99 protein-coding genes and 1 tRNA gene (2 of these 100 running past the window's edge) are annotated in these 115,343 nt (G+C 34.9%); 49 read left to right on the top strand and 51 right to left on the bottom strand.

The window, feature by feature from the left end; all coding sequences use genetic code 11:
- Both N4270_RS05115 and N4270_RS05110 read right to left on the bottom strand, forming a co-directional pair.
- Positions 1-216, bottom strand: the 5' portion of a protein-coding gene (locus N4270_RS05115; protein WP_260095860.1) for a DUF5689 domain-containing protein. Its footprint begins 1,167 nt before the window's first position; the window shows 216 of its 1,383 coding nt (coding positions 1-216); it begins with the start codon at positions 214-216; its stop codon lies beyond the left edge, outside the window.
- Positions 217-280: 64 nt separating this feature from the next.
- The gene (locus N4270_RS05110) at positions 281-3,127 is read right to left on the bottom strand and encodes a TonB-dependent receptor (RefSeq protein WP_260095859.1); all 2,847 of its coding nucleotides are present in this window, start codon (positions 3,125-3,127) and stop codon (positions 281-283) included.
- A gap of 137 nt (positions 3,128-3,264) precedes the next feature.
- On the opposite strand from N4270_RS05110, the gene N4270_RS05105 reads away from it, so the two are divergent.
- The gene (locus tag N4270_RS05105) at positions 3,265-4,332 is read left to right on the top strand and encodes an endonuclease/exonuclease/phosphatase family protein (protein ID WP_260095858.1); all 1,068 of its coding nucleotides are present in this window, start codon (positions 3,265-3,267) and stop codon (positions 4,330-4,332) included.
- 53 nt (positions 4,333-4,385) lie between these two features.
- On the opposite strand, the gene N4270_RS05100 is transcribed toward N4270_RS05105, so the two are convergent.
- The 5 genes from N4270_RS05100 to N4270_RS05080 all read right to left on the bottom strand — a co-directional run bounded on the left by N4270_RS05100 (position 4,386) and on the right by N4270_RS05080 (position 14,527).
- Positions 4,386-4,829, bottom strand: coding sequence for a hypothetical protein (locus N4270_RS05100; RefSeq protein ID WP_260095857.1), 444 nt, complete (start codon positions 4,827-4,829; stop codon positions 4,386-4,388).
- A gap of 56 nt (positions 4,830-4,885) precedes the next feature.
- Positions 4,886-7,234 carry a penicillin-binding protein 1C gene (gene pbpC, locus N4270_RS05095; protein ID WP_260095856.1) on the bottom strand — a complete coding sequence of 783 codons (2,349 nt, stop codon included), beginning with the start codon at positions 7,232-7,234 and terminating at the stop codon, positions 4,886-4,888.
- Between the two features lie 32 nt (positions 7,235-7,266).
- The gene (locus tag N4270_RS05090; protein WP_260095855.1) at positions 7,267-7,581 is read right to left on the bottom strand and encodes an antibiotic biosynthesis monooxygenase; all 315 of its coding nucleotides are present in this window, start codon (positions 7,579-7,581) and stop codon (positions 7,267-7,269) included.
- A gap of 126 nt (positions 7,582-7,707) precedes the next feature.
- Entirely contained in the window at positions 7,708-13,290 is a 5,583-nt protein-coding gene (locus tag N4270_RS05085) for an alpha-2-macroglobulin (protein WP_260095853.1), read from the bottom strand.
- Between the two features lie 160 nt (positions 13,291-13,450).
- The gene (locus tag N4270_RS05080; protein ID WP_260095852.1) at positions 13,451-14,527 is read right to left on the bottom strand and encodes an isoaspartyl peptidase/L-asparaginase family protein; all 1,077 of its coding nucleotides are present in this window, start codon (positions 14,525-14,527) and stop codon (positions 13,451-13,453) included.
- 121 nt (positions 14,528-14,648) lie between these two features.
- Between N4270_RS05080 and N4270_RS05075 the strand changes: the two genes are divergently transcribed.
- From N4270_RS05075 to N4270_RS05060, 4 genes are all read left to right on the top strand, one after another.
- Complete coding sequence (locus tag N4270_RS05075) at positions 14,649-16,202, top strand: aldehyde dehydrogenase family protein (RefSeq protein WP_260095851.1); 1,554 nt, start codon at positions 14,649-14,651, stop codon at positions 16,200-16,202.
- Between the two features lie 143 nt (positions 16,203-16,345).
- Positions 16,346-17,719 carry a DUF1800 family protein gene (locus N4270_RS05070; protein ID WP_260095849.1) on the top strand — a complete coding sequence of 458 codons (1,374 nt, stop codon included), beginning with the start codon at positions 16,346-16,348 and terminating at the stop codon, positions 17,717-17,719.
- Between the two features lie 2 nt (positions 17,720-17,721).
- Complete coding sequence (locus tag N4270_RS05065) at positions 17,722-18,912, top strand: DUF1501 domain-containing protein (RefSeq protein ID WP_260095848.1); 1,191 nt, start codon at positions 17,722-17,724, stop codon at positions 18,910-18,912.
- Between the two features lie 528 nt (positions 18,913-19,440).
- Positions 19,441-20,016 carry a hypothetical protein gene (locus N4270_RS05060; RefSeq protein WP_260095847.1) on the top strand — a complete coding sequence of 192 codons (576 nt, stop codon included), beginning with the start codon at positions 19,441-19,443 and terminating at the stop codon, positions 20,014-20,016.
- Between the two features lie 49 nt (positions 20,017-20,065).
- Here N4270_RS05060 and N4270_RS05055 read toward each other — a convergent pair whose 3' ends face one another.
- Genes N4270_RS05055 through N4270_RS05040 form a run of 4 tightly spaced genes read right to left on the bottom strand, consistent with a single transcriptional unit; the run spans position 20,066 to position 23,437 of the window.
- Positions 20,066-21,199, bottom strand: a complete 1,134-nt coding sequence (locus tag N4270_RS05055) for an ATP-binding protein (protein WP_260095846.1) — start codon at positions 21,197-21,199, stop codon at positions 20,066-20,068.
- Entirely contained in the window at positions 21,196-21,927 is a 732-nt protein-coding gene (locus tag N4270_RS05050; RefSeq protein WP_260095845.1) for a phosphodiester glycosidase family protein, read from the bottom strand. The genes N4270_RS05055 and N4270_RS05050 overlap by 4 nt, the downstream gene beginning before the upstream one ends.
- Positions 21,928-22,557: a hypothetical protein gene (locus N4270_RS05045; RefSeq protein WP_260095844.1), complete on the bottom strand. Its 630-nt coding sequence runs from the start codon at positions 22,555-22,557 to the stop codon at positions 21,928-21,930.
- Between the two features lie 16 nt (positions 22,558-22,573).
- On the bottom strand, positions 22,574-23,437 hold the full coding sequence (locus N4270_RS05040; protein ID WP_260095843.1) for an aldo/keto reductase family oxidoreductase: 864 nt from the start codon (positions 23,435-23,437) through the stop codon (positions 22,574-22,576).
- Positions 23,438-23,541: 104 nt separating this feature from the next.
- Between N4270_RS05040 and N4270_RS05035 the strand changes: the two genes are divergently transcribed.
- The 17 genes from N4270_RS05035 (at position 23,542) to N4270_RS04955 (ending at position 40,542) form a co-directional block, all read left to right on the top strand.
- The gene (locus tag N4270_RS05035) at positions 23,542-24,114 is read left to right on the top strand and encodes a DUF4382 domain-containing protein (protein WP_260095842.1); all 573 of its coding nucleotides are present in this window, start codon (positions 23,542-23,544) and stop codon (positions 24,112-24,114) included.
- Positions 24,115-24,193: 79 nt separating this feature from the next.
- The gene (locus tag N4270_RS05030) at positions 24,194-25,000 is read left to right on the top strand and encodes a DUF4382 domain-containing protein (protein ID WP_260095841.1); all 807 of its coding nucleotides are present in this window, start codon (positions 24,194-24,196) and stop codon (positions 24,998-25,000) included.
- A 178-nt stretch (positions 25,001-25,178) separates the two neighbouring features.
- Positions 25,179-26,180 (top strand): MoxR family ATPase, encoded by a 1,002-nt coding sequence (locus N4270_RS05025; protein ID WP_260095840.1) that lies wholly within the window; start codon positions 25,179-25,181, stop codon positions 26,178-26,180.
- A 108-nt stretch (positions 26,181-26,288) separates the two neighbouring features.
- Positions 26,289-27,155 carry a DUF58 domain-containing protein gene (locus N4270_RS05020; RefSeq protein WP_260095839.1) on the top strand — a complete coding sequence of 289 codons (867 nt, stop codon included), beginning with the start codon at positions 26,289-26,291 and terminating at the stop codon, positions 27,153-27,155.
- A gap of 43 nt (positions 27,156-27,198) precedes the next feature.
- Entirely contained in the window at positions 27,199-28,878 is a 1,680-nt protein-coding gene (locus N4270_RS05015; RefSeq protein ID WP_260095838.1) for a BatD family protein, read from the top strand.
- Entirely contained in the window at positions 28,878-29,882 is a 1,005-nt protein-coding gene (locus N4270_RS05010; protein ID WP_260095837.1) for a VWA domain-containing protein, read from the top strand. The genes N4270_RS05015 and N4270_RS05010 overlap by 1 nt, the downstream gene beginning before the upstream one ends.
- Before the next feature lie 5 nt (positions 29,883-29,887).
- Positions 29,888-30,931: a VWA domain-containing protein gene (locus N4270_RS05005; RefSeq protein WP_260095836.1), complete on the top strand. Its 1,044-nt coding sequence runs from the start codon at positions 29,888-29,890 to the stop codon at positions 30,929-30,931.
- Positions 30,932-31,053: 122 nt separating this feature from the next.
- Positions 31,054-31,551: a hypothetical protein gene (locus tag N4270_RS05000; RefSeq protein ID WP_260095835.1), complete on the top strand. Its 498-nt coding sequence runs from the start codon at positions 31,054-31,056 to the stop codon at positions 31,549-31,551.
- Position 31,552: 1 nt separating this feature from the next.
- Positions 31,553-32,383 carry a tetratricopeptide repeat protein gene (locus tag N4270_RS04995; RefSeq protein ID WP_260095834.1) on the top strand — a complete coding sequence of 277 codons (831 nt, stop codon included), beginning with the start codon at positions 31,553-31,555 and terminating at the stop codon, positions 32,381-32,383.
- Between the two features lie 28 nt (positions 32,384-32,411).
- A complete protein-coding gene (locus tag N4270_RS04990; RefSeq protein ID WP_260095833.1) occupies positions 32,412-32,546 on the top strand; it encodes a hypothetical protein in 135 nt (44 codons plus the stop codon).
- Positions 32,547-32,565: 19 nt separating this feature from the next.
- Positions 32,566-34,344 (top strand): BatD family protein, encoded by a 1,779-nt coding sequence (locus N4270_RS04985; RefSeq protein ID WP_260095832.1) that lies wholly within the window; start codon positions 32,566-32,568, stop codon positions 34,342-34,344.
- A 2-nt stretch (positions 34,345-34,346) separates the two neighbouring features.
- On the top strand, positions 34,347-35,105 hold the full coding sequence (locus N4270_RS04980; protein ID WP_260095831.1) for a tetratricopeptide repeat protein: 759 nt from the start codon (positions 34,347-34,349) through the stop codon (positions 35,103-35,105).
- 58 nt (positions 35,106-35,163) lie between these two features.
- Positions 35,164-35,466, top strand: a complete 303-nt coding sequence (locus N4270_RS04975; RefSeq protein WP_260095830.1) for a hypothetical protein — start codon at positions 35,164-35,166, stop codon at positions 35,464-35,466.
- 89 nt (positions 35,467-35,555) lie between these two features.
- The gene (locus N4270_RS04970; protein WP_260095829.1) at positions 35,556-37,136 is read left to right on the top strand and encodes a SulP family inorganic anion transporter; all 1,581 of its coding nucleotides are present in this window, start codon (positions 35,556-35,558) and stop codon (positions 37,134-37,136) included.
- Positions 37,137-37,146: 10 nt separating this feature from the next.
- Positions 37,147-37,953 (top strand): universal stress protein, encoded by an 807-nt coding sequence (locus N4270_RS04965; RefSeq protein WP_260095828.1) that lies wholly within the window; start codon positions 37,147-37,149, stop codon positions 37,951-37,953.
- An 85-nt stretch (positions 37,954-38,038) separates the two neighbouring features.
- On the top strand, positions 38,039-39,901 hold the full coding sequence (locus N4270_RS04960; protein ID WP_260095827.1) for a SulP family inorganic anion transporter: 1,863 nt from the start codon (positions 38,039-38,041) through the stop codon (positions 39,899-39,901).
- A gap of 11 nt (positions 39,902-39,912) precedes the next feature.
- The gene (locus N4270_RS04955; RefSeq protein ID WP_260095826.1) at positions 39,913-40,542 is read left to right on the top strand and encodes a carbonic anhydrase family protein; all 630 of its coding nucleotides are present in this window, start codon (positions 39,913-39,915) and stop codon (positions 40,540-40,542) included.
- A 52-nt stretch (positions 40,543-40,594) separates the two neighbouring features.
- Here N4270_RS04955 and N4270_RS04950 read toward each other — a convergent pair whose 3' ends face one another.
- The gene (locus tag N4270_RS04950; RefSeq protein WP_260095825.1) at positions 40,595-41,125 is read right to left on the bottom strand and encodes a CvpA family protein; all 531 of its coding nucleotides are present in this window, start codon (positions 41,123-41,125) and stop codon (positions 40,595-40,597) included.
- A 111-nt stretch (positions 41,126-41,236) separates the two neighbouring features.
- Between N4270_RS04950 and N4270_RS04945 the strand changes: the two genes are divergently transcribed.
- From N4270_RS04945 to N4270_RS04905, 9 genes are all read left to right on the top strand, one after another.
- Positions 41,237-41,593: a hypothetical protein gene (locus tag N4270_RS04945; protein ID WP_260095824.1), complete on the top strand. Its 357-nt coding sequence runs from the start codon at positions 41,237-41,239 to the stop codon at positions 41,591-41,593.
- A gap of 201 nt (positions 41,594-41,794) precedes the next feature.
- A complete protein-coding gene (locus tag N4270_RS04940; protein ID WP_260095823.1) occupies positions 41,795-42,202 on the top strand; it encodes a lipocalin family protein in 408 nt (135 codons plus the stop codon).
- 93 nt (positions 42,203-42,295) lie between these two features.
- Positions 42,296-43,315, top strand: a complete 1,020-nt coding sequence (gene pheS / locus N4270_RS04935; RefSeq protein ID WP_260095822.1) for a phenylalanine--tRNA ligase subunit alpha — start codon at positions 42,296-42,298, stop codon at positions 43,313-43,315.
- A gap of 171 nt (positions 43,316-43,486) precedes the next feature.
- On the top strand, positions 43,487-43,987 hold the full coding sequence (locus tag N4270_RS04930) for a GbsR/MarR family transcriptional regulator (protein WP_260095821.1): 501 nt from the start codon (positions 43,487-43,489) through the stop codon (positions 43,985-43,987).
- Positions 43,988-43,998: 11 nt separating this feature from the next.
- Positions 43,999-45,129 (top strand): efflux RND transporter periplasmic adaptor subunit, encoded by a 1,131-nt coding sequence (locus N4270_RS04925; RefSeq protein WP_260095820.1) that lies wholly within the window; start codon positions 43,999-44,001, stop codon positions 45,127-45,129.
- Between the two features lie 22 nt (positions 45,130-45,151).
- Positions 45,152-48,289, top strand: a complete 3,138-nt coding sequence (locus N4270_RS04920; protein ID WP_260095819.1) for an efflux RND transporter permease subunit — start codon at positions 45,152-45,154, stop codon at positions 48,287-48,289.
- A 3-nt stretch (positions 48,290-48,292) separates the two neighbouring features.
- Entirely contained in the window at positions 48,293-49,711 is a 1,419-nt protein-coding gene (locus tag N4270_RS04915) for an efflux transporter outer membrane subunit (RefSeq protein ID WP_260095818.1), read from the top strand.
- A 9-nt stretch (positions 49,712-49,720) separates the two neighbouring features.
- Positions 49,721-50,314, top strand: a complete 594-nt coding sequence (locus N4270_RS04910) for a TetR/AcrR family transcriptional regulator (protein WP_260095817.1) — start codon at positions 49,721-49,723, stop codon at positions 50,312-50,314.
- 17 nt (positions 50,315-50,331) lie between these two features.
- On the top strand, positions 50,332-50,727 hold the full coding sequence (locus N4270_RS04905; RefSeq protein WP_204344704.1) for a hypothetical protein: 396 nt from the start codon (positions 50,332-50,334) through the stop codon (positions 50,725-50,727).
- A 72-nt stretch (positions 50,728-50,799) separates the two neighbouring features.
- On the opposite strand, the gene N4270_RS04900 is transcribed toward N4270_RS04905, so the two are convergent.
- The gene (locus tag N4270_RS04900) at positions 50,800-51,801 is read right to left on the bottom strand and encodes an NAD(P)H-dependent glycerol-3-phosphate dehydrogenase (protein ID WP_260095816.1); all 1,002 of its coding nucleotides are present in this window, start codon (positions 51,799-51,801) and stop codon (positions 50,800-50,802) included.
- A gap of 130 nt (positions 51,802-51,931) precedes the next feature.
- Between N4270_RS04900 and N4270_RS04895 the strand changes: the two genes are divergently transcribed.
- Together N4270_RS04895 and lysM are read left to right on the top strand one after the other, a co-directional pair.
- Entirely contained in the window at positions 51,932-52,882 is a 951-nt protein-coding gene (locus N4270_RS04895; RefSeq protein ID WP_260095815.1) for a nicotinic acid mononucleotide adenyltransferase, read from the top strand.
- 214 nt (positions 52,883-53,096) lie between these two features.
- Positions 53,097-53,606, top strand: coding sequence for a peptidoglycan-binding protein LysM (gene lysM, locus N4270_RS04890; protein ID WP_260095814.1), 510 nt, complete (start codon positions 53,097-53,099; stop codon positions 53,604-53,606).
- 109 nt (positions 53,607-53,715) lie between these two features.
- Here lysM and N4270_RS04885 read toward each other — a convergent pair whose 3' ends face one another.
- The 3 genes from N4270_RS04885 to mfd form a co-directional block, all read right to left on the bottom strand.
- Positions 53,716-55,026, bottom strand: coding sequence for a TlpA disulfide reductase family protein (locus tag N4270_RS04885; protein ID WP_260095813.1), 1,311 nt, complete (start codon positions 55,024-55,026; stop codon positions 53,716-53,718).
- A 206-nt stretch (positions 55,027-55,232) separates the two neighbouring features.
- Entirely contained in the window at positions 55,233-56,093 is an 861-nt protein-coding gene (locus tag N4270_RS04880) for a DMT family transporter (RefSeq protein ID WP_260095812.1), read from the bottom strand.
- A complete protein-coding gene (mfd, locus tag N4270_RS04875; protein WP_260095811.1) occupies positions 56,090-59,419 on the bottom strand; it encodes a transcription-repair coupling factor in 3,330 nt (1,109 codons plus the stop codon). The genes N4270_RS04880 and mfd overlap by 4 nt, the downstream gene beginning before the upstream one ends.
- A 97-nt stretch (positions 59,420-59,516) precedes the next feature.
- Between mfd and N4270_RS04870 the strand changes: the two genes are divergently transcribed.
- Complete coding sequence (locus N4270_RS04870; protein WP_260095810.1) at positions 59,517-59,948, top strand: TerB family tellurite resistance protein; 432 nt, start codon at positions 59,517-59,519, stop codon at positions 59,946-59,948.
- Between the two features lie 72 nt (positions 59,949-60,020).
- Here the strand turns inward: N4270_RS04870 and fbp are convergent, their stop codons facing one another.
- Positions 60,021-61,025 carry a class 1 fructose-bisphosphatase gene (gene fbp, locus N4270_RS04865; protein WP_260095809.1) on the bottom strand — a complete coding sequence of 335 codons (1,005 nt, stop codon included), beginning with the start codon at positions 61,023-61,025 and terminating at the stop codon, positions 60,021-60,023.
- Positions 61,026-61,140: 115 nt separating this feature from the next.
- Between fbp and N4270_RS04860 the strand changes: the two genes are divergently transcribed.
- The 4 genes from N4270_RS04860 to N4270_RS04845 are packed head-to-tail and all read left to right on the top strand — an operon-like array spanning position 61,141 to position 65,736.
- Positions 61,141-61,620, top strand: a complete 480-nt coding sequence (locus N4270_RS04860; RefSeq protein ID WP_260095808.1) for a GNAT family N-acetyltransferase — start codon at positions 61,141-61,143, stop codon at positions 61,618-61,620.
- Between the two features lies 1 nt (position 61,621).
- Complete coding sequence (locus N4270_RS04855; protein ID WP_260095807.1) at positions 61,622-62,872, top strand: aspartate kinase; 1,251 nt, start codon at positions 61,622-61,624, stop codon at positions 62,870-62,872.
- Between the two features lie 22 nt (positions 62,873-62,894).
- Positions 62,895-64,727, top strand: a complete 1,833-nt coding sequence (locus tag N4270_RS04850; RefSeq protein WP_260095806.1) for a lysophospholipid acyltransferase family protein — start codon at positions 62,895-62,897, stop codon at positions 64,725-64,727.
- Complete coding sequence (locus N4270_RS04845; RefSeq protein ID WP_260095805.1) at positions 64,717-65,736, top strand: carboxypeptidase-like regulatory domain-containing protein; 1,020 nt, start codon at positions 64,717-64,719, stop codon at positions 65,734-65,736. The genes N4270_RS04850 and N4270_RS04845 overlap by 11 nt, the downstream gene beginning before the upstream one ends.
- Here N4270_RS04845 and N4270_RS04840 read toward each other — a convergent pair.
- From N4270_RS04840 to N4270_RS04755, 18 genes are all read right to left on the bottom strand, one after another.
- Positions 65,733-66,149 carry an arsenate reductase ArsC gene (locus N4270_RS04840; RefSeq protein ID WP_260095804.1) on the bottom strand — a complete coding sequence of 139 codons (417 nt, stop codon included), beginning with the start codon at positions 66,147-66,149 and terminating at the stop codon, positions 65,733-65,735. The genes N4270_RS04845 and N4270_RS04840 overlap by 4 nt on opposite strands.
- A gap of 13 nt (positions 66,150-66,162) precedes the next feature.
- A complete protein-coding gene (locus tag N4270_RS04835) occupies positions 66,163-66,672 on the bottom strand; it encodes a DUF6428 family protein (RefSeq protein WP_260095803.1) in 510 nt (169 codons plus the stop codon).
- 20 nt (positions 66,673-66,692) lie between these two features.
- Positions 66,693-67,016: a helix-turn-helix transcriptional regulator gene (locus N4270_RS04830; protein ID WP_260095802.1), complete on the bottom strand. Its 324-nt coding sequence runs from the start codon at positions 67,014-67,016 to the stop codon at positions 66,693-66,695.
- Between the two features lie 102 nt (positions 67,017-67,118).
- On the bottom strand, positions 67,119-67,607 hold the full coding sequence (locus N4270_RS04825; RefSeq protein ID WP_260095801.1) for a putative nuclear RNA export factor SDE5: 489 nt from the start codon (positions 67,605-67,607) through the stop codon (positions 67,119-67,121).
- Between the two features lie 208 nt (positions 67,608-67,815).
- Complete coding sequence (locus N4270_RS04820; RefSeq protein WP_260095800.1) at positions 67,816-68,202, bottom strand: VOC family protein; 387 nt, start codon at positions 68,200-68,202, stop codon at positions 67,816-67,818.
- Complete coding sequence (locus N4270_RS04815) at positions 68,203-68,661, bottom strand: DUF1801 domain-containing protein (RefSeq protein WP_260095799.1); 459 nt, start codon at positions 68,659-68,661, stop codon at positions 68,203-68,205.
- An 11-nt stretch (positions 68,662-68,672) separates the two neighbouring features.
- Positions 68,673-69,134, bottom strand: a complete 462-nt coding sequence (locus N4270_RS04810) for a DUF4199 domain-containing protein (protein WP_260095798.1) — start codon at positions 69,132-69,134, stop codon at positions 68,673-68,675.
- 106 nt (positions 69,135-69,240) lie between these two features.
- On the bottom strand, positions 69,241-69,651 hold the full coding sequence (locus N4270_RS17125; RefSeq protein WP_279309192.1) for a response regulator transcription factor: 411 nt from the start codon (positions 69,649-69,651) through the stop codon (positions 69,241-69,243).
- An 87-nt stretch (positions 69,652-69,738) separates the two neighbouring features.
- The gene (locus tag N4270_RS04800; protein ID WP_260095797.1) at positions 69,739-70,680 is read right to left on the bottom strand and encodes a 2-hydroxyacid dehydrogenase; all 942 of its coding nucleotides are present in this window, start codon (positions 70,678-70,680) and stop codon (positions 69,739-69,741) included.
- 49 nt (positions 70,681-70,729) lie between these two features.
- On the bottom strand, positions 70,730-71,095 hold the full coding sequence (locus tag N4270_RS04795; protein ID WP_260095796.1) for a cupin domain-containing protein: 366 nt from the start codon (positions 71,093-71,095) through the stop codon (positions 70,730-70,732).
- A 136-nt stretch (positions 71,096-71,231) separates the two neighbouring features.
- On the bottom strand, positions 71,232-72,602 hold the full coding sequence (mgtE, locus tag N4270_RS04790) for a magnesium transporter (RefSeq protein ID WP_260095795.1): 1,371 nt from the start codon (positions 72,600-72,602) through the stop codon (positions 71,232-71,234).
- A 38-nt stretch (positions 72,603-72,640) separates the two neighbouring features.
- Positions 72,641-73,435, bottom strand: coding sequence for a 16S rRNA (adenine(1518)-N(6)/adenine(1519)-N(6))-dimethyltransferase RsmA (gene rsmA / locus N4270_RS04785; RefSeq protein ID WP_260095794.1), 795 nt, complete (start codon positions 73,433-73,435; stop codon positions 72,641-72,643).
- 1 nt (position 73,436) lies between these two features.
- Entirely contained in the window at positions 73,437-73,763 is a 327-nt protein-coding gene (locus N4270_RS04780; protein WP_260095793.1) for a DUF4286 family protein, read from the bottom strand.
- A gap of 45 nt (positions 73,764-73,808) precedes the next feature.
- A complete protein-coding gene (locus tag N4270_RS04775; protein ID WP_260095792.1) occupies positions 73,809-74,321 on the bottom strand; it encodes a GNAT family N-acetyltransferase in 513 nt (170 codons plus the stop codon).
- A 12-nt stretch (positions 74,322-74,333) separates the two neighbouring features.
- Entirely contained in the window at positions 74,334-76,109 is a 1,776-nt protein-coding gene (locus N4270_RS04770) for a tetratricopeptide repeat protein (RefSeq protein WP_260095791.1), read from the bottom strand.
- A 413-nt stretch (positions 76,110-76,522) separates the two neighbouring features.
- Positions 76,523-77,791, bottom strand: coding sequence for a serine--tRNA ligase (serS, locus tag N4270_RS04765; protein ID WP_260095790.1), 1,269 nt, complete (start codon positions 77,789-77,791; stop codon positions 76,523-76,525).
- Between the two features lie 75 nt (positions 77,792-77,866).
- Complete coding sequence (locus tag N4270_RS04760) at positions 77,867-79,192, bottom strand: HTTM domain-containing protein (protein ID WP_260096130.1); 1,326 nt, start codon at positions 79,190-79,192, stop codon at positions 77,867-77,869.
- Positions 79,186-80,112 carry a bifunctional riboflavin kinase/FAD synthetase gene (locus N4270_RS04755; RefSeq protein ID WP_260095789.1) on the bottom strand — a complete coding sequence of 309 codons (927 nt, stop codon included), beginning with the start codon at positions 80,110-80,112 and terminating at the stop codon, positions 79,186-79,188. The genes N4270_RS04760 and N4270_RS04755 overlap by 7 nt, the downstream gene beginning before the upstream one ends.
- A gap of 240 nt (positions 80,113-80,352) precedes the next feature.
- On the opposite strand from N4270_RS04755, the gene N4270_RS04750 reads away from it, so the two are divergent.
- Complete coding sequence (locus tag N4270_RS04750; protein ID WP_260095788.1) at positions 80,353-82,443, top strand: T9SS type A sorting domain-containing protein; 2,091 nt, start codon at positions 80,353-80,355, stop codon at positions 82,441-82,443.
- A 53-nt stretch (positions 82,444-82,496) separates the two neighbouring features.
- Here the strand turns inward: N4270_RS04750 and pth are convergent, their stop codons facing one another.
- From pth to N4270_RS04735, 3 genes are all read right to left on the bottom strand, one after another.
- Complete coding sequence (gene pth, locus N4270_RS04745; protein WP_260095787.1) at positions 82,497-83,063, bottom strand: aminoacyl-tRNA hydrolase; 567 nt, start codon at positions 83,061-83,063, stop codon at positions 82,497-82,499.
- Positions 83,064-83,222: 159 nt separating this feature from the next.
- Positions 83,223-83,882 (bottom strand): 50S ribosomal protein L25/general stress protein Ctc, encoded by a 660-nt coding sequence (locus N4270_RS04740; protein ID WP_260095786.1) that lies wholly within the window; start codon positions 83,880-83,882, stop codon positions 83,223-83,225.
- 82 nt (positions 83,883-83,964) lie between these two features.
- On the bottom strand, positions 83,965-84,906 hold the full coding sequence (locus N4270_RS04735) for a ribose-phosphate pyrophosphokinase (RefSeq protein WP_260095785.1): 942 nt from the start codon (positions 84,904-84,906) through the stop codon (positions 83,965-83,967).
- 144 nt (positions 84,907-85,050) lie between these two features.
- Between N4270_RS04735 and N4270_RS04730 the strand changes: the two genes are divergently transcribed.
- Positions 85,051-85,132 (top strand) — tRNA-Leu (locus N4270_RS04730).
- A 98-nt stretch (positions 85,133-85,230) separates the two neighbouring features.
- On the opposite strand, the gene N4270_RS04725 is transcribed toward N4270_RS04730, so the two are convergent.
- From N4270_RS04725 to N4270_RS04715, 3 genes are read right to left on the bottom strand one after another with little or no spacing between them, the layout of a single operon-like run.
- Positions 85,231-87,195, bottom strand: a complete 1,965-nt coding sequence (locus N4270_RS04725; protein WP_260095784.1) for a DUF3857 domain-containing protein — start codon at positions 87,193-87,195, stop codon at positions 85,231-85,233.
- A gap of 9 nt (positions 87,196-87,204) precedes the next feature.
- On the bottom strand, positions 87,205-89,148 hold the full coding sequence (locus tag N4270_RS04720; RefSeq protein WP_260095783.1) for a DUF3857 domain-containing protein: 1,944 nt from the start codon (positions 89,146-89,148) through the stop codon (positions 87,205-87,207).
- Complete coding sequence (locus N4270_RS04715) at positions 89,135-92,410, bottom strand: tetratricopeptide repeat protein (protein ID WP_260095782.1); 3,276 nt, start codon at positions 92,408-92,410, stop codon at positions 89,135-89,137. Before N4270_RS04715 ends, N4270_RS04720 begins: the two co-directional genes overlap by 14 nt.
- A 162-nt stretch (positions 92,411-92,572) precedes the next feature.
- On the opposite strand from N4270_RS04715, the gene N4270_RS04710 reads away from it, so the two are divergent.
- The 3 genes from N4270_RS04710 (at position 92,573) to N4270_RS04700 (ending at position 95,388) form a co-directional block, all read left to right on the top strand.
- Positions 92,573-93,163: a HupE/UreJ family protein gene (locus tag N4270_RS04710; protein ID WP_260095781.1), complete on the top strand. Its 591-nt coding sequence runs from the start codon at positions 92,573-92,575 to the stop codon at positions 93,161-93,163.
- Between the two features lie 164 nt (positions 93,164-93,327).
- A complete protein-coding gene (locus N4270_RS04705; protein ID WP_260095780.1) occupies positions 93,328-93,759 on the top strand; it encodes a dCMP deaminase family protein in 432 nt (143 codons plus the stop codon).
- Complete coding sequence (locus tag N4270_RS04700) at positions 93,760-95,388, top strand: S41 family peptidase (RefSeq protein ID WP_260095779.1); 1,629 nt, start codon at positions 93,760-93,762, stop codon at positions 95,386-95,388.
- Positions 95,389-95,394: 6 nt separating this feature from the next.
- On the opposite strand, the gene N4270_RS04695 is transcribed toward N4270_RS04700, so the two are convergent.
- Genes N4270_RS04695 through N4270_RS04685 form a run of 3 tightly spaced genes read right to left on the bottom strand, consistent with a single transcriptional unit; the run spans position 95,395 to position 96,794 of the window.
- On the bottom strand, positions 95,395-95,997 hold the full coding sequence (locus N4270_RS04695; RefSeq protein ID WP_260095778.1) for an FAD-dependent oxidoreductase: 603 nt from the start codon (positions 95,995-95,997) through the stop codon (positions 95,395-95,397).
- Positions 95,997-96,197, bottom strand: coding sequence for a hypothetical protein (locus N4270_RS04690; RefSeq protein WP_260095777.1), 201 nt, complete (start codon positions 96,195-96,197; stop codon positions 95,997-95,999). The genes N4270_RS04695 and N4270_RS04690 overlap by 1 nt, the downstream gene beginning before the upstream one ends.
- 9 nt (positions 96,198-96,206) lie before the next feature.
- Entirely contained in the window at positions 96,207-96,794 is a 588-nt protein-coding gene (locus N4270_RS04685) for a MarC family protein (RefSeq protein WP_260096129.1), read from the bottom strand.
- 111 nt (positions 96,795-96,905) lie between these two features.
- Between N4270_RS04685 and N4270_RS04680 the strand changes: the two genes are divergently transcribed.
- Complete coding sequence (locus N4270_RS04680) at positions 96,906-97,472, top strand: DUF3109 family protein (RefSeq protein WP_260095776.1); 567 nt, start codon at positions 96,906-96,908, stop codon at positions 97,470-97,472.
- A 118-nt stretch (positions 97,473-97,590) separates the two neighbouring features.
- Positions 97,591-98,298 (top strand): DUF4412 domain-containing protein, encoded by a 708-nt coding sequence (locus N4270_RS04675; protein WP_260095775.1) that lies wholly within the window; start codon positions 97,591-97,593, stop codon positions 98,296-98,298.
- On the opposite strand, the gene N4270_RS04670 is transcribed toward N4270_RS04675, so the two are convergent.
- The gene (locus tag N4270_RS04670; protein WP_260095774.1) at positions 98,299-100,284 is read right to left on the bottom strand and encodes a tetratricopeptide repeat protein; all 1,986 of its coding nucleotides are present in this window, start codon (positions 100,282-100,284) and stop codon (positions 98,299-98,301) included.
- A gap of 1 nt (position 100,285) precedes the next feature.
- Positions 100,286-101,020: a LytTR family DNA-binding domain-containing protein gene (locus N4270_RS04665; protein WP_260095773.1), complete on the bottom strand. Its 735-nt coding sequence runs from the start codon at positions 101,018-101,020 to the stop codon at positions 100,286-100,288.
- Positions 101,021-101,705: 685 nt separating this feature from the next.
- Here N4270_RS04665 and N4270_RS04660 point away from each other — a divergent pair.
- Positions 101,706-102,695, top strand: coding sequence for a ribonucleotide-diphosphate reductase subunit beta (locus N4270_RS04660; protein WP_260095772.1), 990 nt, complete (start codon positions 101,706-101,708; stop codon positions 102,693-102,695).
- 189 nt (positions 102,696-102,884) lie between these two features.
- On the top strand, positions 102,885-105,359 hold the full coding sequence (locus N4270_RS04655) for a ribonucleoside-diphosphate reductase subunit alpha (protein ID WP_260095771.1): 2,475 nt from the start codon (positions 102,885-102,887) through the stop codon (positions 105,357-105,359).
- 76 nt (positions 105,360-105,435) lie between these two features.
- Here N4270_RS04655 and N4270_RS04650 read toward each other — a convergent pair whose 3' ends face one another.
- Positions 105,436-106,158 (bottom strand): DUF6503 family protein, encoded by a 723-nt coding sequence (locus N4270_RS04650; protein ID WP_260095770.1) that lies wholly within the window; start codon positions 106,156-106,158, stop codon positions 105,436-105,438.
- Between the two features lie 87 nt (positions 106,159-106,245).
- Between N4270_RS04650 and N4270_RS04645 the strand changes: the two genes are divergently transcribed.
- Positions 106,246-106,755 (top strand): RDD family protein, encoded by a 510-nt coding sequence (locus N4270_RS04645; protein ID WP_260095769.1) that lies wholly within the window; start codon positions 106,246-106,248, stop codon positions 106,753-106,755.
- 70 nt (positions 106,756-106,825) lie between these two features.
- Here N4270_RS04645 and N4270_RS04640 read toward each other — a convergent pair whose 3' ends face one another.
- The gene (locus tag N4270_RS04640; RefSeq protein ID WP_260095768.1) at positions 106,826-109,312 is read right to left on the bottom strand and encodes an inorganic phosphate transporter; all 2,487 of its coding nucleotides are present in this window, start codon (positions 109,310-109,312) and stop codon (positions 106,826-106,828) included.
- 69 nt (positions 109,313-109,381) lie between these two features.
- Positions 109,382-110,584 (bottom strand): OprO/OprP family phosphate-selective porin, encoded by a 1,203-nt coding sequence (locus N4270_RS04635; RefSeq protein WP_260095767.1) that lies wholly within the window; start codon positions 110,582-110,584, stop codon positions 109,382-109,384.
- A 396-nt stretch (positions 110,585-110,980) separates the two neighbouring features.
- Between N4270_RS04635 and N4270_RS04630 the strand changes: the two genes are divergently transcribed.
- On the top strand, positions 110,981-111,340 hold the full coding sequence (locus N4270_RS04630) for a toxin-antitoxin system YwqK family antitoxin (protein WP_260095766.1): 360 nt from the start codon (positions 110,981-110,983) through the stop codon (positions 111,338-111,340).
- Between the two features lie 87 nt (positions 111,341-111,427).
- Here the strand turns inward: N4270_RS04630 and N4270_RS04625 are convergent, their stop codons facing one another.
- Together N4270_RS04625 and N4270_RS04620 are read right to left on the bottom strand one after the other, a co-directional pair.
- Entirely contained in the window at positions 111,428-114,256 is a 2,829-nt protein-coding gene (locus N4270_RS04625) for a TonB-dependent receptor (protein WP_260095765.1), read from the bottom strand.
- Positions 114,257-114,375: 119 nt separating this feature from the next.
- A protein-coding gene (locus tag N4270_RS04620; protein WP_260095764.1) for a hypothetical protein crosses the window boundary here: on the bottom strand, positions 114,376-115,343 show its 3' portion. 367 nt of this gene lie beyond the right edge of the window; the window shows 968 of its 1,335 coding nt (coding positions 368-1,335); the start codon falls outside the window, past its right edge; the stop codon is at positions 114,376-114,378.

Here is a 115,343-nt window from a genome sequence, read left to right as displayed (position 1 = left end):
TTCCATAAAGTTATTTGTGCCTTCAAAAGTAACGATATCATCATCAGATTGTGCTAAGTTACCAAGTACAGCATCAATATCTATAATATTACCAGTTATAACAGGATCTGTAACTTCAACATTTGGCGTGTCAAAATCATCATCCTGAACACAAGCATTAAATACCACTAAACTTAAGGCAAGTAGTATGATTTTGTTTAAATTAATTGTTTTCATTTTTTTCTTTTTTATCTCATCCTCATTAAGAGGATATTATTTTTGAAATTTATTTTTTTAGATTTTAGAATCTGAGGTAAACATTTAAATAGTAAGTTGTTCCGTTTCCGTTAAAATAACGTGAACCAAAAACAGGACCAGTACTTCGCGTTTGGTCTTCGGCTAATCTATCAAATTTAGCTAATCTTGATTGCTCAAAACCACCTGTTTTGTATTCTTGATCGAATATATTATTGATAGTCGCAAAGAATCCGATAAAGTAATCGCCTACTCGCCATGATTTACCACCAACAACATTCACTAGTACATAATCATCAAATTCTTCTTGTTTTAGTAATTCTCTGGCAACATTTTCATCATAATCAACAAAAGCTTGACCGTCAAAGTCTGTAGTAAAGTTAGCTGATCTCGCTAAATTACTAACATCGATATAAGCATTTGAAAAGTAGTTTGTAGTCACACCAACATTCCAGAAGTCTGGATCGCGGTATTCAAATCCGATTTGATAGGCACGTTCTGGTCCACCAGCAACATGGTAATCTTTGATATTTGTTGTACCATCACCAAAAGTTAATGGGCCGTCAAAATCATCACTAGTTAAATATAAGTTTGGATTGTTATTATACGTGTATTGACCAACAGAAGCCGCAGCTTTTAATTTAATTGTTGGGGTAACTTGTGCTTCAATACCTAATTCTGCTCCAATATGTCTTTTTTCAACATTGGTAAGTACTTCTTGTACAAACGCATCTCCAGTATCTAAACCTAAACCTGCAAGGTCTTCGGTGAAGTAGAAGCCGATATCTGTACCATCTTCAAAACCAGAATAAAAACCAGTAAGTCTAGCTTTTACGATTGGAGATCTAAAAATATAACTCACATCAACAGATTGTATTTTTTCACTTTCTAGTCCGATAACAACATCGTTATTTTGTCTAGCATTGCTAAAAGAATTTCTAATAGAAGGTGCTTTCGTAAAGTAACTTGCATTAACATCAACAAGGTGACGACCAGTGATTTTATAAGTACCACCAACTTTTACGCCATAGTTAGAAAAGTCTAATTTTTCACTTTTTCCAAATGAACGTGAACCTGCAAAGTTACCGTTGTTAAACAAACCATTTCTTTGGTAGGTTGTTGTTGAAATATTGGCTCCAACATAGAAATCTACTTTGTTGTATTTGAATTGCGCTTGTGCAAATCCTGTAAGGACATTAGCATCAATTTCATAGTTGTATTTATAACGATCTCCTTCTTGTACAATTCGGTTTGGATTGTTTAAATCACTTTGTGCAATATCTTCTAAAGATTGAATAACATTAGCATCTTCTTCAGCAAAGAAATCAACATCTAAATATCCAGTACCTCCTAAAAGGTCTTTAAGGTTTGCAAAGTTTTCACTTTTAAGATTTCTATAGCTTACCATTGCATTTAATCGTATACGTTCTGATAATTCGGTATCAAAAATGGTATTGACTGTAAATTGAGAATCGTCATTACGATCTTCCTGAATGGCATAAATTGAATTACCACCTTGAGCTCTTAAAGTAGCATTAGCACTGTACAAAGCATTCCAGTCTAATTGACCATCGTTAATAAAACTCTGTTCGGCTAAATACGCTTGTTCGTAATCGTAAGCTGAAGGGTTTTCATCTCTCAAATGGTAGCTTGGTAAATTTTGGTAGTAGGAAGGATCTGGGTTTCTTGCACCACCTACATAACTACTTTGTCCATTTAAAGATACTAAACGGGTTCCACCGTTGTCAATTCTTGTATTTCCTATTTTTCCAAATTGGTAAGCAACATTGGTATTTAATCTTGATTTAGATGAAATATTCCAGTAGTGGTTTAACATTAAGATAGGCTCTTCAATTTCTCTAACTCTAGAGTTTCTGCTTTCGCCATCTAATTCACCCCAAAACGGATTGTATTGTCTTCCTTTTAAATTTAGAATTTCGTCGGTAATAGCTGTAGAACGACCACGTCTGTTTTGCGCATAAATACCTGTGAAGTTAATACTGTGCTTATCATTGATTTTCTTTTCAACTGCAGCAAAAAAGGAGTTAGAGTCATAAAGTGTACCATCAACGTAACCTTCATCACCAAAACGTCTAGATGCTAATACAGAATACGACCAACCACCTTCAAGGATTCCTGAATTGTAGCTCGCCATGATTCGGCCTGTATAACTTCTGTTTGCCGAAGCATAAGAAACTCTTCCACCTTCACGGTATCTTGAAGCTCTCATCACAATATTATTGGTACCAGCAAGATCACCAAAGGTGTAATCATTAGCAGTCATACCCATAGAGAATTCCTGGTTTCTTTGAACATCATTAAGTCCGCCCCAGTTTCCCCATTGAGGTCTACCGTTAAATTGTTTGTTCATTTCGATACCATTAATAAGTACCTTACCATTGGCGTTATCTAAACCTCTTGGTCTAAAAAACGTGGCGCTAAAATCATAAGCAGCTGCACTTAAAAATTGATCTCTAGATGCCTGAAGTAATCCAGAGATGTTATCGGTTAGACCGTCATCTTCACTATTCAGGTTATCGTCAGAAATTGAAATAACGAAAGAATCAGATTTATCACTATCAAAGCTAAGAGTCATACCGCTAATATCTACGGTTTGGCCTTCATTAACAACAATAGGATAACGTTTAGTAACATAACCTTGCTTTTCAACTCTAAGTACTTGTTCTCCTAGAGGAACAATGGTTTTAAATTGAAACTCACCATTCGCGTTAGTTTTAACAGATTGTGAGGTTTCTTCAATTGTAATTGTTACATCGGGAATAGGTTCTCCTGTTGTTCCATCTAAAACACTACCTTTAACAATAGTCTCTTGAGAGAAGGATGTCAACACGGAAAAAATTCCGAATAAAAAAATAAAAAAACTTTTTTTCATGCCTTATTTTAAGATTAATAGTTCTTGTGCATTAAATAATAGTTATTTAAAGCGTGCAAATTTACATTATTTATAATAAATACATACTTTTGGCTCGACATTTGTAAACATCATAACGATAACATAATATATAAACTATGAAACCATTACATTTTTCTTTAGCGATTATCTGTTTTTTAATGACATTTAATGGCTTCTCACAAGATGAAAAAAAAGAAAAACGATTTAAAATTCACACTGTAGCATTTTACAATTTAGAAAATTTATTTGATACCATAAACGATACCACTAAGTTTGATGAACGAAGCCCTATCATGGAGATAAAAGCAGATAGAGCAGGTATTTATAAGAAGAAAGTCAACAATATGGCTAGAGTTATTGCCGATATTGGTGCCGATATTACAGGAAATACGCCTGCTATTATTGGGGTTTGTGAAGTTGAAAACCGCCAAGTTTTGGTCGATGTCGTGAATCACCCTTTATTGTTGTCTAAAGATTATGGTATTATTCATTATGAGTCTCCAGATGTTAGAGGTATTGATGTGGCATTATTATACCAAAAGAAACTATTTAAACCTACAAGTCATGAGTCTTATGAATTGCTCATCTATGATGATGTGAGTCGCGATAGAGTCATTACCAGAGATCAGTTATTGGTTAGTGGCGAATTAGATGGCGATCCTATTCATGTGATCGTAAATCACTGGCCATCCAGAAGTGGTGGAGAAGCGAGAAGCCGATCTAAACGTGTTGGTGCCGCTAAATTAAATAAACGCATTATCGATTCTATTCAAACCAAAGATCCCTACGCTAAAATATTTACGATGGGCGATTTAAATGACGACCCAACTAATGCCAGTGTAAAAGATGTTTTAAAAGCTAAAGCCGATAAAGACGATGTTGAGTTAAAAGGAATTTATAACCCGTTTGAAAAAATGTTTACTGAAAAAGGCTACGGAACAACAGCCTATAGAGATGCCTGGAGTTTGTTTGATCAAATTATGATGACCAAACCTTTAATTGAAACGGACGATTATTCGTCGTTTAAATTTTATAAAGCAGGGATTTACAATAAAACTTACCTTACAAATAAACGTGGACGTTACAGAGGTTACCCGTTTAGAAGTTTTGCTGATGGCGGATTTACTAACGGATTTAGTGATCACTTTCCTGTTTATGTTTATCTAATTAAACAAGTAGACTAAGAACAAATTATCATTATAAAAAAAATGCGCTATGAATTCATAGCGCATTTTTTTTACATCCAACTCATCCAGTTTGACCAAGGAATCCTTGAAAGTACAAGAACTAAACCTAAGGTATAAAATATGGCTAGCATCTTAAATTTTGGTTTAGAAGTTAATTTCTTTTTGTGTTTAGAATAGCCAATCGTAATCAAAGTTACAGCTAAAATTCCAACAAAAGGATGGTCTACGGCTAACAATCGAGATAAAGAATCTAAACCGCTAACACCATTGGCATTTAGGTTTTTAAATCCGAAAGGCGATGTGAAGTACAATACAAAACCTATTAAGAGTTGAATATGCATCACAATCAATGTAAACAGCGAAATTCTAAAATCGACAGCTTGAAATTCTTTGTTTCCAAAAAATTTAAATAGTGCATTCAATGATGCAATAACAATCATTAGTAAAGCCAGATATGCCCAATAAGAATGGAGCATTTTAACAACGTCGTACATGTTTTAAAGTTTAGAAATTAGATAAACAAATGTAATAATTTAATACACCTTATGTGTTATTCTGAAATAGAAATCTGTCGTTTTGTTTCGTTTCCAAATGCATCAACAACCGTAATAATGTGTTTGCCTTTCTTCGGAATTATCGCCAATTCATGAATGTCTTTCGTAGAACCCACATAGGTTTCATCCAGATACCAGTAGACCTGAGTTTCGGGTTTTGAATGTGCAATTTTTAGAATTAAATCATTCGTTTCGCCGTTAAAATCCTTCGGAAGAAAAATCGAATTGTTTCGTTTCGGATAAATAAAATTCATAGTTTCCTGAACTTCTCCAGCACAATCCAGTCGCAATTTTGGAAGCGGTTTATAAAACGGATTTTTAGACTTGTAATAATGCGCTTTTAAAGGCGATAATACAAACCAAGACTTATGCTTGATGGCATTTAAATCTTCGCAGGACGAATTGACCTGATAGGTTTCAGTGCGATCCACATGTGCTAAAATATGATACGGACAAGGTTCTGTCTTTAAACCACTATTCTGAATAAACGTAGGCTCCACGTCATCACAAACAGGTGAGGCACGATGGCCACTTTTTAAACAGATGTTTACCTCTTGCATCTCGTCATAAGGTTTTACAAACCAATCACTATGAGGTAAGATATCAAACACATCAAATAAAATAGGTGCTGCAGTTTGTACGCCAACCAAACCTGGACGTCCTTCGCCATCGGCATTACCAACCCAAACACCTACAACATAATCTTTGGTGGTACCAATTGCCCAGGCATCCCGAAAACCAAAACTCGTTCCTGTTTTCCAGGCGATTTGTTTCGAATCGTCAAAAAATTCCCAGCTTTCATCACCTTCAGGACGATTGACTTTTTTTAAACTCTCGTAGGTTAAATAAATTGATGCAGCATCAAACAACGTTTTGTCAGTTGATGTTGTTCCAAAATCGACGCTTTCCGAAGCCATAAAAGTGGGCTCTACAAATTCGTTGGTGTAATATTCGCTCGAGGTTTCTGAAAAATGATTGAGTGTAGACGAGAGCGATGCATAGCTTTTACACAAATCCCAAAGATTACTTTCTGCGCCTCCCAAAATAAGGGATAATCCATAATGGTTGGCATTGTATTTTAAATCTTTAAGATTGAGTTGTTTTAAATATTGATGAAACCGATCCAATCCAAAGTCTTGTAACATACGAACCGCAGGAACGTTTAACGAACGTGATAAAGCACGACTTGCAGGAACAACACCATCATAATCTTTATTAAAGTTTACGGGATTATAACTCCCAAACTGACTTGGAATATCGGCTACTAAAGTATTGGGCAACAAATCACCTGCATCTAACATTGAAGCGTACAAAAAGGGTTTTAAAATGCTTCCTGTGCTTCGAGGTTTGTCAATAATATCAACATCTTTTTGATGCGCTCTATCGGTTGGTGTATTACCAACATAAGCGAGTACTTCTCGGGTATGTACATTGAGAACAAGTACTGCGGCATTATGGATTTCGTTTTGTTTTAAAATGTTATACTGGTTTTTAACCACGTGATTAATACGTTCCTGAAGCCTGGTATCCAAAGTGGTTTGAACGCGTTCGCCACGATGTGATTGCGCAACTTTTTGTAAAAGATGTGGCGCTATTTGAGGTAATGCATAAGGCTTCTGAGGAAGTGCTTCGGAAATGGATAACTGGTAGGTTAAGTCGTCTATAATGTCATTGTCTAATAATTTTTTGAGTAAACGGTTTCGTTTTGCTAATAAACGCTCTTGATTTTTTCCAGGATAAATTAAACTTGGGGCATTGGGCAAAACAGCCAGTGTTGCACTTTCCGCCCAGGATAATTGATGCGCATCTCTATTAAAATAGCGCCATGAAGCCGCATCCAACCCAACAACATTGCCACCAAATGGAGCATTACTGGCATAGTAAGCCAGGATTTCAGATTTTGAATCGCGGAGTTCTAAGCGTGTGGCGAGCACTATTTCTTTGATTTTTTCAAGATAAGTTCGCGCTTGTCCTTTTCGGGATAAACGAATGACTTGCTGAGTTAAAGTACTACCACCACGTTTGACTTCACCAGAACTTATATTGTCTTTTAAGGCCTTAAAAATCGAAATAGGATTAAATCCTGGATGCTCATAAAAATATTCATCTTCAAACTGAATGATACAGGTTTTAAATTTCTCAGGAATACTATCATTATGAGGAAAACGCCATTGGCCATCTGTAGCAATTTGAGCTCCTAAAAGCTCCTTGTTTTTACTCGTAATGACTGTGGCTGTTGGGTCTTTAAATAACTCCGTAGGTAAACAAAAAGCATACACGATAAGAAGTATTCCAAAAACGACAGACTTCCTTTTATGTTTTTTTATGTAGTGTATGAGTTTCATTTGCGTTATTCTGAACTTGTTTCAGGATCTCATTAGTTATCTTTTGTGAATTCGTATTCACGCTCCACTTTACAGATGCGTACTTTATAGTAAGTGTACCAGTCTTTACGCCCTTTTTGTTGCGCGATAAGATGATCATTGTGTTGCTTCCAATTTTTAATAGCATCGAGACTTTCCCAGTAACTTACTGTGATTCCGAGATCGCTTCTAGCGCTTTCTATCCCTAAAAAACCCTCTTGTTGTTTTGCTAATACTTCCATCTGATTGGCCATTTCTGAATAGCCTTCAGTGTTTTCAGACTGCAATGAAGTAAATATGACGGCGTAGTAAGGTTTAGTGTTTTTCATCTTAAATCATCTTATTTCGACATTTTGAACTCGATTACTCATTACTATTAATTGTAAATTTCGTCATTCTGAACTCGTTTCAGAATCTCACATCTTTGACTAAACACCTTGTAAACAAGCGTTTTTTTATTTCTTTACCTCAATCCAACTTCCCTTATTTCGCACAAAGAAATCATTATCATACATGGCTTCAACTTGAGTTCCTGGTAAATAATAAGTTCCTAAATACGAAGCATTCAGCATGACTGTAAAGACTTTGGTCCCGTGTTTCCCCTTTGATGGTAAATCGAAATAGAAATTCACACGGTCGTCTCTAATATCTGTATATCGGGCTGCACTCGTTGTGGTATCTCCATAATCTGTAAAACGCGTATTCACTATTTCCCATCCCGATGGAAAAATTTGAGTCAGGGCGACATCCCGAAGGTTTTCATTCTTTAAATTGCTTACGCTCACTCTAGCCACAATATCTTGTCCTTGTTGTAAGCTTTTTACATCGATACGATTTCCTTTTAAATCGGTATAAATTACCGAAACACTTAAACCGCGTTGTTCGGCGAGTTCTTCTCCTAATGGTAACTTACCAGAGTTTAAAACTCTTACATAAACAAGATTCCCGGCTTCATTTTTAAGTTGTAAGGTGTTGGCACCATCCACTACAGCCAACTCACGCTGTGCAATGGTACTTTTGGTGGTTATGGTTTCCGTTTTGCCTCCAAAAGTATAGGTGAAATTCATGTCTTTCCCACCATTGGCTTCCACCATTTTCGCCATAGCCAATAAGCTGTAAGCGGTCGTTTGTGTACTCATCCAATTAGTACTCGACAAATCTTTTGCAATTTGTTCTGAAAGTGCTCGGGCTTTTGGATTTTGTGTAATAATCATGGTTTCTAAAGCCATAGCGCGATTACGATCTACCGAACCATAGGTATAATAATTATACTTTGGTGGTTTAAAATCGATATTAGCCGATTGCGACAATTGTGCACTCGCTTCTTTTTGTCCGGCTAAAGCATAAGCCGCAGCCAATCGCCATTTGGCTTCGTTCGAAATTTCACTAAACTCGCGTAAGCGATTCATAGACGCAAGATCTGGGCTACCCGCTAAAGCCAACGTGTATAACCTATAGGCTTGTGCTAAATCGGAATTATAGTTTCTGTAACTTGGTCTCCAATCTCGAGCCGCTTGCTTTTGGTAGCTTAACCAGTTGCTTTTAAAAGTAAGTGGTAATACAAAACCTTTCTTTTCGGCTTCAATTAAGAAATGCCCAGCATAGCTCGTTCCCCAGTCATTAGCTGTATTTTCTCCAATCCAGTAACTCATGCCACCATTTGGACGTTGGAAATTTCCTAAGCGTCTGATGCCGTTTTCTATGTTCGACTGAATTTCTTGTTTTTTCTCATATTTTAAATCGAATATATCACTCAAGTATAACTGCGGAAAGACACTTGAGGTCGTTTGCTCTACACAGCCATGTGGATATTGAATCAGGTATTGTAAGCGTTTTGAGAAATCCATAGGTGGAAGCGTGGAGAATTCCACTGTTGCTGTATTGGTTCCAGGCACGCCGAAGGTTCTAAACTCTAAACGCTCTGAAGCATTGGCTTCCAGCTTTGCATTTTCGTATAATGAGGTTATCGGATTCGGATTTACCACATCCAATTCAACTTTATAGCTTGACTTTTCACCATTTCCAGTGGCTATAACTTCAACCGTATTAATGCCTTTGGCTTTGCTCACATCTAACTCGAAGTAAGCCATTTGCTCGTCAGGTTTTGCAAAAGTCATTTGCTGACTACTGTTTCCTACAACTGAAATTCCCTCACTTAATTTCAAGCTTAAGTTCACATTTTTGACCTTAGGTTCCATCGCAAATACGGTCACAGGAAGTGTTACTTTTTCTCCCGGACTTAACTTTCTGGGTAAAGTCGCTAAGACCATTAATGGTTTTTTTACTTCTACAGATTTGTCGGTACTTCCGTAGGCTTCCATTTGGTTATTTCCAGCAACAACCATGGTTCGTACTGCACCAACATAATTTGGCATTTTGATTTTATGCGATTTAGACTTTCCGGCTTCTAACTCAAATGGACCTAAATAAGTGACAACCGGCTTAAAGCGATTTGCTTTTTTATTCTTGCCTTTGGCAGCACTACCATCTCCACCAATAGCTAAGACCTGATCGATACTTCCAGAATAAGCACCAATCACATCATCAAAAATATCCCAGGTTTTCACACCTAATGCTTCACGCGAATAAAAATCGTTCCATGCATTTGGGGTTTTAAATCGTGTTAAATCTAATAAGCCTTCTTCGACCATCGCAATGGTATAGGTCATTGATTTTTTATTTTTTTCGGAAACAAAGACTTCAAATTCTTGTTCTGGTCTAAGTACACTGGCCATTCGTAATTCTGGTTCGAGAATGGTTTTTGGATCTTCTACCAAAATTGGAATAACACCATAGAGTCGTATTGGTAAATCGTTACTTGTGATGGCATGTGGTTGTAATAAGGAGATGTTGACAAATACATTGGGCGCCATTTCCGAAGTAATCGGAATGTCAACAGTGGTTTCTCCTTTGTTAGTTTTCACCCATTTGTGTTCTATCACGTCCGAGCCATTTTCAATACTTATTAAAGCACGACCTTCACTTCCGGAAGGGAATTTAATGGTCGCGGTTTCACCAACATTATAATTGTCTTTATCTGAAGCAAATACCAGCATTTTTGCCGCTTCTTTGTCATTTCCTGTTGACATACCAGACCAGTTTTTATAGAAATAGGCAGTTCGTCCCGTCGCATGGCCACTCACAGGATCATACACTCTAATGAGGTAACGGCCTCTTTCATTTTCAGGGATTTTGATATTAAATGAGGTTTTTCCGTTGGCACCTGTTGATGCTTTTTGGTTTAAAATGGGTCTGTGGTAACTACTCGATACATAATTGGAAAGGTTGTCATACGAGGAGTTCCACCACCAGCGCCATTCAATTTTATACACTTTTATTTCCAGGTCGTTTCGTTGTACAGGCTTTCCGTCTTTATCAACAACGGCTAAATCAAAGGTTTGGTTAGTGTCTGTAAAATAAGAACCATAATAATTACCCTTCGGAGATTTGAGTCCGACATAAGATGCATAAGGCGAATAGGTTTTCGTAAATGCATCTAAAGAAAAATCGCCACCATTTTCAAAAGCTCGAACTAAAAACTGTGCATTGAGCATTCCTGGTGCATTCTTTCCAACATCTAAATTGGTCGTGATGGTTGCTGTTCCTTCTTCATCAAGATGTCCTTCAAAAACATTGAGTTCTTCCGAATTAAATTGACGCGCAGGATCGGTAAACGTATAGTCTTTAAAGTTTTTAAAACTTGTATAAGAACTGCTGAATTTAGCCTTAATTTCTGCCTTGATTTGTTTAGCAGGCGCACCATGTAACCATTTTACATCAAGTGTTCCGTTGAGAGGTTCGTTGCTTGACAATACGTCTTTATCAAAATCTACTTTAATTTTCAGGCGGTTCGGTTTGACCGTTTCCACCTTTAAAGATTTATAAAATTGGGCACCTCCAACAGAAACTTTAGCATTGTAGTTTCCTGTTTTTCCTTCGGAAGACGTAGGTACAATAAACTTAAAGAAGTTGTTGACATTATCAGTTGTCACGTGTTTGTACACCAGTTTTCCATTGGGATCGGTAACTTCAAGTTTTACTGGATGGCCTTTAGGAAGTTCGTTGGCTTTATCATTTAGCATAAATGTCAGGAAAAGTGAGTCACCTGGTCGCCAAACACCACGCTCTCCGTAGATGTAGCCTTTGAGTCCGCGTTGTAAACGATTCCCCGAAACATCAAACTTACTTAAGGAAAGTGAATTCCCATCTGTTAGTCGGAGATAACTAGTATTATTGCCTTTAGTTACAATAGCAAAAGTGGCATATTTATTAGATTCGAAAACCGCTAAACCTTCACTATTGGTTGAGGTCGAACCAATTTCCTGTTGCTGAAAATTATACAATTTGATTGTGGCTCCTGCTTCCGGATTGGTATTTAAAATATTGGTAACCGCAAAATAATAATTGTTATTAACGCCTTGCTTTACGATGACACCTAAGTTGGATGCTAATAGATTTTGGGATACAATGCGGTTTTCATTGTAATAGGCATCGTCACATGGGTTATCGCGTTGTCTCCAGTTATAGGTGTAGTTTCGGTAACGGTACGTACGATTGTCCCAGTATTCTTGTTCTTTAAGTTCTTCGTCTTCGGTAGTTGTATCCGCAAAATCATCGTAATAATAATCCTCTTCATAATAGTAATCGTCATACTCATCGTTGTCGTTTAAAGCACCTTGCGGATTTGCCTCGCAATCATACAAAGAATAGTTTCTGGAATAACTCAGTTCGACTCTGTAAATGGCACCTGGATCGGCTTTGAAAAACTTGGATAAATCGATACTGTAAGCTTTCCATTTTCCTGAATTTTCAGCAGCAGATTGCAACGGAATAGTTTGCTTTGCTATACGACGACCAACACGTTTAATTTCGTTTTGATTGTTGCTGTTCATTGGGTTGTCTTGAAGAAACTGTAAGACATTATCTTCAAATATTTTAATAACCCTTACATCTACAGCACTTAAGTTAACCGCTTCAAAATTAAATTTAAGCTCATTAGAATTAGGTAAAATTGTGCCGTTACTTATGAGGCGAACCTGAGGTTTTATTTCTTCAAAAGAGATGGCTTCAGAAAATGCCGTTTTAAGTTTGTAACCATCCGTATTTTTGATACCCTGAAACACATCGACCTGGATATTACCAACCAGTTTGGTGTCTGGATAAACTTTTAGCACATTCCCAACAACCACAAATTTTGGGTTTTTGACATTCTGAATGGTTACCAAACCATCAAAATTTTGCTGATTTTTAATAGGATCAGAGAAGTTGATGTATAGGAATTGTTCCGGACTTTTATACGCTTCAACATTTACGATTTTAAAATTATTAATCCCAGGAATCTGGACTTTGTTTTCGCCTTTGTTTTCTGCTTTTATCGCTTTTCCATTCCATGTTATGGTAATTTCAGAATCTTCAACAAAACGGTTGATACTATCAATTTTAAACTTAAAATAATTAGAATGTTGCTCTACTTCATCAAAGGCTAATTTTAGCGATTTTCCTTTTTGAGTTGCTTCCACCAGTTTTTTAGCATCTGTAAGTGATATGATATCTGCTGATTTAATTACAGCTTCGATGTATTGCCATTTTTTACTGTACGATTGCAAGCTGTTTGTTACAATATTAAAGTTGGGTGTTATGGTTTTAAACTGAAATACGTAGTCTTCATAATCTTTAGGCATGTCCTTGTAAATCTTGTCGAGTTTTACGGCTACCGTATATTCTGTTGCTGGGTCTAAATGCTCATCAGGTATAAAAAGGAGGGTATGTTTATTAGAAGCTTTTAAGGTGCCGTCAACATGCGGAGAAATTTTAATAATGGCATCATCAATAACAGTGTCAATGCCCCAACCTTCCACATCATTGGACAGATTAATGGTAATGGGTTCTGTCACCGATTGTAAGCCTGAAGAGGTATAGCTAATATAATCTCTAAACTTGAAGAGGTTATCGGTTTCTTGAGTGATACTGTCCTTTTTTTTACAGGAAACAGCAAATGCAAGGCAAATAATAAGAGCAAATAGATGTTTAAGTGTCATGGCTTCGGATATGTTTATTGGTTTATGTGCTTACTATTCAAACCATCAAAAGAATCGTTGAATACTATAAAACTAGGGCAATCAAAGGGATTTACGAGTTGTGTTTTGTTATGTGTTACAAATAAAATAGAATTCGTTGTTAATCTGAGAGTATTCGTTTTTACTCCTTATAAATCCCTATCGTTAATTCGCCTTTTGCATTCATAGAAGCCCGATACATTCCAGAGGTATTAAACTCGGCCACCATGTTGCCATGTTTATCAACAGCAACAATACCACCATCACCACCAAGTTCTGGAACTTTCTTTTGAATCACCTCTTGGGCAGCTTCTTTAAGTGATAAGCCTTTGTATTGCATCAAGGCCGAAATATCATGAGCTACCATAGCCCTTATAAAATATTCGCCCCAACCTGTGCTAGACACCGCACAAGAATTATTGTTGGCATAAGTACCAGCTCCAATGATTGGCGCATCACCAACACGACCATAGCGCTTGTTGGTCATACCACCAGTTGAGGTGCCAGCGGCTAAATTTCCATCTTTATCAAGTGCAGCACAACCCACAGTTCCGAATTTATAATTTTGAATCTCAGCATCAAAAAAGGCGGTCTTATCATCATGGTCTAATTCTATTTTTTCGCGCTCTTTTGCTCGTTTTACTGAATTTAGGCGGTTTTCAGTATAAAAATAAGACGGTTCAACGATGGCTAGATTTTGTTCTTTTGCATAGGTTTCGGCACCAACACCAGCCATCATAACGTGTGGTGATTTATCCATAATAATTCGCGCCAAATTAATCGGGTTTCTTACTGTGGTTGTTCCTGCAGAAGCACCAGCATTTAAGGTTTTTCCGTCCATAATGGAAGCGTCTAACTCATTGGTTTCAGCATTAGTGTATACGGCACCTTTTCCGGCGTTAAAGAGTGGCGAATCTTCCATCACATTGATGGCTAATTGTACAGCATCAATACTGCTTCCGCCTTGTTTTAAAATCTCATAACCTACTCTGATGGCTTCCTCTAATTTTGCTTTATAGGCCGCTTCTTTTTCAGGAGTCATATTTTTTTTCAGAATAGTACCTGCACCACCATGAATGATTATGGCAAACTCGGCTTTTGTTTCTGTATTTGTTTTGAAGTCATTGGTTGTGGTGTTTTCGTTTTCTGAAGTTTTAGTGGTTTCAGCACAGTTAAAACAGATGAAAAATAGTAAAGTAAAACAGAAAGAATATCTCATGATTAGGTGTGATTTTTAAGTGCATTAAAGTTACATTTTTCAGTACCTATCATCAAGCAAAACTGACAATTTATTAGTAACTTCGCCTCAAAATTTAATAATTCTTAAAAAACAAGCATATATGGAAGCTATTGCTACCGATTTCGGAATAAAAGAAGCCTTAAAACAATTAGGTGTTAATGAGATAAATGATGGAACATCTACAGGTTCTAATAATTTTTCTAATGGAGATATCATTGAATCTTATTCTCCTGTTGATGGTCAATTGATAGGAAAAGTAAGAACGACAACACGAGCAGATTACGATAAAGTCATGGATGTTGCTACTAAAGCATTTAAATCCTGGAGAGATGTTCCTGCGCCACAGCGTGGAGAAATTGTACGTCAGTTTGGAAATAAATTAAGAGATTTAAAAGAACCACTCGGTAAGTTAGTGTCTTATGAAATGGGAAAATCATTACAAGAAGGTTATGGTGAAGTTCAGGAAATGATTGACATCTGTGATTTTGCAGTGGGATTATCAAGACAACTTAATGGTCAAACAATTCCTTCGGAACGTCCTGGTCATGTCATGAGAGAACAATGGCACCCAATTGGTGTGGTAGGAATCATTTCGGCCTTTAACTTTCCTGTGGCCGTTTGGGCTTGGAATACAGCATTGGCATGGATTTGTGGTGATGTATGTGTGTGGAAAGCTTCGGAAAAAGCCCCTCTATGTTCTGTAGCATGTCAAAATATTATTGCAGAAATTTTAAAAGAAAATAATTTGCCAGAAGGAATCTCTTGTATCATCAATGGCGATTATAAAGTTGGTGAGTTTATGACTACAGATACTAGAATTCCTTTAGTATCGGCTACAGGTTCTACCAGAATGGGACGTATTGTCGGAAAAACAGTTGCTGAACGTTTTGGGAAGTCGTTGTTAGAATTGGGAGGAAATAATGCCATTATTATTACTCCAACTGCCGATTTAAAAGTGGTGGTTCCAGGTGCTGTATTTGGAGCTGTTGGAACTTGCGGGCAACGTTGTACATCAACACGTCGTTTAATTATTCATGAGTCTGTTTACGATAAAGTGAGAGATGCTATTGTTGGCGCTTATGGTCAATTAACTATTGGTAATCCTCTGGATGAAAAAAATCATATTGGACCCTTAATTGATAAAGATGCTGTAAACATGTACTTAGCAGCTATTGAAAAAGCAAAAGCTGAAGGCGGAAACGTTTTGGTTGAAGGTGGTGTTTTAGAAGGCGAAGGTTATGAGTCGGGATGCTACGTAAAACCAGCGATTATTGAAGCTGAAAATCATTTTGAAATTGTACAACACGAAACATTTGCACCTATTTTATATTTGATGAAGTATTCTGGTGATATCGACAATGCAATTGAAAAGCAAAATGGTGTTGCGCAAGGTTTATCTTCGGCAATTATGACCAATGAAATGAAAGAAGCCGAAAAATTCTTATCGTATGCAGGTTCCGATTGTGGAATTGCAAATGTTAATATAGGAACTTCGGGTGCTGAAATTGGAGGAGCCTTTGGAGGCGAAAAAGAAACAGGTGGTGGTCGCGAGTCTGGATCAGATGCATGGAAAGTGTATATGAGACGCCAAACTAATACCATAAACTATTCTGATGAATTGCCGTTAGCACAAGGAATTAAATTTGATCTTTAATTAGAACATTTTTCTGTATCAACATACAAATCAAGGTCTAAAAACCGTTTCATTATGAGACGGTTTTTTTGTGTGATAAACTTTGGAATCATTTTTGAACGTATATAATTAAACCTAGTGCTTATTTTTTAGTCCTAATAACTATGAAACAACGTCATGTGCAACATTTATTCTGGAGAGCAGGTTTTGGAATAAGGCCAAAACAACTTAATACCGTATCTCAAAAAAGCAAAGAGCAGGTTGTTGATATGTTGTTTAAAGCATCTTCTAGTGCAACACCTCTTAAGGTAGACACTTCTGAAATTGATCATTTTTCCACAGCATATATCTTAAAAAATAAAACACAGCTACCCGAGTTTAGAAAAATAAGTAGAGAAAAACTCAAGACCTATAATGTGGCATGGGTCAATCGATTAGTGACTTCAAAAGAAACTTTAAGAGAAAAAATGACCTTGTTTTGGGCGAACCATTTTGTATGTCGCGATGAACATATTTATCATGTTCAGCAATACAATAACACTTTACGGAATCATGCATTAGGTCACTTTGGAGATTTTGTTAAAGCGATTTCTAAAGAAGCAGCCATGCTTAAATTTTTAAATAATAAGCAAAATCGAAAGCAAAAACCCAACGAGAATTTTGCCAGAGAACTAATGGAGTTATTTACTTTAGGTGAAGGCCATTACACTGAAGAAGATATTAAAGAAAGCGCAAGAGCTTTTACGGGATATAATAATAATTTTGAAGGCGATTTTATGCTTAGAAGGTTTCATCATGATTATGATTTTAAAACTTTTTTTGGTCATTCTGGTCGTTATGATGGTGATGATATTATAGATATTATTTTAAAGCAAAAGCAATGTGCTCGTTTTGTCTGCGGAAAGATTTATAGGTATTTTGTTAATGACACTATAAATGAAAAACGAGTTGAAGAATTAACCAATATCTTTTTTGAAGACTATAATATTGAACGTTTAATGCGTTATTTGTTTATGTCTGATTGGTTTTACGAGGAAGCCAATATAGGAATAAAGATAAAATCTCCAATTGAATTTTTAGTCGGCTTGAGAAAAACGGTTCCCGTGACATTTAAAAAAGAAAAGGACGTTTTTAAAATTCAGAAATTGCTAGGGCAAATGTTATTAAATCCACCAAATGTAGCTGGATGGAAAGGTGGAAAAAGCTGGATTGACAGTAACACATTGATGCTGCGATTAAAATTACCTTCGATTATTTTAGCTAATGCCGAAATATCTCTAAGAGAAAAAGGTGAGTTTGAAGATACTTTTGATAAGTACCGTTCAAACAAAAAGAAAAATGAATTTGTATCTGTTGAGGTCGACTGGGAAACCTTTAATTACCAGTTCAAAAATGTAAAGGTAAATGATTTAAAAACCTTGCTAATTATTCCTGAGCTTAGTGCTGGGACCGAAACCTATTTACAGACATTAAGTCAATCGTCAAAACAAGATTATTGTGTTCAGTTAATGTCATTACCAGAATATCAAATGTGTTAATTATGGACAGAAGACAATTTTTAAAACAATCAACGCTAGCAAGTAGCTTATTTTTTGTGCCTAGTTTTATAAAAGCATTTGAAAACGTATCAGCTTCTAGTTTGGGCTACAAACGACTTGTTATAATACAATTATCTGGAGGAAATGACGGTTTAAACACCATTATTCCGTTTCATAATGATGATTATTATCGCAATCGCCCTAAAATTGCAATTCAAAAAAAAGAAGCTATTAAGGTTACCGACGAACTTGGGTTTCACCCCAATTTACGTCCGCTAAAAAAGTTATATGACGAAGGTTATCTTACCATCATTAATAACGTGGGCTACCCAAACCCTAATCGCTCACATTTTAGAGCCACAGATATATGGCAAACAGGAAGTAGTGCAGAACAGTATTTAAAAACAGGTTGGATTGGACGTTATTTAGATAGCTATGGAAAAAAACCTTACAATGCCATTGAAATTGATGATAGTTTATCGTTAGTTTTAAAAGGAGAGCATATCAATGGAATTGCAACAACAAATCCAGCTGTTTTGTTTAGAACCTCTCAAGATCCCTATTTTAAGAATGTTTTAAACTATTACCAAGATGAACATTTAAGTGAGCATAATTTAGGGTATTTGTATAAAACTATGATTTCTGCTGAGTCTTCGGCAAAATACATTTTTGAAAAGTACAAAACGACGTCTAATACACAAACCTATCCAAATAACGGGTTTGCCCATCAGCTCAAGACCTCTGCTAAACTTATTAACTCTGGCATTGAAACTAAAGTCTTTTATGCCTCACTTAATGGATTTGATACGCACGCGGGACAAGTAAATAGTCAAGCGCGATTATTGAAGATTTATGCCGAAAGCATTGAAGCTTTTGTTAGAGATTTGAAACAGCAAGGGACATTTGATGATACACTTATTGTAACCTTTTCAGAATTTGGAAGGCGTGTAAAACAAAATGCTGCTAATGGAACAGATCACGGAGCAGCAAATAATCTTTTTATTATTGGGAATCAGTTAAAAAAACCTGGATTTTATAATGAACTCGCAAGTTTATCAGACTTAGATGACAATGGTGATTTAAAATATACAGTAGATTTTAGATCTGTTTATGCTACTATTTTAGACCGATGGTTAGCTGTGCAAGACGATGCAATTTTGAATGCCTCTTTTCCAAAACTAAAGTTTGTTTAAAGCTATAAAAACAAAAACCCTGTTTCACATTCGACACGTCGACATTGAAACAAGGTTATATGTAATTGATTAATAGCACTGCTAAAATCGTAAAAATTAAGTGTGTTTTCTAAAAAAAACTATAAGTGGTAAAAAAAACTGTATGAATGGTAATTATACGATTTTTCTGAATTAAAAAATTCGAATTTTAGTCAATTTGACTAGAAATCTAATGGCGTAAAAAACAAAAACCTTATCTCGCTTTCGGCTAACCGATGTTGAAATAAGGTTGTATGTAATTGATTAATAGCACTGCTAAAATCGTAAAAAAGGAAGTCACTTAGCAAAAAAAACTGTAAGTGGTTAAAAAAACTCTATGAATGGTAACGTTTTGAAAATTTCTTGGATTAAATGCCTAATTGAGGAAAAATAATTGACACTTGTGGCGGTGTGAGATTTTTCTTAACTAATAGACTATCAGTAATTTAATGTGTTTTTTTTAATTAAATTTATGTAACTTTAAGTCGCTATTAATCAATACATATTATTATGAAAACATTACTTAAATTAATTATGCTTTCTTTTTTTGTTTCACTTTCGTCTTGTGAAAATGAAGAAATTACTTCTGAAAACGCTTTGGATAGAGAGCCAAAAGATGAAAAAAGCCTATGTGAGACCGCTTATGCTTATGGTAAAAAAGATGAAGCAATCTGCTTTTTAGATGATGATGATTTAAACTCAAATAAATGGGGTTGGACAATTGGGCCTATTTCTGCTTATCATAACCAATCATATCCAATATATCAAGCTGCAGGAGGCTGCAACCTTGATAATGGAGAAGAAATAGGGACGCTAACTATCGTTTATGAGTCTGATTATGTTTTAGTAGATTTTGTTGCTCATGAAGGTTATGGTTTTTTTGAAACTCATCTATTTGTAGGAAATGAAAAATACCCGAGAAAGAGAAATGGGCAATTTACTGTTGCTCCTGGCCAATATACAGAAGGGCATAATATTTCTGATGGAGCATTAGACGATAGTTATAAAATCGATGATGTTGATGGAGATATATATGTTATTGCTCATGCTGTAGTGTGTCCTTTCAAAAAAGATGAGAAATTCTAAATTAAAATTTCAAATTGCAGTTAATAGTGATTAAAGTTTTAAATCACTATTAACTGTACTTTACTTTGCGTAAAATTCGAATCGCCTCTTGATACGAATTGTAAATAGTTTTGCTGTAAGCCTTTAAATAAGGTTTAGCTTCATTTAATTTATCTAAGGCTTCATGAAATGCGTTAAAATAGCATATAAGGTAGGTTGCTGGAAGGTTTTTAAGATCCAAGACTTCATTTTTATTGAGTGTAAAGCCTTTTTTTATTTTTTCTAAAATGGCATTATTAGAATTGTAGATATGATGGAGTACTTTTTTATCAAATTGTGGTGGCTCAAATAGAAGTTTGGTTTCAATGGTGTAGTGCGCATTGTCTTCAAAGTGAATTAGGGTTTCTTCTAACTTATAATACTTGTTTTGATTTTGAAGTCCTAAGCTCACATATTCTATTATTTTGAATGTATTACTGTCGTAAGTTATAGAAACTTCATCGAGCGTTGAAAAAAATAAACGAACTTGTTCATTGATTAATTCGATATCAACTCTAGAGAAAAAAACATCATTTTTGATTACTTTTTTCTGACCAGACCAACATAAAACAAAATACTCTTTAAACACTTTATACTGCGGATTGTAATCTTTACGTTTATTCATAAAATCGAAAACACCGTCTAATGTATATTCAATATTGTTTTGTGCATGCGCTTCTATAGCGTTTACAATTTTGGAATTAACATCTTTAATTTCAATATCAAATACTTTAGGCATGCTCATGCTTCCGTCTCTAAAAAACACCGAACCGCCATAATATTTCCAGATATTTTTTCGGAGAGAAGTAATTTTATCAATGGGTCTAATAGTAACTAATCCTACAACTTTATCATCAGGTAAATGTGGAAAAGGAATATTTTCATACTGGACTATAGGCGGATTAGTGAGATAAGCATTGATGAGGTTTTGAATTTTGCTGTCATCAAAAAAATGAACACCTATAATCTTATTATCTTCATCTTCAACACCAATAACAATAAAGGAATTGTTTTTAGGATTGCTATTAGAAAGTGCACAAATGTGTTTTAAAAACTTGGCTTTACCTTCTTTGTGCGTGATATCGACTTTTCGTTTTTTATCATAAAAGCTATTCTCATCATTGTGAGCAAGTAGGTTTTTGATAAGAAGGCGTTTGTTTATCATGGTTTAGTTTCAGCAATTATAACTCCAAAATTACCATCTAATTGTTCCCAGTTTTTATTTGGAAGATAGGTTTTAGAAATTTTACCATCCAGATATAATGCATTTTTACAACCATTACTTTTAAAGAAGTCGGCAAAATCATACAATGTGATGGTGTCTTTAGACATCGCAAATAGCAGATTGCCATTGGGCAAAATACCAACACCATTTCGTATATTATAATGTTTAGAATCTTTTACAAAAACAGGATGTATGTTATTGTCAATTACCAGCATAGGTCCCGATTGTGTCGCGTAAGTAATGCTAGCATCTGGAAGAAAATCGGATGTTTTACAAACAACACCCTTTTGCGCTTTTGTAATATAAAAAACACCATTTGGCTGTAAGTAGAAATTACCATAGCCTTTTTTAATCGTATCTATTTTAGTCTTGGTTATTCCATTTTCAATATATAAACCTTGTGGCGAACCATCTCTTAAATACATACCTCCATTCATTGCAAACACCAAATTTTGATGCTGCTTTTCAAGAGCTTGTTTTAAGGCATAATGATTTCCATAATTAATCCCCTGTTTATTTTGAAGGTAAAATTTTAAGGTTTGCTTTTTTAAATCTAGAGTATGAATTATAAACCTTGGGTCATTAATTTCTTGCTTACTTCTGAAAGCAGATAAACTAATAATTAAAATTATAGCTCCTAAAAGGCTTATTACTGCGACTTTTTTCATTTATAACAGACTGATTTCTCTTTTAATATTTTCTCGCGCTTGGGTTTCAAATTGCTTTTGATAGACATCGGTTAAATAAATTGATTCCCTCTCTAAAAAATGTTGCATCGCTTTTTTTCGTCCCGAATTATAAATAAAATCAGGATATATGGCATATTCTTTTCTTATGTTTTCAATATAAGTTTTATAGGTATTCCAAGCGCTTCCTAAAATGGATAAATCAATGTCCAAAAGGTATGCATTATCCTTATTCTCTCCTAGAATATTAACGTGGTTTTGAGTCGATTTGATTAAAATTTCGACTTTTTTAAGGTGTTTTTCATCAAAATCGAATGATTTTAAACGTTTTTGGGCAAATTCAGCACTTTTAAGTTCGTTGTTCTTTTTTGTGGCCTTGTAAATGATATCATGATACCAAATAGCAAACCTAAAACTATCATAATTAACGATATCTGCTTTAATAGTTTCAGCTTGTTTAAGCATCTCATAAATATGAGTTAAACTGTGATAATGTCTGTTTTTTGAGGTATAATAGGTTTTGATTTCTTTCCAGTAACGAGAAACTAATCCCGCATCAGTAGAATACTTTGAAGTTAATAAGGTCCACTCTTGTTGCAACCAGGTTGTCATAAATCTTCAATTGTATTTAAGGAACTTTATGACCTTGACAAGCGACTAATAGTTTAAACCAGTCTTCTAATTCTAAATCTATGGTTACAGCTTTTACGGCATCGGTAATTCGTTTTTTTGTCGTTGTACCTATCACTGGATGAATTTGTGAAGGATGTTTTAAAATCCAAGCTAAGAGCAATTGATCTTCGGTAGCATCGTACTTCTCTAGCAGCAGGCCTAATTGTTTGTGAATGCGTCTGGTTTGTTGGGTGTCTTCTCTAAAAACACTTCCTAAAGGCGACCAGGCCATAGGTGTAATTGCATGAGTCATCATAGCATCTAAATGACCATCATGCATGGCTGTATGTTGGGTGAGAGAAAATTCTATTTGATTGACCGAAATAGCAACAGATGTATTAAGAAGCTCCATTTGGGAAGGTGTAAAATTGGAAACACCAAACTGTTTAATGAGGCCTCTTTTTTTTAAATCTGAAACTGCTTCAGCAATTTCATCAGGTTGCATTAACGGACTTGGTCTATGAAGCAGTAATAGGTCTAAGTAATCGGTTTTTAAATGCTTTAAAGAAGTTTCGGCAGACCAAATAATATAGTCTTTACTATAATCGTAATGTTTTATAGTATTCGCTCTGTTTTCACTTTCATATTGAATACCACATTTACTAATTAACTCAATATCTTCTCGTTTAATACCACTTTCAGCAAAGGCAGATCCAAACTCAGCTTCAGTTGTATAGCCACCATAAATGTCGGCATGATCAAACGTACTAATGCCTTCATCGATACAATGTTGCATCAAGGATATCATCTCTGCTTTTGAAAGTTGCTTTCCCCAATGTCCCCATGTCATTGCACCTGCAATTAATCGAGAATATTTCACTTTTTTTTCAGTTTATAAGGTTTTTTTTGTAATTCATGTATAAAAATAGTCAAATATTGAAGAATAGGGTATTATTGTTTTATAATTAATTCAATGTCCCAATCATGAACTCTATTACTTCATACAAGCTCTTAGTTTGCAGCTTTTTCCTTCTGGTTTTTGCAACCGGATGTTCTAAAGAATACGATACAGAAACTTTTGAAAATACAAGTTTAGTTACGGTAAAACTTCAAGGAACACAAAGTGTTTTTAGTAAGGTTAATATAGAAGTGCTTGAGGTTCAATTTAGAGTTTTAGAAGATGAAAATGATCCTTATGCATGGGTAACTCTTAATACTATTAATACCGGAATTCATGATTTAAGTTCTATTACAGACAATCAAGTTGTGACTTTAGTTGATTTTGATGAAGTTCCATCAGAATTTATTTATAGCATTAAATTGGTATTAGGTGATCAAAACTCTGCTAAGAAAAATGGTGTCGAATACACACTGCTTTTAGATGCCGAAACCGAAAATGCTTCTGCTAATATTGTTGAAAAACAATTGATTTCTAATTCATTATATGAGTTTGTGATGGAGCTTGATCTGGATGAATCCATTGAAATTTCTACTGAAGGCAACGCAAAACTCGACCCTAAAATGAATACACTTTTAAGGCGATTTGAGTTGTTTTAATCACTATTCTTTAGTTAATCGAAACATCCAACTATTAATTTGCTGCGTATCTAAAGTATATAAACTCAAAATAATAGTTATGAATCCCATTAAAATAAAAAGTCTTTTTTTATTACTTCTTTTCTCAATCAGTTTAATCAGTTGTAACAATGATGACACACCTCAAACAGTTGAAGGAACTTCAAAATTATCCATAAAGCTTGTTGATGAACCTGGAGATTTTGAGCACGTATATGTAGAGGTTATTGATGTCATGGTCAAAGTTAATAATGATAGTGATGATGATAACTGGCAAAGTATTGAAGCTATTAACACAGGTGTTTATGATTTACTCGATTTAACAGGAGGCGTTAATGTGCTATTAGCTGATGCCTATGAAATTCCTTCAGGAACTTTAAATCAAATTAGATTAGTTTTAGGCGACGATAACACCATTGTTATTGATGGTGTCACAAACGAACTCACAACACCTAGCGCACAGCAATCAGGTCTAAAGATTCAGGTAAATCAAACTTTAGAGCCTAATTTTGAATATATATTCTGGCTTGATTTCAATGTTGATGAATCAATCGTTACTGCTGGAAATTCTGGAAATATTATTTTAAAACCAGTTATTAGAGCTACGACCGAAGTGTCTACAGGTACCATTAGCGGAAGTATTTCTCCAATTGATGTACAAACTCAAATTAGTGTCACTGTAGGCGATGAGATTGTTTCTACTTACGCTGACGAAAATGGTGATTTTTTATTAGTAGGCTTACCTCAAGGAATTTATGATGTTTTTGTAGCACCTAATCCTGATTCTAATTTCTCTGAAACCAATATCGAAAATGTCGAAGTTATTGTCGGTCAAAATACAATTATAGAAACCATTATTTTGCAATAAAATAAATAACATACTCTTAAAAAAGCAATGCCATTGGCGTTGCTTTTTTTTTGACCTTTCAAAAAGTCTAGTATATATCTAACTTTTAACCAATTCTTAACAGCATTACAGCAAAAATTTTAACAATTTGCGTACCTAAATTAATACGAGGTAATCTCAACGTTAAAACCTATATATAATGGAAGAAACTGGAACAATTGACATTAAAAGCATCAATGAAAAGATTGAAAAAGAAAGTGCTTTTGTTGATTTGTTAATGATGGAAATGAATAAAGTCATCGTTGGACAAAAACACATGGTAGAACGATTGCTAATTGGGTTGTTAGGACAAGGACATATTTTATTAGAAGGAGTTCCTGGTCTGGCAAAAACATTAGCCATCAATACCTTGTCACAAGCGGTAGATGGTAGCTTTAGCAGAATTCAGTTTACACCAGATTTATTACCAGCCGATGTTGTTGGTACCCTAATCTATAACATGAAGCTTAATGATTTCTCTATTAAAAAAGGACCAATTTTTGCCAATTTCGTGTTGGCCGATGAGATCAACAGGGCACCAGCTAAAGTGCAGTCGGCTTTATTAGAAGCCATGCAAGAAAAGCAGGTCACTATAGGTGATGAAACATTTATACTGGATAAACCATTTTTAGTAATGGCCACTCAAAACCCAGTAGAACAAGAAGGAACTTATCCGCTACCTGAAGCTCAGGTTGACCGTTTTATGCTTAAAACAGTTATTGATTATCCTAAGCATGCCGAAGAACAACTCATCATGAGAGCCAATCTTAAAGGAAGTTGGGAAAAGGTTAATCCTGTCGTTTCTGTTGATCAGATTTTGAAAGCACAAAAAGTGGTGCGAGAGGTTTATATGGATGAAAAAATTGAAAAATACATTCTCGATATAATTTTCGCGACACGTTATCCCGATCAATATCGTTTAGCCGATTTAAAACCGCTTATTTCATTTGGAGCTTCTCCTCGTGGTAGTATCAATTTAGCTAATGCTGCAAAATGCTTCGCGTTTATCAAACGAAGAGGCTATGTTATCCCAGAAGATGTTCGTGCCGTTGTTCATGATGTTTTGCGTCACCGTATTGGAATCACTTATGAAGCCGAAGCCGAAAATGTGACATCAGAAGATATCATCAACAAGATAGTTAACGAAATTGAAGTACCTTAATTAGTTCGCAGTATTCAGTTGTAGTAGGCATTACCTGTTTACTAAAATACTGAATATTTGTCACTGAAGATTGAGAGTGAAAACTGAGACTACTGCATACTAAAAGAAATGGATACCAAGGAATTACTAAAAAAAGTACGAAAAATTGAGATTAAGACACGCCGTTTGTCTGATCATATATTTGGAGGCGAATACCATTCGACATTCAAAGGTCGTGGTATGACTTTTTCTGAAGTCCGTCAGTATCAATTTGGTGATGATGTTCGTAATATTGACTGGAATGTAACCGCGAGATATAATGAGCCTTATATCAAGGTTTTTGAAGAAGAACGCGAATTAACCATGATGTTAATGGTTGATATTTCCGGATCAGAATTGTTTGGTACCGAAGAACAATTTAAAAATGAAATCGTTACCGAAATCGCAGCAACCTTAGCCTTTTCAGCAACACAAAATAACGACAAAATTGGGCTCATCTTATTTTCAGATGATATTGAACTTTATATTCCGCCTAAAAAAGGACGATCGCATGTCTTGCGTATCATTAGAGAACTTATTGAGTTTAAGCCTAAAAGTAAACTTACCAATATTTCTGAAGCTCTTAAGTTTTTGTCTAATGTGATGAAAAAGAAAGCTATCGTTTTTGTATTGAGTGACTTTATTGCTGATGACTATAAACAAACCTTAAAAATTTCGGCTGGACGTCATGATATTACCGGAATTAGAGTTTATGATAAACATGAAGAATCTATCCCAAACTTAGGAATGGTTCAAATGCAAGATGAAGAGTCTGGTGAACTGGTGTTAGTGAATACGGCATCAAAATCGGTAAGACAAAACTATAGTAAATACTACAACGAAAAAGTAGATTATTTTAAAGATACATTTACAAAATCCGGCTCTGGCACTATTGATTGCCGTGTCGATGAAAGTTATGTAAAAAAACTCTTAGGCTATTTTAAAAGAAGAGGTTAATTAAATGAATGTTTGGTCAGGCACCGTCGAGACCTATTGTACAATGAAGAGAAACAACTTAAATAGTAATAGTAGTAAACATCAAGGCTCAAGACCCTATTCAAATACCTTAAAGGGTGTGTTGTCTTTTGTCTTTTGTTTTGCATCTTTCTTTGCTTTTGCACAAGTAACCTCTTCAATTGATACAACAAAAATCAAAATAGGCGAACAAATTACCTACAAAATTCAGGTCGAAGCAGATACAACAGATATCGTGGTGTTTCCTGAAGGACAGACGTTTATGCCTTTAGAGATGATCGAGTCTTACAAAGTAGATACGACCAAGAATAAGGCAAAATTTAAACTGATAAAAACCTATGGATTAACTCAGTTTGACTCGGGATCTTACAGTATTCCGAAGCAAAAAATTGTCGTTGGAAACCAAACCTTCTATACCGATTCGCTCAGCGTTGAGGTTCATACGGTTGCAGTAGATACAACCAAGCAAAAGTTGTACGACATTAAACCCATGATAGCAGTAGAAAAAGCCTCAAGCAATTGGTGGAAATATGTGCTGTACATATTGTTGCCTTTGTTGATTGCTGCCTTTGTATTGTATTGGTTTATATGGCGAAAAAAACCGTTAACAGAAGAAGAGGAGATTGCTTTACTTCCGCCATATCACAGAGCAAAATTAGCCTTGCAGAAATTAGACGAGCGTGACTATTTGCAAAAATCTGAACTCAAAGATTATTATTCCGAATTGACCTTTATCATCAGAAAATACCTCGATGAAAAAGTTTATGATAGAGCGCTGGAAAGTACTACCGATGAACTCATTGACCGCCTTAATTTGCTTCGGGATGCTAATAAAATTGAGTTGAGCAAGGAAGATATCAGCAATATTGAAACCATATTAAAGCGTGCCGATCTGGTAAAATTTGCTAAATCTGCTCCAGATATTGAACTGGCTAAATTAGACCGAAACACTATTGATGTCGAAATTGATCAGGTACGTGAAGCCTTGCCAGAACCTTCGGAAGAGGAAAAATTGCTCGATCGCCAATACAAAGAAGAACAGGAGCGCAAGAAGAAAAAAGAGAAAATCTTATTAACTGTATGTGCCAGTATATTGATTTTGATTGCAACTTATGTTGGTTTCGGACTCAAATACGGCTTTGGTTATGTGACAGATACCATCGTTGGAAACGAAACCAAAGAATTACTTGAAGGCGACTGGGTACGAAGTGATTACGGCATTCCTCCAATAATGATTTCAACGCCTGAGGTTTTAGAGCGTACCGAAGTTCAAGCTATTGATAGCACACAAACTGTAAATCGCACGGCTTTTTCTTACGGAACGATTGATAGCGACTTCAATATTGCTGTTGGAACAACACGTTATCAGCTTAAAGAAGGAGAAGATATTGATGTCAAGGCTGCGATTGAAGAGACCATTAAATTATTAGAAAATAATGGCGCCAGAAATTTATTAGTTAAAGAAGAACAATTTATAACGCCTAATGCTGCTGAAGGGTTTAAAGTCTACGGAACCGGAGAGTTTCCTGCCAACAATGCTAAAGATGACTACAGAACAGGAGAATATGTTATTCTCGTTTTTGTGTCTACTGATAAATCGGTATTACAAAAAATTGCATTAATCTGGAATAATGAAAACGATTATGCCAATCAAATTATGGATCGTGTGATAGCATCTGTAGAACTCAAAAAAATTGAAGAGTAATGTTTGAAGGAATTGAGTTTTTAAATAAAGAATTTTTCTGGTTGTTTTTACTACTGCCATTAGCTATTCTATGGTATATTTTTAAACGAAAATACCAAACCGCCGAGCTTAAGATGTCGAGCATTAAAGGCTTTCAAGCAGGGAATTCTTTACTGCCTAAATTACGTCCATTATTATTTGTGTTACGCTTGTTGGCATTGGCATTTCTAATTGTAGCGCTGGCGAGACCACGAACTTCAGACGAAACAACCAAAACCAAAACGACCAAAGGTATTGATATTGTCATGGCTATAGATGTATCGGCAAGTATGTTGGCCAAAGACTTACTTCCTAACCGATTAGAAGCCTTAAAAAAAGTGGCAGCAGAGTTTATTCAAGGACGTCCTAATGACAGAATTGGCCTTGTAGAATACGCTGGAGAAAGTTATACAAAAACACCAATTACAAGTGATAAAGGTATTGTGTTGCGCTCACTCAGAGATATTAAATACAATGAAATTATAGAAAGTGGAACGGCTATAGGAATGGGATTAGCAACCGCTGTAAACCGCTTAAAAGACAGTAAAGCCAAAAGTAAAATTATCATCTTGCTTACTGATGGTGTCAATAATTCGGGATTTATTGATCCAACGATTGCCAGCGAATTGGCTGTAGAATATGGTATTAAAGTTTATACCATTGGTCTGGGTACAAACGGTATGGCTCTTTCCCCTTACCATATTTTACCTAATGGCAACTTTCAATACCGAAGAGTACAAGTAGAGATTGATGAAGAACTGCTCAACGAAATTGCAGACGTTACCGGAGGCGCTTATTTTAGAGCAACCGATAATAAGAAGTTAAAAGAAATTTATAACGAAATAAATAAACTGGAAAAAACTGAAATCGAAGAAATCAAGTACACTACTTACGATGAAAAATATCGTCCGTTGTTACTTATTGCTATAGGATTATTACTCTTAGAAGCACTTCTTCGTTTAACTGTTTTTAGAAGTTTTGTATAGCTAATATGTTTGATTTTCAATTAGAAGAAAAAGTATGGTTTTGGATATTACTGGTTATTCCGGTAATCATCCTGCTATTTGTAATCCTTCAAATTTGGAAGTACCGAACCCAAAAACGTTTTGCCAATACGACTTTATTAAAACGTTTAAGTCCGAACCAATCTTTGTTTAAATCCATACTAAAAATTGCTGTATTGTGTTTGGCTTTTGGATGTCTCGCTATAGCATTAGTGAATCCTAAAATTGGTACAAAACTAGAAACAGTAAAGCGTCAAGGCGTAGATATTGTATTTGCTTTAGACGTTTCTAAAAGTATGCTTGCCGAAGATGTGGCGCCAAACCGATTAGAAAAATCGAAGCAATTGGTCAATCAGATTATAAATAACCTTGCCAGTGATCGTGTCGGAATTATTGCTTACGCAGGAAAGGCTTTTCCGCAATTGCCAATTACTACAGATTATGCCTCGGCAAAGATGTTTTTAAACCAAATGAATACAGACATGCTGTCTTCTCAAGGTACGGCAATCAATGAAGCAATAGAATTGGCTAAAACTTATTTTGATGATGAAGAACAAACCAATCGCGTGCTCATTATTATTTCCGATGGAGAAGATCATAGCGATGTGGCGAGTAATGTTGCTGAAGAAGCTAGCGATGAAGGCATTCGAATTTTTACAATTGGTGTTGGTGATGTCAAAGGTGGTCCAATTCCAATCAAACGAAATGGCGTATTATTGAATTATAAAAAGGATGGAAATGGCGAAACCGTTATTACCAAACTCAATGAAGAAACACTAAAAGATATTGCCGAAGAAGCCAAAGGCGCTTATATTAAAGGAAATAATACAGCTGAAGTGATTGAAGAGATTAAAGACATCTTAAACCGTATGGATAAAACCGAATTTGAAGCCAAAGAATTTGCAGATTATAAAGATCAATTTCAATGGTTTTTAGGCTTCGGAATCTTCTTTTTATTTTTGGATATTTTCTTTTTAGAACGAAAAACAGCTTGGTTAAAACGCCTCAATCTGTTTAATGAAAATTTCTAATACCACTTCATAAATAACAGAAAATAGCGGTTAAAGAAAGCTTTTAAGGCTAAATATTTTATAAATTCTTTAACTATAACAAGTCTAAGTCTTTTTTAACTTGCGAGTTAGATATTAAAACAATGAACCAAACTAAATTTTTAGTACTGTTTTTAATCCTGCCCATCATCACCATTGGTCAAGACAGAGATTTGTCGGCTTTTAGACCTCTCGTTGATAAAACTTGGGTTGCTGAAGGTAAATGGGAAAATGGGACAGAGTTCAAGCAAGAGGTGAACTTTCACTATGATTTGGATAATAGTATTGTTATCGCAAATTCAAAAGGCTTTGTCAATCAGGAACAAACTAAATATGGTCCTAGAAATCATGGGGTGCGACAGTATGATAAAGCGAGTAAAAGTTTTAAGTTTTGGGAGTTTGATGTCTTCGGAAATGTAACTACTGGCACTGTTGTTTTTCAAGGAAAAAATATCTTGTATCACTATAAATATGGTGATCTAATGATGACAGATATGTGGGAATATGTAGACGAATCTATCTATAACTTTAAAGTAGGAATTTACGCTAACGGAAACTGGGAACAATATTATCTCAATACCGTTTTTAAAGCAAAAAAATAATATGAGAATCACAGGTATACTTGTTTTGATGTTGCTTACCAACTTTGGTTTTGCTCAGGATAAAGACAAAGAAAAGGCGCAACAAGTGTCATTACAAAAAGCTAAAGATTATGTCTATCAAGGCAATGAACTGGCAGAAGCAGATAATTATATCTATGCCGAAAAGGAATATAGAAAAGCCATTTCAAAAGCACCTTCAGTAGTTGCAGGTGCCTATAATTTAGGAAATACCTATTACGAAAAAGGCAATTATGAAGAAGCCTTATACCGACATACACAAGCTGCAGAACAAGCAAGCTCTAAATCAGAAAAACACAAAGCATATCACAATATTGGCAATATTTTAATGAAAGAAGAACTGTGTAAAGAAGCAGTTGAAGCCTATAAAAATGCCTTGCGTAATGATCCTTCAGACGATGAAACGCGTTACAATTTGGCCATAGCTAAAGAGTGCGCAGCGCAACAGCAACAAGAAAAAGATAAAGAAGAAGATAAAAAAGACGAGGATAAAGAGGACGAAGACAAAAAAGAAGATAAAAAGGAAGACGAGAAAAAAGAAGACCCTAAAGATCAAGGTGACCAAGATAAAAAGGAAGGTGATGATCAAAAGGATGATGAAGGCAAGCCTAAAGACGATAAAGATCAAGGTAAAGGCGATAAGAAAGAAGATCAAAAACAAAAAGGAGAACCAAAACCTAAAGAAGGTCAATTATCTCCTCAGCAAATCAAAAATTTGCTAGAAGCAATGAATAACCAAGAACAAAAAGTACAGCAAAAAATTAATGCTGAAAAACAAAAAGGCGCCAAAGTAAAGCCAGAAAAAGATTGGTAATCGTATTGCAATTTTAAATCTAAATCATATGAAATCAATTCAACCCTTAAAACTTAATGTGGTTGAGGTGCCTTCAGAAAAGAAAGATATTTTTGGAGGTCGCATCATGAAAACCATAAGTAGAACCTTAACATCCGACCAAATTTCACTTACTGTTAAATAATATATCAGGAGATCGATACATGAATACCCTTAAACACATAACCGTAATTTTTGTATTGCTTGTGACGAGCATAACATCGGCTCAAGTAAAATTTGAAGCTAAAGTGAGCAAGACCAAATTGGGCGTTAATGAACGTTTGCGAATCGATTTTGTAATGAATAAAGATGGTGATAATTTTAATCCGCCCGACTTTAACGAGTTTACAGTTGTTGCAGGTCCAAATACATCCGTGAGCAATTCATGGTACAATGGGAAACATTCCTATACCAAAACCTACAGTTATTTTTTAGCGCCAAAACGCAAAGGGAATATTACCATTGGAGAAGCTTCTATAGAAATTGACAACGAAGTTTTTACAACAAAAGCATTAACTGTAAATGTGACAAATGCTGTAAAACGACCTAATGATCCCGATAATGTAGAAGGTGTTGCTTCAGAAAGTATTCATTTGGTAGCCGAAGTTTCTAAAGCCGATCCTTATCTTAATGAAGCGATAACGGTTGTTTACAAGCTTTATGTGTCTACCGATATTGGTGTGAGCAATTGGCGCGAAGTTGAAAATCCGAGATATAATGATTTTTGGAGTCAGAAAATTGATGTCAAAGGCTTGCGGATTCAAAACGGAAGTTACCAAGGTAAAGATTATAGATATGTGGTGCTTCGGAAAGCAGTATTATATCCGCAAAAAACAGGCGAACTAGAAATAGAACCTTTAACCTTAGATATAACCGTTGAAGTACCAACACGTCGTAAAAATATTTTCGGCGGAAGACATATGGCTGAAGTCAACAGAACGGTTTCGGCAGGAAGCCGTAAAATCAATGTAAAAGCATTACCAGAAGAAGGCCGACCTGAAGATTTTACAGGAGCCGTTGGAGATTTTAAATTTAATGTGATTACGTCAAAATCAGAATTAAACGCTTCCGAATCTTTACAAGCAACTGTTGAGGTGAACGGAAAAGGAAACTTAAAACTGTTTGAATTACCAAAATTGACGCTTCCTAGTTCTTTAGAAGTGTATGAGCCAGAACATCATGAAAATGTGCGCACCAATTTAAGTGGTATGCAAGGGTCTATATCTGATAGCTATACCATTGTGCCTCAGTACAAGGGCAAATACCCAATTCCTACAGTATCGTTTTCATATTTTGATCTCGAAACCGAAACCTATAAACGCGTGTCTTCTGGAGAGATTATTATAGATGTGATTGAAGGCCCAATAAACAATTCAACTGGCGATGATAACTTAGCGACAACAACTGATGGGACTTCAACCGAAACGACGCCAAATAGTAACCAGTTTGCCTTTATCAAAACAGAGGCCAATCTCAAACCTATCATACATACACCGTTCTTTAAATCTACCGGTTTTTGGACCTCGCTATTATTGCCGCTTTTGGTTATTCCTTTGGCGATATTTTACCGTAAGAAACGTGAAGAGCGCAACGCTGATGTCTTTGGAAATAAGATTAGAAAAGCAGATAAATTAGCCAAACGCTACCTCAGTGAAGCTAAGAAATCTTTAGGTGATAAAGAAGCTTTTTATGTAGCTCTTGAAAAAGCATTACATAATTATTTAAAAGCAAAACTTCATATCGAGACGAGTGAATTCAGTAAAGATAAAATTGAAGAAATTCTAATGAATCGTCAGGTTAATGAAGCGACAGTAAAAGAGTTTATTAATATTTTAGAGCATTGCGAATTGGCAAGATATACACCAATTACCAATGTAGAAATGCAGCAAGATTACGACAAAGCAGCATCGACCATTTCAATTATAGATAAAGAAATAAACTAGTGATGAAACAGCTCATTTATATCATTACACTTTTTATAAGCAGCTTGTCGTTGGCACAAAATGAGGCTATTTTTGACCAAGCCAATGCTTTGTACAATGAAGGCAATTACGAAGCTGCCTTAGGAAAGTACAATACCATTTTAGAGTCTGGGCAACATTCGGCTGCCTTGTATTTTAATATAGCAAATGCCCATTACAGGTTAAATCATATCGCACCTAGTATTTATTATTTTGAAAAAGCATTACTCTTAAAACCGAATGATAAAGAGATCAAGAACAATATTGTGTATGCGAGAAATATGACGATTGATGATATTGACGATATTCCTGAAGTTGGGTTTTCCAGACTCGTTACCAATACTACAAACCTAATGAGTTTTGACAATTGGGCGAAAACAGCCATTGGGATGGTTGTGCTTTTCATTGTCTTATTTTTAATCTATTATTTTTCTGAAAGCACGTCCAAAAAACGGTTTGCATTTGTCTCTAGTATGCTTAGCATACTTATAGCCTTCTTGGCTTTAGGCTTTGCTTTTCACAAGTATGAATTAGTGGAAAAAAATCAACCAGCCATTGTTTTTGCTGTAGAAACACCTATTAAAAGTGAACCTAACTTACGAAGTCCTGAATCTTTCAAACTTCATGAAGGTACAAAGGTGCAAGTGTTAGATACGGTTTCTAATTGGAAGAGAATTGAACTTTCTGATGGCAAAACTGGTTGGATTTCAAGCGATGCCATCAAAATGTTGAAGGTTTTTTAAACATTCTTTAACAAAGAATTGAATTTCTTAGCTTATCTTTGTCAACTTTAAGAAAAATATGAAACAGAAGTTATCAGCTTTATTTTTTTTACTGATTTTCACAGCGCTTATTACAGCGCCTTCTGTTGTTATGGCCATTGATAACACAATTGATATTTCTTGCTTCTATACGATTAACGAAGAAGAAGAAGAAAAAGGCCCTCAGGTTAACAAACAAGGAAAAGTCTTTTATCATGAATCTATGCATATGTTAGATTACGTTAAAGGCTTTGACAAAAAAAGGAAGTTTGCTTATTTTTTTAAAAACTATCCCAAACCACATCTTAATTTAATTTCTCCCCCTCCAGAATTCATTTTCTAATTTTTAAGGCTAGACAAGTTTTTGTCTAAAAACAAATTATTAAAAATTAGCTATAGAATTAAACGCTATAGCGCAAATGAATTACGCATATGTTTAAAACTATTAAAAGTGACTTACCAGCGAGTATAGTCGTATTTTTTGTTGCATTACCTTTATGTTTAGGTATTGCATTAGCCAGTGGAGCGCCTTTATTTTCAGGACTTATTGCTGGTATTATTGGAGGTGTTGTTGTTGGAGCCTTAAGTGGGTCTAAAATTGGAGTGAGTGGTCCAGCAGCTGGATTAGCAGCCATTGTATTATCTGCTATTGGTACACTTGGTGGTTATGAGAATTTTTTAGTAGCTGTAGTATTGGGTGGAATTATTCAATTAATCTTTGGGTTTCTTAAAGCTGGAGTTATTGGGTATTATTTCCCGTCATCAGTTATTAAAGGAATGCTTACAGGAATTGGTATTATCATTATCCTAAAACAAATACCTCACTTCTTTGGTTATGATTCTGAACCTGAAGGCGCTGATAGCTTTTTAGGAGCTTCAGGAGAAAATACCTTTTCAGCAATTTTAAATATCGTTGATAATATAACAGTAGGATCAATGGTAATTGGTATGATTGGATTGGCCATTTTATTATTATGGGATAAAGTGCTGTCTAAAAAAGGAAAGATTTTTCAACTTATTCAAGGCCCATTAGTGGCTGTAGTGATTGGAATTATTTTCTTTTCATTAACTCAGTCTAGTGAATCTTTAGCAATTAGTCAATCACATTTAGTGAGTGTCCCAATTCCTGATGATGTCGAATCGTTCTTAGGTCAATTTAGTTTTCCAAACTTTTCAGCGATTACAAATCCTGATGTATGGATCGTTGCATTTACTATTGCACTCGTCGCAAGTTTAGAAACCTTACTTTGTGTTGAAGCAACAGATAAGCTAGATCCTGAAAAAAATGTGACTCCAACCAATAGAGAATTATTAGCTCAAGGTACAGGGAATATTTTTTCTGGAATGGTCGGAGGTTTACCAATTACACAGGTAATTGTGAGAAGTTCTGCTAATATCCAATCGGGAGGTCGAAGCAAAGCTTCAGCTATTATCCACGGATTTTTATTATTGATCTCCGTAATTCTCATTCCGAGGTTATTGAACATGATTCCGTTATCTGTTTTAGCTGCCATATTATTTATTGTAGGTTTCAAATTAGCTAAACCTAAATTATTTAAGCAGATGTATCAAATGGGATGGAAACAATTTGTGCCTTTTGTTGTAACGGTTGCTGGTATTGTTTTTATTGATTTGCTTTGGGGAATTGGTCTAGGCTTAGCTGTTGGTATTGTTGTGATACTACTTAAGAGCTACCAAAACTCACACTTTTTACACATCGTAGATGAAAGTAACGGTAAGCATAAAATTAAAATGACACTTGCCGAAGAAGTTACGTTTTTTAATAAAGGAGCCATTCTTAAAGAGTTAGATAGCTTACCTAGAGATACGTTTTTAGAATTGGATGTAAGAAAAACAAGATATCTCGATAATGATATTATTGAAATTCTTGATGATTTTGCTTTTAAAGCTAAAGAACGCAATATTGATATTCAACTTGTTTCAGAACGAGGGATTGTTAAAAACCCAGAAAGTTTTATTGAGTTTTTTAAACTCAGACCAAAATCAGCTTAAATCAGAACCAATGAAAAGTAATAAATATAAAATACTTGTCCTTTCAGATATGAATGACAAGACCCTTAATATCATAAAAAATGGGGTTAGCCTAGCTAAAATGATTGATGCAGACCTTCACTTTTTCCATGGAAAAAAACCAACAGAACTTGTTGAAAAAGAGAGTCAGCTATCTGCCATGCGAACCATAAACAAATCCTATGTATCTATCAGTAATGATATTCAGGATTTAGCAACGACCATTTCTAACGATTATGACGTTAAAATGAGTTATAGTTATGCAGTTGGAAATCTTAAAAATGAGATCCAAAGTTGTATTTCTTCTTATAAGCCAGATGTGATTGTACTTGGAAAGCAAAAATCTAAGCCTCTTAGTTTTTTAGGAGATAATATCACAGCTTATATTATTAAAAACTTCAAAGGCGCTATAATGATTGCTTCAGATGATAAAGTATTAGAACCTAATACAGAATTATCTTTAGGGGTTATTGATGGTACGAACTCAACAAGTCCTATGGAATTTGCGACGTCTATATTAAAACACACGCAAAAGCCATTAAAATTGTTTAAAATTAATACTGCCGATAAGCAAAACGAAAGCCCATCTGTAGTTTCAGATAAAAAAACAGTAGAATTACATTTTGATTATGGAGACAATTCAATCAAGAGTTTGTCTAATTACCTTACAAAAAGTAATGTGAATCTATTGTATTTAAATAAGCAAAATGCAAAAAGTAAAACTGCCTTAAAGGATGTAATCAATACTGTCAACGTATCGATGTTAATATCAGAAGGGCAATTGTCTGTAAGCCAATGATAAACTTTATTTATTTGGCGAAATAGACAAATACTGATTGATTTACTATTAAAAATCGTAAATTTAAACGAATAACATTCAAACTATGAAGAACTTATTTTCAAATATCAAAGGCGATGCTTTTGGTGGGATCACCGCAGGAATTGTTGCATTACCATTGGCATTAGCATTTGGAGTATCTTCAGGTTTGGGCCCTAGTGCTGGACTATACGGAGCTATTTTTATTAGTTTCTTTGCCGCACTCTTTGGCGGGACTAACACACAAATATCGGGACCAACAGCACCTATGACAGCCGTAAGTATGGTTGTTATTGCTGGGATTATAGCTGCTAATGACGGAAGTATTGAAAAAGCACTTCCGGCAATTTTAACAGTTTTCTTACTGGCAGGTTTGATGCAAATTGGTTTGGGTGCCATTGGTTTAGGAAAATACATTCGGTATATTCCTTATCCTGTAGTCTCTGGATTTATGACCGCTATTGGTGTGATTATTTTGGTGACACAAATTTTGCCATCTATAGGTTATTATCCTAAAGAGGATGTCGACTTTGTAAATCAATACAAACCACAAGCCGAAGAAGTTATTCTGGAAAACATTCTTAAAGAAGAAGCAGGTGAAGGTATTTTAGTTCTTGAAAATTTTAAAGAAACCATTACTAGAGCAGAGAAAATCAGCCAAGATGATATTTTAAAAGAATCTCAAACATTAGCAGCTAAAGAAGCCTCAGGTGTTTTGGGAGCCTTAAAAGTATTGCCAAGAGCCATTAAAAATATTAACTGGTTAGAATTACTATTAGCTCTTGGAACCATCTTTATTATCTACGGATTTAAACGGATTACAACTAAGATTCCGAGTACACTAGTCGCCCTCATTGTCATGTCGGCAGTAGCCATACTCTTTAACTTAGATTATCGTCCTATTCCTGAAATCCCACAAGGACTTCCTGAACTAAAGACCGAAATCTTTACCAATTTTAGTCTGGGTAGTATTACGCCCTATATTTTTACGGCACTTACCTTATCCTTATTAGGCGCTATCGATTCGCTATTAACGAGTGTTGTTGCCGATAATATGACAAAAACCAAGCATCAGCCAAACAAAGAACTGGTTGGGCAAGGTATAGGTAATAGTATCGCAGCGTTATTTGGAGGTATTCCTGGAGCTGGAGCAACGATTCGTACGGTAGTGAATATCAATTCAGGAGGAAAAACCAAGCTCTCAGGAATGATTGCTGGTGTTTTGTTGTTTTTTATCTTATTAGCATTAGCACCAGTTGCATCACAAATTCCAGCAGCAGTTTTAGCAGGAATATTAATTACCGTTGGTATTGGTGTGATGGATTATAAAGGCTTACGTGCCATACCAGCATTACCTAAAGATATTAAATTCGGACCACTTAAATTGAGTTCAGAAGTACTTATTATGCTCGTTGTTTTGGTACTTTCTTCTTTTTGGGATTTGGTTTATGCAGTGGGTATCGGACTCGTAATTGCGTCGTTAATGTTCATGAAGAAAATTGGTGACCTCACTGCCGAACGCTCTGACGTGAAACCCTTAAAAGAAGAAGCCTGGGCTGATGAGTCTGAATTTCCAGATAAATTAAAAGAAGAAGTGTTTATTAAACACCTAAAAGGACCATTGTTTTTTGGTTCAACATCAGATTTCCAGCAATTGACCTTACAAATTCCAGATACGGCATCTATGGTTATTTTACGTCTAGGTAGAATGCAGTATATGGATCAATCAGGGTTGTATGCTATGGAAGACATGCTTCAAGAATTAAAAGCTAAAGGTATCGATGTCGTATTTGTAAATCTGTTAAAACAACCTCGATATATGATGGAACGTATCGATATTATACCAGATTTTATTTCTGAAGACCATATTTTTAACTCCTTTAAGGAATGTTTAAGATGGATTAAGTTAAATGTAAAAGATGAATATTAATAAAATTTAAAATGAAGAATATTGCAATAACAAAAGACGCACAAAGCGCATTAACACCAAACGGTGTATTACAAGATTTATTAGAAGGAAATAACCGTTTTGTAAACGGAAATTCTCAAGCCACAGATAATTCAGCATTAGTGAATCAAACGATTGGAGGGCAATTTCCAAAAGCTGTTGTATTATCATGTATCGACTCTCGCGTACCTGTAGAAACAGTATTAGACCAAGCTATAGGTGATGTATTCGTCGCAAGAGTTGCTGGGAATTTTGAAAATACAGATATCTTAGGAAGCTTAGAATACTCTTGCAATGTCGCAGGTAGTAAGTTGATCTTAGTTTTAGGTCACGAAAGCTGTGGAGCTGTTAAAGCAGCCTGTGATGGTGTAGAATTAGGAAATATTACAGCGATGTTAGACAATATCATGCCAGCCGTTAGAAAATCAGCCAATGAAGTTGATGGTGAAGCCAATTCCTCGAATAAAGAATTTGTCGCTAAAACTGTAGAGAATAATGTAAAATTAACCATTGAGCGTATTCGTGAAAAAAGTCAGATTCTAACCGAAATGGAAGACAATGGAGAAATAAAAATTGTTGGAGGTGTTTACAGTTTACACACCGGAAAAGTAGAAATGCTTTAAAACAACAACATTTAATACCTTAAAAAACTGTCTATGTCAATAGGCAGTTTTTTTATGCTTCAGATGTTGCTTCATCAGGGTCATCAGCAGGATCATCTTTCCCTTTATTTAAAATACTCGGGAAAATCATGGGCGCCAATCCTTTCACAGGCTGGTATAAAATAGAATCTTCCAGATCTTCTTCATCAGCAAAAGGAATAGAATTATTCATCGTATCGAAAACAATAAGCAAAACACTTAAAATTAAGCCTATTTTAAGAGCCCCAAACACGCCGCCTAGTAATTTATTTAAAATCCCAAGTGCAGCAAAATCAGCTAATTTAGTAAGGGCTTTTCCTGCAAGTGCAATTATTAAGACGATAATAACAAACGTAATGGCAAAGGCTACAATATTGATGTATTTTTCATCCCAATCAAGCTTACTGTCTAAAAATTCAGCAGCAAAATTACTAAAGTGAATCGCACCATAAACACCAGCCACGAGAGCCACAAGTGACGCCACTTCTACAAAAAGCCCTTTCATAAACCCTCGTATAAGCCCAAATAACAAAAGCGCTCCTAAAATAATATCAATTACTGTCATCCCTAGTTCGTTTTAACAAACCTACATAATTTTTACGATTTTATATAAATAACGCTAAAAAGCATCACATAGTTTATGTAACTTTGCCAACCTAGATTTTGAACTTGAGATATGGCAAGAGATGAGCAGTTAAAACAGCGTTGGGATGCAATTGTAGAGAAATTATCTGCGCGATTTTCTGATGGAGATCCTTTAGATTTAGATGCTATAATTTATCTTATTGGTGTCCAAGAATTGGGGCAATTAGATCGTAAGTTTAAAAAAGATCACAAACTCGATTTAATGCACATTGCCATTTGTAAACTACTAGCGCCTTATGGGTATTACGAGTTCGATTTTGTCGATGACGATGGCTGGCCACATTACAAAATCAAAGAAGAATTGCCACCGTTAAAAGCAGGTGAGCAAAGCATTTTAATGAAAGATGCTATTGTTAATTATTTTCTAGATACACAATTTATTGACTAATGCTTTGGGCGTTCCTCGCTTTCGTTTATACTACAGCGCGGCAGGCTCTCGGTAGTCGCTCTCTTTGAGGAGCTCCACAGTACCTCCATCCTTAACGCAGACATTTATAATCCTAGGCAATTCATTGATATTTTGTGAAAGAAATATCCTACTTAAATAATTTTTTTTAGATTTGCCAACTTAACCTTAAAATGTATTATTATGAAAAAAATTATGTTATTGGCAGCCATTTTTACTCTAGTATTTACCTCTTGTAGTAGTGACGAAGATAGTGGTTCTGGACAAGATCAATTTGCTGGAAACTGGAAATTATTTGGATCTTTTGAAGATGGTGAAGAAATTGTTTTAGAAGACTGCGAATATGAAACAACTCTCGATATTTCTAACAACGGAACCTTTACAACCTTTATCTACGAATCAAATTTGGATGGGAATTGTGAGTTAGAATATTCAGTATCTGGAACATGGGAAAACCTTGGTGGAGGTTTATATTCGACCACATCTGAAGGTGATACTTATGTACAAGAAGTAGGCTTTGAAGGTGATACCATGTTTTTTGATGACGTTGAAGATGGTATTGTATACCGAGACGTCTTTATTAGAGACTAAGAAAAGCATTATTTATAATAAACAAAAAACTCCTTCATTCAAGGAGTTTTTTGCTTTTAAAATCCTTAAATTTGCGTTTCATTTTTAGGTATCATGATAGATAAGATAAAAGAACTCATTGAAGAAGCCGAAGCATTTACAACCCAGTCTAAAGAAGAGGTTGAAGCATTCCGTATTAAATATTTAGGCTCTAAAGGACTCTTAAAAGAGTTTTATGGCGAGTTGAAAAATGTGGCTAACGAGCAAAAAAAAGAGTTTGGTCAAACCATTAATCAGTTAAAAAAAATAGCGGAAGCTAAAGTTAATGGTTTAAAAGAAGAGTTAGAAAATAATGAAGACTCTGGTGGCGTATATGGTGACTTATCACGTCCTGGAGAACCTATTGAGATTGGGGCACGTCATCCAATTTCTTTAGTTAAAAATCAAATCATAGATATCTTTTCACGTATTGGTTTTAATGTGAGTGAAGGCCCAGAAATTGAAGATGACTGGCATAACTTTACCGCTTTAAACCTACCCGAATATCACCCAGCACGCGATATGCAGGATACGTTTTTTATTCAAACCGATCCCGATATTTTATTACGGACGCATACCAGTTCGGTTCAAGTGCGTTATATGGAAAATAATAAACCGCCAATTCGTACTATTTCCCCCGGACGTGTGTTTCGTAATGAAGCGATTTCGGCACGTTCCCATTGTTTCTTTCATCAGGTTGAAGGTTTATACATTGATAAAGACGTGAGTTTTGCCGATTTAAAACAAACCCTTCAGTATTTCACTACCGAAATGTTTGGCAAATCTAAAATCAGATTACGCCCATCGTATTTCCCATTTACTGAGCCAAGTGCTGAGGTCGATGTGTATTGGGGACTAGAAACCGAAACCGATTATAAAATGACCAAAGGCACAGGTTGGCTAGAAATTATGGGTTGTGGTATGGTTGATCCAAACGTTTTAGAAAACTGTGGCATCGATTCTAAAACCTATTCAGGTTTTGCCTTCGGAATGGGAATTGATCGTATCGCCTTATTGCTGCATCAAATTAGTGATATTCGCTTATTAAGTGAAAATGATGTGCGTTTTTTAGAGCAGTTTAAATCTGCTTTATAGTATGTATTAAAATATACCTTAAAGCCAACTGTTTCAGTTGGCTTTTTTTATTTAACAACAAATTAACTTCGTTTGGTTCGGTTAGTTCCGAACCTAAATGTATATTTGCATTGAAATTTAGACTAGATTCCTAATTTTTGTTGAGAAACAGCAGTAAAATAATTAAGACAAATGGATAATATATGCAAAGAAAAAATGCGACTCGTAGAAAAACTAGGGGTGCATTTAGAAACTAGAGAAAGTTTAGCGCCAGTAGCCGCTCGTATATTGGCTTATGTCATTCTTACAGGTAAAAGAGGCGCCACTTTTGAAGAAATGGTAACTGTACTTTGTGCAAGCAAAAGCACAATTTCAACACATCTTAATCATCTACAAGATTTAAATAAAATTGAGTATTTCACCAAAACAGGTGATCGAAAAAAATATTTTATAATCAATAGAGATTCAGTGGTTCAACATATGGATAACCTTATAAACGAATGGCAAGCGGTTAGAGAACTACATTTAGAAATCAAAGATTATAAAGAAACCATAAATAATGAAAAGGTAGTTAATCAAGACGAAAGATTTGATTTAAATTTTCATAATGATTATATCAAATTTATTGATGAAGCCACAGCTTCCATAGTAGCATTAAAAACAAAGTTAATTAATAGAAAATTTGAGCTTTAAAACCAATTAAAATGAAACATACCAAATTAAATATAATAGCATCACTAAGTGCATTCTTAGTTATTGTAAGTTGTGGTAACAGCGAACAAAATAAATCTGCGGCTGAGGCACCAATTCCAACATATCCTGTCACGCAATTAGAATCTAAAACAGTCACAGGCTTTACAGAATATCCTGCTACAATTGAAGGTATTGTAAACAGTGATGTTAGAGCCAAAACGTCGGGCTATATTGAAAAAGTATTTGTAGACGAAGGTCAAAAAGTACATAAAGGCCAAGCCTTGTTTAAATTAGAAACACAGTCTTTAAGCCAGGATGCTGGAGCTGCAAAAGCGCTTGTAAACGTAGCGCAGGTAGAAGTCAATAAGTTGATTCCACTTGTGGAAAAAAACATCATTAGCCCTGTGCAACTAGAGACTGCAAAAGCTAATTTGGAACAAGCCAAGGCAAATTACAGCAGTGTTGCAGCCAATATTGGTTATGCAACGATTAAAAGCCCGATAGACGGTTATGTAGGCGCAATTAATTTTAGAGAAGGTGCATTAATTAGTCCTAGTGATACCACACCTTTAACGACCGTGAGTGAAATTGATCAGGTCTATGCTTTTTTTAGTTTTAACGAAGCCCAGTATATTGACCACTTACAACGCTCTGAAGGCAAAAGCAAAGCTGAGCGTATTAAAAATTCACCAGATCTAACTTTGATTTTAGCTAATGGTAAAGAATATTCTGAAAAAGGACGCATTCAAACCAGTACAGGTCAAATAAATCAAAGTACTGGAACCATTCAAATTAGAGCCGCTTTTAATAATCCTAACGAAATTTTAACCAATGGAAACAGTGGTAAAATAAGATTTCCTATCGAATACAAAGACGCTTTAGTTGTACCGCAATCGGCAACCTTCGAACAACAAGGAAACATCATGATTTTTAAACTTGGAGAGGAGAATAAAATCACCACTTCAATTATAAAAGTTCAAGGTACAGTAGATAATTTATATGTCGTCGAATCGGGTTTAACCACTAACGATAAGATTGTCGTATCAGGAGTTGGCAAACTTAGAAATGGGATGGCAATTTCGCCTCAAGAAACAGCGTTTGAAGACGCCATTGAACCTGTAACTACATTATTTAGAAATTAAATAACCAACACCTCTATTTGTCATGTTAAAAACATTTATTGAAAGACCAGTACTTTCAACAGTAATCTCTATTATCATAGTTATACTAGGAGTTATCAGTATAACGAGTTTACCAATAGAAGAATATCCAGATATTGCGCCACCAACAATTAAAGTGTCAGCAAGTTATACTGGAGCCAATGCCGAAACGGTTTTAGAAAGTGTTATCATTCCTATTGAAGAACAAATCAATGGTGTAGAAGGAATGACCTATATCACCTCTACAGCTTCCAACAACGGAACTGCAGAAATTACAGTCTATTTTGATCAGGAAATAGATGCTGATATTGCTGCTGTAAACGTACAAAATCGCGTCGCCAGAGCCACACCATTGCTTCCATCGGAAGTAACACAAACAGGTGTTGTTACACAAAAGCAAGAAACCAGTGCCTTGATGTTCATTTCAATGTATTCTGAAAGTGACGATTATGACGCTACGTTTATTCAGAACTACCTAAAAATTAACGTTATTCCGCAAATGCAACGTATTAGTGGTGTTGGAGATGTTAGTGTATTCTCACAACAAGATTATGCGATGCGTATTTGGTTAAACCCTGAAAAATTAGCAGCTTACAATTTAATTCCTTCAGATATTACGGCAGCTTTAGCTGAACAAAACTTAGAAGCTGCAGCAGGATCATTAGGTGAAAATAATGGGGAATCATTTTCATATACGCTAACCTATAGTGGGCGATTTAAAAATGAATCTCAATACAGTGATATCGTTATCAAAGCCTTAGGTAATGGTGAGTTTTTACGTTTAAAAGATGTGGCAACCATCGAGTTAGACGCACAGTCTTATTCGGCAAATGCGATGAGTAAAGGACATCCTGCGGTATTTATGGGGATTTTTCAAACCAAAGGCTCTAATGCACAGGAGATTATTGAAAATATAAAAGTGACTTTAGAGTCGGTTAAGGCCGAACTTCCGGAAGGCTTAGATATTTTCGTGCCCTACGATACCAGTTTGTTTTTAGATGCGTCTATAGATAAAGTAATAACAACTTTATTGGAAGCCTTTTTACTGGTATTCTTGGTTGTATTTATCTTTTTACAAGATTTTAGATCTACTTTGATTCCGGCAATTGCTGTGCCAGTTTCAATTATCGGAACGTTCTTCTTCCTCAATGTTTTTGGCTATTCTATTAACCTGCTAACGCTATTTGCATTAGTACTCGCCATTGGTATTGTGGTAGATGATGCTATAGTGGTTGTAGAAGCAGTTCATGCCAAAATGGATGAAGGTGAGCACAATCCGAAAAAAGCAACATTAACAGCTATGAATGAAATTTCTGGAGCCATCATCTCAATTACTTTAGTCATGGCTGCAGTATTTATTCCGGTGACATTTGTAACAGGTCCAACAGGAGTTTTCTACGAGCAATTTGGTATTACCTTAATTATTGCCATCTTGATTTCAGCTGTGAATGCCCTTACTTTGAGTCCGGCATTATGTGCCTTATTATTAAAATCTCATAAAGATGACGAAGAAATAAAAGGAAAAAGCCCTCTGAAACGTTTTTATACCTTATTTAATCGCGGATTTAATGCGACTATTGATCGATACGGAAAATCACTTCAGTTTTTATACAAAAGAAAAATAGTATCTGTATTGCTTTTAGTGATTGCAGGAATTGGAATTTACTGGGCATCAACAACGACGCCTACAGGATTTGTGCCTAATGAAGACAGAGGAATTATTTTCGCAAATATCGAATTACCTCCAGGAGCTTCATTAGATCGTACAGATGCAGTAGCGAGAAAACTTTATGATAAGATAGAAGGCATCGAAGGTATTAATGCTGTAAACTTCATTAAAGGTAGAAGTTTAATTAGTGGTGCAGGGAGTAACTTTGGTTTTGGAATAATAAAGCTGGAAGATTGGGAAGATCGTGAAGATCCATCATTGTCGGCACAAGCTATCACCGGACAATTATTTGGTGTGGCAGCAACGATTCCTGATGCTAATATTATCTTTTTCTCACCACCAAGTATTCGTGGTTTTGGTAACTCTTCAGGGTTTGAGATTAATTTATTAGATAAGTTTGGAGGTGAGTTTACCGATTTAGATAAAGCCAATAAAGATTTTTCAATGGCTTTAATGAGTCATCCGGAAATTAAGTATGCGACCTCTTCTTTCAACACGAATTATCCGCAATATGAAATGGAAGTTAATGTGCCTCTGGCTAAAGAAAAAGGCGTTTCAGTAAACAGTATTTTTTCAACCTTACAAGGCTACATTGGTGGTGTCTATGCTTCAGACTTTTCTAGATTCGGAAAGCAGTTTAGAGTATATATTCAAGCTTTACCAGAAGACCGAGCAGATGAAAATGCGTTAAATAGTATGTATGTGCGAACAGATACAGGTGAAATGACTCCTATTACACAGTTTGTAACTCTAAAAAGAGTGTATGGACCACAATCGGTGACGCGTTTTAACCTATTCAATTCGACCTCTATTACTGGAGCAACTAATGATGGTTACAGTACAGGTGATGCTATTAGAGTTATTGAAGAAGAAGTGGCAAAACTGCCAAGTAATTACACGGTTGCCTATTCTGGTTTAACACGAGAAGAAGTAAATGCAGGAAACCAGACGGTATTTATTTTTGCGTTAAGTATTTTGTTTGTGTACTTCTTATTGAGTGCGCAGTATGAAAGTTACTTATTACCATTTGCTGTGGTATTATCATTACCATTTGGTGTCTTTGGTGCTTATATAAGTACGAAGTTCTTCGGATTAGAAAACAACATCTACTTCCAGATTGCCTTAATTATGCTTGTTGGATTACTCGCCAAGAACGCCATATTAATTGTAGAGTTTGCCTTGCAAAGACGAAAGAATGGCGAAAGTATCGTTGATGCAGCCATACATGGTGCCAAAGCACGATTACGACCTATATTAATGACTTCGTTTGCTTTTATTTTAGGATTAATGCCATTAGTATTAGCTAAAGGCGTTGGTTCTGAAGGAAATAATTCAATCGGAACAGGAGCCGCAGGAGGCATGCTTATAGGAACGATATTAGGAGTCTTTATCATTCCGATTCTATTTATACTATTTCAGTGGTTACAAGAAAAAGTATCTCGTAAATCAACAGAACAAACTATTGAAGCTTAAACAATGAAATCAATGATAACACATAGAAATTTTAGTAAAGCAACATTGTTGTTAATTGTTGCCATGACGTTGCAAAGTTGTTTTGTAGCACAAGATTATACACGACCAGAATTAAACATCGAAACCGAAGCGCTTTACAGAACAGAAAACCTGCCTGCAGATAGCATTTCTATGGCAGATGTATCCTGGAAAAATTTGTTTACCGATCAATACCTTCAGCAATATATAGAAGAAGGATTACAAAACAATATGGATGTACGTATCGCACTTCAGCAAATAATAGCAGCCGAAGCCTATGCAAAACAAGGCAAAGCAGGTTACTTGCCTTCTGTTAGTATTGGTGCTAATGCGACACATCAGGAATTGTCTGAAAACAGTCAGTTTGGCGCTCTATTTAGTGGAGGTATAGACACCTATGATATTACAGCAAACTTGTCTTGGGAAGCAGACATCTGGGGAAAAATAAGAAGTAATAAAAGAGCAACTCAAGCCGCTTATTTACAAAGTGTGGCAGGACATCAGGTTGTAAAAACTCAGTTGGTTTCTAGTATTGCTAACACATATTATAGCTTATTGGCTTTAGATGCGCAGTTAGAAGTGACCAAGCAAACCATTATTACCAGAGACAGTAGTGTGAGAACGATCAAGGCATTAAAGGACGCCGGACAAGTAACACAAGTGGCAGTAGATCAAAATATTGCGCAATACAATAGTGCAAAGGCTTTACAGGTAGATATTGAAACCGCTATTTTTAAAACCGAAAACACGCTAAGTATTTTATTAGGAAAGACGCCACAACATTTTGAGAGAAGTCGTTTAGATATTCAGAGTATTGAACAGGATATTAAACTAGGTATTTCAACAACATTATTACGCAACAGACCGGATGTTATTGCTGCAGAATATGGCTTAATTCAGTCTTTTGAATTAACCAATGTCGCTAGAAGTAATCTGTATCCGTCATTAACATTAACGGCTTCCGGAGGACTTGAAAGTTTAGAGTTAGACAATTTGATTAATACCAACTCTTTATTTGCAAATTTAGTAGGCGGAATCACACAACCACTCTTTAATCAGCGACAGCTTAAAACTCAAAAAGAAGTGGCTATTGCGCAACAAGAACAAGCCTTATTAGAATTTCAAAAAACCTTGTTAGTTGCAGGAAGCGAAGTGTCTGATGCACTTTTTAGTTATGAGTCTGAAGTCAAAAAATTTGAATTCAGAAAAAATGAAGTCGAAGCTTTGCGTACTGCTGAAGCCAATTCAGAAGAGTTACTTAAAAATGGATATGCGAACTATTTAGATTTACTAACCGCTAGAGAAAGTGCATTAAGTGCTGAGCTTAATATTATAGATAGTAAACTACAGCAATTAGTATCTATAGTAGATTTATACGAAGCACTTGGTGGCGGATGGAAATAGAAAATTATTATGACTACCAAAAGCGAATTATTACAATGTGCCATAACCAAATTCACAAAGTTTGGTAGTAAACATGTAACATTAGATGAATTAGCAAAAGAACTTGGTATTTCTAAAAAAACGATATACTCATTTTTTAAAAATAAAGAAGCGCTTGTAACCGCAAGTATCGAAAGTTTATTAAATGCGTATACAGAAGACATAAATAGGTTGATTAATAGCAATGGTAAAGACCCTATTTTGAGTGTTATATTAATTTACCAGAGAGGGTTTGAGTATTTAAAATACTTTAAGCCCTCTTTCCTTTTTGGATTAGAAAAATATTATCCTAAAGCCTTTAAATTATTTAATGATTATTCTAAAGACCTATCCAATAACATCGTTAGTGTTTTATTAAAAAAAGCGCAACAGCAAGGTGATTTAAAACCTCAAACCGATATAGATTTACTGGTTAAGATTTATTTTTTTAGGGTTGATAACCTATTGTTTAAAGACAATAATCTTTTTGAAATGTATTCAAAAGAAGCCCTTTTAAAACATATGGTGATTTACAATTTGCAAGGTGTAGCGAGCGATACGTATTCTAATGTATATTTTGAATAGTTTAGTATTTTTGTGACATGAAAAAAGACATTCAAATTCCCCAAGTAAAAGATGTACATGTAGCTGTTGTTCAAGAAGAGCATATCGAATACAAAACCAAAGACTGGAATGCCTACATCATTAATAATACAGATAAGGATTTAGAAACCGTTCTTATCGTGTCTCAAGGATATACCGATACCAAAATGACACCACCAATGCGTCATACCATTTCAAAATTGCCAGCCAGAAGTTATGCTAAAATTGAGTATTTACAAGAGCAGGTTTTAGAATTAAACAACACCTTTAAAGTGACCTTTTTTGAAGGGAATCAAATGTTTGATAAATCGTATTTATTCAGAAAAAATACCATTAATACAAAAGCGTTACAAACCATTCCTTTAATGCAGTTAAAAGGGGTTTTGGTAAAATGATTTTGTCATTTCACACTAGATGCAGATTTTGCTAGCGTGAGATCCTGAAACGAGTTCAGGATGACAAAAAGATTAATCCAGTTTATCGGTTAATTTTTTAAAGACTTTTTTAGGATCTTTATTTTCATAGAGTACATCGTAAACCGCATTTATTATAGGTAATCGTGTTTTCTTTTTATTCTTTTGGTTTAGTAAATGCGCACTTTTGGTAGCGTAATAGCCTTCGGCAACCATATTCATTTCCATTTGTGCCGATTTTACGGTATAACCTTTCCCTATCATGTTTCCAAACATCCTGTTTCTTGAAAATGTCGAATAGCCTGTTACCAGTAAATCTCCCAAATAGGCAGAGTTATTGATATTGCGTTTCATCTTGTGCATTTTTTTGATAAAACGTTTCATTTCCCGAATCGCATTACTCATCAATACACTTTGAAAATTATCACCATAACCCAAACCGTGAGCAATTCCGGCAGCAATCGCATAAATGTTTTTAAGCATTACAGCATATTCTGTCCCAATAACATCATCACTAATTTTGGTTTTGATATAATCACTAGATAAGGCATTGGCTATGGTTTGCGCTTTTTCGGCATTGGCGCAAGAAATGGTCAAATACGATAAGCGTTCGAGTGCTACTTCTTCAGCATGGCAAGGTCCTGCAATCACTGCAATATTTTCAAACGGAATGTGATAAATATCGTGGAAATGTTCGCCTACCAATAAACCAGATTCGGGCATGATCCCTTTGACTGCCGAAACTATCGTTTTTTCAGAAATATCAACAGTCAGCTTTTCTAATTCCGAATGAATAAAAGCCGATGGAATCACAAAAATCAATATATCGGCCCATTCAGCAATATCGTTGATATCATTACTCAGTTTGAGTTGTTCTGTTTTAAATTCTACAGAACTTAGATAACTTGGGTTGTGTTGCTCTTTTAATAAATGCTCTTTGGTATATACGCTACGCATGTACCAACCAACTTCATCTAAGTTTTCGCAAAGCATCTTTACAATGGCTGTTGCCCAACTTCCTGCGCCAAAAACTGCATATTTTAATGGTTGACTCATAAATGGATTATCAATTTTGGTTATCCAAAAATAAGCATTTTATACGCTTTTTACGAAGAGAAATCCATAGACTTTCGTTTTTGGCACGCGTTTTGAAATCTAATACATAGAAATCAAAAAACGGAAGATTATGAGAACGATAAAAATACTTTTAAGCTTTGCTTTAACAGCAACACTATTTACATCTTGTTATACAGATGAGGTTATTATCAACGATTTTGACAATCAGCCTGGAATTTCTTTACATCAGTTATTAAATTCCTATGAGCTTTGGTATGTTGATATCAATCAAACTTTAGGAAATGGTGAAACCCCGTTTTTACAAATTGCATTTACCTTATCGTTTAGAAACGGCGTACTGTATGCTAATAATAATTTAGTTGGTTTTGGTAGTCAAGGTAATGGCTATGGAATCGACGTTGGAACCTATGATGCTTACAATATGATATTAGACGTTAATCATGATATTGATGGCTATGAAACCTTTGATGTGTATCAAATCGACAATAATACCATCGAATTATACAACCCATTTAATGATACCTCGTATTTTTTAAACGGTTACCAAAGAAGTACGTTTGATTATGACTTTGTATTCTATGATAATATTCACTATTTCTTACAAGAATACGAAGCATGGGAAAAAACATATACCAGTGATTTTGGAGCTATTAATGAGTTTGATGAAGAAAACTACTTACAGTTTTTAGCAGGCGGAAATGATTCTGAATTTAGAAGCTCTCAAGATGTAAACATTGGAAATCCAGATAATATCTACTGGGATTATACAGGGGTTTATGGTGTTGGAGATATAAGCGGAAACATGTATCTGAAAACATTAACATTAGATTATGACTTCTTCGACAATGAATACTTCGAGTTGAGCGTTATTAATGATCAGAGGATAGAATTATTCCATCCGTCGTCTGAAACTGTATATGAATTTACAGGACGCGGATACATTCAATTCTTAAGAGAAGCCGATGCTTCAGGCAAACGTCTTTCTGGAACCTCTAAGTTGAAAAAACGTAAGCAGAAAACTGCTAAAAAAGATAACCCACGGGTGAATACAAGGAGCTAGATTTTGGTTGGTTATTTAGTCTCCCAAAAACGTCCCATCTCATGTACTTGAGATGGGCGTTTTGCTTTTATAAATTCTTAAAAGCATTCTTCTTAAAGTGACCTAAAGCCTCAAGCAGGTGTCTTAACTAATGAAGTTGTAGATATTAATTGGAATTGACACAAAATTTCGCCAACTTTACAAGGACTGAATACTAATTTAAAATCAAACAAACATGGGACTATTTTCATTCATTAAAAATGCAGGCGCTAAAGTCTTCGGCATAGGAAAAACAACTGAAGAAGAAGCAGCTGAAGCAAGAGCAAAAGCACGAAGAGAGGCAGATGCAGCCGAATTACGATTAGAAGAAGCAGCCGCTCGAAATTTGGAAGAGACGATTACCGACTTACAATTACAGGTAGACGGTTTACAAATATTTGTAGATGATGATAAGGCTAGAATATCTGGTATGGCTTACGATCAAGCCACTAAAGAAAAAGTAGTTTTAGTAGTTGGTAATACGGCTGGAATTTCTATAGTAGACGATCAAATGACCGTTGAACATGTTGAGCCCGAAGCTCAGTTTCACACCGTTGAAAGTGGTGATACTTTAGGTAAAATCGCAAAGCATTATTATGGTAATGCGATGAAATATCCTGAAATTTTTGAAGCCAATAAACCAATGCTAACCGATCCTGATAAAATTTATCCTGGTCAGGTATTACGAATTCCTAGCTTGGATTAAGTTTTAGGTATAAAAAATCAAGCGCAACACTCTGTTGCGCTTTTTTTGTTTTAAACTATCATTTATAGCATAGTTACACTTAACGAAATCGAAATGTAGCTAAAAGAACCTAATTTAAAATCTTCTCCAATGCCTCAACATCATAAGGCTTTGCTGTAATAGTTTTGTCTTTATCTAATATAAAATACGATGGTGTCGATTCGATACCATAGGCATTTGCCGTTGGGTTATCCCATTTTTCTAGTCCGAGAACATGTATAAAATCTGGATATTCTGCAATTTTCTTTTGCCAGTTGTCGGCCTCATCTTCTAACCCAAAAGCAATGACCTTAATAGATTTGTTATTAGCAAGTAGTGCTTTTACTTTAGGCAATTCGTCAAGACAATGACCACAAGTACTACTCCAAAAAATCACTAAATATTGATTAGCAATATCTAAATCGTGTAATGTTGTGGTGATGGTTTTTCCGTCTTTGGTAATGGCCAAATCAAAATTTATAGCTTTGTTACCTAGCGCATTGTTTTTGTAGGCCAATAATTCCTTTGTAAGGTGGTCATAACCTGTTTGCTGACTTAGTTCTAACAAGTATGTATTAGTAATATAGTTAGCAACTTCGGCATTATCCATATCTTTAAATCGTCTCCAGATCATTTCATATAAAATCGTTTTCAATTGAATATGACCGCCTCCAATTTGAGCCATTAAGTTGTCAACATCGGCTTTATAGGTATCGTTACTAGAATTTGCAGTCATTCCGAAGACATAGGCCAAAACACGTTCAATAAGAAAATCGGAGCTTTGTAATAACGTGTTTCCAAAATCAACATGGTCTAAATAACTGCTTTTTAGATGTTTTGAATAGCTTGATAAATCTTCATAGCCTTTTGGGATATAAGGTGTATTGGCTTTTACAAATACCGATGCGAGTAAATCTTCAGAAGACTCTTCATAAGCCTTTTGGGTATCACTTAAGGTTTTAATAATCTCCATATAAGCTTTCTTGTCGGTACTTTCCTGAGTGTAAAAATTACTCAGTGTTAAGTTGACCATTTCCATACTTTTAATGTACGAAGCCCACATTTTGTTTTCGCGACTATCGGTAAATTCTAATCCCTTGTCTAAATTAAATGTGAATCCGATTGATTCTTTGCCATTATAGATAAAGTCGAAATTATTTTCTTCTGGCGGAATGGCGTATACAATTTTATAAATACCAGGATTCATTGTAGAATCTAAGGTGATACTAAAATTACCGTCTTCAGAAAGCTCGGCACGATCCACATATTCGGCTCCCGTTGGTGTAGCGTGGTAAAGAAACGCATAGGTATAATCTTTGGCAGGTGAAAAGGTGCCACTAATGCTATTTTGAGCACAAATAAATGTAGGAATAAGTGCCAGCGCTAATAAGAGTTTTTTCATGGGTATTAATTTTTATTTACTATTATAATATTCGTCATTCTGAACTTGTTTCAGAATCACATAAAAACTTATGTCTATCTACTGAATGTGACCCTGAAATAAATTCAGGGAGACCTAACAGTGTCATGAGAAAAACAGATAAATATAATTTTTAAACAGGTGTTCAATTTCAAATATCAAGCCAAATATCTGAATTTTATTCTTTATCATTTTTGTTTTGATCGGATACTTTCGATAATAACTGTCGAAATAATTAAGGTTCCACCTAAAAAGGTGTTTAGTGTCGGAATTTCATTCAGAAAGAAAAACGCAATGATGATTCCAAAAACAGGTTGTGTACTAGCAATAATACTCGCTGTACTCACTTTAAAGTATTTAAAACTATTGATAAATAGCGTATGACCAACAGCTGTAGTAACCAAACCTAACAGAAGCACATAGGGATATTGCGTTTCTATTGCTGAAGAATCCATTACAAATAAGAATGGGGCCAATAGTACCGTTAAAATTGCTACCTGAAAGAACATTAAAAGACTTCCATTATAGGCAGCCACGCGCTGCTTTAACAGTAAGTTTCTAATGGCATAGCAACACGCCGAAACCAAGCCAAATAATACGCCTTTTAATTGCGAGCTTTCCAAATCAAAATCAGGTGCTAAAAAATAAATGCCAACCAAAACCAATCCGCCAAGTACCAAATGCATCGGGTCAAATTTTACCTTTGAAAACAAAGGTTCTAAAATAGCCGTCATGACAGGAAAAGTAAAAAGCGACAGCATTCCAATAGCCACATTAGATAATTTTAAAGCGTAGAAATAGGTAATCCAGTGAGCTCCAAAAAGCACTGCTGAAATAAAAAAGGTAAGTCTGTCTTGACTGGAATTAATTCGGAAGTCTATCTTTTGATAACGGCATAGAATAAATAAAAACCCTGTGGCTATTGCACTTCTCCACCAAATAATCACAGGAATTGGCATTGCGATAAACTTGCCTAAGGCGCCCGAAGTACTAATTAAAATAGTCGCAACGCTAAGCCATAAAACATGTTTTAAATGCCCATCTTTCATAGTTCCTGAAGTCTGCTTAAAGCCTGCTTAACCGATTTGATATGTTCAAAAGTAAGGAGTAATCGCAACCCATTTCGTGTTTGTTTTTCTTTCATTTTACATTCTTTGGGATGGGTTTGTACATATTGTAAAACTTTAGTGAATTGATGACTTTGATAAAATCCGCTTTGTTGATCGCTAATAAAGTAACCCACAAATCGCCCTTTTTTCATGATGATTTTCTCCAGACCTATTTTAGTCGCAATCCATTTCACCCGAACACTGTTTAGTAAATCAATCACCTGGATTGGTAATTCACCAAAACGGTCTAGAATTTCAGATTCAAAAGTTTGAAGTTCTTCTTCCGTTTTAAGCGCATTGAGTTTGGTATAGAGATTTAATCGTTCGGTAATATTATTGACATAATCATCAGGGAACAGCAATTCAAAATCGGTATCTATGGTAATATCCTTAACATAATTTTTCTCTTTTCCGTCGTCTTGATATAAATCTTTAAACTCATTTTCTTTAAGTTCTTCAATTGCTTCGTTTAATATTTTTTGATACGTATCAAAACCAATATCATTAATAAATCCACTTTGCTCACCACCCAGTAAGTCACCAGCACCACGAATTTCTAAGTCTTTCATTGCAATATTGAAACCACTTCCTAGTTCGGTAAACTGTTCTAAAGCCGTAATACGTTTTCTGGCGTCATTTGTCATTGCCGAATATTCTGGCGTAATAAAATAACAGAATGCTTTTTTGTTACTTCGGCCAACACGACCTCGCATTTGATGCAAATCACTTAAACCAAAATTATTGGCATTATTGATAAAAATGGTATTCGCATTAGGAACATCCAATCCGCTTTCTACAATAGTAGTACTTACTAATACATCAAATTCTCCATTCATAAAAGCGAGCATGAGTTGTTCCAGTTTTTTACCATCCAGTTGTCCATGGCCAATCCCAATTTTTGCATCAGGTACCAAGCGTTGAATCATTCCGGCAACCTCCTTGATGTTTTCAATTCGATTGTGTATAAAAAATATTTGTCCGCCACGCTGTATCTCATAAGTAACGGCGTCTCTAATGGTTTCTTCATTAAATCGTATCACATGACTTTCGATAGGATAACGGTTTGGAGGTGGTGTTGTAATCACCGATAAATCACGTGCAGCCATGAGGCTAAATTGTAAAGTTCTAGGAATAGGCGTTGCTGTTAAGGTCAGCACATCTACATTTTCCTTAAGGGTTTTTAGCTTTTCTTTTACAGCGACACCAAACTTTTGTTCTTCATCAACAATAAGCAATCCGAGGTCTTTAAATTTTACATTTTTATTGACCAACTGATGGGTTCCAATTATGATATCGACATGACCTTTTTCTAGTTTCTCTAGGGTTTCTCGTTTTTCTTTAGCGGTTCTAAAACGGTTGAGATAATCAACAGTAACGGGGAAATCTTTGAGCCGTTCGGTAAAGGTTTTATGATGCTGATAGGCGAGAATAGTGGTTGGTACTAGAACAGCAACCTGTTTGCCATTGTCAACAGCTTTAAAGGCAGCTCGAATAGCGACTTCTGTTTTTCCAAAACCTACATCACCACAAACGAGTCGGTCCATAGGACGTTCACTTTCCATATCGGCCTTAATATCGGCAGTAGATGTGATTTGATCAGGTGTGTCTTCATAAATAAACGAGGCTTCAAGTTCATGTTGAAGGTAGCTGTCGGGTTGATATTGAAAGCCTTTTTCAAGCTTTCGTTTGGCATAAACTTTTATCAGATTAAACGCAATCTCTTTAACGCGAGATTTTGTTTTCTGTTTTAGCGTTTTCCAAGCTTTGCTACCAAGTTTGTAAACCTTTGGAGGCTTTCCGTCTTTACCATTAAACTTAGTAATTTTATGTAAGGAATGAATACTTAAATACAATACATCTCGTTCACCATAAACCAGTTTTATGGCTTCCTGCTTTTTGCCTTCCACATCAATTTTCTGGAGTCCGCCAAACTTTCCAATACCATGATCAATATGTGTCACATAATCACCAACATCTAAATTGGTAAGTTCTTTAAGTGTAATGGCTTGTTTTTTTGCATAGCCATTTTTAAGATGAAACTTATGATAACGTTCAAAGATTTGATGATCGGTATAACAGGTGATTTTTTGAGTATGATCTATAAATCCTTGGTATAAGGAAACGACAATAGTTTGATAATGCACGTCGTCGTCAACGTCTTCAAAAATATCGTGAAAACGCTTTGCTTGCTGTTCGCTAGAACATGCAATATAATTGGTGTAGCCTTTATTGTGATGCGTGTTTAAATTTTCAATTAATAGGTTAAATTGCTTATTAAATGTAGGCTGAGGCGTCGTGTTAAATTCAATAATGTCTTCGGAAAACAAACGTGTTGAACCAAATTCAACTAGGCTAAACTCTAGGAGTTGACGTTTTAATAATTCGGAATTGCAAAACAATTCTTCAGGTTTAGAATGTTTCAATTCGGAAGACAGCGCTTTAAATGCTTCTTCAGCTTTTCCGAAGAATTCCTCAATTCTGGAAAACAGAAGGTCTGTGTTTTTTGAAAATACAACGGTTTTTTGTGCAATGTATTTTAAGAAACTTTGTCTGCTTTCCTCTAAAAACTTATTAGCGACATTAGGAATAATTCCAATTTTTTTGATTTGCTCTGTGGAGAGTTGTGTTTCTACATCAAAGGTTCTAATGCTATCTACATCATCTCCAAAAAACTCGATACGGTAAGGTTCATCATGCGAAAATGAAAACACATCAACAATACCACCACGAACCGAAAATTCACCAGGTTCGGTAACAAAATCAACACGCTTGAATTTATATTCAAACAAGACTTCGTTAACAAAATCGAGCGATAATTCATCGCCAACGGCAATTTTTAGTGTGTTTTTTTCGAGTTCACGACGGGTTACCACTTTTTCGAAAAGCGCATCAGGATAGGTGACAATAATTGCTGGTTTTTTCCGTGAGTTGATACGGTTTAAAACCTCGGCTCTAAGGAGCACATTAGCATTGTCTGTTTCTTCAATTTGATAGGGTCTACGATAGCTTCCAGGATAGAACAAAACATCCTTATCGTTGAGCAAAACTTCTAAATCGTTGAGGTAAAATGCCGCTTCTTCTTTATCATTAAAAATTAATAAAAATGGTAGATCTGACGCTTTAAAAGTTTCAGTTATCACCAGTGAAAGAGAAGAGCCAACAAGACCTTTGAGATGGAGTTTTGCCTTAGTTTGGGCAATAGTAGTTTGCAGATTTTGCGTTTGCAAAGCCTGTACGTACGTTTGCGAGAGAATGGATTTACTCAAGGCATTTTATTTTGTGCAAATATAAAATTTTTGTGCCATCTCCTATTGTTAAAATGTTTTAATACAACTATCTTTGTGCCACCAAAAAAGAAATTATATGTCATTTTCAGATTTATTTGATAGCGGATTTAAAAAACGAAACGAAGACCACTTTGCATCTATTGTAAGAGTTGCTATGGACGACGGAATTATAACAGACGAAGAGAAAGCATTTTTAGATCGTTTAGCGAGACGTTTGGATATTAGTGAAAGTGATTATGCAGATATTTTAAAAGACTATAAATCACATCCTATAAATCCGCCAACATCTTACGATTTGAGATTAGAACGCTTGTATGATTTAGCACGTATGGTTTATGTCGATCACATTAAAGGCGATCACGAAGAGATCGTCATGCGTAAAATCGCTATTGGATTAGGTTTTTCTACGGAAAACGTAAAATATGTTGTCGATAAAGCCTTAACGCTTGTAAGCAACGGTGTGGATTTAGACACTTTTACTGAAGAAATTAAAACGATGAATAGATAATTAATGTCGTCATTCTGAACTTGTTTCAGAATCTCATAAAGAAGTTAAAGCCACTTGATAAAGTGGCTTTTTTTATGCATTACGCATAAATTCTTCAGCTTTTTCAACCATGTTTTTACTACCACAAATAAAAGGGACACGTTGGTGAAGTTCAGTAGGCTGAATGTCCATAATACGGGTAAATCCGTCACTCGCTTTACCATTCGCTTGTTCTGCAATAAATGCCATAGGATTGCATTCGTAAAGCAGACGCAATTTACCTTCGGCATTTTGTGAGCTTTTAGGGTACATATAAATACCGCCTTTAATCATATTTCTATGAAAATCAGATACTAAAGAGCCTATATAGCGACTGGTATAAGGTCGGTCACCTTCTTCCATTTGGCAATATTTGATATAGTTTTTAATTCCTTGCGGAAAGTGAATATAGTTGCCTTCATTTACCGAATAAATTTTCCCGTCTTCAGGGAATTGCATATTAGGATGCGATAAGTAAAACGTACCAATTGCTGGGTTTAAAGTAAAGCCATTTACACCATCACCTGTAGTATAAACAATCATAGTCGAAGTGCCGTAAACCACATATCCAGCAGCTACTTGCTGATTTCCTTTTTGAATAAAATCTTCGAGAGTTACAGGTGTTCCAACAGGTGTTACTCGTCTGTAGATAGAAAAAATTGTTCCTACCGAGACATTAACATCTATATTTGAAGAACCATCTAAAGGGTCAATTAAAACCACATACTTATTTTGATGATTTTCATCCTGACTATTGATTGAAATAAAATCGTCTTCCTCTTCACTAGCAATACCACAAACAATATTACGTTTGGTCATGGTTTGTATAAATTTATTGTTGGCGTAAACGTCCAGTTTTTGTTGGTCTTCGCCTTGAATATTAGTGTCACCGGCAGCGCCAATAATATCAACTAAACCAGCTTTGTTAACTTCGTGATTCACTACCTTAGCAGCTAATCGAATAGAATTTATAAGACGCGATAATTCACCAGAAGTGTATTTAAAAGACGATTGGTTTTCGATAATAAATTCACCCAGTGTTTGGTTTTTTCTAGACATGTAGTGTGAGAGTTTTTACAAATATCTTATTTTTTTAGTCAACGACAACGTTTTCGTTAAATAATTATAGGATTAAATTCTCAAGTTTAAACTATATTTGGGCTAAAGAAAATCAATGACATTTTCCATTAGAAAAGCCGTAAAAAGTGACATGCCAAGAGTTTTAGAGCTCATTGTTGAACTTGCTGTTTTTGAAAAAGAACCAGAGGCTGTTAAAGTTACGGTTGAAGATTTAGAAAAAGGAGGTTTCGAATCCCCAGAACAGTTTGTTTGTTTTGTTGCAGAATGTGACGGCGTAATCGAAGGAATAGCCTTAGTTTATAACCGTTTTTCTACCTGGAAAGGGCCAGTACTTCACCTAGAAGATTTAATTGTAAGTCAGCAAAAAAGAGGTACAGGCCTTGGAACAGCATTGCTGGATACCGTTGTAAAATATGGAAAAAGCTTAGGTGTTAGACGGATTGGCTGGGAAGTTATTGATTGGAATACGTCTGCGATTTCTTTTTATGAAAAGAAAGGAGCCGATGTCAAGCGCGACTGGTTTGTGGTGCAGCTTAATGAAGAAGGAATTGAAAATTATATAGTAAATATTTAGCATGCGTGTATTTAAATTTGGAGGCGCTTCTGTAAAAAATGCAGAAGGGGTTAAAAACCTAGCCTCAGTACTACAAGAAGTAGGTCATGATAACACATTAGTGGTCGTTTCGGCCATGGGTAAAACAACCAATGCTCTGGAACTGGTTATCAAAAACTATTTTGATAATAAACCAGCTTTACCAAATGCACTTCAAGAGGTTAAAACCTACCACAACGATATCCTTTTAGGACTTTTTGAAAATCCGCAGCATCCAATTTATAAAAACGTCGCTTCAATTTTTGAAGACTTAGATTATTTTTTAAATCGAAATAAATCTCCAGATTATAATTTCGTGTATGATCAGGTTATTGGCTTTGGAGAATTGACATCAACCACTATTATTAGTGCTTATCTTAATGATATCGGACTTAAAAATAACTGGTTAGATGTACGGGAATTTATTAAAACCGATGATTATTACCGTCGTGCTAATGTAGATTGGGAACAAACACAAAGTGCGATTAAATTAAATTTTGATACCAATCAACTTAATATAACTCAAGGGTTTTTAGGAAGTGATGCCAATAATTTTACAACCACTTTAGGTCGAGAAGGAAGTGATTATACAGCAGCTATTTTTGCTTACTGTTTAAACGCCGAAAGCGTTACAATCTGGAAAGATGTACCAGGTGTTTTAAATGCCGATCCGCGTTATTTTGACAATGCTCAATTACTTAACAGTATTTCCTATAGAGAAGCTATAGAGCTAGCTTTTTATGGTGCTTCTGTTATTCACCCTAAAACCTTGCAGCCGTTACAACAAAAGGAAATTCCGTTGTTTGTGAAGTCGTTTTTAAATCCGAAAGACGCAGGCACACGTGTTGGTAAAGGCTTCGGAATAGAGCCGAATATTCCCTGTTACATCGTGAAAAAAAACCAGGTATTGGTGTCCTTATCATCATTAGATTTCAGTTATATTGTTGAAGAAAATATTAGTGAAATATTTAAATTATTGCATTTGTATAAAATGAAAGTCGATGTGATTCAAAATTCGGCGATTAGCTTTTCGGTGTGTTTTGATAATACGTATAATAATCTCGATCGACTATTACAGCATTTAAAAGCAAAATTTAAGGTAACATTTAATGAAAATGTGAGTCTCTATACTGTTAGACATTATGATAAGCAGTCAATTTCGGCTATAGAACAAGGCAAAGAACTGCTATTGAAACAATTAACTCAAGAAACCATTCAAATCGTAACTAAGTAGTTTATTTAGTACATTTACGCTCATGACCAAACAACAAGATTTAGGATTAGTTACCGCAAAAGAAGTAGCCAAAGCAATTCATGCTGATAAGTATGGCTTTTTAGGCACTTTTGTTGGATGGTTGTTGATGAAGGTTTTAAAAATTTCTACACTTAACAGAATTTATAAACGCAATAAACATTTAAGCGATGGCGAGTTTTTAGATGCTATTTTAGATGATTTTCAAATTAAGTTTGAGATTCCTGAAGAAGATCTAAAACGCCTCCCAAAAGATGGTGCATACATCACTGTTTCTAACCATCCGTTAGGAGGTATTGACGGGATTTTATTGTTAAAGCTCATGATTGAGCAGCGTAAAGATTTCAAAATCATAGCTAATTTTCTTTTGCATCGTATTGAGCCATTAAAGCCTTACATCATGCCTGTGAACCCGTTTGAAGATAGAAAAGATGTTAAGTCAAGCATTGCAGGTTTTAAAAATGCCATATTGCATTTACGGGAAGGTCATCCTTTAGGTGTGTTTCCGGCTGGCGAAGTGTCGACTTATAAAGATGGCAAATTAGTGGTTGATAAGCCCTGGGAAGAAGCCGCTATGAAATTGATAAAAAAGGCCGAAGTTCCTGTGGTTCCTATTTATTTTCATGCTAAAAACAGTAAGTTGTTTTATAAATTGTCTAAAATTAGTGACACTTTTAGAACTGCAAAATTACCTTCAGAATTATTGACACAAAAAAACAGAGTCATCAAGGTGCGAATAGGAAGACCAATTTCGGTAAGCGATCAAAAAGAACATGAAACCTTATCTGATTTTTCAGAATTTATAAGACGAAAAACCTATATGCTGTCTAATGCTTTTGAAGACAAGCCGAAAATTTTAGATAATATTTCTAATACTTTAAAGCCTCCAGCAAAACCACCAAAACGTATTGTAGGTTCGGTGAGTGTTGAAAAAATGGCAGCAGAAGTTGAAGTCTTGCGTCAAGGTGATTTCCGATTGTTAGTCAGTAAAAATTACGAAGTATATTTAACACCTCCAGAGCATATTCCTAATATTCTTCATGAGATTGGAAGGCTCCGTGAAATTACTTTTAGAGCCATTGGAGAAGGAACCAACGAGGCGATAGATTTAGATAGTTTTGACACCTATTATCACCATATGTTTTTATGGGATACAGAAACCAAACAATTAGCTGGAGCCTATAGAATGGGCTTAGGGTCTAAGATTTATGCACGCTATGGTATTGATGGGTTTTACCTGCAAGATCTATTTAGGTTTGAACCAGAATTACACAAAATGATGAGTGAGTCTATTGAAATGGGCCGAGCATTTATCATTAAAGAATACCAACAAAAACCAATGCCTTTATTTTTACTGTGGAAAGGCATTGTACATACGACTTTACGTTACCCTGAACATAAATTCTTAATTGGAGGCGTGAGTATTAGTAATCAGTTTTCTAACTTCTCTAAGTCTTTGATGATTGAGTTTATGAAATCTCATTATTACGACCCTTATGTGGCACAATATGTACGTCCGAAGAAAGAGTTTAAGGTCAAATTAAAAGATGCCGATAAAGATTTTGTTTTTGATGAAGCTGAAGCTGATTTAAACAAGTTTGATAAAATTATTGACGAAGTAGAACCAGGAGCATTACGTCTACCGGTTTTACTTAAAAAGTATATCAAACAGAATGCAAAACTCGTTGCCTTTAATGTTGACCCTTTATTTAATAATTCGGTTGATGGGTTGATGTATATTAAAATTGCCGATTTACCTGAAAGTACCGTAAAACCTGTCATGGAAGAGTTTCAGGCAGAGTTGGAACGTAAATTTTCGGGAAGTAATGAGGACTAAGTTTTGGTATCTTATTCTAGGACTTATTTTTGCGCCATTGCTACACGCGCAAACTTTAACAGGTAAAGTTGTTGATCTTAAAACTAAGGCACCTTTAATGTCGGTATCTGTTTATTTTGACAATACCACGATCGGCACAACTACCAATGATTCAGGTGAATTTTCTATTGAATATTCTGATGCGATTCAATCCAACCTTGTGATTTCTTACATAGGCTATGATACGGTCTTTATTTCAGATTATAGAAGTTTAAGCAGCATTAATGTTAGCTTAAAAGAAGCCTTGCACACTTTAGATGAAGTGGTTATTGATGCCAATGATGGTTTGACTCGCAAACAAAAACTCAGAATATTTAGAAAGGAGTTTTTAGGTTTTTCTGAGTTTTCAAAATCGTGTAGAATTCTCAACGAAGATGATTTGATTCTGCGTTATAATAAAAAGGATCAAACCTTGACCGTAAATGCAAAGCGACCAGTTTTAATAAAGAATAAAAAGTTGCACTATGAAATTGCGTACGATATAGCAGATTTTGAAATTGAGTTTAGGTATCTCGATGCTAAAACAGATCGGTATACCACACATTCGGTTTTGTTTACAGGCACTTCTTTCTATAAAGATTTAAGTCCCGAAAAAAAGCCAAAACTCATCAAAAACAGAACGAAGGCTTATCGCGGATCTATTCAACATTTTATGCGTTCACTTTATCGTAAATCTCTTAGGGACGAAGGATTTGATATCTTTCATGAAAAGTTTCAAGTAGACGAATGGACATTTTTTAATGTAGAAACTATGCCTGATTCTCCATTTAAAAAAGTGACCTTAAAATCGACAGTTGATATTTTATTTGACATGAAAGACCAATCTGTATTACAGCCCTTGGTTGCCAACTTTTATGTTGATCAATACGGAAACTATCTTCCCATCACAGAACTGTTATTTAGTGGTATCATGGGAAACCAACGTATTGGCGATTTATTGCCTTCTAATTATGGCTTAGATGACAATTAAAGGTATTTACTTATAAAAGCCTCAACATAGTTTTTAATTTCATTTCTCGCAGTTAAAAAGGCAGCATGTTTTTCATCATCAGTTCCAGTTACTTTAGAAGGATCAAAGAAATTATGATGAAGTCTTAAGGCGCTTTTACTTGGAATGAACGGACAATTTTCGTTCGCATGATCACAAACAGTTAAAATGTAATCAAAATCGATATCGGCATATTCATCGACATGGTTAGACGTGTGGTTAGAAATATCAATACCATCTTCTTTCATAATGGCAACAGCACCTGGATTTAATCCGTGAGTTTCAATTCCGGCACTATATATTGAAGCTTTATCGCTTGCAAAATGGTTAAAATAGCCATGAGCCATTTGGCTTCTGCAAGAATTTCCTGTACAGAGAACAAGTATATTTTTCATAATAAATTGAGTTTTAACAGCAGCCACTTTGAGGTGAACAACAAGATTCAACCTTTTCTTTAGCTTTATCTAATGTTTGTGTTACGGTTTCTGGAAGGCCACACAATTCTTTAGCCTTACAATCTGTTTTCTGTACGCCTAATTGAAAAATGAGGTTTTGATTTTCAATTTTAAAGTCGTTAACAAAAAGTTGTGCTGTATGAAATGAAGAATTGGAGTATTCAAATTTAACTTCCGCATTCAAATCATAAGCTTTCATTTGTCCGACCTTTTTAAGAATCCCCAGCGCTTTTAAAACAGACATATAAGTTGTTTTAGAAATTTCTAACGGACTCTCCCATAATTGGATTATTGTTTCATTCCATGAATCGGTTTGCGCACCACAGTCTACAGCATCTATTTTGAGATGTTTGACTTCGGTAATGTGATAATTAGCGCCAACAAATGCATTTGGAGCGTATTCAAAAAGTAAAGATTTCTCTTGATGTTGTTCTAATATTGAGAATAGTTCTTGTGTTTTCATAGTATTAAAATTTAGGTTAACTAACAGCAGTTGGATGAGGTTTTTATAAAGAAAGAATTAAGCAAAATTTGAAACTCTTTAAAGCGTTCAAGATTGAGGCAGTAACATTTTTTTTTACCTTCAAATCGACCTTTTAATAATCCAGCATTACCAATAACACTAAGATGTTGTGATATGGTTGCTTGAGATAAGCCAATTTCATCAACTAAGTCATTACAGATACAACCTTCCTGTTCGCTAATATATTTTAGAATAGAAACGCGTGCTGGATGAGCAAATACTTTGGCAATATTGGCTATTTCATTAATACCATCGGTGTAAATAAATCGTTTTGTAACTCCCATTGTAGTTAATTTTGGTGTAAAGATAATTATGTTATTGTAATATTGCAATATTACGATGTTAAAATATCTAAAAAAAGCCAGAAATTAGTTCTGGCTCTTTATTTATATGGATTTAAACCATTCCTGAAATTGTTCGCCAAGTAAAAATACTGGCTTTTTTTCTCCGCTTAGGGCTCCTATTAAACTCATAATCCAAAGAATGATGGTAAGTAAGGATAAAAAGCCTAAAAGGGGTACAATTAAACTTAACACCCATATACTAAGACTCAAAATACACAAACCTAGCATTTGTCTGATATAAAATGAACCATAGTCTGTTTTGTTACTGCCATTCATCACTAAAGCAATAATAAATCCGATGATCGTTATATGAGCTATGATGGCTACGTTTTTTCCATCACTTAAAACTTCTTTAGCGTCGTCTGCAAATTCGCTAGCCTTTTCTTTGGCTTCATTTGCAAACTCTTTAGCATCTTCAGAAAATTCTTTAGCAGAACTACTTATCTTGTCACCTGCTCGTTTGGCAGTATCTTTAGCGTCTCCTAACATATCATTAAGATCATCACTCAAATTTTTATTGTCGTCAGCCATTGTAATATTAGTTTATGGTTAAGTGTTAAAGTTAATAAAATTGCTCAAATAAAATTATATTTTTTCCAAACCGCCATTTCCAAACCTATTTATAGGATTAGTAACTAAACCAGAAGCCGTTTTCATCACCTGTATTCATAGGTTTTGTGTGGTTATCGCAAGCCTGTAAATTATAAGTAGCTGAGAAGACTCATTTGTTACAACATAACTATTTAAATGCTTGGTCTATAGGTTCCCAGAGTTCAATTTTATTACCTTCATTATCCAGTATCCAGCCAAACTTTCCGTAGTCGTATTCTTCCATGTCGCCAACTATTGTAACACCTTCTTCTTTTAAGGTTGCTAACAATTCTTTTAAATTGTCTACACGATAATTAAACATGAAGTCTTTTTTAGAAGGCTCAAAATATTTGGTGTCGTCTTTAAATGGGCTCCATTGTGTTGAGCAGTCTTTACTGTCTTTATCTTTCCACCAAAATGTACAACCATAATCGTCGGTATTAAAGCCTAAATGCTTTTGATACCAATCTTTTGATGCGCTTGGATTTTTAGACTTAAAAAATAAGCCTCCAATCCCTGTAACTCTTTTTTTCATTTACTTTTTATTTAATGCGGTTTCATAAATATTGATCCATTCTTCTACAGACATTTTCCTTGTAAGCTCACCAATTAAGTCATAAGGAATTTCGTCTAGTTTTTTAAAACGAATACAACTTTTGCCCATGTCTAATTTACGCTTGCAGTGTTTTGGGTATTCACCAACAAACCAATCATGCAATTCTTTTTTTGCATAAATCCCACTGTGATAAAGGTTAACTGAGTTCTTTTGGGAGGCAAAACTCATAAAAGGCAGTGGTGTTTTAGGATCGCAATGATATCCGTTGGGATAAACTGAGTGCGGTACATAAAATCCAATCATTTTATAAATCATACCTTCTTCAAATCCTTTTGGAAGATTCTCTTTTATTACTTGTCTTAATTTTTTTAAAGCATCTTGACGTTCCTCAGGAACCTGGCTGATATAGTCTTCGGGTGAATTAGCGTCGTATTGCATAGTATAGAATTTTATTTTCGTTGAAGGATTAATCCAGAAATTAAAGATATAATAAATCCGATAATAGTCACAAGTACCAGCATAAATAAGGCAGCAGTTGTACTTGTCATTTTGATAATTTCATCGGCTTTTCCTTGTTCAATAAGTTGTTGTTCATATTGGCTAAAAAAGGACGGATCAATAAATTGCGTATAAATAAAATCAGCAAAAGCAATTCCCAAGCCAACAAGTAGTGATATTAGAACGCCTATTCCAAGAGCTTTACCAAAGGAAATGACGCCATTGTTAACACGATCTCTGTAATGCTTTATGCCAAAAAAGATAAAAGAAAGCGATAGAAATATTGAAATATAGCCTAATATTTCATTGGTTGAATAGTCAAGGTTTTTAATCCCTAAAACTAAGTGTAAAGTGAAAATAACAAAGCCTGTTAGGAGTCCGTAAAGACCAAATTTTAGAACAGTTCGTTTCATGATGTGAATGATTTTAATTAGTAAGCCAAAAGTAAATTTATCCTCTAAAACGGCAGTCATACTTTAGTACCAAACGGCTCATACTTTAGTGGGAATACTGTTTTTTTTAGATGATATTAAGGTCTTTTGCAATTTGTAAGGCTTGTGTGCGACGTTTTGCATTTAATTTTGAAAGCAGATTAGAAACATGGGTTTTTACGGTACTCTCAGATACAAAAAGTTTTTCTCCAATTTCTTTATTTGAGAGTCCTTCGGAAATTCCTATAAGCACTTCATATTCACGCTTACTGATGTCTAAATCTTCTATTTTTCTATGATTTATTTCTACGGAAGTATGGGTTTGTTTTTGAAGACTTTTTTTGTTGAGATACACACCAACAAAGAAAAAAACAATTGCAATAAGCGCAATGGCAATTTCAGAATTTAAATCCCCAGAAATCACAGCATACTTACTAAACTGAAAAAGTAACAGTAATGCTAAAATGAGTAATCCAAAAACAAGAATGGTTTTTTTCATAGTTTAAAAGTAAAAAAAATCATCGTAGTGTCACTTAAAGCTCCGCGAAGAATTGCTTAGGTATTAGGTTTTTAATCATCCTATTTTTTAACTATTAACGAAAAAGGATTTGATTTTATCTACAATGGTTTGAGCCAGTTTTTCTTTACTTTCCATGGTCCAGCCAGCAACATGCGGTGTCAATATTACGTTTTCTGCAGTAATAAGATATTGGAAAGGGTCGGGCATTTTTGATGTAAATAAATTTTCAAACGATGATTTTTCATATTCTAAAACATCTAATCCTGCTCCTAAGATTTTTTCAGATTTTAAAGCAGCCACCAAATCTTTTGTTACCACACTTTTACCTCGTGCTGTATTGATTAGCCAAAACGGATTAGTAAAGCCGTTGATAAACGCTGAATTTACCATGTGAATGGTTTGTGGAGTTTCGGGAGTGTGTAAACTCAACACTTCGGCTCTTTCTTGAAGCTCTTTTAATGAGACCTGAGTGGCATTGGCGTCTCCAACATTGGATTTAATATCATAGCAAAGTACCTCCACCTCAAACCCTCGAAGTTTTTTTGCAAAGGCTTTTCCCATATTTCCGTAGCCTATTAGCCCGATGGTTTTTCCGTCGAGTTCTAGTCCGCGATTAGCCTCTCGTAACCATTGTCCGTTTCTAACTTCCCTATCTGCTTTATTTAGTTTGTTAAAAAGTGATAATAACAGTGCTAAGCTATGTTCGCCAACGGCATTGCGATTGCCTTCAGGCGCAGCGATGAGTTTAATCCCCTTTTTTTCAGCATAATCACAATCGATATTTTCTAAACCCGCACCAACACGACCTATAAATTTGAGTTGTTTTGCGGCATCTAAAAAGAACTTGTCGATTTTAAACCGACTGCGAATGATACAGCCATCATAATGCTCAATTATGCGCTCAATTTCCTCTTTTGAAGCGGTATAATTTTCATCATTTGTAAAGCCTAAGGCGTTGAGTTGTTCTATAAGTAAAGGATGGTTGCTATCTAAGTGCAGGATTTTCATGGTCAAATATTGAGCTACTAAAACTAGTTCAGTAGGGCGTTAATTGTATTTATAGTTCTGGATATTTGGTTTGAGTGCGTTCATGCTCAACATTTCCTGTATGAGCTGTGTCGCGTTTTTCGAATAGCAATAGATGAACTTCTTCACCATCTTTAGTTGACGGATTATGTTCAACGCCTTTAGGAACCACGATTATTTCACCTTCATTTACGATTTCGGTGCGATCTCTAAACTGCATATATAAGGTGCCTTTAAGGACTTGAAATAACTCGTCTTCATGCTCATGACTATGCCATACAAATTCTCCTTTTATTTTAGCCAGAATGACTTGCATATCATCAACCATTGCAATGCGATGCGGATGCCATTGTTTAGTAAACAAGCTATGTTTTTCTTTAAGATTAATAGGTTTCATACTGAAATGACTTTAGTGTGTCTAAAGTTACAAAGTTTTGCGTTAGCGATTGTAGTGGAAATCCTTTTGTGTAGACAAAAGATTGCAACGGAAAGCGCAGTGATACGACGCTTTTGTGGCGTAGCAAACGCCCAAATTAGAATCCGATAATGAGTCCCGAAAGTACAAAAAACAAGTAAATTCCTAGAATATCATTACTTGTGGTAATAAAAGGACCTGTGGCGATTGCTGGATCAATGCCTCGTTTATCTAAAATGATTGGGACAAAGGTGCCAACCAAAGCGGCAACGATAATGACACTCATCATCGAGACGGCAATAGCGAGGCTTTCGGTACTATCTTGTCCAATGGCAAACCCGAATAATATAACGAGGAGCGCTAGTGCAAATCCGTTGATTAAGCTCAGGCCTACTTCTTTAATCAACCTGCTTATAATACTCCCTTTTACATTATCATTAGCGAGACCTTGGACAATAATCGCACTGGATTGAACACCAACATTTCCAGCCATAGCGGCAATAAGCGGTGTGTAAAAAAACAAGGATGGAACAGTTTCCATAATGTCTTCGTAGCCTTTCATGATAAACACAGAACCCAAACCACCAAAGAGACCAAGTACCAGCCAAGGTAAGCGTGCTTTTGTGAGTTCCCAAACGGTATCATCGGCTTCGACATCTTGAGTAATACCTGCTGCTAATTGATAATCTTTATCGGCTTCTTCTTTTAAAACATCTACAATATCATCAATGGTAATTCGACCTAATAACGTTTGTTTATCGTCAACAACCGGAATGGCTTCCAAATCGTATTTAGACATGACTTTAGCCACATCTTCAACATCATCAGTAACATGAACGAAATCGACATTATCTTTAGCGATATCGGCTATTTTCTGCTCACTTTTAGCAACAATCAAATCCTTTAATGAGAGTCTGCCAATAAGCTTTTCTTCTTTATTCACCACATAGATAGAATGTACTCTGGTGACTTCTTTTGCCTGTCCTCTAATACGACGTAAACAGCCGGCAACAGTCCATGTTTCATAGACTTTCACAAGCTCTTTTGCCATTAAACTACCTGCAGTGTCTTCGTCGTAAGTAAGAAGTTCGGTAATTTCATCACGATGTTCTTCATCGGCAATTTTAGAAATAACTTCGGCTTGTCGATCTTCGGGAAGTTCGGCAATCATATCTGCCGCATCATCGGTGTCCAGCTCTTCAATTTCTTCTGCAATTTCTTTAGCCGAAAGATTTTTAAGAATTTTTTCTCTGGTGTCCTCATCGAGTTCCATCAGGATATCAGAAGTGGTTTCCGAATCCAGCAACTTAATCACATATACCGAATCTTCGAGATCTAATTCATCGAGTATTTCGGCAACATCTGCATGATGGTATTCATTGAGAAGGCGTTTAAGCTCTTTGTCGTTTTCGGTTTCGACAAAAAGTTCAACCTGCTCGATGAGGGCATCGGTAAGCTCAAATTGATTATGCTCTTTTTCTTCGATCATGAAGTTGTGATGTTTACTTTAGCTGAAATGACCAATGATTAATCTTGATTCTCGTCGTTTTCAATGAGTTGCGTTAATTCTAAAAAAGATTCAACGCTCAACTGCTCTGGACGTTTGCCAAATATAACATTTGCTTTTAAATTATCTGAAAGATTGAAAGTTTTTAAACTGTTACGTAATGTTTTTCGGCGTTGTTGAAAAGCAGTTTTTACAACTCTAAAAAATAAGGTTTCATCTACCGGTAAGCTGTAGTTTTCTTTTCGCTGGAGTCGTAACACTCCAGAATCTACTTTTGGAGGCGGATTAAAAACCGTTGGAGGCACCGTAAATAAATATTCGGCATCGTAAAAGGCTTGGGTTAAAACTGAAAGAATGCCATAAACTTTAGAGCCTTCTTTTGAACAAATACGTTGCGCTACTTCTTTTTGAAACATTCCTGAAAATTCTGGAATTTGATCTCGCATTTCTAAGGTTTTAAATACGATTTGTGTTGAGATATTGTACGGAAAATTTCCTATGATTGCGAATGGTTCGTCCTTAAAAATTTGGGTCAAATCATAATTTAAAAAGTCTTTTTCATAAACCCGATTAGCCAAATTAAGGTAGTTGGCTTTAAGGTAATCAACCGATTCATTATCGATTTCTATCACATGGGTTGTGATGGGTTTTTGAAGTAAGTATTTGGTTAAAACACCCATACCTGGACCAATTTCGAGAACGTGTTTATACCCTTGAAGCGATAAGGTATCTGCAATGTCTTGCGCCACTGATTCGTCGGTCAAGAAATGTTGACCTAAATGTTTTTTCGCTTTTACTTGATGGTGATTGGTCACGTTATTTAAATTTTACTTTGTATTCATCAACAATTTGAAGTTCGGTTCTAAATGCAAGCATTTTATCTGCGAATTTTTTAAGACCTTCAGATCTTAGTCGTTCGGCATCTTCTCTATAATAAGCGTCTAAAGCTTCTCTTGAATAGGAAAAGTATTGCACCGAATAGGTTTGTCCGCCCATTTCTTCCTCAACTAAGACTTGTGAAAATGTAGCTTTTTCAAATTTTCCGGTTCCTAAAACCTGCGGAATATGTTCGGTTTTCATCCATTCTAACCAGTGATTATGAACAGAATCGTCTATGTTTATAGTGACGTTATATATAATCATTGTAATTATTTTTGTGAATTCTGCTGCAAGTGCAGAATGACACTATTATAAATTTTTTGCAAATAACAGAAGTTCCTCGTCGTCTCCAAAGGGTTTTACTGTTTTTTGGTAAGATAAGCCTAATTTTTCCAACAGATGTATGGAGGGTTTATTTATTGGTAGCGTTATGGCGTATAAGGTTTTAATATTGAATGTGTTTTTAGCAAGTTCCATGATGGCAGTGGCACCTTCAAATCCATAGCCTTTACCATGATAATCAGGAAGTAAAGAAAAACCGATATCAACATGTTCTAAGAGTTCTCTTTTTAAGAGACCAAAAGAACCAATAGGTTTTAAGTTTTCGGCTTTTAATTGAACTTTATAGTAACCAAATTCATTGGTTTGGTAAGCCTTAAGCTGATTGTTTTTAATGTATGTTGCAGCGTCTTTTACAGTTTTGACATTTCTGTCTCCAATATAAGTAATCCAGCCTCGAGTATTCATTAACTCTAAAATGAAAGGAGCATCTTCAACTGTGATTTTAGAAATGAGAAGGCGGTTGGTTTCAGCAATAATCATAAATGAAGGAGCTTAGTTTATAGCATCTCCACGTAATTGTCTGAAGCGTTTTCGGGCTTCAATAAAGTAGATGCTGTCTTCGTGATCAAAAATAATTTTTTCGTAAAGTTCTTTGGCTCTTTCGGGTTGATTGAGTTCATTTTGATTAAGTTCGGCTAAGAAATATAAGGCGTCATCTGCTAAAATTTCATCTCTATAATTAGCGATGATATATTCGTAACTCGCCACAGCCTTGTCGATTTGTTTGGTTTTTTCAAACAATTTAGCTTGCATAAATAAGGCCTGATCTTCAATAGTTTCTCCTTTGTGCTCAGTCAAAATTTTATCTAAGAGCGCAATCGCTTCGCTATTTTTATTTTGAAAAGAAAGCAAGTCCGCTTTAGAATATAGCTTTAAAGCCGTTTGTAATGAGTCTTCATCTTTATTATCGGAAATGAGTAACTTTAATTCTAATGCATCATTAGCAATTAACTGTGATGTTGAAGATTTTAAAATTTTAAGCTGTGATTCGGCCCAATCAAAATCGCCTTTATAATAACTGGTTTTAGCAACTTTAAAGCGCGCCTCTTGAGAAATAGTACTGTTTTTAAGGTTGGCTTGAATTTGTGTGTAATAGATTAACGCTTCATTAAAGCGCTCCTGAAAAACAAGAATATCACCTAATTTAAGTTTTACAGTCGCTTCCTGAAAAGTGGATAATTGTAAGTCTAAACTTTTTTTCAAGAAATTACTGGCTTCTTTAGGTTGATGTTTATTGAAAGCGAGAAAATTTCCGTAGGCAATTTGTAAAGCAATGGTTTGCTCGTATTTCCCATATTGGGTAAATAAGTCATTAAACTTTTTATCGATGTCTTCAAGTTGTTTTGCATCAGCTGTTTCAATTTCCATTTCGAGAATGTACTGATGCGCTGTTAGCAAGGTTTCGATATCCTGAGAATTATCTAAAACAAACTGAAAAATAGAATTGGCAATGTCTTGTTCTTTTTCCTTGACGGTTGTTAGTGCTAAATCCAGAATGCGACTCAAGCTTTCGGGATTTCTACGATAGAGCGCTTTTTCTTGTGTAAAGGCTTTGTTGTATTCTTTTTGCTGAATGTATAACCAGCTCAATAAATCATACCAATAGGGATCGGGATTTGATTGTAATTTTTTAAGCAATAGTTTTCTTAAAATAAGGTTGTTTTCATTCTCTTTATTTTCTGAAACAAAATCACTAAAAGCACGTTTTGCATTACTGAGAAAATTAGGTTTAACTTCGATATAATCGATATAGTTGGAAAACAATAGCTCGATATTACCTTGTTCTCCATAGATACGAGCCATTTGCAAGTTGAAATTAAATTGCGGATCGATTTGCATGCCTTTTTTGTAAGCTTCTAAGGCAAGATCTAAAAGGGAATGGTCTTCAAATTTTTTGGCTATTCCGTAAGTGGATGTTGGCTTTTCTTCAATTTTAAGTAAAGCCTCTTTATAGTATTTATTGGCTTGACCTAAACTATCCATTAATTGGTAATTATAGCCCAATTCAACAATAAGTCCAGGGTAATTGATTTGCTTCAGTCGTTTCAAGATGACGTCTTTGGCTTCGTCATAACGTTCCAGCTGCTGAAGGGTCTCAATAATTTTATAAATGTATTTAGAGTTGTTTTTTTTCTCGTTGAGTTTTTGGTACGATAGGAGTGCTTTTTCAAACTCGCCACGATTAAAATAGTCCTCTGCTAATTGTTCGCTCTGAGAAAAGCTACTGCCAAAAATCAACAAAAATGCGATGATCAAATACTGCTTCATACCAATTGTTTGTGTAAATATAACAAATGCAATGTCTAGATATTGTGAATGTTTTTATAATTAATTCGATGAAATGCAAAAAAAATGCCTAAACACAGGTTTAGGCATTACCAACAAAATAAATGTGCTATTAATCTATTCTTTACAATATGATTCAGTTATTCTGCTTTGGCTTTTTTTAAGGTCGTATATGTCTATTGACTGTTTTTTAGAAAAAGACTTTGCTTGCCATAACGATTAATGTCGCTAGCAGTACTATGCGTTTGATGTTTTTCATAATAAGTAGGTTAGTTCTTATTTGGTTTACTAACATCATAATTAAATATTAAAAAACAAAGAAAAATGCTAAAAAATCGTTGAACGACGTCATTTTTTAGCATTTAAACGATAAAATAAAGTAAAATTCTTACAAATTATATTTTGTCAAATCCGGTATATGGAATTAAAACTTCTGGAATTTTGATACCGTCTTCGGTTTGATAATTTTCTAAAATACCTGCTAAAACTCGTGGTAATGCCAAAGAACTTCCATTTAAGGTATGGCATAATTGAGTTTTTCCGTCCTGGTTTTTGAAGCGTAATTTTAATCGGTTAGCTTGAAAAGTTTCAAAATTAGATACACTAGAAATTTCTAACCAACGATCTTGAGCTGTAGAAAAGACTTCAAAATCGTAAGTTAATACTGAAGTGAATCCTAAATCGCCACCACAAAGACGTAAAATTCTATAAGGCAGTTTCAGTTCTTTTAGTATAGTTTTTACATGGTCTACCATTTCGTTTAAAGCCTCATAAGAGCGATCAGGGTGTTCTACTCTTAAGATTTCAACTTTATCAAATTGGTGCAATCTATTTAAACCTCTAACGTGAGCACCATAGCTTCCTGCTTCTCTTCTAAAACACGGTGTATAACCAGTAATAGCTATAGGTAAATCGTTTTCAGATACTAATTCATCTCTAAAAAGATTAGTGCCAGGAACTTCAGCTGTCGGAATTAAATATAAGTTATCCTCACCTACATGGTACATCTGGCCTTCTTTATCTGGAAGTTGACCCGTTCCAAAACCAGAGGCTTCATTGACTAATAATGGCAATTGGTATTCGGTGTAACCCGCAGCTGTGTTTTTATCTAAAAAGTAAGCAATAAGCGCACGTTGTAATCGGGCTCCTTTTCCTTTATAAACCGGAAAACCAGCACCTGTAATTTTGGTGCCCAACTCAAAATCGATAATGTCGTATTTCTTAGCAAGTTCCCAGTGGGGAAGTGCGTTGTCATGAAGTTTTGGGATATCACCTTCGGTGTATATTTCTTCATTATCTTCATCAGAATTTCCTGTTGGCACACTATCATGAGGTACATTAGGTATTTGGTATAACAAATGGTTTAACGCGTCAGTTTTAGCGTTAAGTTGCTCATTCAGTGATTTAGAATCTTCTTTGAGTTGCGTTGTTTTTTCCTTTAAGACATTAGCTTCAGCAGCCTTACCCGATTTATAGAGAAGCCCAATTTCTTTAGAAATACTATTAGACTCAGCTAAGGTATTATCTAATTGGGTTTGTAACTGTCTACGTTCTTCATCTAAAGTGATAACATCTTCAATCATTTGAGAAGCGTCAATGTTTCGTTTCTTTAAACGGTTGATGACAGTGTCTTTGTGTTCTCTAATAAATGCAACTTGTAACATGGTATGATTCTATATTAAATACACCAAAACGATATGAGCAGGTGTTTATTTTGAAACGCCAAATTTAAGGAATTGTCAGTTATTCTCGTCTTGATTTGGAAGTAAAATCCAATCGTGGTGTTTAAAATGATGCCATTCTTCATTAGCGAGATCAACTTTAGGGTCAATTAATTGTTGGCTCGGTTTTCCATTGACGCTTACAAATGCCCTAACATAAACTTCAACATCTTTGCCTTTTTGAGCATAAATCTGTTTTAGTTTTTGTGCAAATTGCCACATGACATCGGGTTTAGCACTAACGGATCGGATTTGTTTTTTTGAAAGATAATCCTGCAGTTTAATTTGTGTTACTGCATTAGTCGCTTTGTCAACAACTCTAAAACTGGTGTTTCCGCTTTTAGACCGAAGCATCATTCGCCACGATAAGCGATGGCCTTCTTCGGTCCATAATACATCACCTTTAATAAAATGATGGCGCAAAGGAAGTGCTATTTGGATGATAAAATAGAGGATAAATACCGTTTTGAATACTGAAGCATATTTTGGGATTTCCAGATAGGCTTCGGAATATAATGGCTTTTGTTTGAGGAATAATTTTTGAATGGTTTTAGGCTCAAAAAAGAATACAGCAAAGGCTAAAGATAAATACGGAAAAATTCCAACCTGAAAAATAAAGGAATTGAACAGGTGAAAAAATATCGAAGCAAAAAAGGCCATTTTACGTGTTCGCTTCCATAGTAGTAACGGAATTATGAGTCCGTCAAATAAAATCCCGCCATAAGCAATTAGGTAATGCATAAATTTCTCCTGAAGTAGATTTCCGACGAGCACATAGTTCTTTTTACTTTTCATCAATAATTCAGGAACACTCAAATCTAACCAGTCAGGATACATTTTAGCAATTGAAGCATAGGTGTATAAAATAAACAACTGAAAGATGAATATCCAACGACACCAGTTAGGCATTGAGTTGCGTTTTATAATGGGGTTGAACTTAGCATCAATAGAGGCATAGGTGTTGGCAGGTAAACAGACCATTATGGCACTTAAAATCATTAAAAAATAATAGTGATTATTATAGGATGATTTTTGCATAAAATAAGTGGCAGACCAAAGCAGTGTAAAACTCAGCATACTTAATCTGTATTTGTAGCCAAGCATAACAAAGATGCCACAAACACCCATAAGTACATAATGTACATACATCCAGTCGCCCTGAAGTGTTTGAAGCCAGTCAAAACCAATAAAGTTAAAAGTAAAGTCGGGTTCTACAAGTGTTCTTCTAAGCCAACCCGTAAATATGGCGCCAATGCTTTCTAAAAAAATAAGCGCCCCAAACAAAATTCTAAAAACAATAAGTGCACTATTGTCTATATGTTTAAATAGAAATTTGGTCATGATATTTTTTGAATATATGCTAATGCATTTTCTTTATCTAAATGAAGCTGCGCTGTTAATTGCTCGACAGATTCAAACTTTTCTTCATCTCGTAACCTGCTTATAATTTCAATTTTTAGTTGACGGTCATAGAGGTTTTTATCCATATCGAAGAAATGAACTTCAATAGATTGTTTCTTTTCATTAAACGTTGGGTTGGTACCAATATTCATCATTCCAAAAACAAGCTGCTTGTCTAGTATGGATTTTATAACATAAACGCCATTTTTTGGAATAAGTTTAAAGGCTTTTTCAACGTCTAAATTAGCGGTTGGAAACTGAAGTGTTTTACCAATGCCTTTCCCTTTAATTACAGTTCCAGTTATAAAATAAGGGTAACCTAGGTAGGCGTTAGCCGTTTCAATAGCGCCTTCGAGAAGGGATTGCCTTATTTTTGTTGAACTTACAGCAACATCTTCAATATCTTGAGCTGAAATTTCTTCAACAACAAAACCAAATTCTTCACCAAAAGCTTTTAAGTCATCAATGTTTGCCGTTCTGTTTTTTCCGAAGTGGTGATCGTAACCAATAATAATATGTTTTGCATTTAGCTCATCAACGAGAATATTTTTTACATAATCGCGAGCAGATAGGTTAGCAAAAGCTTTTGTAAATTTTTTAATAACCAATTGGTCGAGACCAAATTGTTTGAGAACATTTTGGCGCTCTTGAATGGTATGAAGAAGTTGAATTTTAAAATCCGGTTGAAGCACCATTCTAGGATGCGGAAAAAAGGTTAACACAATTGATTTCAAATGGTTCTTTTTTCCGGTTTTAACTAAACGTTCGATAATTTTTTGATGACCAATATGTACACCATCAAATGTTCCTATTGTGATTACCGAAGGTTGAAGAGTTGATGTATTTGAGGTTTTTGGCTTCAAAAGTTATTTTTTTGTAAAAATAGCTATTTGACCTCTTAAAATAAAGTTGTTAAGAAATATTCGAAACCTAAATAAAGTCAGCAATTTTATTAGGGTCTGAATTATATGACAATAGAAGTTCCAAAATTGTATGATATTCTGTTTTTTAACACTTTAAAAGCTGTAATTTCTTTGGTTTCAAGCGCTTTTTTTAACTTTTTTTAAATATTTTTACAGAATCTTAACATTTAAAATCATACCATGAAAAAAATTACGTTATCAAAAACCTTAATATTTGCATTTGCATTTTTTATGCTTGGCTTTACCTATGCCCAAGATAGAACGTGTGGAATGGTTGAATATATGGAAGAGCAAATGAAAGATCCTGAGTTTGCTAAAGAATATGAACGAACTCAAGCTAAATTTAAGGCTGAGGTTGAGCGAAGACTGTCTCAAGAAGACTTTGCTTTACGTGGAGGAAGTACTATTGTTATTCCTGTGGCAGTGCATTTCCCTGAAGCTAATGAAGCTGATAGAGACTGTTTAGAAGCTTTGGCACAAAACCAACTTGATATATTAAATGCAGATTATACTGCTACAAATTCAGATTTTTCACAGTGGAATACTGCGATGTCTCTTTATCCAAATACAACAGCTGGTGTTGCAAATATTGAATTTTGTTTAGCCGTATCTAATCACCCAACCGGTTTAGATCCAGAATTACTTGAAGGCGAACCATGTATTACTATTGGATATAACTTTGGTGGCGGAAATAATTTAGATTCTAACTGGGCAGGATATATGAATTTTGTTGTAAGAAACATTGGTGCCTTAGGTTTTTCACCTCTTGGAGGAAGTATTGCTGCTGGTCAAGCCGTAACTATGGATAACAATGCTTTTGGGTCTGGAGCTGGATGTGGTTCTGGAGCTTCAGGTGTCATCCCTCAAGCACCTTATAACTTAGGTAGAACAGTAACCCATGAATTAGGACATTTTTATAACTTAAACCATACCTTTAATGGTGATGGTAACGGTGTTTGTGGTAATGGTGGTGATGGCATAGCTGATACTCCAGAAGTTGCTAATAGTACTTATGGTTGTCCAACAACAGGAAGCGTAGCTTCTTGTACTGCAGGTCAGGCAGCATTAACTATGAATTATATGGATTATGTTAACGATGCATGTATGTATATGTTTAGCGCAGGGCAAACAAACATTGTTGATGCTTATGTTGCAAGTATACAGAGTGATTTTGTGACTGGAGTTTGTGCTCCTGCCTCTCCAGGATTTAACTTAGCAGCTAATAACAGTCCTGTTTTTAGTTGTCCTTCAATTGACACACAAGCGGTCTTCAATTTAACCTATACGACTGTATCTGGATTTACTGAAAATACTACATTTTCTGCAATTGGACTTCCTGCAAATGCTACGGTTGCGTTTAGCCCAACATCTGTTAATTCAAATGGTGACTTTACAATGACAGTAGGAAATTTAGGAGCAACAACAGAAGGTGAGTATACCATTACAGTTACTGGGACTTCATCTCCTGGCGGTGTTACTGAAAGTATTGATGTTTTATTGAAAAACACCTGTACATCTATTCAATGTATTACCTATGAATCGGCTCAAAACTTAGATTTACCAATTGATGATGGTAGTGGTGGTAACCCTGGAGAAATTTTACAGCATGTTTTGAATATTCCTGATGCAGCCATGATTGAAAGCGTAACTATAAATGTAGAGATTGAACATACTTGGATTAGTGATTTATTAGTAGGAGTGATTCCTCCTGGGGGAACATTTCCTGAAGATATTTTGACATTGTGGTCAGGTAATTGCAGTGTTTCAAGTCCTCCTGGTGTAGCAAATTTTGATATCACTTTCGATGATGAAGGTATTCCTTTACCTGGCACAGATGAATGTAGTAATAATCAAACGGGGACTTATATTCCAACCGAACTTCTTGAAGCCTTTAGCGGTATAGAATCGCAAGGAGATTGGACTATTGTAATAGCAGATTTCTTTGGTGGAGATACGGGCGTTCTTAAAGATTGGTCAGTTACAGTTTGTGCAGAAGCACCATTAAGTACCGATGAGTTTACCTTAGATAATTTTGCAATTTTCCCTAACCCTAACAAAGGTGAATTTACAGTAAAATTAGATTCTAATTCTGGAAACGCTATTGCTATAGATGTTCATGATATTAGAGGAAGACGAATTTTTAATAACACCTATGTCAATGGTTCAGATTTTAATCAAACAGTAAAATTGAACAGTGTTCAATCTGGATTATATCTTGTGACTGTTAAAGATGGTGATAGACAAATTACGAAAAAGATTGTTGTAGAATAACATAATTCTATTAGTATAAAACAAAAAAGAGAGACTCATAAGTCTCTCTTTTTTTATTTCCCATTAAAGGTATTCATTGTGTTATTAACGCCAGCGGTTCCAAAAGATTTGATCAGCTCTATTGACTTGTCTAGGCGTTCAGGTAGTTTTTGAGATTCGTCGTCGTCCCAGTCACCTAAGACATAATCAACTTGTCTGCCTTTGCTAAATTGGTCGCTTATCCCGAATCGAAATCGGTTGTATTTTGTTGTTTGTAGTTTGTCTTGGATATCCTTTAAACCATTGTGACCACCATCGCTACCTTTTGTTTTAAGTCTAATGTTTCCGAAGGGAAGATTTAAGTCATCTGTAATAACGAGTAAGTTTTCTAATGGGATTTTTTCTTTAGTTAACCAATAGAGTACAGATTTACCACTTAAATTCATATAGGTGCTCGGTTTTAAAAGTATAAAAGTTCGTCCTTTAAATTTATAGGTAGTGACATCTCCAAGTTTAAGAGTTTCAAATTTTAAATCTTCTTTTTCAGCTAAAGCATCTAAAATTTTGAATCCGATATTATGTCTGGTATTGGCATATTTTTCACCAATATTCCCAAGTCCAACGATAAGAAATTTTTTCATAGGATTTTCATGCGCAATAGGATGAGGTGTTGCGTTCCAATTAAATAGGTTACAAATAAACGTCCAGATAGCAGAATGTATTAATGATTTATTTGTTCAAAAATAAAAAAGCATTCTAAATAAATAGAATGCTTTTGTATTTAAAAGAATATAAGTGATTTATTCTTGAGTTTCAGACGCTTCTGCTGCAGGAGTTTCTCCTCCTTCAGTTGCAGTTGTTTCTGCTCCTTCTTCTAATTCATCTTCTTCTTCATCTTCATCATCAATAATAGCAGTTCTAGCAGTTTTAATCTGTACAACAACTGTATTATCAGAGTGTAATAACTTATAGCCTTCACCTTCTAATGCAGTAACGTATAATTTGTTACCAATTTTTAAAGGAGTAATATCAGCTTCTAAGAAATCTGGTAAATTTTTAGGTAATGCTTTTACTCTTAATTTACGTCTGTTCTTACGAAGAACACCACCATTTAAAACACCTCTAGATGTTCCGATAACGTGTACAGGAATATCCATAGCAATTTCTTTGTCTTCAAATAAGCGGTAGAAATCTATGTGTAAGATTCTGTCGGTTACTGGATGAAACTGGATGTCTTGTAAAACGGCATCGTAAGTGTCTCCATTGTCTAAGGCAATCACAACTGTATGCGCATTAGGCGTGTATACAAGTTTAGAGAAAGCCAATTCTGGTGCAGAGAAATGCACGTTTTGGTCTCCTCCGTATAATACGCAAGGAACCTGACCAGCATTACGTAAGGCCTTTGTTGACTTTTTGCCCACGCTTTCTCTTTGAGATCCATTGATTGTAATTGATTTCATAATTATTTATTTATTATTACTTAATTGTATTATGAAAATATCGTTGATTAAAAATCAACTTGTTTTCATTGTTTATATTTAATTACATTAAAAATTTAGAGCTAATAGATTTGTTGTAGTGTACATTGTGCATCACTTCGGCAAATAAATTAGCGCAGCTTAAAACTCTTATTTTATCACTTTTTTGTTTTAGAGGAATAGAGTCTGTAACAATTAATTCTTCTAATTTAGAGTTTTCAAGCTTTTTATAAGCATCACCAGATAAAATCGGATGTGTACAAATAGCTCTTACGCTAAGCGCACCTTTTTCCATCATTAAATCGGCAGCTTTCGTTAAAGTTCCAGCGGTATCTACCATATCATCAACAAGCACTACATTTTTTCCAGTGACATCACCAATTAATTCCATATGTGATATCACATTAGCTTTAGCACGTTGTTTGTAACAGATAACAACATCACTTTCTAAGGCTTTAGAATAGGCGTATGCACGTTTTGATCCACCCATATCAGGCGAAGCAATGGTGAGGTTGTCTAATGCTAATGATTTTAAATACGGTAAAAATATGGTAGATGCAAATAAGTGATCAACAGGTTTCTCGAAGAAGCCTTGAATTTGATCGGCATGTAAATCCATAGTAATGATACGTGTTGCACCAGCAGCTTCGAGCATTTTTGCCACTAATTTAGCGGCAATAGGGACTCTAGGTTTATCTTTACGATCTTGCCTTGCCCAACCAAAATAAGGAAGAACTGCTGTTATATGTCTTGCCGATGCACGTTTGGCAGCATCAATCATTAACAACATTTCCATTAAGTTTTCTGGACCAGGATGTGTAGAGCCAATGATAAAAATTCGTGTGCCTCTTATCGATTCTTCATAAGATGGCTGGAATTCTCCATCACTATAGGTTGATGTAATTACATTACCTAAAGGCGCACCAAAAGTTACTGCGATTTTCTCTGCAAGTTCTTTACTTTGTCCGCAAGCAAAAATTTTTGCTTCTGTTGCTCCGTTTGGCATTGGTAATGAATTATTTGTGTATTATTAACACGCTTTATTTTAACGAGGTGCAAATTTAGGAATTTATTTGGACTGAAAAAGCATAAAACCTACTATTTTTAATTGATTGTAATAAATTATTTTATAATTTTGCAGTCCGAAATTGCTCAAGTGGCGGAATTGGTAGACGCGCTGGATTCAAAATCCAGTTTCTTCGGAAGTGTGGGTTCGATTCCCACCTTGAGTACAAATACAAAAAAAAGCAAGCGAAATTACGAAGCTTGCTTTTTTATTTTGTGTGCACAACACCTAAAGTGTTCATCCTAAATTGAGTAAAAATTTCTTTTACTTCGCTTCTAAGACTAAAGTAACTTTATTAAAATCGGCAGCACTATTAATGACGGTTCTGTAATCTTCATAAATGCTGGTGTCAATATGATTTATTCTGTAATGTTCGTCGGCTGTAATGGTAAGTACATTGCCATTTAACTCGTAATACGAATCAAAGCTCATCAATACTTTTCCGTCTTTTGTATAGTCGTTTTTAATAGTGATATCGTCTAAATTCGCAATGGTATAACCTTCAGGAATCGTGATATTAATGGTTCTGAAATAACTTCGTTGGAATTCGCTTTCAACAGGTAGCACACGTTCTTTTTCTTGATACATTTCTTGTTGCCTTCCGATGAGATCACCTACATTAAATAGATATTTTCGTCCGGCTTTTTCAACAAATTTACTCGAGTTAAAGTCAATTATAAATTGAATAGGCTTTATTCCGAAGAATTTAGAATCTCTGTTTTTTATGACTTTATTGGTGATTTCAGCATCTTCATCTAGGTTTTTTGCTAAGCCTTCAGAAATTTCTTTTTCACTGTCAGGCTGTATTAAATCCATATAAGGATGAATGTACATACCGTAATAACCCGACATTGCACGATCTAATTTTATGTTCGTTTTTGAAATATCATCAGCATCAAATGTGACATCAATAATCATTTTATCAACATTGTGTTCGGCAGCTATAGGTTGGATGTATTTTACTTTTCCGACGGCAGATTTAAAGTCACCAATAACCACTTCTTTAATAAATAAACCATAAGTATCTGTTAGGTAAGCTGGCGGAAAACCATAACGCGAATCAATTTCAGTAGGCGATAAATAGGTTTTTGTTTTTGGAAAATAAATCAGAATGTCTTGTAAGAAATTGTTCGCTTCAAACTCTTCATCAAATCGCATATACTCACGGCTGCAGGTATACACAAATTCATTTTTAATGTCGAGATAATTTAAAATACTGGCGTATAATTTAATGATGCCTCTATCGTTAGCAACCTTGTCTTTTATAATGTCTAATAACTCCGAAAGTTTATCACCACTGGAGTTCGCGATAAAAATATTAGTTTTAATATAGGATTCTATGGCTCTGAGTTTAGTGTCAATGTCGTCACTTTCTTTAAAATCGATGTCTTTTAAGAATTTTTTGAGTTCTGAAACTTCTTTTTTTGAAAGCTCTTTATTGTAAAAATCATAAATATTTTGCGACACATTTGCATAGGAAGTGATGTCTCTGGTTCGGCTAGCCGTATTAGAATCTAGCGCATAAATCAAGAATTTTTTATCGGCATTATATACGGCGAGTTCTTCGGGTTCTAAGAGTTTTACTGAATTTAATTTAAGAAACCAGTGTTTTTTGTCTTCTGTAATCGTATCTCTCACCACGTCGTCTAAACCGTTAAAACTTTTAAATTTAAACAAGAGGTTTGACGGCGCATATAAATCAAATTCCACATTGAGTTTGTTGTAATCGGCTTGAAGGTTGATGCGTTTTCCTCGGTAATTAGGATAGCGTTTCACAACGTAAATGTATTCTATAAAACTTCCTTTTTCAATGCCTTCAAAAGCAAAATATTTATAGGTTCTGTTGGTTTCAGAATCGGTTGCAGTTAGAATTTTTGAATCGTCCAGATTAATAATTTCGCCTTTAGCTGTGATAACTCTGGCTTTATTGATTTCTAAATTTGATTCCGAATCATAAGGCAAATAGACTTTGTTATAGGCTTCAATTTTTTCATCAGAATTCAGATAATACACTTTGTGCTCTAAAAAGTATTCAGTTAAATCATCTCCTTCAAAATAAAACTCTGAGACAATTTTTTCTTTAATACCTGCCATGTTCTCATCGTGAAGGTCTTGAACAGTATACTCGGGATTGGCCTCCCAATCATACGACTTGTAAAATGGTTGTTGTGCGTGGCTAAGGTTAAAGCTAATAAAACAGACAAGGCAAAGATTAAATACTAATTTCATGGATGTTATTTATTGTTTTTTAAAGACTAAGGTCTCTTTGTAATTTTTTTCTATGGTCTTGATGACGCTATTCACTTCTTTTTGTTCTTGGGCATTAAGTGTTAAAAATTTCATTTCTAAAGTATGTTTGTATACAATACTGTTATCAATATTTTCGTAACTAATTGTCGCCTCTAAAAAAGGGTTTGAAACAGCATAATTCTCTGGAATATAATCGACAGTATAGCCTTCTGGAACGGTTAAAGTGGTTTGATAATCGTAATAGCTTTTGTAACGTACTTCGATGTCGTTCTCGCGATTATTTTCAAACTTATAGTGACTGGCATCTCTGTTTAAATTGAGATTGACATAAATTTCATCACCTAATTTTTTAGCATAATCATTAATGTTGAATGTATAATCTACAATTAAGTTTTTATCATAATCGTATTTGTTTTTTTCTGAAACATCATCAACCAAAAACTTGTTATTACCTTTGGTTAATTTGGTTGTATAATAGTCTTTAATTTTGGTTGGCGTGTTTTCATCTTCTAACTGATTAAAGAAATCAATCTTGTAATATCCCGAAATCTCAGTGGTTGTACGTCCGGTCAAATTGGTCTCTTCTAATGCAAGCGTGTTGGTTTCTTTAAAGCTATTGGATTTAGGGTCCATAACTGGTACTTCAACAATTTCATAGTTTGTTTCGCCATTAGAAATTAGAGCTTCTTTACCTTGAATAAAGGATGAAGGCATTTCTATAGGCAGATAACGACCTGTAGCATCTAAAAAGTAAATTTTACCATCAAGTTTTAGAGATAAAATCATATGGTTGTCTACAATGGGTGTAGGAACCTCATTATAGCTATAGGTAATGCTTCGTGTGCCTATCCATGTTAAATGACCTTCTAATCCAGCAATTTTAAGCATCTCATACAGAATGCTTGAATTGTCTTTACAATCACCATATTTTTTCTTGAAGACATCGTTGGCTTCCCTTGGAATAAAACCACCTAAAGCATATTCAAAAGCGATGTATTTAATGTTTTGCTGTGTCCAGTAATAAATAGCCCTTGCTTTTTCTAAATCGGTTGTTTTATCTTTGATTAGGGTTTTGGTTAAAGTCACCAAATTAGGATCGGGTTCGCTTAAATTGATGTCTTTTACCATCGAATAATACCATTGGTAAAGCCCAGAAACATCATGAAGCAAATTAACTGTTTGGTCGTTAGATTTGTACGATGTAATTATGGGTATGATATGCGGAAGTACGCGTTGATAGCTTGGTACATTATCTTCATGTTTGTGTTTGTCGACATCTAGAATTTCCCAAGTATAAATTATAGTATTTCTTTTTTCTTCTTTGGAAAAAGCGATATGGTAATCTTCGGTATTGAATTCTTGAAATCTAAATGTGATGTCTTTATCGGCAACCAGTGTGACTTTTTTCTGTTTAATTGGGAAGAAATCGCCAAAATAAATCGGACTCAAAAATCTTGGGTTTTTGACAATTTCGGTGTATTCCAGCTTTGTTTTGCTTCCCGTAGACAGATTCGGGTAGATAAAGTTTAGAGATTTTGTATCATCGTGAAAGGAATCGTCAAGTTCATCTTTTTCCAGAAACTCTTCTACTTTATGGGTTTTGTACTTGCCATCTCGGTATTCGTATGAGGTGGCTTCTACCGATTGCAGTTCAAAAAAAGCAGAAAATCGCAAGGTTCTTTTGGAGCCATATGTGGCTGATTGATCTAGATATAAATCCTCTTCAATAAAGGATTGTTTGACCTCAAGCTCGTTGTCTTTTAACGCCACAGAAATTTTAACATCCTCTAATAACCTTACAATTTTAGAATCAGGATATTTGTTCTTTATCAGGTCAAATTCTCTGGTGTACTGGGCATTTGCGCAATTTGGGAGCAGTGCGATAAACGTTAATACGAAGAGGTAAATATGTAGGTTTTTATTTTGATTCATAGACATAACCATTTGTATAGTACTCTGTTTTAGTGAGTTTACCAGTTTCATCATAATAGGTGACTTCACCGTGCTTCTCGTTGTTACGGTAATTGATGCGCTCTTTTAGTTTTCCGTTAGGGTAAAACTTTTCAGTTAAACCATGACGATAGCCATAAACTAAATCTTCTTTGAGTTTTGCATTTCCATTAGCGTAGTACTCAATATCTTGACCATTAAATTCACCCTTTTCATAATTGGTTTGATTTTCTAAAGTACCATCATAATAATAAGCTTTATACTCACCATCAATTTCACCATTTAAATAGGTCATGGTTCTTGAGGGTTTGCCATTATCGTAATAGGCTTCTATTCGTCCAGTTTCATTGGTGATAGGAATCATTTCTTTTTCTTTTCCTGTCGTATCCAAATAGCTGTAGCCAATTAATCGTCCTTGGTCATAGAATCTAACAAGTTGTAATTTGCCTGACGAACTATAAAATTCTTTTCTACCATGATTTTGGTCAAAAGCATACTCGGTAGAGGTGTATAAAGTACCGTTATCATAATAGGATAACCAGGTTCCTTTTTTAACATCTTCTTCGTAGTAATAATCGTCTTCTAACTGACCATTTTCATAATAGCGTTTTTTAGGACCATCATTAGCGCCATTCACATAGGTTTCCTTGATTCTAAGTTGTCCGTTATCAAAATACCAGTTCCATTCTCCGTTCATTTCATCATTCACATAATGGCCTGTAATGGTTACTTTTCCGTAGAAATTATAGAATTTGTAATTGCCGTGTTTTTGGCCGTTAACATAATCCATTTCAGATTTTTTATTCCCATTTTGGTATTTAGAGACCACAGTATATGATTTTTCAGGTCTTTTATATAAATAGGTTTCGTAGACTTCTCCAGCATTATTGTATTGCTTTTCGGTAAGTAATAAATCGTATTCGTAGGCCGTTTCACGATCTATAGTGCCATCTACATTAAAGTACTGTTGAACCCCATGCAATTGATCTTTATGGTAGAAGTTAATGGCTTCAATGGTGCCATCGATGTAGTAAAATTCCCAATCGCCATGTTTGTAACCATTTTTAAACCATCCTTGCGTTTTTAAGGAACCATCTGGATGATAGAATTGATAAAATACTCTGTTGTTTTCGTCATCATATTCACTTATACTTTGGAGATCACCAGAGTTATCATAATATGTTTTTTCGATGCCTACAGGTTCGTTGTCTTTGTAAGTCGCTTCTTCGTTTAAGACGCCATTAGCTGAATAAAACTTCCATTCTCCAACTTTACCACCTCTAACATCATAGAGGCCTTCGCCAGATTTATTTCCATTAGTATGGTAGCCTTCGTAGAAAAATTCACCTCCTTTTTTACGGTTTTCAGAAAGGATTTCGCCCGATTTATCATAGAATTTATACCCTATAATTTCTCCTTTTCTATATTGAAATTCTGAAATTATTTTTCCGTCTCTATCATAAGAGGTATATGTCTCATTAAGTTGTCCGTCTTTATAGATATAATCAGAACCTAATGTGCCATCTTCATAATAGGTTTTCCAAGGGCCATCAAAATAGCCTTCACTGCTTTGTCCTACATCTTTTTTAGCTCCGTTTTTATGATAAGTTATATAAGAACCTTCAAGCTGATCGTCTTTGTAAGTTGCTTCCATAGATACTTTTCCGTTTCTATAATATTGGGTTTCCTTACCATCACGTTTACCATTTTTAAAGTTAATAACCGAATATTGTTTACCATTGGCATAATATTCTATAGCATCACCTTCTACCAAACCATCTTTGTAATCAATGTCAAATTCGACCAAGTCTTCACCCACATCAAAAAACGCGAGGTATTTACCATTTAACTTTCCGTTTTTGTACTGCTTATTTTGTTTTAAACCACCTTGTTTCAGATAATATTTATAGTCGCCTTCAAATTCTCCATCTTTTGAGTTACCCATTATATAAGGTGAGCCATCATCGTAATAAAGTTTGTTTTTTCCGCTGAGTTTTCCATCCTTATAGATGGCAATTTCTTTAACACTACCATTGTCATGATACCATTTCCAATCGTCTTTTCTCTCTCCTTTTTTATTATAAGCACCTTCGCTTAATAGACGCCCATTAGCGTCGTAAAATTTCCAGTGACCAGTAACCGTATTATTCTTAAAAGGACCTTCTGCCTGAAATATTCCACCGTCGTAATTGTGAACAAAAGAACCTTCACCATTTCTGGTAAAAATGTCATACCATTTGGCCACAAAAGCTTTAATAAACCCATCTACATTGTCTTTGTTTTTTTCGATGACTTTTTTATAATCCTCATTTTTTATAGCATAGTTTAAGGTATAGGTAAAGTCGTCAAAATGACCTTCACTAGCAATCCATTGATAAAAAGGTATGTAAAACTTACTCCAAAAATCACCATGACCTTCAATGTCTTTTAGTTGTTCTAATAAGGCGTGATTTTGCTTAACTAAAGCGATGGTAATTTTGTTGCCAGTATCGTAATCGGTATCTAATACAACGCGGTTATTTATAATCAAGTCGATATCTTCAAAAGCATTATCATCTTTAGAAACAGTTAAATTTGGGTTTGGCTCATGATCGTTTTTGGTTGAAACGATTTCATTTAAATATTTCAATAAGTTAAAACCACGTTCGCTATCGGGTTCTATCATTAAGCTCATGTTGTAGCACATTAATGCTTGAGAAATAAGCTGTTGCTCGTAGCAAATATTTCCTAATTGTAAATGGGCATTTCTGTGAATTGGATTATAGGTAATTGTGTTTTGATAGGCTTCAATAGCTTCAGGTACCTTTTTAAGCTGCTGTAATGAAATACCTTTATTGTACCAGAGTTTTGCGTTTCGCGGATAGATTTCTAGCGCTTTATTATAAACTACTAAGGCTTCTTCAAAACGATCGGTATTAGCAAGAGAAACTCCTTTATTGATGTAAAAATATAGTGTAGACTCACTGTCACAATTTAAACTTAAACCTTCATCAGTAAAGGCAATGGCTTCGTCATACTTTTGCTGAAGAATAGAATAATACGATTTAGAGGTCAATACCGAACAATAGGTCGAATCATTTTTACTAATGCGATTTAGGGCTTCTATAGCTTTGTCATACTCTTTATTGGTTTCGCTTTCAATAGCTATTTCCCGAATACTTTCATAATCAATAAACGGAAGTTTTTCCTGAGCAAAAGAAACAAGACATAGAAAGATCGTAGCAACAGATAATAAGTGCTTCATAATAGTTTAAGTTAAGTTAGGATTTCGAATATAACACAGTAGATTACAATATCATAAAAAAAAATGAATTTCATGGGTAATTAATCGATGAAAGCCATGATTATTTTGTTTTCTTCCTCAATTATAAACCGTAACTTTGATTCAACCCAAATAATAAAAATTATGATTGACGATTTTCTGTCAAATTTTAAAGATGGTGTTTATCATGTACTTCATCTAAATGCCTACGACCACCTTTTGTTTTTAGTTGTACTCGCTGTACCTTACCTATTTAAAGACTGGAAACGGGTTTTATTACTCGTTAGTGTTTTTACACTTGGTCATTGTGTCTCCTTGATATTAACCACCTATAATATTATTACGATTAATGTCAAGTTTATAGAGTTTTTAATCCTGATAACCATTTTAATTATTGGTTTATTTAATGTGTTTACTGCAGGTAAAAAGTCACACGGCAATAAAGTAGGCTTGTTGTTTTTTGTGACTTTGTTTTTCGGACTCATACATGGCTTTGGTTTTTCATCTACCTTTGAAACTCTAGTGTCTGCGTCTGAGTCTAAGCTACTTGCTATTATCGAAATCGGATTAGGAATAGAAGTCGGTCAACTTGTTGTTGCCATCTTGATCATCTTTTTGAGTTTTATATGCCAAACACTTTTTAGGTTTTCAAAACGGGATTGGGTGATGGTGATGTCGGCAATTGTTGTCGGGTTTGTACTTCCTATGCTCATTAAAAGCGAATTACTATCCTAAAAATCAAACTCAATTTTGATAAAACTTTAACGTTATCTAACATATAATTGGCTATTACATTTTGAATTATTATTACATTTGATGTTCAGCATAAAGAAAATAACCTAATGATAGACGTTAATTAAGGTTTCTTCGGAATAATTTTTGCGTCATAAATTATATAAATGCCAAAAGACAAACAGCTACGATACGATAAAGCTTACTTGAGAATTGCTAAAGAATGGGGCAAACTATCGCATTGTAAACGTAAACAGGTTGGTGCCTTAATTGTTAAAGACCGAATGATTATATCTGATGGTTATAACGGAACACCAACAGGTTTTGAAAACTATTGTGAAGATGATGATGGCTACACCAAATGGTATGTGTTACATGCCGAAGCTAATGCCATACTAAAAGTGGCTGCTTCAACGCAATCTTGTAAAGGTGCGACCTTGTACATCACGTTGTCGCCTTGCAAAGAGTGTAGCAAGCTTATCCATCAGGCGGGTATTATACGAGTTGTATATCATGAAGGTTATAAAGACGATTCTGGATTGCAGTTTTTAAAAAAGGCTGGCATTGAATTAGAACTAATAGAAAACTTAAAAGCATAAATGACGTTCGATAAAAAATACATCCCACTCATTGTTGGTGTTGCTATTGCAGCTGGTGTTTTTATTGGCGGAAAATTAAATTTCACCGATACGTCAGATCGTTTATTTACCTCTAATAGCAAAAAAGACAAACTAAACCGACTCATAGACTATATCGACTACGAATATGTAGATGATGTCAATACAGACAGCATCGTCGATGTTACTGTTAACGGAATTCTAGACAACTTAGATCCACATTCTACTTATATTCCTAAAAGTGAATTAGAACGGGTTACCAATAATATGAAAGGTGATTTTGTGGGCCTTGGTGTTAATTTTTATACCTATAATGATACAGTGACCGTTATACGAACGGTTGAAGGCGGTCCAAGTGAAAAAGCAGGTATTCAAGCTGGTGACAGAATTTTAATGGCCGATGGCGATTCTATCTTCGGAAGAGAATGGAGTAACAATGCTATTATTCAAAAGCTAAAAGGGGAGAAAGGTTCAAAAGTAAAGCTAACAGTATTCCGAAAAGGTGAAGATAAACTAATAGAATTTAAGGTTAAACGCGATGTGGTTCCTATTAAAAGTGTTGATGCAGCTTATATGCTTACCAACAAGTTAGGTTACATTAAAATTAATCGTTTTGCCGAGTCGACTTATAAAGAATTTAAAAAGGCTTTAGATCAACTTCAGGATCAAGGTGCTACCCAGTTGGCCCTAGATTTACGTGATAATCCAGGAGGTTTTCTTGGTATCGCAGAACAGATTGTTGATGAGTTCTTAGAAGATGATAAACTGATATTATTTACCAAAAACAAAACAGGCAAAATTGAAAAAAGCTTTGCTACAGATGATGGTGATTTTGAAGAAGGCGATATTTATATTCTGATTAATGAAAGCTCGGCATCGGCAAGCGAAATTGTTGCCGGAGCACTTCAAGATAATGACAAAGGCACCATTGTTGGGCGTCGTAGCTACGGAAAAGGCTTGGTGCAACGTGAAATGTCTCTGGGAGACGGAAGCGCAGTACGATTAACAGTTTCAAGATATTATACGCCTACAGGTCGATCTATTCAAAGGCCTTACGATAATGGGAAAAGTACCGATTACTATAATGATTACTACAAACGATTAAGTAGTGGCGAATTGGAAAACCCTGAGAGTATACAAATTGCCGATTCTTTAAAGTTCAAAACACCTCTAGGGAAAGTCGTTTATGGTGGTGGCGGTATTATCCCCGACATCTTTGTGCCTTTAAATACCACGGCTCAAAATGAAACTCTAAACTACTTAAGGCGTCGTGAGTACATCAGTAATTTTGTGTTTACCGAATTAGATAAAGACCGAAGCATCTATAAAGGTGTCGAGGTCGACGATTTTATCAATAATTTTGAAGTTAGTGATGATATTGTTTTAAAATTTCAGGATTTTGTTAACTTAAAAGAACGTACCAACATCACTTTTGTAGCTTATTACGATCAGATGAAACGACTAATCAAATCGGAATTAGCACAACAGCTCTACGGAAGTAATGTTGCTGAAAAAATTCTTAACGAAACCGACGATATGATTGAAGAAGTCATCTTTTTAAGTCGGGAAAAAGAACAGTTAGAACTCGAAGCATCTAACAGTGGCAACTAAAAATGTTTAAATTTTATCGTGGATCTTAGTTTGCTTGCCGTCATTCCAAAGCGTTAAAATATCGGTAGCTACTTGTGCGCCACTTCCTGAAGCAATTGCAAATTGACTTCTCCAGCCAGCTAATGTTCCGGCAACATATAAACCATGAGTCACCAAGTGATTGTCATTTTTTAACCAAATACGGTCTTTTTCAATAGCAGCTCTTGGGTGTGGTTCAACATAAGCTTCAAGGCCTTTTATAGTTAATAAATTAGTATAACCTACAGCAACAACTACTATTTTAGATAGGTATGTGTTTTTATTAGTAATAACGGTAAAATGACCGTCGGTTTGCTTCACGGATTTTACTTTTTCTGATGCAATCTGCTCCACATGTGCATATAAATTGCTGAGTTGCTTTTTCCCGCTTTCAAGAATATCTGCACCTAAAGTTCCAGGCTCTAAACCTAAAACGTTATTGAATAAAGCGTTTTGTAAGTGTGATGTTCTTTGATGCGTCACGATAGCAATACGTTTGTTTTCGGCAAAAGCTTTAGACTTTGCAGATCCTAAAACTAAAGCACAAGACATACCAGCTGCGCCACCACCAATTATAAAAGCATCATACATTATTTTCCTTTTAATTTTTTGTCGACCCGTTTAGATAATCGTAATAATTGTAATAAAGCAATGCCGCAAAGTGAAGCTAAGATTGTGATTAGTGCTACAACACTTTCGCCTTCAAACAGGCTGTCAAAATCAAGCATGGTCGCATTGTATACGATAAGTCCAATAGCAACAATAGTAAATAGAATGGTGAAATATTTCATTAATCCAGATTATGCCAGTTCAAAAAGCGCTTTGATGTTATGTGCAAATAGTTTAACTGCAATGGCTAGTAAGATAACACCAAATACTTTACGAATGATGTTGATTCCGTTTTGACCAATAATACGCTCAATTTTAGCTGAGGTTTTTAATACGATAAAGATAATAATAACATTTAGTATTACCGCAATGATGATGTTTTCAATTCTAAATTCAGCTCTTAGAGACAGCAATGTGGTTAAGCTTCCTGGACCTGCTATTAAAGGAAATGCTAATGGAAATACAGAAGCAGTCATAGCTGTGTTTTCGTCTTGTTTGTAGAGTGTAATGCCTAAAATCATTTCTAAAGCAATAAAAAACAGAATGAATGCACCAGCCACAGCAAACGAGTTGACACCAACGCCTAAAAAGGATAAAATAGTTTTTCCTAGAAATAAAAAGAAGACCATAATAACACCAGCTATTATTGACGCTTTTTCACTTTGTATATGACCAACTTTCTTTCGTAAATCAATAATAATAGGAATGTTTCCTATAATATCAATGACCGCAAATAACACCATAAATGCGGTTAAGATCTCCTTGAAATTTAATTGAATATCCATGATTTGAGAATTTTCGGCAAAAGTAAGTCTTTATGTAAGATATATAACGTTAAATAATGGTAAAGTTTACCTATTTTTGTCTTCATTATTTTAGCTTAAAATCAAATGTTTCAACTAGGTAAAACCATAGTTTCAGAAGATATTATAGAAAAGGATTTTGTATGTAATTTATCGGCATGCAAAGGTGCTTGTTGTATTGATGGCGACGCAGGCGCTCCGCTTGATGCAGATGAAGTTGAAAAACTCAAGACCATCTACCCTAAAGTAAAACCATTTTTACGCCAAGAAGGTATTGATGCCATTGAAAAACAAGGAACCCACATTACTACAGATTTTGGTGATTTTGAGACACCTTTAATCAACGGAGCCGATTGTGCCTATGTGATTTTTGATGATAAAAAAACAGCACTTTGCGGTATCGAAGAGGCTTACAATCAAGGTGAAATTTCCTGGAAAAAGCCAGTATCTTGCCATTTGTATCCGATTCGTATTAAAGAATACTCCGAATTTTCTGCTGTTAATTACGACAAATGGGAAATTTGCGATGATGCCTGTGCTTTAGGTAAAGAATTACAAGTGCCCGTTTATAAATTTGTAAAAGAAGCCTTAATTAGAAAATTTGGTGAAAATTGGTATTTGGAGCTCGAAAAGGTTGCTCAGAATTACCGTTGAAAATTGACATCCAATTACACAGGATTTTAAACCATATATACATTTTGGCTTTTGAGTTTATTATTGGATTCGTAAATTGAAGATTTACAATAAATTAATCTATAAATTTTCAGAACTCATGCGATCACATTCTATAACACATTTTACTATTCTAATCACTTTTTTCATCTTTTTTCAAAGTGCTTTTTCTCAAAAAGCCTCTAAAATTGAACTGCCTTCAAGCTACGATTTTGATTATATCTACAAACTCAAAATGACGCATAAAAAAGGCGATATGACTTTTGATTATTATTTAAAAAAAGGCGGGACCTATTTTGGTTTTGATTCTGCTGAAATGACCAAAACCAATGAAGATGCTAAGATGTTTATGGTGATGGATAACAAGCTTAATATCTCGGCCATGTTTATGGAGATGATGGGTAAGAAAGTTGTACAAAAAACAAAACTAAAAGCTTCCGATTTTAAAGGCGATACAGATGCTTCAGCGTATACCTTTAAAAAGATAGAGTCTAAAACCATAATGGGCTTCGATTGTGAAGGTTTTGTGAGTGAAAATGAAGACGTGAAAATCACTTTTTATATTACAAATGAAGTGCCAGTTAGTTTTAATCAGGTTTTTGGGGCTAATGCCAAAAAAATGCCGAAAGGGTTTAATCCTGAATGGATGAAAAAGTATGCAGACAACGGACTCATGATGGAAATGATTTATGTAGATAAAAAGAAATCAAAAAACAGTATGACAATGCAATGTGTGGGCTTAGAGAAAACAACCTTTTCAATTGAAGCTTCAAAATATGGCTCAATGATGTCTGCTTTTGGAGGCTAATTAAGCAGTTTTTAACACCGAAGAACGTGTTGGAATATCGACAATAACTCGTGTTCCAATGGGTTGCTGATTAGCATCGTATAAATCTTCAATGGTAATACTATAGTCATTGGTATACCCTTTAGAGAAATTCGCTAATCGTGCCTTGGTTATGGCAATTCCAACAGATTTGCGTTTAAGCAATTTGTCCTGATTGATTTTTTCTGCTTCTTTCCTGCCAATCCCATTGTCGGTAATAGAAATAGTTACAAAATCTTCCTGAGTTCTATAGACGTACAATACAATTTTCTTGTCGTCTTTCTTTGATGAGAGTCCGTGCCATAAAGCATTTTCAAGGAAGGGCTGTAAGACTAATGATGGTACTTTGATACTTGCCGTATTAATGGTATCATCTACTTCAATTTCAAAGTTTATTTCATTTGAAAATCTAATGTTTTCAATGTTCATATAGAGTTTCATGGTGTCGAGTTCGTCTTCTAAAGAGTTTTCTTTTTCCGAAGAAGCTACCAGAATTTTCCGAATAAGTTTGGAGAATTTGTTGAGGTAATACACCGCATTTTCCTTTTCATTATTAATGATATACAACTTGATTGAATTTAAAGAATTGAAGATAAAATGCGGATTCATTTGACTGCGCAACATATCCTGTTCTAGAGTTAAGATTTGTTTTTCCTGACTCAGTTGACGGTTGCGATATAACCCAACTAACACACCAACAATGATGGCAAGCGCCAGCATAGAGTACCAAAATATTTTTTTGTTGCGTTCAAGCTTCGATTTTACAATCTGATTTTCACTGGCAAGCGCTTTAATTTCATTGTTTTTTGCTTCATTCTCATACTGAATAATCACATCATTAACATAGCGTAAATTACGATCGTTATTGATGGTTTTTTCAACTTCAACCGATTCTTTATAATGTGCTAAAGCCGATTGATAGTCGTTGGTTGTATTGTATAAATCTGAAAGGTGTTTATCGGCTTCAACGATTGATAAGTTGAGATTGTATTGTTTAGCGACCTTTAATCCGTTTTTAAGATTTCGTTCCGCAGTAGAAAGGTTTCCCATTTCCTTTTGAACCCAACCTAAATTAATATAAGAGGCAGCGATATAAAATTGATCGTTAATCGTAAGCGCTTTATTTAAGGCTTTTTCTATAATCACTTTAGCGTCAATATATTTTCGCTGTTTTATATAGACTTGTCCAATACTGTTATAGCAAATAACACGACCTAAATTAGAATTAATTTGCTCGTTAAACTCTAAAGATAGTTTGTAATTACGAAGTGCATTTTCGAGTTCGCCTTGAGCTTCGTAAGCATAGCCAATATTTTGATAATTTATGGCCAGCCCTAAACGGTTTCCGGCTTTTTTTTCAATCGCTATTGATTTTTCAAATTGTTTTAAGGCGAGTTCGTACTGGTCTAAAATGAGATAAATATTCCCGATGCTATTTTGCGAAACGGCAATATTATAAGAGATAGTTTCCGAAGGGTTTTTAACAGAACGTGCAATATCTAAGGCTTTGGTGTGAAAGTCTAATGCGGGTTTTACTAAATCCATTCGGCGATAAGCCACACCAATATTATTAAGACTTACAATTTGTAACTCGATATTTTCAGCTTCATCAGCAATAGCTTTGGCAGTTTCATGTGTTTTGATTGAGGCTTCATACAGCGAAACATTTCGGTAAATTACACCCAATGCATTAAGCGCATAGCTTTCTCCTTCTAAATAATTGCGGCTTTTAGAGTCTTTTATTAAAGCCTTCATCTTGAGACTGTCTCGAGCATGTGTTTTAATCAGCGAGTCAATCGAAGCATAGTGTACTGGCTTTAGTGATAGTAAGGTAGTAACGTCGCTATCAAATGTTGAGTTGGTATGGTCTTGTGCGTTTATTAAGCTTGAATGCATCAAACAAAACAAAAGCATAGTCAATACAACATTGGTATTATAAGGGATTTTATGTAAACTAGGGTATTTCAATCTATAGTTTTTCTAAAAAATCAGATTTGCGCTGTCGGGCTACCGGAATTTTATGATTGGATTCCATAATGACATAACCTTCACTTTTAATGAACTCTTTAATTTTATTCAAGTTAATAATAAATGAGTTATGAATTCTAAAAAAATAATGCTCGGGTAAAATAGCATCCACTTCTTTTAATTTTTTAGTGATGACAATGTTTTGTTGTTTGCTGGTAACGATGGTGCTGTAGTTGCCATCAGATTCAACAAATAAAATATCATCAATATCTAAAAATATAAGTTTTCCGTCAGTATTTATAGTGATCTTCTTTTTGTCGAACCGTTCGTTAAAACTCATTAAAACCTCTTCTATTTTGGAAGCGTTTATAACTCTGGAATTGTATTTTTTTATTTTTTGAATGGTGTCTTGTAAGTCGTCAGAATCTATAGGTTTTAATAGGTAATCTATGGCCTCGTGCTTTAAGGCCTTTATCGCATATTCGTCATAAGCGGTTGTAATAACAACAGGGAAATCTTTGTTGGTGAGCTTTTCTAAAAACTGAAATCCGTCCATCGTTGGCATCTGGATGTCTAAAAACAAACAGTCAGGCGTATGTTTATTTAAATACTGAATAGCTTCTTCCGGACTAGAAAACGTTTTTATAATTTCTATGTCGTTGCTGAAGTTGGTAAGCTCCCAGGATAACCCTTGAATAGCCTTTGGCTCGTCGTCTACTATTACTGCTTTAATCATAATATCAAATATAGAATATAATGTAATAGGTTGTCTGTAATATGTATAGTTAGCACGATTTACTGTGTAATGTGTTTTAAAGTATGTATTCGTAATGGGCTCTTACCAAGTATACACTTTTTGCAACCATCTATACAAATTGAAACATTTTGACAAAGATATTTTATCATATTTGAACTGAAATTAAGATGACCAATCAAAAAAATAGAGTGATCGTGGGGATTCACTTTTTGATTAAATGCTATTAATCATTAAAAAGTCAGGGTCAAACCTGACTTTTTTAATCTTAATTTCAATTAACATGACTTTATTAGTAAATAGTTTTAGTTAGTTTAGTTAATTATTAGGGATAAAAAGAGAGCAAATTTTGCTCTCTTTTTTTATGGAATTATTAGCGTATTTTTAACATGGTGAACTTACAGTAAACATCACTTGCCAAGGCATATTTAACAGGATTATACTTACGTTTTTGATTTTCGAACATTAATTGTAAAATACTGAATATCAATACATTAAAAATATTTTTAACAAATCTTTAATTTTTTTATAAAATCCACATTGTTAAAAACTTGTTGAAAAGGTTTCGTAAAAAATACCGAAATATCTCATACATTTTTGAATCTTTGTTAGTCCCAAATCACACTAAATTTTTCAGCTAATTTTTAAATAAAAAAAACCAATTAATATGTCTCAAGTTGTAGAACCAATTTTGCAAGAAAATAAAGATCGATTCGTGATTTTTCCTATTCAACACCATGATTTATGGGAATGGTATAAAAAATCAGAAGCTAGTATGTGGACGGCAGAAGAAATTGATTTACACCAAGACATTACCGATTGGACAGGAAAACTTACCGATGATGAACGTTACTTTATCAAGCATGTATTAGCGTTTTTTGCGGCTAGTGATGGTATTGTAAACGAAAATTTAGCTGAAAATTTCGTGAATGAAGTTCAATATAGTGAAGCCAAATTTTTCTATGGATTCCAAATCATGATGGAAAACATTCACAGTGAAACCTACTCTTTGTTAATTGACACCTATGTAAAAGACGAGAAAGAAAAAGCCATGCTTTTTAATGCTATTGAAACTTTTCCTGCGATTAAAAAGAAAGCAGATTGGGCATTAAAATGGATCGAATCTCCAAGTTTCGCCGAGCGTTTAATCGCTTTCGCTGCTGTAGAAGGTATTTTCTTTTCTGGATCATTTTGTTCTATATTTTGGTTGAAAAAACGTGGTTTAATGCCAGGTTTGACATTTTCTAATGAACTGATTTCCCGTGATGAAGGAATGCACTGTGACTTCGCCGTACACCTACACGAAAATCACTTGATAAACAAAGTGCCAAAAGAACGTATCAAAGAAATTATTGTTGACGCCTTAAATATTGAAAGAGAATTTATTACCGAATCTCTTCCTGTAAGTTTAATAGGAATGAATGCCAAACTCATGTCTCAATATTTGGAGTTTGTAACTGATGGTTTGCTTGCTGATTTAGGCTGTGAAAAAGTTTACAATACAGCAAATCCTTTCGATTTCATGGACATGATTTCTTTACAAGGTAAAACAAACTTCTTCGAAAAACGTGTGTCAGAATACCAAAAAGCTGGCGTTCTTAACAAAGAGGAAGAAGAAAATAAATACGATTTCGGTTCAGATAATTTCGATTTCTAGAACCCGTAAGTAAAGACAGAAGTATTTTAACTGGTTAGCAATTTTCGAAGAATACGTAACAACCAGTTTTAATTTCAGTATATAAACCTAATAATTAATCCATTGTTAATCAGTTTCCTGCTGATTAATGATAACTAACTAATCCTTTTTCTGAATGGTAGCTTCAGAAAACTAAAAAATGTGTAACGTATGTATGTAGTAAAAAGAGACGGAAGAAAAGAGCCGATAATGTTCGACAAAATTACGGCCAGAGTTCGTAAATTATGTTATGGACTCAATGAACTTGTAGATCCAATTAAAGTGGCTATGCGAGTAATCGATGGTTTATACGATGGTGTAACCACTAGCGAATTAGATAATCTGGCAGCCGAACAAGCTGCAACAATGACCACAGCTCATCCAGATTATGCACGATTGGCTGCGCGAATTTCTGTATCTAACTTACATAAAAATACCAAAAAGACCTTTAGTGAGGTCATGACCGATTTATATACCTATGTCAATCCGAGAACAGGAAAAAAAGCACCTTTGCTAAGTGATGAAGTCTATAAAGTTATTACCGATAATAAGGATACACTGGATTCGGCTATCATTTATAACCGTGATTTTGGTTACGATTATTTCGGATTTAAAACCTTAGAACGTTCTTACCTTTTAAAATTAAATGGTAAAATTGCCGAACGTCCGCAACACATGTTAATGCGAGTTTCTATCGGGATTCACCTTAACGATTTAGACGCTGCTCTGGAAACCTATGAGTTGATGTCTAAAAAATACTTTACACACGCTACACCTACCTTATTTAACTCAGGAACGCCAAAACCACAAATGTCATCTTGTTTCTTATTAACGATGAAAGATGATAGTATTGATGGTATTTACGATACACTAAAACAAACGGCTAAAATTTCGCAATCTGCAGGCGGAATAGGCTTGTCTATTCATAATATTCGTGCTACAGGAAGTTACATTGCAGGAACCAACGGAACAAGTAACGGGATTGTACCAATGCTTAAAGTGTTTAACGATACAGCACGTTATGTAGATCAAGGTGGCGGAAAGCGTAAAGGAAGCTTCGCCATGTACATCGAACCTTGGCATGCAGATATTATGAGCTTCTTAGATTTAAAGAAAAATCATGGTGCCGAAGAATTACGTGCTCGTGATTTATTCTATGCGATGTGGATGCCAGATTTATTTATGAAACGTGTACAGGAAGATGGTGAGTGGACCTTAATGTGTCCTAATGAATGCCCTGGATTATGCGATGTGCATAGTGAAGAATTTGAAGCATTGTATACCAAATATGAAACCGAAGGTAAAGGTCGTAAATCGATTAGAGCTCGTGAACTTTGGGAGAAAATATTAGAATCTCAAATTGAAACGGGAACACCTTACATGTTATATAAAGACGCGGCAAACCGTAAGTCGAATCAGAAAAATTTAGGAACCATCCGTTCTTCAAATTTATGTACAGAAATCATGGAGTACACGTCTAAAGACGAAGTTGCTGTGTGTAATCTGGCATCGATAGCCTTACCAATGTTTGTTAAAAATGGTGAGTTTGATCACAAAGAGTTATTTAGAATCACCAAACGTGTGACGAAGAACTTAAACCGAGTAATCGATAGAAATTACTATCCTGTAAAAGAAGCCGAAAACTCTAATTTTCGTCACAGACCAGTTGGTTTAGGGGTTCAAGGCTTAGCCGATACGTTTATTAAATTACGTTTGCCTTTTACAAGTGACGAAGCAAAAAAATTAAACCAGGATATTTTTGAAACGCTATACTTTGCAGCAGTTACCGCTAGTATGGAAGAAGCAAAAGCCGATGGACCTTACCAAACCTATGAAGGATCTCCAATTAGTAAAGGTGAATTCCAATACAACCTTTGGGGTATTAAAGATGAGGAGTTAAGCGGACTCTGGGATTGGGCGAAGTTACGTAAGCAGGTCTTAAAAAATGGTGTGCGTAATTCATTATTAGTAGCACCAATGCCAACAGCTTCAACCTCTCAAATCTTAGGAAATAACGAATGTTTCGAACCGTATACGTCTAATATTTATACACGTCGTGTATTATCTGGAGAGTTTATTGTTGTAAATAAGCACTTATTAGAAGACTTAGTCGAATTAGGACTTTGGAATGAAGGTTTGAAAAATGAAATCATGAGAGCCAATGGATCGATACAAAATGTTGATGTGATTCCTCAAGATATTAAAGAGCTTTACAAAACGGTTTGGGAATTGAGCATGAAAGATATCATCGATATGTCTCGTCATAGAGGCTACTTTATCGATCAGTCACAATCGCTTAACTTGTTTATGGAAGGTGCGACCATGGCAAAATTAACCTCTATGCATTTTTATGCATGGAAGAGCGGTTTAAAAACCGGAATGTACTATTTACGTACCAAGAGTGCTGTTGATGCTAAAAAAGTGACCATTACCAGATCTGAAAAAGCAGAACCAGTAGCCGAAGCACCTCAACAAGTTGACGAGGTAGCTCAAAAACAACAAAAAGCAGCAGAAACAGCTGCTAAATTTGCTAAGAAAACAGCAGATAAAGTAGAGGTAGAACCAATGAGTGCAGATGAAATGAAAGCCTTAATTGCTCAAGCTAAACAAGCCGAAGGTGATGATTGCTTAATGTGTGGTTCTTAATAATTAAGTGTTATGTATAAAAGCATCCCGTTATCATATGATAATGGGATGCTTTTTTTTGTTTAAAAGTCAACGGTTAATCCTTCAATTTATCGGTTCCTAAATACTTACCGTCTTTATTGTAATACCAGGCTCGGTTTTTAGGCATTTTAATACCATTTATAATGGCGGTTTCAGTTAGTAAAATATATTCACCACTATCAGATTGTAGTTCGCCTTTGTCGTTAGTTTTAAAAAACTGGTAGACTTCCATCGCATAGGTTTTAGGATCAAAATAGAAAAACCAAACATCACTGCCTACGCTTTTTTCATAAGATACTTTGAGTACTACATAGGTTTTACCTTTAAATGTTTTACGTTCTACCTTATCATGAATTATAGTGCCTTCATCTTTTAATTTCATGGGCAATCCATAGAGATAGGTATAATAATTCTTATACATTTGAGCGCGTTCACAGCTTAAGTTTTTTGCTTTTAACTGGGCTTCAGTAAGGTTGGTTTTACCATTTAATTTAATCGTACAATCTGCATTTTTAACCATATATTCAGTTGTTGTGGTATCGCGTTTGGCACTCACATAAAAATAATCTTCAGGTAAATTAATATCGATTTTACTGTCACGATTGGAATTGTTAGGCGTTTCCATCGTGATATGAAGTGTCCCATTAAAAGTGGACCAGTTTCCGTTAGGATCATGATACTTAATGGCCTTATCAAGGAGTAGGTTTCCTGTTAATTCTTGAGCTGTTAGCAATTGCACACTCAATAAAAGAATAACAATACACGTCATATATTTCATAGTGAAAGGATTTTAATACCCTAAAATAAACTATTTGAAATTAATGTTAGAATACTATATTTGAAATCTACTAACCAAATTTTGACTATGAACCGAATAGAATATACAGTAACACCAGATGTTTTAGCGAGTAAAGGGATTCGTTTTGCCAACTTTATTATCGATTATATTATGCAAGTTATAATTGGAGCAGCCATTGGTTTTGCGATTGGAATATTATCAGATATGACAGGTAATTATACGGTATCAGATGCTATCTTATATTCTGAAAGTACCTTGGTTGATTTTCTATTCGGATATATTGTTCTGCTCATTTATTATACCACTATCGAAACGCTAACAGGCCGTTCAATAGGAAAGTTTGTAACCAATACAAAAGTGGTCATTTACGACGGTTCCAAGCCAAGTTTTCATGAGATTTTGGTGCGTTCGTTATGCCGTATGATTCCTTTTGAAGCGTTTTCATTTTTAGGTGAAGATGGAAAAGGTTGGCATGATTCGATTTCAAAAACCTTTGTGGTTGACATCAAAAAGTTTGAAGAGAAAAAGGTAGCTTTTGAAGAGTTAGATGAAATTGGTCGTATAGGTAATAATTAGCCTAAAACTAAAAAACCCATCTTAACAACTATGTATTAGGATGGGTTTTTTAATAAAGAGTGTTTATCAACTACTCACTTTCATTGTCAAGATTTGGATCTTCTTCAGCGTCATTAGTCTTAATAGTTGCAGGAGTGACAGTGCCATCATGCGCATTGTAGTATTCGTCTAAAAGATTCATTGTGGCATTTAATAAGTCTTTAGTTTCTAACAACAAACTAAAATATAATGTAGTGTTTTTAGGACTTGATTCTTCAGTGCGAGTGCGTTCGACTTGCTTTTGAATTTTCTCCTTCACCAAATTATAAACTTGAGCCTTTTCATCTAAAATTACACCAATCTTTTCAAAAGATCTAGAGTCAAAAGCTGTTTTAGTGTCATTTAACAAGAGCTCCATTTTATCATCGACTTCTTTTAACTCCTTAATTTGTGAGAATTTTAATTTTTTATGATTGTTATTAATATGCTTATGACTCACTTTAGAAATATATTCTAAAGATTGGGTCATATCTTGTAGATACCCAAGGATATTAATATAAAAATTACTGGCGCCAACACTAGATTCATCCAGGTTTTTTATAAAATAAAATATGTTGTCGCGTAATTCGTCTATTTCACTTGAAAGCTTAACGACTTGTTTCTTATTCTTTTTCAGAAGCGCTAAGTCTTGTCTAGCCAAACCTTTAATGGCATTAGTGTAAATTTTATTTCCACGTTTTACAACGTTAGCAATGTTTGTAGCACTTTCTTGTATCACACCTTGTACAGAACTGCTTTCAGCTTTTGTTAAGCTGTCTTCAGCTTTAGCTTCTTTATTCTTTTTGCTGTGTACTAGATAACTTCGAAGTAAAAGTGCAAAAGCAGCTACAAGCAATAAAGGAAACATTATTGGGAGATTTAGCTTTAACAGATAAGCAACGATTGCTGCTGCAGTAAATGCACTAAAGGCAGTAAAGAACCAGCCGCCAATAACATTAATCACTCCTGCAACTCTATATACAGCGCTTTCGGCACCCCAAGCTCTATCAGCTAACGAGGTTCCCATAGCGACCATAAAGGTTACATAAGTAGTTGATAAAGGAATTCCTATAGAAGTCGCTAATGAAATTAACATCGCTGCAACCATTAAATTCACAGCAGCTCTTACCATATCAAATGCAGGTAATTCGTGAGATTTGTTTCTAGCAAGAGAAATCACAGGAACTTCAAATTGCTTTTCAATTTTTGCTTGCCAAGATTCTGGTAAAATATAGCTGGTCATTTGTGACATCGCCATAGCAACTCTAACAAATCCACGGGATAAAAAATTAGGTTGAAAACGTTCTTTGGTTTCACTTTGACTTGATAAATCTAATGAGGTTTTAACTACAGACTTTGCTTTGCTTGAAAACCATAAGGTGACAACCATAATTAATCCAGCAAAAACTAGTAGAAACGTAGGGGTAGTTACTTTTTTTGCAAGGCTATTCATAGGAAACTGATCTGCTGATAATCCAGCTGTATTAATCAATGGATCCGAAAAATCTACAAATGATTGCCATGCAGCAATTGGAACACCAATGAAGTTTACCAAATCATTCCCAGCAAAAGCGAGTGCCAAAGCAAAGGTTCCTACAATAATAATAAGTTTATAGATGTTCTTTTTTAAGGCTGTTACAAAAACATAAGATAAAAGCGACCAAACCACTAAACTTACACCAATAATTGGAAGTACATTAACTTCTAAAAAACCTCTTAATGTTAATCCTACAGTTCCTTTATCGGTATTAATTTTAAGAGCATCTTTATAATCTTTATGTGAGGTTAATTCTTTAATACTATCAAAAGCAGTTCCGAAGTAATTATTTGCCCAATCTAAAATTCCATCAGCAGATCCACTATACAGAACATCAACAATAGATTTAGCGTAGTTTGTGCCTTTAATTCCTTTGATAAAAATAAAGTAAGTTAATGCAGTTAATGCAATACCTCCAAATAAAGCACCAACCCATTTGGCTTTTTGTTCGAAATTATACGATAGCAACAATCGGGTCAACCATTGTACAAAGGCACCCACAGAAAATGCTATCACAACGGACAGCAGTATTCCTATAATAATCTTCGTGGCGGTATCTGTATTAATATAGTTAAGCACATCAGAAAAAACACCACTTCCACTATCACTATAAATTTTAATAAATGACATGGCTACCGCAGCACCTAGTAGCTCAAAAACAATAGATACTGTTGTTGAGGTAGGCATTCCTAAGGTGTTAAAAAAGTCTAACAGAAGAATGTCTGTTATCATCACGGCCATAAAGATGATCATGATTTCATCAAACATAAATTCGCCAGGGTTAAAAATTCCTTTTCGGGCAACTTCCATTAATCCGCTTGAAAAAATAGCACCTACAGCTACCCCAAGACTCGCAACAATCATAATGGTTTTAAAAGAAATGGCTTTGGACCCAATGGCTGAGTTTAAAAAGTTTACCGCATCATTGCTAACGCCTACTACCAAATCAGCTATTGCTAAAATGGCCAAAGCAATGATCATATATAAATAAATATTATCCATAGTTTAGTTTAAATAAGTTTGCAAATATCTATAGTGTTTTCGTTTAATGTGTTATCTAATTGTTATATTTTAAAAATGAATATCAAAGCCCATTCTAAAGGTGATGCTATCTTCATTTCCATTTTCAGTGGTATAGCTAATATCCGACTGTAACTTTAGTTTGTGACCAACAATAAATTTATTAACTCCCAACGTGTACTGTTTTAATGGTAATGTTTGAGTGATGCTTTCATAGTCAATAGTTGTAAAACGCGCAGCGATTTCATAGTTGTTCTTGAATAAGTAACCCGCTTGTAGGTTTAGAGCATTACCTGTTAAAACTATATTTCCTGTAGGAGTTGTGCCATCTGCTTCTGTTGCGATTTCATCGTCTGCAGTACGTTTGGCATATTCTCCCATAAATGAAAACCCTTTGTGTTTAAACATGGCGTCAGCAAACAATGTGGTTTGATCGGTTTCATATAGTGAACCGTCTGTTCTTATCATATAATCGCCTGCAAAGCCTCGTTCTCTAACAGCATCTTGATTGTAATTATAGGTAAAACCAACCATCAATTTTGGTTTTGGCTCACGTTTTAAATCAGATTGACTGTAATCACCTTTAGACTTAAACGTTCCGAAAGGTAAAAATTCTAAACGAGCGGTGTACTGTAAACCACCTTCATTACCCTCAGTGACATTACGACCTTCGCCTTGAGAAATTGAAATTTTTTCTCGCATTAAAAAATTACCACCTAAGTTGGTTTTATGTCGCAATTGAATACCTAAATCACGATCTATATTAAAACGGCTGTTTAGTAATGAGCGGTTTATTAATTGAAGATTTCCAGAAGACACAACACGTTCAACATTACCTGGAAGTTTCGTTTGTCCGGCCCATAATTCCCAGTTGCCATAAAAATTCCACATTAGAACTGCATCCAGAATGTAGCGTGGTGTATTTCTGTTAAATTGATTGGCACCAACAATATCTCTATTAGATAAACCTAATTCAATTTTATATATAAGTTTCGGACTATAAGCGAAGCCATCAAATTTTAATCGCGCACGACGAACTGTAAAATTATGTTCGGGACTTGTATACTGTTCACCGTCATGATTCCAAGATGAATTGGAACGTACTTGAAAACGAGGAGCAAATTTTATACTAAATGAACTGTCTTTAGCTGTAAAATTAATTAAACCTTTTCCAAAAGATGTGTCACTAATCTCTTGAGAGTTTGTATACGATACTGTACACAAAAGGAGTGCAAGTATAAATTTGGATTTCATTATTATAGTTTTTGTCGACTGCAAAGAACATGTTTTTATGTTAACTAAATGTTTCCAAATAATTAACTTTTAAAAACAGACTAAAAAAAAAAGACTGCTTTTTTAAAAAGCAGTCTCATTAGAAATCATAACTTAAAGTCGACAAAAACTAATTAAAATTTATGAAATCATAGATAGTGTACTAAAATACACATCATACAAATATGAGAATGTAAGGTAACTTTATTGTAATGCTAATATTATTTAATTATTAAGTTGATTGACAATTCAGTAATTGATATAAGCAAATGAAAATCAATTTGTTATAACTTTAATGTTAAATTAATGTTACGTAAATGTTTGCATATTGTAAACTTTTTCTTAACTTTGAGGTATAAATCAAACCCAAGTAACGCTATGAAAAAAATATGCTCGTTATTACTAATGTTAAGTGTGGTATTTACATTTGCACAAGAAACACCAAAAGTTGATCTTAAAAAAGATGGAGATTTAACTGTTGCAACCTATTATCACGATAATGGTAGTATTGAGCAACAAGGAACCTTTAATAAGGAAGGTGAATTGCATGGTGTTTGGACTAGCTATGATACTAGCGGGAAAAAAGTTACAGTGGGTAGTTATACCAATGGAAAGAAAACCGGTAAATGGTTATTTTGGTCTGGTGATACCTTAAGAGAGGTAGATTATGTAGACTCTAGAATTGCAAGTGTAAGCGAATGGACAGATAAAGTGCAAGTCGCTGTAAACAATAAATAAACATCTTATATAGTAGTAAGATAAAAAAGTTCCCAACGATTTTATTCGTTGGGAACTTTCTGTTTTAAAGGCTAAAAGAGTTTAAGTTTAGAACTTAAAGGTATAACCTAATGAGATTTCAGTACCTGGTTCTCTTAAAGAATATATTTGGTCTTCGGCTCCAAAGGAAACATAATCACTTTGTCTATCGCTGTTTAAAATATTAGTAACTTTAAAGTCTATAGACGAATTTTTCTTTTCACCGAATGATTTGTTTAAGGTAAAGTTTAAACTATTAAAAGGTTTTGTATACACATCTGGTACTAAACCAATACCTACTACCTGAAGCGTTTCTCCTTGAACATTATAAAATAGTCCAGTTTGTAAACCCCAATCTTGGTTGTTATAATCCAAACCAAAATTAAGTAAGTAAGGTGCTTGACCTTGTAAATCACGTTCTCTGTCAATAGATTCTCCATCTCTCGCAGCGAGTTGTCTACTGGTGAACTCGGCATCAGACATAGTTAATTCTGATTTTATAACAGATACATTGGCATTAAATTTAAGATTGTTAAGCCCTTCTGAAATAAAGCCAAGACGTTGTCTTAATTCTAATTCTACACCATAAACTTTAGCGTCTCCTAAATTATCAACCGTTAATTGTGTTGGTGCTTGTAAAAAGAAAGCTTGTTCAATAGGATCTTTAAAATCTTTATAAAAACCACTAATCGCAAACATTTGTCCGTTATCTCCAAAACGCTCAAACCTTAAATCAAAGTTGTTCACGTAGGTTGGAACCAAATCGATATTACCAATAAATAAACGGTTGGTAATAGGATCAAATATTTGAGCAACAGAAGCTTCTTTAAACGAAGGTCTTGCTGTAGTTCGTGAATACGATGTTCTAATGTTTGAATTGTCTGTTACCGAATAAATAAGGTTGGCCGATGGGAAGATGTCAAATTCATCGAGTATGGATTCTCTATCAAAAACTGTACTGCTATTTTGACCCGTATAATACGATTTAAAAAGCTCGGTTCTAATACCAAGAACTGTTTTTAATTTATCACTTACATTAAATTCTGCTGATAAATAAGTTGCCCCAATAATTTGTTCACCTTCATAGGCATCATTTGGATTAAACTGATCACCAAAGACCAAGTAGGTACCAGAATCAGAATCTGGAGTCCATAGATTTTCAGTAGCTAAAAGATTATTAGCATTGCCATCAGCAATAAATGAATCATCACCTTGAATGTTAAATGTATAATCGTCGATACTAAAATCTCTAAACTTATACGTGTAAGCTCCACCGAATTTTATTTTTCCAGGCTTCCCAAATATATCGATCGTTTTATCAAAATCAGTTTTTGCAGCCCAGCTTTCTTCGATTAGGTTTCTCCAAAGCTGAATTGGGAAAGTAGAAGCACTCGGACTAATAAAATACTCGCCTTCACCAGATTGTTGAAATGGTGTAATTCTGTGGGCCTTATCCATTACTTTTGAAAACGAAGGGGATAGCTTCCATTCAAAATTAAAGGCATTTTCATCAGCACTTAAACGATGTTTTCCTGTTAATAATAAATTGGTCACAGAGCGTTCGGTATAGGTAATCGAGTTTTTTGTTAAAGGTTCTAATCCGCCACCAACACCATCCTGAGAGATGACTTGACTAAATCTACCAGCTGTAGATTCCCCATTTTGAATGTGTAGTAAGTTTACTTTAAACTTTGACTTATCAGTTTTATAAGCCAATCCTAACATTCCGTTTAAAATCACATTATTGATACCTTCAGAACCACTAGAAGCTAATACAAAGTTTAAGTCTTTATCTGAAGCATCATCATTATTCTTTACATAAGCACCATCATTTCTATTTTCATAAAAAGTAGTTTCGTTTTTGTATGAAAATGAAGCTTGGTATCCTAACTTATCATCACCAATATCGTATTGATTACCTAACGTAAAACCAAAATCAAAGTTCATATTACTTTGCTCTTGTTTCGCTTGTAATTCTTTTAAAAACCTATTGGTAAGTGTATTTAATAAAAGTCTATTTTCAAAAGTTCCAGGAATTTGCTGGTATCTATTAATTGGTAAATTTCTGGTGCCATCATCATAGCCAAAAAAGTCGGTATCACTACCTTCAGAAGTTAGGTAGCTATCATTAAAGTGCATGTCTGGATTGTATCCCGAACCTAAAGAAATAGTGTATTCTGCTTTGGTAGGGAAATCTTTAGTTACAATATCAACAATACCACCTGTAAAATCTGCAGGATATTCTGCGGAAGCCGATTTCAATACGATAACATTATCTAAAATATTGGTTGGAAATAAATCCATTTGAATGGTATTTCTATCAGGATCTAAACCAGGAATATCAATTCCGTTTAATATAGATTTTGTGTAACGATCCCCAAGTCCTCTTACATAAACGTACTTTCCGCCTTCAATAGAGACGCCAGGAACACTTTTTACAGCACTTGCAAGATTACTTGCGCCTGTGCTTTTAATAGATTGTGCTGATAAACCATCTAAAACGACAACGGATTTCTTTTGTAAGTTTAATACTGAATTTTCTGTGTTACGTTTAACAGATGTGGTTACAATGACAGTATCTAGAGAATTGGTTTCTAAAGTGACATCAAGCGTAGTGACTTCTCCAGCTTTAATGACGACGTCTTCTATTTCTTGCGTATTGTATCCAACAAATGAGAATACTAAAGTATATGTTCCAGGATCTAACTCTAATTCAAATTTACCATCAAAATCTGAAGTCGTTCCGGTTGTAGTGCCTTTGACTAAGATATTAGCAAAAGCCATAGGTTCTACAAACTCACCATCAATAACATTACCTGCTACTTTTCCCTTTTGCGCATAAGCAAATCCAGTACCAATAAGTAGAAGTATGAGGAGTGAGTATATTTTTTTTTCCATAATTAGTGTATTATCTAAACACTACTACTCGTTACATAAATTGTTAACGAGTAGTAGTTTATAGTGTATGAGAGTGTTTTCTTATTCTAAAAAATACTGTGTTAACTTAAAGTTTCAATTTAGAAACCTAAGCCACCTGCAGTATTAGCATAAGTCCAAGCTAACTCTGAAGTTGTAGCTCCTACTGTATTCGCTCCTTGTGCTACTTCTGATGCCCATGCTGCTGCATCTGCAGTAAACGTCGTGATAAATGGCTCGTCAACATCATCATTGTTAATATCATCTTCGTCATCACAGTTTTCGACACATGCTACTTTTTCAACAAAAATGTTATGATCATCACCTGAGATTTCCCAGGTTCCGAAGGTTAAAAACCCATCTAAATAGTTTTGAGAAACCCCGTTGTTATCTAATTCAACATCTGAAGACTCTTTAAATCCGTAAGCGTAAATATTGCTTGTGTTTCCTCTTGCTCTACTTCTGTAGTCAGCATATTCACCATTACTTGTAACGGTATTTCCAATAATAGTACAGTTTTGTAATGTGAAAGACCCTTCGTTTCCTGAAGGTGTGCTTCCTTCTGGTCCATCTATTTCAAAGGCGTGATCAGAAAAATCACCTAAGACAACGACTGCATTATCAATAGTCCCAGAGTAAGCTTGATCTATATCTATAGCATCATCACCTTGAGCCCAAATAAGTAAGTTAGAAGCGTTTACAGTTCCACCAAAAAACTCGATACCGTCATCAACATTTGCAACAACTTCGATATTATTTATAACGGTTCCATTTCCTACACCACCTAAGGTTAAACCGTTTATTTCATTCCCTTCTCCAATTAAAGCACCACCATGGCGAATGGAGATATAAGATAATACGCCAGAATTATCAGCAGCATCAGTACCACCGTAAAGTCCAAATGTATCATCAGCAGGAATTCCTTCAATTTGAGCTTCAGTGATATCACCAGAGAAAGATGAAGGTGCATTTCCTAATACCAACAAACCACCCCAAAGTCCTCTGTCATTTTCATCTAGGTTAGTACCAGCAGTTTCTCCACAAGTAATATTATCACTTGTTGAAGTAA

It is taken from the genome of Psychroserpens sp. SPM9 (assembly GCF_025153525.1).
Lineage (GTDB): Bacteria > Bacteroidota > Bacteroidia > Flavobacteriales > Flavobacteriaceae > Psychroserpens.
The sequence above is the reverse complement of the archived record's forward strand: the minus strand, read 5'-3'. Positions and strand labels throughout refer to the sequence as shown.

Excerpts from the sequence above, each read along its gene's own strand:
- N4270_RS05110 (WP_260095859.1), bottom strand. The coding sequence starts at position 3,127 with ATGAAAAAAAGTTTTTTTATTTTTTTATTCGGAATTTTTTCCGTGTTG.
- N4270_RS05105 (WP_260095858.1), top strand. The coding sequence starts at position 3,265 with ATGAAACCATTACATTTTTCTTTAGCGATTATCTGTTTTTTAATGACA.
- N4270_RS05100 (WP_260095857.1), bottom strand. The coding sequence starts at position 4,829 with ATGTACGACGTTGTTAAAATGCTCCATTCTTATTGGGCATATCTGGCT.
- pbpC (WP_260095856.1), bottom strand. The coding sequence starts at position 7,234 with ATGAAACTCATACACTACATAAAAAAACATAAAAGGAAGTCTGTCGTT.
- N4270_RS05090 (WP_260095855.1), bottom strand. The coding sequence starts at position 7,581 with ATGAAAAACACTAAACCTTACTACGCCGTCATATTTACTTCATTGCAG.
- N4270_RS05085 (WP_260095853.1), bottom strand. The coding sequence starts at position 13,290 with ATGACACTTAAACATCTATTTGCTCTTATTATTTGCCTTGCATTTGCT.
- N4270_RS05080 (WP_260095852.1), bottom strand. The coding sequence starts at position 14,527 with ATGAGATATTCTTTCTGTTTTACTTTACTATTTTTCATCTGTTTTAAC.
- N4270_RS05075 (WP_260095851.1), top strand. The coding sequence starts at position 14,649 with ATGGAAGCTATTGCTACCGATTTCGGAATAAAAGAAGCCTTAAAACAA.
- N4270_RS05070 (WP_260095849.1), top strand. The coding sequence starts at position 16,346 with ATGAAACAACGTCATGTGCAACATTTATTCTGGAGAGCAGGTTTTGGA.
- N4270_RS05065 (WP_260095848.1), top strand. The coding sequence starts at position 17,722 with ATGGACAGAAGACAATTTTTAAAACAATCAACGCTAGCAAGTAGCTTA.
- N4270_RS05060 (WP_260095847.1), top strand. The coding sequence starts at position 19,441 with ATGAAAACATTACTTAAATTAATTATGCTTTCTTTTTTTGTTTCACTT.
- N4270_RS05055 (WP_260095846.1), bottom strand. The coding sequence starts at position 21,199 with ATGATAAACAAACGCCTTCTTATCAAAAACCTACTTGCTCACAATGAT.
- N4270_RS05050 (WP_260095845.1), bottom strand. The coding sequence starts at position 21,927 with ATGAAAAAAGTCGCAGTAATAAGCCTTTTAGGAGCTATAATTTTAATT.
- N4270_RS05045 (WP_260095844.1), bottom strand. The coding sequence starts at position 22,557 with ATGACAACCTGGTTGCAACAAGAGTGGACCTTATTAACTTCAAAGTAT.
- N4270_RS05035 (WP_260095842.1), top strand. The coding sequence starts at position 23,542 with ATGAACTCTATTACTTCATACAAGCTCTTAGTTTGCAGCTTTTTCCTT.
- N4270_RS05030 (WP_260095841.1), top strand. The coding sequence starts at position 24,194 with ATGAATCCCATTAAAATAAAAAGTCTTTTTTTATTACTTCTTTTCTCA.
- N4270_RS05025 (WP_260095840.1), top strand. The coding sequence starts at position 25,179 with ATGGAAGAAACTGGAACAATTGACATTAAAAGCATCAATGAAAAGATT.
- N4270_RS05020 (WP_260095839.1), top strand. The coding sequence starts at position 26,289 with ATGGATACCAAGGAATTACTAAAAAAAGTACGAAAAATTGAGATTAAG.
- N4270_RS05015 (WP_260095838.1), top strand. The coding sequence starts at position 27,199 with ATGAAGAGAAACAACTTAAATAGTAATAGTAGTAAACATCAAGGCTCA.
- N4270_RS05010 (WP_260095837.1), top strand. The coding sequence starts at position 28,878 with ATGTTTGAAGGAATTGAGTTTTTAAATAAAGAATTTTTCTGGTTGTTT.
- N4270_RS05005 (WP_260095836.1), top strand. The coding sequence starts at position 29,888 with ATGTTTGATTTTCAATTAGAAGAAAAAGTATGGTTTTGGATATTACTG.
- N4270_RS05000 (WP_260095835.1), top strand. The coding sequence starts at position 31,054 with ATGAACCAAACTAAATTTTTAGTACTGTTTTTAATCCTGCCCATCATC.
- N4270_RS04995 (WP_260095834.1), top strand. The coding sequence starts at position 31,553 with ATGAGAATCACAGGTATACTTGTTTTGATGTTGCTTACCAACTTTGGT.
- N4270_RS04990 (WP_260095833.1), top strand. The coding sequence starts at position 32,412 with ATGAAATCAATTCAACCCTTAAAACTTAATGTGGTTGAGGTGCCTTCA.
- N4270_RS04985 (WP_260095832.1), top strand. The coding sequence starts at position 32,566 with ATGAATACCCTTAAACACATAACCGTAATTTTTGTATTGCTTGTGACG.
- N4270_RS04980 (WP_260095831.1), top strand. The coding sequence starts at position 34,347 with ATGAAACAGCTCATTTATATCATTACACTTTTTATAAGCAGCTTGTCG.
- N4270_RS04975 (WP_260095830.1), top strand. The coding sequence starts at position 35,164 with ATGAAACAGAAGTTATCAGCTTTATTTTTTTTACTGATTTTCACAGCG.
- N4270_RS04970 (WP_260095829.1), top strand. The coding sequence starts at position 35,556 with ATGTTTAAAACTATTAAAAGTGACTTACCAGCGAGTATAGTCGTATTT.
- N4270_RS04965 (WP_260095828.1), top strand. The coding sequence starts at position 37,147 with ATGAAAAGTAATAAATATAAAATACTTGTCCTTTCAGATATGAATGAC.
- N4270_RS04960 (WP_260095827.1), top strand. The coding sequence starts at position 38,039 with ATGAAGAACTTATTTTCAAATATCAAAGGCGATGCTTTTGGTGGGATC.
- N4270_RS04955 (WP_260095826.1), top strand. The coding sequence starts at position 39,913 with ATGAAGAATATTGCAATAACAAAAGACGCACAAAGCGCATTAACACCA.
- N4270_RS04950 (WP_260095825.1), bottom strand. The coding sequence starts at position 41,125 with ATGACAGTAATTGATATTATTTTAGGAGCGCTTTTGTTATTTGGGCTT.
- N4270_RS04945 (WP_260095824.1), top strand. The coding sequence starts at position 41,237 with ATGGCAAGAGATGAGCAGTTAAAACAGCGTTGGGATGCAATTGTAGAG.
- N4270_RS04940 (WP_260095823.1), top strand. The coding sequence starts at position 41,795 with ATGAAAAAAATTATGTTATTGGCAGCCATTTTTACTCTAGTATTTACC.
- pheS (WP_260095822.1), top strand. The coding sequence starts at position 42,296 with ATGATAGATAAGATAAAAGAACTCATTGAAGAAGCCGAAGCATTTACA.
- N4270_RS04930 (WP_260095821.1), top strand. The coding sequence starts at position 43,487 with ATGGATAATATATGCAAAGAAAAAATGCGACTCGTAGAAAAACTAGGG.
- N4270_RS04925 (WP_260095820.1), top strand. The coding sequence starts at position 43,999 with ATGAAACATACCAAATTAAATATAATAGCATCACTAAGTGCATTCTTA.
- N4270_RS04920 (WP_260095819.1), top strand. The coding sequence starts at position 45,152 with ATGTTAAAAACATTTATTGAAAGACCAGTACTTTCAACAGTAATCTCT.
- N4270_RS04915 (WP_260095818.1), top strand. The coding sequence starts at position 48,293 with ATGAAATCAATGATAACACATAGAAATTTTAGTAAAGCAACATTGTTG.
- N4270_RS04910 (WP_260095817.1), top strand. The coding sequence starts at position 49,721 with ATGACTACCAAAAGCGAATTATTACAATGTGCCATAACCAAATTCACA.
- N4270_RS04905 (WP_204344704.1), top strand. The coding sequence starts at position 50,332 with ATGAAAAAAGACATTCAAATTCCCCAAGTAAAAGATGTACATGTAGCT.
- N4270_RS04900 (WP_260095816.1), bottom strand. The coding sequence starts at position 51,801 with ATGAGTCAACCATTAAAATATGCAGTTTTTGGCGCAGGAAGTTGGGCA.
- N4270_RS04895 (WP_260095815.1), top strand. The coding sequence starts at position 51,932 with ATGAGAACGATAAAAATACTTTTAAGCTTTGCTTTAACAGCAACACTA.
- lysM (WP_260095814.1), top strand. The coding sequence starts at position 53,097 with ATGGGACTATTTTCATTCATTAAAAATGCAGGCGCTAAAGTCTTCGGC.
- N4270_RS04885 (WP_260095813.1), bottom strand. The coding sequence starts at position 55,026 with ATGAAAAAACTCTTATTAGCGCTGGCACTTATTCCTACATTTATTTGT.
- N4270_RS04880 (WP_260095812.1), bottom strand. The coding sequence starts at position 56,093 with ATGAAAGATGGGCATTTAAAACATGTTTTATGGCTTAGCGTTGCGACT.
- N4270_RS04870 (WP_260095810.1), top strand. The coding sequence starts at position 59,517 with ATGTCATTTTCAGATTTATTTGATAGCGGATTTAAAAAACGAAACGAA.
- fbp (WP_260095809.1), bottom strand. The coding sequence starts at position 61,025 with ATGTCTAGAAAAAACCAAACACTGGGTGAATTTATTATCGAAAACCAA.
- N4270_RS04860 (WP_260095808.1), top strand. The coding sequence starts at position 61,141 with ATGACATTTTCCATTAGAAAAGCCGTAAAAAGTGACATGCCAAGAGTT.
- N4270_RS04855 (WP_260095807.1), top strand. The coding sequence starts at position 61,622 with ATGCGTGTATTTAAATTTGGAGGCGCTTCTGTAAAAAATGCAGAAGGG.
- N4270_RS04850 (WP_260095806.1), top strand. The coding sequence starts at position 62,895 with ATGACCAAACAACAAGATTTAGGATTAGTTACCGCAAAAGAAGTAGCC.
- N4270_RS04845 (WP_260095805.1), top strand. The coding sequence starts at position 64,717 with ATGAGGACTAAGTTTTGGTATCTTATTCTAGGACTTATTTTTGCGCCA.
- N4270_RS04840 (WP_260095804.1), bottom strand. The coding sequence starts at position 66,149 with ATGAAAAATATACTTGTTCTCTGTACAGGAAATTCTTGCAGAAGCCAA.
- N4270_RS04835 (WP_260095803.1), bottom strand. The coding sequence starts at position 66,672 with ATGAAAACACAAGAACTATTCTCAATATTAGAACAACATCAAGAGAAA.
- N4270_RS04830 (WP_260095802.1), bottom strand. The coding sequence starts at position 67,016 with ATGGGAGTTACAAAACGATTTATTTACACCGATGGTATTAATGAAATA.
- N4270_RS04825 (WP_260095801.1), bottom strand. The coding sequence starts at position 67,607 with ATGGCTGACGACAATAAAAATTTGAGTGATGATCTTAATGATATGTTA.
- N4270_RS04820 (WP_260095800.1), bottom strand. The coding sequence starts at position 68,202 with ATGAAAAAAAGAGTTACAGGGATTGGAGGCTTATTTTTTAAGTCTAAA.
- N4270_RS04815 (WP_260095799.1), bottom strand. The coding sequence starts at position 68,661 with ATGCAATACGACGCTAATTCACCCGAAGACTATATCAGCCAGGTTCCT.
- N4270_RS04810 (WP_260095798.1), bottom strand. The coding sequence starts at position 69,134 with ATGAAACGAACTGTTCTAAAATTTGGTCTTTACGGACTCCTAACAGGC.
- N4270_RS17125 (WP_279309192.1), bottom strand. The coding sequence starts at position 69,651 with ATGAAAAAAACCATTCTTGTTTTTGGATTACTCATTTTAGCATTACTG.
- N4270_RS04800 (WP_260095797.1), bottom strand. The coding sequence starts at position 70,680 with ATGAAAATCCTGCACTTAGATAGCAACCATCCTTTACTTATAGAACAA.
- N4270_RS04795 (WP_260095796.1), bottom strand. The coding sequence starts at position 71,095 with ATGAAACCTATTAATCTTAAAGAAAAACATAGCTTGTTTACTAAACAA.
- mgtE (WP_260095795.1), bottom strand. The coding sequence starts at position 72,602 with ATGATCGAAGAAAAAGAGCATAATCAATTTGAGCTTACCGATGCCCTC.
- N4270_RS04780 (WP_260095793.1), bottom strand. The coding sequence starts at position 73,763 with ATGATTATATATAACGTCACTATAAACATAGACGATTCTGTTCATAAT.
- N4270_RS04775 (WP_260095792.1), bottom strand. The coding sequence starts at position 74,321 with ATGATTATTGCTGAAACCAACCGCCTTCTCATTTCTAAAATCACAGTT.
- N4270_RS04770 (WP_260095791.1), bottom strand. The coding sequence starts at position 76,109 with ATGAAGCAGTATTTGATCATCGCATTTTTGTTGATTTTTGGCAGTAGC.
- serS (WP_260095790.1), bottom strand. The coding sequence starts at position 77,791 with ATGTTACAAGTTGCATTTATTAGAGAACACAAAGACACTGTCATCAAC.
- N4270_RS04750 (WP_260095788.1), top strand. The coding sequence starts at position 80,353 with ATGAAAAAAATTACGTTATCAAAAACCTTAATATTTGCATTTGCATTT.
- pth (WP_260095787.1), bottom strand. The coding sequence starts at position 83,063 with ATGAAAAAATTTCTTATCGTTGGACTTGGGAATATTGGTGAAAAATAT.
- N4270_RS04740 (WP_260095786.1), bottom strand. The coding sequence starts at position 83,882 with ATGAAATCAATTACAATCAATGGATCTCAAAGAGAAAGCGTGGGCAAA.
- N4270_RS04735 (WP_260095785.1), bottom strand. The coding sequence starts at position 84,906 with ATGCCAAACGGAGCAACAGAAGCAAAAATTTTTGCTTGCGGACAAAGT.
- N4270_RS04725 (WP_260095784.1), bottom strand. The coding sequence starts at position 87,195 with ATGAAATTAGTATTTAATCTTTGCCTTGTCTGTTTTATTAGCTTTAAC.
- N4270_RS04720 (WP_260095783.1), bottom strand. The coding sequence starts at position 89,148 with ATGAATCAAAATAAAAACCTACATATTTACCTCTTCGTATTAACGTTT.
- N4270_RS04715 (WP_260095782.1), bottom strand. The coding sequence starts at position 92,410 with ATGAAGCACTTATTATCTGTTGCTACGATCTTTCTATGTCTTGTTTCT.
- N4270_RS04710 (WP_260095781.1), top strand. The coding sequence starts at position 92,573 with ATGATTGACGATTTTCTGTCAAATTTTAAAGATGGTGTTTATCATGTA.
- N4270_RS04705 (WP_260095780.1), top strand. The coding sequence starts at position 93,328 with ATGCCAAAAGACAAACAGCTACGATACGATAAAGCTTACTTGAGAATT.
- N4270_RS04700 (WP_260095779.1), top strand. The coding sequence starts at position 93,760 with ATGACGTTCGATAAAAAATACATCCCACTCATTGTTGGTGTTGCTATT.
- N4270_RS04695 (WP_260095778.1), bottom strand. The coding sequence starts at position 95,997 with ATGTATGATGCTTTTATAATTGGTGGTGGCGCAGCTGGTATGTCTTGT.
- N4270_RS04690 (WP_260095777.1), bottom strand. The coding sequence starts at position 96,197 with ATGAAATATTTCACCATTCTATTTACTATTGTTGCTATTGGACTTATC.
- N4270_RS04680 (WP_260095776.1), top strand. The coding sequence starts at position 96,906 with ATGTTTCAACTAGGTAAAACCATAGTTTCAGAAGATATTATAGAAAAG.
- N4270_RS04675 (WP_260095775.1), top strand. The coding sequence starts at position 97,591 with ATGCGATCACATTCTATAACACATTTTACTATTCTAATCACTTTTTTC.
- N4270_RS04665 (WP_260095773.1), bottom strand. The coding sequence starts at position 101,020 with ATGATTAAAGCAGTAATAGTAGACGACGAGCCAAAGGCTATTCAAGGG.
- N4270_RS04660 (WP_260095772.1), top strand. The coding sequence starts at position 101,706 with ATGTCTCAAGTTGTAGAACCAATTTTGCAAGAAAATAAAGATCGATTC.
- N4270_RS04655 (WP_260095771.1), top strand. The coding sequence starts at position 102,885 with ATGTATGTAGTAAAAAGAGACGGAAGAAAAGAGCCGATAATGTTCGAC.
- N4270_RS04650 (WP_260095770.1), bottom strand. The coding sequence starts at position 106,158 with ATGAAATATATGACGTGTATTGTTATTCTTTTATTGAGTGTGCAATTG.
- N4270_RS04645 (WP_260095769.1), top strand. The coding sequence starts at position 106,246 with ATGAACCGAATAGAATATACAGTAACACCAGATGTTTTAGCGAGTAAA.
- N4270_RS04640 (WP_260095768.1), bottom strand. The coding sequence starts at position 109,312 with ATGGATAATATTTATTTATATATGATCATTGCTTTGGCCATTTTAGCA.
- N4270_RS04635 (WP_260095767.1), bottom strand. The coding sequence starts at position 110,584 with ATGAAATCCAAATTTATACTTGCACTCCTTTTGTGTACAGTATCGTAT.
- N4270_RS04630 (WP_260095766.1), top strand. The coding sequence starts at position 110,981 with ATGAAAAAAATATGCTCGTTATTACTAATGTTAAGTGTGGTATTTACA.
- N4270_RS04625 (WP_260095765.1), bottom strand. The coding sequence starts at position 114,256 with ATGGAAAAAAAAATATACTCACTCCTCATACTTCTACTTATTGGTACT.